Genomic DNA, 87,733 nt, shown 5'->3' on the forward strand with positions numbered 1-87,733 from the left:
CCCAGCACGACGGCGGCATCCCGACCCTCGGCGGCTTCCCCCAGCACGACGGCGGTTTCCCGCACGTCGGGGTGGACGGCTACCCGCACCCGGCCGCCGAACCCGGCCGACCGGTCGAGCACGGTTCGCCCGCCGCCGGGCGCCCGCCGCACGACGGAGGCGCCTACGGCTACGGCTACGACGGGGCGCCGTACGCCGCCGCCCACGCGCCGCAGCCTGGTCCCTCCGGCTACGACGAGCCCGCCTACCCGGACATCGCCTACGCGACCGTGATGCCCGCCGAGGCCCCGTACGCCGACGAGCAGTACCGGCCCGCCGACCACTACCACCTGGCCGAGCGCCGGCAGCGCGACGAGCAGTCCGGGCACCCGGTCCCCGGGCCCGCCACCGCCGAGGCCGCCGCCCCCGCCGGCGTACCGACCACGGCGGCCGGTTCCCAGCCGCCGCTGCCGCAGCGGGTCCGGCAGGCCAGCCTGGCCGCCGAACTGCGCGTCCCGCCGCCGCCCCGCACCCCGTACACCGGGACCGGTGCCGGTGCCGGAAGCGGCGACGGCACGGGACCGGCCGCCGCCCCCAGCGGAGCGGCGGGGCCCTTCCAGCGGCCGCCGCGCCGCTCGGGCTCCACGGTCGGCGCCTTCCAGCGCCAGTCCCGGGCCGCCCGCGGCCTCCCCACCGCGCCCGCCACGGACCCGTCCGCCGGCGGCGGCCCCGCCGCAGGCGCCCTGCCGCCGGGCCGCGGCACCATCCCCCCGTCCGGCCCGGCCGCCCCCACGGCCACCGCCGGAACCCCGACTCCCACTCCGGGTCCCGCCCCCTGGGCCCTCCCGGCCGCGGACCCCCGAACCACGAGGACGGAAGAGCAGTCATGAACCGCACCATCGCCACCCACCAGGACCTCGACTGGCTGCTGGACGGACTCGTCGACACGGTGCCCGGGACGAGAAGCGCCGTGCTGCTCTCCGACGACGGCCTGGTGGTCAGCCACTCCCGCACCATCGACCGCACCGACGCCGAGCGGCTGGCCGCCGTCGCCACCGGCCAGCAGAGCCTCGCCCGGGGCATCGGCCAGCTCTTCGACGGCGGCCCCGTCCACCAGGTGATCGTCGAGCTGGCCGAGGTCTGGCTGTTCGTCATCGCCGCCGCCCAGGGCACCCACCTGGCGGTGGTCGCCGACCAGGAGGTGGACGCCGAGGTGATGTCGGTCGCCATGCACCAGCTCGTCCAGCAGGTCGGCCAGAAGCTGAGCACGCCGGTCCGCAGCGAGTTCGACGCCTTCGGCGCCAGGAACCGGTGATTACCCGGTGAGGCCGCACTGGAGCGAGCTGCCCGACGAGGACGAGGACGAGGACGACGGCGCGGGCACGATGGTGCGCCCCTACACCATCACCCGCGGCCGGACGGCGCCGGAACGCGACGACCTCACCCTGATCACGCTGATGACCACGGTGGAGGAGCTCGCGGACCCGCTGCTGGCCACCCGGTCGTCCGGTCCGCACGGGCTCCAGCCCGAGCACCGGCTGATCCTCGAACGGTGCCGCCGGCCGGCCGCCGTCGCCGAGGTCGCCGCCGGGCTCAACCTGCCGGTGTCGGTCACCAAGATCCTCCTGGGCGACCTCATCGCCCAGGGACTGCTGTTGGCCCGGGCCCCGATCTCGGTGGCCCGGGCCGCCGGGGACGGCGGCCTGGACCTCGGGCTGCTGACGGCCGTACGCGAAGGACTCCGGAGGCTCTGAACCATGGCACCATCCGCACCGCTCCCCTCCTCCCCCGCCTCACCCGCCTCCCCCGCGGCCGTGAAGATCCTCATCGCCGGGGGCTTCGGGGTCGGCAAGACCACCCTGGTCGGCACGGTGAGCGAGGTCGCCCCGCTGCGCACCGAGGAGTACCTGACCCGGGCCAGCGAGGGCGTGGACGACCTGGCCGGGGTGGACCAGAAGGAGACCACCACCGTCGCCCTGGACTTCGGGCGGATCACCGTCAGCCCGGAGCTGGTGGTCTACCTGTTCGGCACGCCCGGCCAGGAACGCTTCTGGTTCATGTGGAACGACCTGGTGAACGGCGCGCTCGGCGGCATCGTGATCGCCGACACCCGCCGGCTGGACACCAGCTTCGCCTCGATCGACTTCTTCGAGAGCCGGGGCATCCCGTTCGTGGTGGCGATCAACTGCTTCCACGGCCACAACACCCGCACGGCTGAGGAGATCCGGACCGCCCTGGACCTCGACCCGCAGGTGCCGATGCTGATCGGGGACGTCCGGGTGCGGGCGTTCGGGCGGGAGCTGCTGCTCGCGCTGGTCGACCACCTCATGGAGCTGTCGGCCGGCGTGCCGGTCCACTGAGCCGCCCTTCCACCCCGTCTCTCCCGCCACCGCTTGGAGTGCTCCCGTCATGACCCCACCCCTGCGCGTCCTCGTCCACGGCGGCGGTGACCCTGAGCGACGGCAGCAGCGCCCGCTACGACCTGGTGGTCGGCTTCGACGGCATCGGCTCGCCACTGCGCAAGCGGCTCTACGGCGACAAGTACCCGCCGGAGTACACCGGCTTCGCCAACTGGCGTGTCACGCTGCCACGTTCGCCCGAGGTGCAGGGCGTGGTGATGTCCACCGGCAACCAGGAGGCCAAGGCGCTGCTCACCCCGGAGGAGGACGAACTGCTGAAGGTCGGCATCCCGGGTGCGGCGCACGCCCTGGCCCAGCCGTACTGACGGAGGGGCGGGACGGGCGGGACGGGCGGCGGCTGACAATTGTCAGCTGTCAGCCGCCCGCCCCCGCAGCGGTCCGCGTGATCGCGTGCCGGCGCGCCCAGACCGCGGCCGAGATCCGGGCGACCAGCCGGGCCGCCGGGTCCGCCGCCGCCTCGTCCGCGCCCGAGGCGAGCGGGCCGGTGTAGCAGACGGCCAGCAGGTACGGCGGGCAGTCGTCCGGTCGCACCAGGCCCACGCAGTGCCGTACGCCGGGGAACCAGCCGTTCTTGAACGCGACCCTGGTCCCCGGCGGCAGCCCGGCCGCGAGGTCGACCCGGAAGGCGTTGCGTTCCAGCAGCGCGAGGACCTCCGGCTCGCCGTCCAGGGACTGGAGCAGCCGGACGAGGTCGCGCGCCGTCACCCGGTTCTGGTGGCCCGCGTCCCGCGCCCGGTGGTCCTCGATGCCCCGGGGGCTGGCGCTGCGGGTGGCGCCCGCGCGCCGCCAGACCTCGGCGACGGCCTCGTGGCCGGCCCGGGCGAGGCAGAGGTTGGTGGCGAGGTTGGACGAGTGGGTGATCATCCGTTCGGCGAGCAGTCCCAGCGGCGCGGTCCGGCCGAGCAGCGACCAGGGGACGGGGTCGCTGTCCCAGTCCGGATCGTTGGCGAACTCCCCGCCCGCCCGCGATGCGAAGGCGTTCACCACCGGCACCGGCTCGCCGAGGTCCGCGCCGCCGCGGTGCAGCGCGGCCAGGACGGCGACCTTCATCGTGCTCGCGGCGTCGTGCGGCTCGTCCCCGCCCCGCTCGTACACCGGTTCCCGGCCCCAGGGGGCGACCACGACGGACAGCATGCCCGCCACCGTGCCCACCTCCGCGCAGCCTGAAACAACCGACCCGACCGTCCCGCCTTCAGTCGCCGCGGGCGTTCCGGTACGGATGCCGGTGTCCGTGCCCGTGCCCGTGCCCGTGCCCCGGGGGGAACGGCGGCCGGGGCTTCTCGGGGGCGAGCCGGGCGGCCGGGAGCCGGGCGGTGTCCAGCGGCCGCACCGGCTCGGCGGCCCCGCCGGCCCCGTCGGTGAGCGCCGCGAGGTAACGGGCCCGGGGCTGCGGGGTGGCGCCGAGCGAGCGGACGTGCGGCGAGTCCCACTGGGCGTCGAGCAGCCGGCCGCCGGCGGCGTCGAAACGGGCGGCGAGGTCGGCGACGGCGACCCGGGCGGCGTCCGGGCGGCGGTGGAACATCGAGTCCAGGCTGAGCACCGGCCCGGCCGCGACCCCGAACACCCCGCCGACCAGTTCCCCGCCCTCCCACACCTCGGCGCTGTGGGCCGCGCCCAGCCGGTGCAGCCCGACCAGCGCCTCCCGCAAGTCGGCGGTGAGCCAAGGAGGTTGGCGACCCTCGGCGCAGGCGGCGAGCACCTCCTCGAAGGCCGTGTCGGCGGTGGTCCACCACTCCAGGCGGTTGCGCAGCATGCGGGAGAGTTTGCGGCCGAGCCGCACGCCGTCGGCGGCGAGCACCGGGCGCGGGTCGGGCGACCACCAGGCGAGCGCGTACGGGTCCGCGTCGTCGGTCCCTGTCCCTGTCCCGGACCCGGACCCGGACCCGGACCCGGACCCGGGCAGCAGGGTGATCCGGCCGGCCAGCACCGCCTCCTCGTGGCGGGCCTCGTTGAAGGCGCTCGCGTAGTCGTCGGCGGCCGGGAGCGGGAACAGCCCGTGCCGGTAGGCGGCGAGCAGGGTGCCCGGTGCGAGGTCCCCGCCGAACGCCGCCGGCCCGTCGGCGGGGGCGCGCGCGACGTCCACCGCCGCGAAGACCTCCTCGGGTGCGGCGGCGGTCATCGCACCGCCCCCAGCGGCAGGCTGTCGAGCGGCGGTGAGAGGAAGCCCTCCGCGGTCAGCCGGTCGAGGTAGAAGTCCAGCAGGCCGTCGTCGACGGCGGGCAGCACCAACCCGCTGCCGGTGAGGGCGTGTTCGGTGTTGGCCCGGTCGAAGAGCGGGAAGGTGGGGCGGAAGTACATCTCGCTGATGGACAGTTCGGTGCCGGGTACCCGGTCGACGAAGAGCGGCACGAACGGGGTCATCGGGTGGGTGGGGTGGCCGGCGGCGAACCGGACGAGTCCCTGCACCCACTGCTCGTACGGGACTTCGTCGACGGGGTGGCCGCGGGCGCGGAGCCGTTCGGCGAGGTCGGGGAGGCCGGCCGGGCGCGGCGAGGTCAGGTGGTACACCTCGCCGATGGCGGGCGCGTGGGCGACGATGTGGCAGATCGCGCGACTGAACCGGTCCGCCGGGACGAAGTCGAGCGGCAGCCGGACGTCCGGACAACTCCCGCTCTCCGCGAGGTACTTGATCAGGGCGCAGATCTCGGTGCCGGTGTTCATCACGCCGGTGCGCAGGTCGCCGGTGACGTCGTTGGTGCGCAGCACGGTGACCGGCAGCCCGGCCTCCGCGGCATGGTGGAGGAGCTGTTCGGCGACCCACTTGCTCTCGACGTAGCCGACGGCGAGCCGGTCGGGGTGGGCGAGCGGGGTCCGTTCGGTGACCTCGCCGACGCCCGCCGGGCCGAAGCCGGCCAGCACGGCGAGGGTGGACAGGTAGTGGACGGGGATGCCGCGGGAATGTCCGGCGAGCCGGACGATCTCGCGGGTGCCGTCGACGTTGGCGCCGCGCAGCTGGTGGTACGGGTAGATGAAGTTGACCTGGCCGCCGAGGTGGTGGATGGCGTCCAGGCTGCCGGCCAGGTGCTCGAAGCGCTGCTGGCTGAGGCCGAGGAGGGGTTCGGCGAGGTCGCCGACGAGCGGGACGACGCGGCGGTCGGCCAGGTCGTGGCGGAGGAAGCGCTGTTGGGCGGCGCGGAGGCGTTCCAGGGCGTGTTCCTCGTCGGGGGCGCGGACCAGGCAGTGGATGCGGGCGGTGGTGGTGTGCAGGAGGGCGTCGAGCAGGTGGGCGCCGCAGAAGCCGGTGGCGCCGGTGAGCAGGATCTCGGTGGGTTCGGCCCGGGAGGGCGCGGGGCTCCAGGACTGCCGGACGGGGGTGGCGAGGCGGGCTTCGGCGGCCCAGTCGACGGCGGTCTCGCCGGCGCCGTCACGGCCGGACTGGCCGTCGCGGCCGGGCTGTCCGGGCCGGGCGGGGCCGCCCGGGCGGGTGGAGCCGGCGGTGCGGGCGGCGAGGGTGGCGGCGGCGAAGGCGCTCAGGGTGGCGTCGCGCAGCAGTGAGCGGGTGAGGAAGCGGATCCGGGTGACGTCGATGCCGAACATGATCCGGGCGCGGGCGAGCATCTCCATGGCGAGCAGGGAGTTGCCGCCGAGGTCGAAGAAGTCGTCGTCCGGTCCGACCTCCTCGACGCCGAGGAGTTCGGACCACAACTGGGCGACGCCCGCCTCGACGGCGGAGCCGTTGGCGGAGGCGGTGGCGGAGGCCCCGTCGGAAGCGACGCCGGCCGCACCTGCGGGCCCGCCGGACCGGACCGGCGCGCCGTTCCGGGCGGCGCGGTCGCCGTCCCCGGGCGCCCCCAGGCCGTCCCGCCGTTGCAGCTGCGGCCGGGCGTCGGGCAGGCGGCGGCGGTCGATCTTGCCGGCCGGGGTGAGCGGCATGGTGTCGAGGAGCACGAAGTCGGCCGGGACCATGAAGTCCGGCAGCCGTTCGGTCAGGTAGGCGCGGATCCGGCCGCGCCGGGCGCGGGCGCCGGAGGCGGCGCGGTCGGTGAGCGTGTAGTAGGCGGTGAGGACGCGGGTGCCGTCCTCGCCGCCGTCGGTGGCGACCCGGGCCTGCCGGACGTCGGGGTGGGCGGCGAGCACGGACTCGACCTCGGCGGGGTCGACGCGGTGGCCGCGGACCTTCAGCTGGTCGTCGAAGCGGCCGAGGATCTCCAGGTTGCCGTCCGCCCGCCAGCGACCGGCGTCGCCGGTGCGGTACATGCGTTCGCCCGGGACGGGGGCGTAGGGGTCGGGCAGGAACGTTTCCGCCGTGAGTCCGGGCGCCCGCCAGTAGCCGCGCGCCAGGCCGGGCCCGCCCAGGTGGATCTCGCCCTTCTCGCCGGGCCGCACGGGGCTGAGCCGGCCGTCCAGCAGGTGCACCCGCACCCCGGGCAGCGGCCGCCCGATCGGCACCGGCGCGGCGGACGGGTGGCCGGCCGCGGCGTGCTGCGCCCCCCGGGCCAGTACCTCCGCCGTCAGCTCGCAGAGCGTCGAGGTGACGGCCGCCTCGGTCACGCCGTACGCGTTGACCAGCCGGACGCCCGGCAGCCGCTCCAGACACGCCCGGCAGTCGTCCGCGTGCACGGTGTCCCCGCCGACGATGATCAGCCGCAGCCCCTCCGGCGCGGGGCCGCCGGGCGGGAACAGCCCGAGCAGGTGGTGCCAGTACGCGGGCGTGAGGTCGGCGACGGTCAGCCGCAGCTCGCTCATCCGGTGGGCCAGCTCGGTGGGGGCCCAGGTGCGGGCGCCGCCGAGCACCAGGGTGGCACCGGCGGCCAGGGTCGCGAAGACCTGCTCCAGGGAGGTGTCGAAGCCGAGCGCGGCGAGTTGCAGGACGCGGTCACGCGGGGTGAGCCCGTAGGCGTGGATCACCCGGTCGAGGGTGAAGACCAGCGAGCGGTGGGTGACCGGGACGCCCTTGGGGGTGCCGGTGGTGCCGGAGGTGTAGATCAGGTACGCCAGGTCGTCCGGACCGGCCACGTCCTCGGGGGCTCGGTCCTCGGGGGCTCGCCCTTCGGGGGCGGCAGCAGCACGAGCGGCCTGCCCGGGTGAGTGCTCCTCGGCGGTCGCCCCCGGCGCCACCACCCGCACCCCCGGGAACGGCCGCCCCTGCGCCGCGACGACCAGGTCCGCCCCGCAGTCCTCCACCAGCCGGGCCAGCCGGCGCCGCGGGTGCGCCGGGTCCAGCGGCAGGAACGCCCCGCCCGCCTTGAGCACGCCGAGCAGGGCGGTCACCAGGTCGGCGCCGCGCTCCAGGCAGACCGGGACGATCCGCTCGGGGCCCACGCCCAGGCCGCGCAACATGCCGGCCAGCCGGTCACTGCGGGTGTCCAGCTCACGGTAGGTGAGCGTCTCCTCGTCGGCGATCACCGCGACGGTCTCCGGGTCGTGCGCGGCCCGCGTCCGGATCAGCCCGTGCACGGTCTGCGTGAATCCGGCCCGCCCGCCACCGCCTCGTCCCCCGCCGGAGTGCCCCCCGAGGGGCCCCATCCCGAGCCCGGGCGCACGCCACTCCCGCTCCACGTACCGCCGGCACTCCTCGCGCGGCGCGGGGCCGAACACCGTCCGCCACCCACTCGGAACCGTGAAGTCCCCGGGCCAGATCGTATACTGACCGTCCTCGTTGACCAGCACGGCGTGACGTCCGGAGCCCACTCCGGCGCGTGCTCCCCGTGCGCTGTCTGCTGCTTCGTCCACCGGCTTGACCTCGTGCTGTGGCGGCAGAATGCTGGGAGGTGCGACATTTCCGACTATACGCACTCAAGGCCCATTTCGAACGTCCGGCCGGACCGCCCCGGTCCGGCCCTGACGCTCGCGAGCCCCTGCCCGGAAATCCCATCACCCGTCACCACGGGTGCCTGGGGTGATGTCGCGGAGGAGGTAGCTCGTTGACACGTCGGCGCCAACGCCTGATGGCCTGTTACCTGGCGTGGATGGTGCTGTTCACCGGCATCTACTACACCAATCCCTCCCAGCGGATCATCTGGTGGACGGGCATCGGCCTGGGCGGCGTCGCCGCCATCGTGGTCGGCGTCCGCCTCAACCACCCCTCCCACGCGCGCTACTGGTACCTGCTCGCGCTCGCCAACCTCAGCTTCACGGCGGGCGAGGTGGTCCAGGTCATCCAGATGCAGTTCCTGCACCTGGGCAACCCGTTCCCGTCCATCGCCGACGGGTTCTACCTCGCCGAGTACCTGCTGTACGCGGCGGGCGTGTTGGGCTTCATCCGCTGGCGGACCGCGCATCAGGACCGCGCCAGCCTGCTGGACGCGCTCATCCTCACCATGGGTCTGGCCCTGCTCGTCTGGATCTACCTGATCCTCCCCTACGCGCGGAACCCCGACCTCGACTGGTTCCAGAAGGCCGTCTCGATCGCCTACCCGCTGGGCGACGTCGTAGTCCTGGCCCTGCTGCTGCGCCTGGTCGTGCCACGCGGCGGCGTCAGCCGCTCGCTCCAACTGCTCACCGCCGGCACCATCGGCCTACTGGTCTCCGACATCCTGTACGGGCTGATCGTGCTGCACGGCAACTGGCACATCGGCACGCCCGTGGACCTCGGCTGGGCCGCCTTCTACACCGCCTGGGGCGCCGCCGCCCTGCACCCGTCGATGGTCGAGCTGACCAGGCCCATCCCCAGCCAGCAGCCGGACCTCAGCCCCGGCCGGCTGGCCCTGCTGACCGCCGCCTCACTGATCGCGCCGACCATCCTGATCATCGAGGCCGGCGCCGGGAACACCAACAACGCCGGCGTCATCGGCGCCTTCTCGGCCGTCATCTACCTGCTCGTCCTCGCCCGGCTCGCGGTCGTGGTGCGCGCCCGCCGGCAGGCCATCGCCCGGGAGCGCGCGCTGCGCGAGGCCGGCTCCTCGCTCACCGCGGCCGTCACCGTGGAGGAGGTCGCCGACGCCGTCCAGGCCTCCGCCTCCACCCTGATGCCGACCGAGCCCGGCCACGTCGCGCTGCTCGCCGTCACCGAGGGCGGCGTCCTGCACGTCCGACACGCCGAACGCGGCGCCGACCGGCACCTCCTCGGCGCCGAACGCGACTCCGACGAGGTGCTCGCGCTCGCCGCCTACCGGGAGACCACGCTGCTGCCCGTCGAGGACATCGGCACTGACCTCGCCTCCCGGCTGGACGGCATGCCGAGCGCCCTGCTCTGCCCGCTCACCCTGGCCGAGCGCCCGTCCGGCGACCCGCTGATCGGCGCGCTCATCGTCACCGGCACCGAGCAGGAGCTGACCAGCCTCTGGGGCTCGCTGGAGATCCTCGCCGCCCAGGCCGCCCTCGCGGTCGAGCGCGTCATGCTGAGCCAGGAGATCACCCGGCGGGACAGCGAGGCCTACTTCCGCACCCTGGTGCAGAGCGCCAGCGACATCATCCTGATCCTCAACGACGACGACTCCGTCCGCTACGCCTCGGGCGCCTCGGCCGAGCGCGTGCTCGGCTACCCGAGCCTCACCGGCAGCCTGATCACCGACCTCGTCCCGCCCGAGGACAGCCGGAGCGTCGGCAAGGCGCTGGACCGGATGCGCAGCATGGACGGCGCCGTCCGCGCCGGCCGTTCCGGCCGCTCCGGCCTGGACACCCAGCGCGAGCACTGGCGGCTGCTGCGCGCCGACGGCACCCCGATCGAGGCCGAGGTGCGCGCCAACGACCTGCGCGAGGACCCGACGGTCGCCGGGCTGGTGCTCACCCTGCGTGACGTCACCGAGCAGCGGCAGATGGAGCGCGAGCTCACCCACCGCGCCTTCCACGACTCGCTGACCGGCCTGGCGAACCGGGTGCTGTTCCTGGACCGGGTGGGCCACGCGCTCTCCCGCGGCGAGCGCAGCGGCGCCGTCACCGGGGTGCTCTTCGTCGACCTGGACGACTTCAAGGTGGTCAACGACACCCAGGGCCACGCGGTCGGGGACGAGCTGCTGATCGCCGTCTCGCTGCGGGTCTCCACGGCGCTGCGCACCTCGGACACGGCGGCCCGGCTGGGCGGCGACGAGTTCGCGGTGCTGGTGGAGGACGCGCTGGCGCCGGCCGACGTCGGGGCGCTGGCGGACGCCGTCCTGGCGGCGTTCGCCGAGCCGTTCAAGCTGAGCGCGGGCGCGGTGCGGGTGTCGGCGAGCATCGGGGTGGCGACGACGGAGGACAGCGTGGACGCCACCGAGCTGCTCAGCCACGCCGACCTGGCGCTCTATTCGGCGAAGTCGGCGGGCAAGCGGCAGTGGTGCCACTACCAGCCGTCCCTGCAGGCGGGCCTGGTGGCGCGGCACGAGCTCAACGAGAACCTGGACACCGCGATCGCCGAGTCCGCGTTCCGGCTGTACTACCAGCCGATCGTCGATCTGGCCTCGGGGGCGCTGGTCGCCTTCGAAGCGCTGGTGCGGTGGCCGCACGACCGGCGCGGCATGGTGCTGCCCGACGAGTTCATCGCCCTGGCGGAGGAGAGCGGCCAGATCGTGCCGCTCGGCGCCTGGGTGCTGGAGCGCGCCGCCCAGGAGGCGGCCGGCTGGCACGCCTTCAGCTCCGCCGCCCGCGCCGCCGTCGGCCTGCCGCCGCTGCGGGTCAACGTCAACGTCTCGGCCCGCCAGTTCCGCGACGCGGGCTTCGTCGACGTGGTGCGCGGCGCCGTCCGCACCTCCGGCATCCCGGCGGAGTCGCTGGTCCTGGAGCTCACCGAGTCCGTCCTGATGCGCCGCGACGACCGCGTCCACACCGACATGCACACCCTGGGCGAACTCGGCGTCGGCATCGCGATCGACGACTTCGGCACCGGCTACTCCTCACTCTCCTACCTGCGGGAGTTCCCGATCTCGATCCTGAAGATCGACAAGTCCTTCATCGACGGCCTCGGCCTCTCCCAGCAGCAGTACGCCCTGGTGGAGGGCATCACCCGAATCGCCGACACCCTAGGCGTCCAGGTCATCGCCGAGGGCATCGAACACCCCGACCAGCGCGACCTCCTCGCCGCCATGGGCTGCCCCCTCGGCCAGGGCTACCTCTTCGCCCACCCCCTCACCCCCGACCAGGCCCGCACCTTCATCGAACAACACACCACCCCCCTGGGCGAACACACCGGCCCCGGCAGCTAGGCCGCTAGACGGCTAGGCGGCGGACCGCCCGGCCCCGGTCGCGCCGCCGTCCTCCGGCCGGTCGCCGTGCGGGGAGAAGACGAAGGAGGAGGCGTCCCCGTCGAGGTCGATGGTGAGCGCCGCGTCCAGTGCCCGCGCCAGCCGCCGGAGCAGCGGCAGTGTCGGCAGCGAATCGCCGCCCTCGATCGTCGAGATCTGAGGTTGCGTCATGCCGGCGCGACGCGCCAGTTCGGCCTGGGACAGTCCGAGCTCGGTGCGCCGGTCGTACACCGCCTGCCCGAGCGCGAACGCGTACCCCGCCTCCACGTAGGCCGCGGACTCCTCGACCGTCTCACCCAGGAGCTTCTTGGTCCGCCTGGTCCTCCACGCGCTGTGGTTCACGGCCTCTCCTCCTCGATCCGGTCGTACTCGTGCTCGGCGGGACCGTGCCGGGCCTCGCACTCCTTCTGCGCCTGGTGCGCCCGCTCGACCTCGGCGGCCTCTTGCTGCCGCGTCTTCCGGAACACCGTCAGCAGCACGATTCGCCGGTCGGGCGCCAGCCAGTATGTGATCCGGACGGCGCTCCCGTCCATGTGAAACGCAGCTCGCGGACTTTCCCGCCGAGATGCCGGGAATAGGGTTCGCCGAGCGTGGTCGGCCGACTCGCCAGCATGTCGGCGGCGCGCTCGGCCTTGTCGTACTGGGCGTCGGGAAGCAGTTCCAGCCACTGCCGAACCTCCGGCTCGATTTCGAGCCGCCACAGTTCCCGCACGACAGCGACTATACAGAAATCTATATACCCGTCCCTGCGGGCACAGGAGGTCGGGGTGGTCGACTTTCTGTACGGCCCGGCCGTCTGGCGCTCAGGGGCGGCGGAAGGTGCCTGCTCGGGCGGCGGTGAGGGCGGCGGTGGCGGCTTGGTCGGCGGCGGGTTCGTCGAGGGGGTCGGGGGTGGTGAGCATGCGGTAGTAGAGGGGGGCGGAGACGGCGCGGACGACTTCGAAGGGGTCGGTGTCGGGGGGGAGTTCGCCGCGGGCGACGGCTTCGGTGACGCAGGGCGCCCACTCCTCGACGCGGGCGCGGTAGAAGCGGTGGAGGGCCTCGGCGGCGGCCGGGTCGCAGGTGGCGGCGACGAGGACGGCGCGGAACAGGGCGCCCTGGCGGGGGTCGGCGAGGGTGCCCTGGACGAGGCGGGCGTTGGCGCGGAGGTCCTCGGCGAGGGAGCCGGTGCGGGTGCGTGGGAGGGACTGTTCGGCCATGTCGGTGAGCAGGTCGGCGAGCAGGGCGCCGACCGAGCCCCAGCGCCGGTAGACGGTGGTGCGGCCGACCTCCGCGCGGCGGGCGACGTCGCCGAGGTCGAGCCCGGCGAAGCCGAGCTCGACGAGCGCGTCCTCGGCGGCCTTGAGGACGGCGGTGCGGACGCGGGCGGTGCGGCCGCCCGGTCGTTGCATGCCAGATGCAGCCGACGATGTGCCCGGTGAGGTCATTAACGGGATTCCTGTTCCATTAGCGAGCGCGACAGTGCTAGGGTCGAGCCATCTTAACGGCACCAGAGTCCCGTTAGCGAAGGGAAACCTCCCATGGAGTACCGTCAGCTCGGCGCGTCCGGCCTCAAGGTCCCCGCGCTCTCCCTCGGCACCGGCACCTTCGGCGGCCGCGGCCCCCTGTTCGGCGCCTGGGGCACCACCGACGCCCAGGACGCCCGCCGCCTGCTCGACATCGCCATCGACGCCGGCGTCACCCTCTTCGACACCGCCGACGTCTACTCCGACGGCGCATCCGAGGAGGTCCTCGGCCAGGCGATCAAGGGCCGCCGCGGCCAGGTGCTGATCTCCACCAAGGCCGGCCTGCCCGTCGGCGACGGCCCCAACGACGCCGGTACCTCCCGCGCCCGCCTGGTCACCGCCGTCGACGCCGCCCTGCGCCGCCTCGACACCGACCACCTCGACCTCTTCCAGTTGCACGCCTTCGACGCCGCCACCCCCGTCGAGGAGGTGCTCGCCACCCTGGACGAGCTGGTCCGCGCCGGGAAGGTCCGCTACACCGGCGTCTCCAACTTCTCCGGCTGGCAACTGATGAAGTCCCTCGCCGCCGCCGACCGCGACGCCCGCCCCCGCTACGTCGCCCACCAGGTCTACTACTCCCTCGTCGGCCGCGACTACGAGTGGGAGCTGATGCCGCTCGGCGCGGACCAGGGCGTCGGCGCGCTGGTCTGGAGCCCGCTCGGCTGGGGCCGCCTCACCGGGAAGATCCGCCGCGGCACCCCGATCCCGGCCGGCAGCCGCCTGCACGACACCGCCGACTACGGCCCGCCGGTGGAGGAGGAGCTGCTCTACGACGTGGTGGACGCGCTGGACGAGATCGCCGGGGAGACCGGCCGCACCGTCCCCCAGGTGGCGATCAACTGGCTGCTGCGCCGCCCCACCGTCTCCTCCGTCATCATCGGCGCCCGCAACGAGGAGCAGCTGCGGCAGAACCTCGGCGCGGTGGGCTGGGAGCTGACGCCGGAGCAGGTCGCCCGCCTGGACGCGGCGAGCACCCGCACCGCGCCGTACCCCTACTTCCCGTACCGCCGCCAGGAGGCCTTCGCCCGTCTCAACCCGCCGCTCGCGGGCTGAGCGGGGCGACCGGCCCTCCCACACCCCCCGCTAATCCGCTTGTCATCGCAGGTCATCACAGGGCATGGTCGCGGGCATGATCGAACTGCGTGCAATCACCTCCGACGACTGGCCGCTCTGGCGCGAGCTGCGCCTGGCCGCCCTGGCCGAGGCGCCGTACGCCTTCGGCTCCCGCCTCACCGACTGGCAGGGCGAGGGCGACCGCGAGGAGCGCTGGCGCTCCCGCCTGGAGATCCCGGGCGCCCTCGACCTGGTGGCGTTCGTCGACGGCGAGCCCGCCGGGATGGCCACCGGCGCGCCGGACGAGGGGCACGCCGAGCTGATCTCGATGTGGGTCGGCCCGAAGGCCCGCGGCCACGGCGTCGGCGCCCGGCTGATCGCCGAGATCGAGCGGTGGGCCGTCGAGCGGGGCATCCCCGTCCTGCGCCTCGCCGTGATGCCCCACAATCCGCACGCCATCGCCCTGTACGAGCGCGCCGGCTTCACCGACACCGGCGAGCCGGGCGACCTGCTGCCCGACGGCGTCTCGCGCGAGCTCGTGATGGCCAAGCCGCTGAACCCCTGAGCACCTGGCCTCCTGAGCACCTGCGACCCCACCCCTCACCTCCATCAACTCCCTTTAATTCCACCGGAGTTCACCCAATCATTCCGGACAGACGGCGGCCGGTTCGGGCCAGCTCCGGTGAATCGCGGCTCCCGGACGACGGGACGGTGCTTACCGTCGAAAGGTCCCAAGAGGCCTGTTGGCACCCGTTCCGTCGTCCGCGCACGTCGTGTGAACCGTCGTGTGAACCACCGAGGTAGGGAGTCCGCGCTGTGCCGTCCTTGCTGAACTACCAGATCGTCACGGATCCGACGTCGCTCCCGGCGTCCCTCCCGAACGAGCCGTCCCTGGGCACGGTCTACCTGATCGTCTCCAACACCCACCAGTCCCAGGTCGAGTGGGACTACATCGACGTGGCCGTCCCGCTGCTCACCCAGTCCTCGAACCTCACGGACACCCCCGCGGCGGTCACCGCGAGCATCACGCGCACGTACGACAACCCCTGGGACGACCCGCTGGAGTTCACCTGGGACGCCGCCAACGACTGCTTCCGGGCGCGGCTCTCCCAAGCGCAGCCGCCCACGCGGCAGTTCGCGCTCCTGGACGCCCACGGGGCGCTGGTGCTGAAGCTGGAGAACGTCCCGGTCGCCGAGGGCGCGGGCCTGAGCCTGCTGGAGATCCGCGAGCGGGCCGGCGGCGGGGACGCCAACCTCGCCATGCGGCAGGACCACTACACCACCTACCTCGGGCTGACGAAGCAGACGCCGAGGGTCCCGCGCAACTTCCGCGCCGAGCACTCCCTGGTGAACGGGGACGCGAGCGAGCCCCTGGTGCTCCTCTGGGACGGGCCCACCGACCTCGACTACGTGATCCTCGACGGGGCGGGCGCCGAGCTCCACCGCGAGTCGGCGCTGCCGGGAGCCGCGGCGGTGCACCAGGACTTCACCTGGTCGACCCCCGACCTCAGGCGCGGCACCACCTTCACCCTGGTCGCCAGGCCGCCCGGCGGGGCGCAGCAGCGGGGCTACTTCCTCACCGCGACCGCCCATGCCCGCATCCCCGAGTTCGAGAGCGGGACGCGCACCCGGTGGATCGAGGGGACGACGGACCGGGGCCGGGTCACCTTCACCGCGGACGGGGTGACGGTCGCCGCCGCCACCGGCGACCCGGGGACGGTGACGGCGAAGAAGGTCGACGTGGACAACGTGACGACCAGGGTGGTCCAGGGGCGGAGCAACGACGCCGGCTGGATCACCTTCCCGGACAGCGGCGTCAACCTGTACCACGGGCCCAACAGCGACCTGGGCGTCCTCACCGCCGCCCGGGCCGACGTGGAGGGCGTCAACACCACCTGGGCGGGCAGCCGCGACGCCGGGAAGGGCTGGCTCGACTTCACCCAGCCCGGCGCCACCCTCCACAAGGACGGCAACCAGGACCTCGGCACCCTCACCGCCGAGAAGGTGGACGTCAACGGCATCAACACCCGGTGGGTCGGCGACCGCGACACCGGGAAGGGCTGGATCGGCTTCCCGCAGGACGGCGTCGACGTCCGCAAGGACGGCGGCCAGGAGTGGGGCACCGTCCACGCCGACAAGGCCGACGTGGAGGGCGTCAACACCAAGTGGGTGCAGGGGCGTAGTACCGGTGACGGCTGGATCGAGTTCCCCGCCGAGGGCGTCCGCGTCCTGCGCGACGGCGGCCACGACCTCGGCACCGTCATCGCCGGCAAGGCCAGCCTCAACGAGCTGCACACGGTCGAGGCGCGGGTCTCCGGCGAGGCGCGGGTGCAGGGGATGTTCTCCGCCGGGGGCGGGATGAAGCTGAGCCACGACGGTACGCGGATGTTCGTCACGCTGCCGGACCGGATGATCTTCTCCGCGATCAACGAGTTCAAGAAGTGGGTGGGCATGGAGCGGGGCCTGACGGTCTCCTTCCAGACCGGCAGCTTCTCGGCCACCAAGGAGAACGGGTTCCTGACCAGCGGCTGCGACGTCCAGTTCCAGCAGGGGACGGTCTCCATCTCCCACGGCAACCCGCCGCAGGTGCGGACCATCTAGCGTCCGGACCCCGTACTGCCGGCCGCGCGCGGAGCTTCCTGCGCGGCCGGCGGACGGCCGTGGGTGGTGCTGTCAGAGGGTCCAGGACGTCGGCCATCCGTCCGGCGCGGTGAAGGTGACCGTCTGGGCGCCGTCGGGGCCGACGGTCATGGTGAGCCACTCGCGGCGGGGGCGGTGGTGGCGGCGCCAGGTGGTCCAGGCGGTCTCGACGAGTTGCCAGAGGTCGCGCGGTCCGCCCACCGTCGCCGTGGACGGGCGGCCGGGGTGGTCCTCCACGCGGACGGCCGAGCCGTCCGCGTGGTCGTGGAGCGTGCCGCCGTCCCGGACGACGGACGGGGGCAGGCGCAGCCCGGCCCAGAAGGAGAAGGCGTGGTCGTCCAGGACGCGGGCACCGACCACGCTCGTCCGCCGCCGGCCCGGGCCGGGCGCGGTGACGTGCGTCGTTCCCGTGCCGCCGCCGTCCGGCCGCAGCGGCATGAACGCGGCGGGCCGGTGCAGGAACCGGCCCGCCGCGCCGCCGTCGGGCAGCTTGGTGAGGCGAACGACCGCGCCGCCGCCCAGGGCGTTGCCGATCGGCGCGACGATCACCCCGCCTGTCACGCACCGGGCCAGCCAGGCCGGCGGGATGCGGCGGACGGAACAGGTCGCGATGATCCGGTCGAACCGCCACCCGTCCGGGGAGCCGTCCGAGCCGTCCGCGTGCAGGACGGCCGGCTCGAACCCCGTCCCGCGCAACCGCTCCCGCGCCGCCTCCACCAGCCGCCCGGTGCGATCGACCGTGGTCACGCCCCCGGCTCCCGCGAGCCGGCAGAGCAGCGCGGTGTTGTAGCCGGTGCCCGTGCCCACCTCCAACACCCGGTCCCCGGGCCGGACGTCGAGGGCGTCCAGCATGTCCGCCATCAGCCCCGGCGCGGTGGACGAGGACGTCGCCACCCCGCTCACCCCCGCCTCCGGCGCGTCCTCCACGTGCACCCCGTCCACCTCGGTGACCAGCGCCTCGTCCGCGTAGACCGCCCACAGCCAAGCCTCCTCGTCCAGACCGCGCCACGGCCGGTGGACGCCGCCCTCCCAGCGGTAGAACGCGGGCACGAAGGGCTGCCTCGGCACATTGAGGAAGGCCTCGACGACCCGCGAGGACAGCGCGGACCCCCCACGCTCGATCTCCCGCGCCAACCGGATCCGCGCCTCCGGCTCGGTGGTCATCCGGCACTCCCTTCCAAGTAGTCGCAGATGGCGGCGGTGATCGGCAGCCCCGTCGCCTGTTCGACGAACCCGTACTGCCCGTTGGGGTTCACCTCCAGGAAGACCCACTCCCCGGCCGGCGTCACGACGAAGTCGAAGGCCCCGTACGGCAGGCCGAGCCGCGCGAGCATGCGGTGCACCGCCGCGGCCACCTCGACGGGCGGCTCGCACACCCGGTAATCGAGGCTGTCGTAGTCGCTGCGCCAGTCCACCCGGGCGGCGTCCGAGCCGGCGTGGATCTCGGTGGCGAACAGCCGCCGCCCGACCGCCGTCAGCCGGACCTCGTACGCCTTGGGGACCCACTCCTGGAACAGGTGGGCCGTGGTGGCGACGGACGGATGTCCGAGGTCCTCCGGCCGGAGCAGGTTCGCGTAGACCGCCACCGACCGGCCGCCGACCGTCCCCCGGATCGGGGTGAACGGCTTGTAGACGACGGGACCGCCGATCCGCTTGGCGAACTCCCTCGCGGCGTCGGGCCGGTTGGTGATCAGCGTCCGAGGCACGCGCAGCCCGCAGTCGGCAGCCACTCTCAGCTGCAGCGGCTTCGACTCGGCCTCCGCGGCCCGGCCAGGCGGCGGGAGCCACCGGGCCGGGAGCGCCGACAGCAGGCCGCCGAAGCCGTGCCGGGCTTCGGCGGCCGCCACCGCACGGACCTCCGGCGGGAGTTCGGGCGGGAACTCCGCGGGCGTGGGCCGCCGGTAGTAGACCGAGCGGACGGCCGCCAGGTCGAGCGTGCGGTGATCGGTGGCGAGCGGCCCGCGCCACCCCGGCGGACCGTCGAGGCCGGCCGTCACGGCCAGCCTCGACGGGAACCACGCCGTGTCCGCCCGGAAGACCGACACCGCCCGGCGGTTGAGCTCCTCGACCACCAGATCGGCGGTCGGATCGAACGCCCCCGTGATCACGAGGACGGCACCGGAGTCGGGCATCTCAGTCGTCGCTGCTTCCGGGGTCGTCCGGCGCGTCCATCTCGCCCGACGGCTGCGTCGGCCCGTACGTCTTCGGCGGCGCTTTGGTCATGTAGACGCCGGGCGGCATGCCCGCGTACGTGCAGGTCTGCGTCACGTGGTCGTACACGAGGTCGGCCGGCAGAACGCCCCCGGCCCCGCCGACCGGGCTCAGGAACCGGAACGCGAACGGACTTGTTGGACCGCCCAGTCGGTCCAACACCGGCAAGACTGCGGTGGACATGGCACTCCCTCGCCTTCTGCTCGCCGAACCCCGGCGAGCGAGATTCAAGGTAGAGAGGGACTCGATGGACCGTCAGGGGCTTTCTCGTTGCCGAAAGAATCCATTTCGGCAGGGCAGCGACAGGGCGCAGAAGTCGCGGTGGCCGGTGGCCCTCATCGGCTTCGTCGATCTTCCAGGTACAGGTCACGGATGCCTTCGACTGCGGCTCGCATCGCGTCCCCGTAGACGGCGACAGCTGCGAATCGGTCGAACGTCTCCAGATATGTTCTGAGATCCTTGGGGTCTCGGGTGGTGATCTCCGAGTGGAAGGTTTCCACGATGACCAAACGATCGTCGTGGAGGCTGAAGCAGGTCATCGGGAAGTCAGGCATCCGAGCCCCCTGAGGGATCAGGCCGATGTCCACGTTGGGAAGCCTTGAGAGCGAGACGAGCCGGTCCAGCTGCACGACCATGACCGTCGAGTCGCAGATCCGCCAACGGAGTACGTGCTCGCAGATCAGGAAGTGGAAGGACCGGCTGCGGTCGTGGAGTGCCTGCTGCCGAGCCAGCCGTGCGGCGGTCGTCCTGATGCGTGATTCCTCCGACAGCTCGGGCAGGAGGTCGAAGACGGCCGAGATGTACTCCGGCGTCTGGAGCAGCCCCGGAATCAACTGCCCCTGGAAGAGTCTGAGTTCTGCCGTTCGCTGCTCGATGGCCTCGATCGCCCGCTGATGCTTCCAGAACCCCGTGCGATGGATGAGCCGCCACGCGGTCTCCTCCGTGGCGGCGACACGAGCCTGTTCGCGGAACTGCTCCTTCGCCGCTTCCGACACGCCGAGTGCCGTGAGGATGAGATCGACATCCATGACGCTCGGGAGCACCTTGCCATGCTCGATCTTGCTCAGCTTGCCCGCAGACATGGAGGCCCTACGAGCCACGGTGTCCCCGGTGAGTCCGGAGGCCTGCCGGAGGGCTCGTAGGGCCTTTCCGATGTCTTCGGCGGCATCACTCAAGACTGAAGCTGCCGCCAGTACTCGGCGAAGGGAAGCGCGTGGGTGACGGCGATCTCCGAGTACCGGCGGTACTGAGGGGCGGCCTCGGCGGGGAGCTTCTCGGCGCCGACGAACTTGCCATCCGCCGTGTAGTGCATGCGGTAGACCTCGGTGTCGTCGAACAGCCAGAAGTCGTGGTCCGGCAGCCCGACCACCTGCTGGGTGGCCCGGTCGATGATCCCGATGGTCTCGCCCGCCGTGATGTTCCCGGGGTAGGCGGAGAGTTCGTACCGCAGGTAGTCGGTCAGCGGTGAGGTGAGGACGTGGACGCGGGCCACCGTCTTGCCGAGATCCGTCATGGACCGGACCCACGGGTTGTCTTGCCACTCTGGCGGCATGGGCTCGCCGGCGAGGAAGGCCGCGAACTCCTCCTGCTCCTCCTCGACGTCGTAGAGGTCCAGCGTCTCCAGCCGGAACGCGGTGCGTTGAAAGCTCGCGAAGAGCCGACCGAATTCAGTTCCGTCGAGCACGGAAGTAGTCCTCCAGGATGTTCATGGGCACACGGACGACGGTCTCGCCCTCGGGGAGGTCGATCTGGGCGAGCTGTTCAGGGTCGGTGACCACGTAACCCTGCACGAGGGCGTCGGTGCCGTCCTCCGTTCCCCACAGGGTCGGGCACGTGCCGCTCTTGCAGTCCGAGTCGCCGGACAGTTTACGCAGAGCCACTGCTCCTCCTCGATCTGTTGTCGAGGTCGATGCTTCATGCTCGCCCCGCCGGGACGCAAGGGTGTCGGCTTTCCAGTACGGGAAAGTGCGGATGCACACGGTGGTACCCCCACAGAAAGCGGCCGTCCGCCGGTTGAGCGGACGGCCGGGGTGCCGGCGGGTGTGGGAAGTCGGCCCGTCCGACTTCCCGTGCGGGCGGGCGGTGGGGGTGGGTCAGAGGGGCCAGCCGCCGCTCTGGCGGTGGTTGTCGGCGTGCGGGGTGTACGGGCGGGCGGCGGGCTCGGGGCCCCGGTGGTGTGATCGACCGATCGAAGGCTGTTCGTACGAGCAGCAACCCCATCGGGTGAGGGCGTACGCCGGGCCGTGCCACGGCGTGGCCGGACTTCGTTCGGACTACGGCCGCGGTGTCCCACCCGCGGCCCATGCAGCTCACGAAAGATGGTTTCATGAAGAAGCTCTGGAGCCTGGCTTGCGCCGCCGCCTCGGCCGCCACGGTCACCTCACTGCTCTCGCCCGGCGTCGCCGCCGCCGCGCCCGCGACGCACACCGAGACGTTCGATTCCCCCGGCCGCACCTCCTTCACCGTCCCGGAGGGCGTTCACAGCATCCAGCTCCTGGCCCTGGGCGGCGGGGGTGGCGGCGGCGGTGGCGGCGGCAACAGCGGCGGGTCACTGAGTGGCGGCGGCGGTGGCGGCGGGGGCAGCAGTGCCGCGGTGATGTGCTCCTTCGCCGTCAAGGGCGGAGAGAAGATCACCATCGACGTCGGCAAGGGCGGCGCTGGAGGCAACGGAGGCTGGAGGAGCAACGGCGCCATCGGAGAGAACGGCTCCCCCAGCGTGGTCCACGTCCCCCAGGGCGGCACCACGAAGGTGGCCTACGCCGCGAACGGCGGCTGGGCGTGGGGCGGCGAGCAGTCCGGAGTTTTCGGCAGCGGCGACGGCGGCGGCCACGGAACGGGCGGCTCCGCGACGGACAGCCGGTGCGAGGGCACGGACGTGAAGCGCGTCTCGGGCCACAACGGCGAGCGCGGCGCGGACGGCTCCCGCAACCATACGGGGGTCGGCGGCAATTTCGGCGCACCCGCCGCGTACCCCGACACCTGTCGAGGTGCCGGCGCTGGTGGATACGGAGGTGAAGGTGGCGGGAACCACGGCGATCCCACCCCGCACCAGGAATCGGCCAAGGCGGGCTCGGCCGGGGACGGCGGCTGCGTGGTCCTGACCTACACCGTGGCGACGGCCTCCTGACCGCGCCGACTCAGGTCCGTGTCGGCGGCACCGCCCCTCGGCGGTACCGCCGGCGGGGGTCAGTGGGCGTAGGTGGTGTTGCCGCCGAGGCTGGTGGTGATGGCGGTGTAGCCCTTGCCGTCCTCCGCCAGAGCAAGGCTGAAGTCCAGGCCGGCGGCGATCTGCTTGACCTTCGACGCGCCCTGGACCCGGTCCGCGACGGTGCGCGAGTCGCCGCTGCGGTTGTTGCCGAGCTGGCCGTAGGCGTTGTCGCCCCACACGTAGACCTGGCCGGCGCTGTCGAGAGCGAGCCCGTGCCTGCCGCCGGCCGCGATGTCCTTGATGTCGGCGAGCCGGGAGACCGCCGTCGGTACAGGCTGGTTGGTGTTGCCACCGTTGCCCAGCTGGCCGCTGGAGTTGTGGCCCCAGGACTTCACGCCGCCGTTCTGGTCCAGGGCGAGCGCGAAGCCGTCCGCGGAGCCGGCCCCGCCCGCGGCGAGCTTCGCCACGTCGGCTGCGGGCAGGCCGGTCACGCCCACCGGGGAGAGGGCGTCGGCGGTGGTGCCGTTGCCGAGCTGGCCCGTGCGGCCGGCGCCCCAGGCCAGGGCCGTCGAGTCGGCGCTCAGGTCTCCGGACACATGCGTGTCCTCCAAGATCGTGGAAATAGGCATCTGACGGTGCGTCGTCAGTCTTGACGCAAGATCCACGACTCGGGGCCAGCCCTTCTCCCAATCACTCGAACGAGTGACAGAGCCCCGCGCGGCCTACCTCCTGGGCCGGCTGAGCAGCCCGAGGACGCAGGGAATCGCGATCAGAGGGAAGAAGGTGCTGACCCGTCACGCGAGTTCAGGCGGTGCACACCGTCGCGGCGGGACGCCGCCCCGCGGTGAACGCGGCCGGCGGGACGCCCATGAAGTGGCGGAACTCGGCCGTCATGTGGGACTGGTCGTAGTACCCCGCCGTCGCGGCGATGTCCGACCAGCGGCCGGCATCGGCCGCGAGCACGGTGCGAACGCGGTCGATGCGTGCGAACTGCTTGGGGGACAAGCCGGTGCCGGCGGTGAACAGGGCGTGCAGGCGGCGCTCACTGAGGTGCAACCGGGCCGCGGTCGTGGCGACCGTGGCACCGGCCAGGAGGCGTGCCGCCGCTTCGGGCCGCTCCGGAGGCTCCGGCCGATCGGCCAACGCCTCTTCGAGAGCGGCGATCGGATCGGCGGCGAACCGGTCGACGTCCAGGCCCGGTAGTTCGCGGAGCGTCAGGACCCGGTCGGTGAGATCACGCAGCGGACGGCCGAGCAGGGCTTGGGCACGACCCGGCCGCAGGCGGACCCGCACGCACGACTGGTCGGGCGCGCCGACGTGATAGGCGGCCCGGGTGCGGGGGCCCATGACGATCAACTCCCGCTTGTCACCGCGCAGGAGAAGGGTGGTGGCGTGATCGGGCACGTCGACCGCCGCCGAACCGGTCGCCGTGGCGACATCGATCCCGGCGACCCAACGCAGCAGGGCGGGCGGCACGACGAGAGAGCTCACGCGGCCCACGATAGTGCCGAAACTTCCTATCACGCGGCGTGAGAGCGATGCGATCGTCGGGACATGATCCTCGTTACCGGTGCCACCGGCACCATCGGTAGTCACGTCGTCCGTCTGCTCACCGAACGGGGCGTGCCGTTCCGGGCGATGTCCCGCCGCGAGCGGCCCGCAGGGGTGCGGGCCGACTTCGACGACCCGGCGTCGCTGGCGCGCGCGGTGGCCTGCGTCGACACGGTCTTCCTCGTCACCGTGCCCCCCGTGCCGACCGCGGACCACGACATCGCCCTGCTCACGGCCGCGCGGGCGGCGGGCGTCCGGAAGATCGTCAAGCTGTCCGCCATCGGCACCGGCGAGCGGTTCGACGGGGCGACCGTCGGCGCGTGGCACCTCGCCGCGGAGGAGGCGATCGAGGAAAGCGGGCTCGCGTGGACGATGCTCCGCCCGCCGAGCTTCGCCTCGAACCTCCTGTGGCACCGGGCGCTGATCCAGGCCGGAGAGCCGATCCCGAACCTGGCCGGCGACTCCCGGCAGGCCGTCGTCGACCCGAGGGACGTGGCCGCGGTCGCCGTCGCCGCCATGACCGGCGATGCGCACGACGGACAGCGGTACGACCTGACCGGGCCGGAGCTGCTGACGTTCGCCGACCAGGCGGCGGTCCTGGAGCGCGTGCTGGAACGGCCGGTCAAGATCACCGACACGCATGCGCTCGACCGGTTCCCGGCCGGGATGGTCACCGGCATCGGCTGGGCGCGCGCCGGCGGTGCGGCCTACGTCGCCGACCACGTGCCACGGGTGCTCGGCCGACCGGCGGGCACGTTCGAGCAGTGGGCACGCGACCACCGGGAGGCGTTCGCCGCAGTGCCGTAACCCCTGAGAGGTCAGGCCGAGCGGGCGAAGTCGGGGTGCCGTTAACGACCGTGTCACCAGCCCCAAATCCGGGTGATCTTTGGTCGTTTGTCCGCGTTGGCCTGGGGTTGTCCTGCATGATGCGGGGCCATGGGGCGGCAGCCGGTGGGCATGGACGAGCTGGTGGAGCACTGGACGGTGCTCGATGACGAGGCGGACCTGGTCGCGGGGAAACGCGGCGGGACCAGGGTGGGCTTCGCGCTGCTGCTCTAGGCCGAGGTGGGGCGCCGCTGGAGCGCGGTGCCGCTGATCGACATGCTCAAGGAGGCGATCCTGCGCACCGGCTGCTTGAAGGCGATCACCTCGGTGGCTGGCTCGCGGACGCTGCCGGAGGAGGTGCTGGCCGAGCGGCTGATGCTGGCGATCCACGCTTACGGAACCGCCCGCTACCTGCGCGACCGCGCCCTGCAGCGCGAGATCGAGGAGGGCCTGAACGTGGTGGAGGCATGGAACCGCGCGAACGCGGTGATCTACCACGGCAAGGGCGGGGAGATTTCCAGCAACCGGCGCGAAGAGGTCGAGATGGCCGCTCAGCTGGCCATGGCGAGCTCCGTGCGTGCCCGCTGCAGCAGGTCCCGAACCGCCGGCTCCTTCGGCCAGCGCCGCAACTCCGTCGTGTAGTCCCGCACGTAGTCCCGCGCCCGCGTCGACTGCACCCGCGCGAGGATGTCGACCGCCCGGTGCCCCATCGCGACGCCTTCCTCAAGGCTGCCGCCCTGCAGGTGCACCGTCCCGAGCACCGTGAGGCGCAGCCCGACCGAGCGGGCGAACGAGCCCTCAGGCATCGCGTCGGCGTGCCGGTTCCACGTGAACGCCGCCCTCGGGTTGCCGAGGTCCCGCCACACCTCGACCGCATCCGATGCGAGCCGGGTGTGGCTCATGTAGCTGATCCACTCCGGATCGTCGCCGGGCCGTGCACGGCCGAGGAGCGCCTCCGCCTCCGACAGGGCGCGCGACGCCGCCCGCGGATCCCGTGACCGGCCGTGTGCCCGGGCCTCGACCATCTTCGCGAACGCCAGCACCCGCGGGCTCGCCGACCCCTTCGCGCGCTCGTAGCCGCCCTGGACCATGTCGATGGCCTCGCTCGGGTAGCCGCGCAGCATGGCCTGCAGCGCCATCGTGGACATCACGTGGCTGCCGACCTCGGTGTCGCCGGCCGCGCGGGCGAGCGCGAGGGCCTGGATGAAGTGCCGCTGCGCGGCGTCGTGCTGGCCCATGTCCAGCGCGGCCCAGCCGACGACCCGGGCGAGCTCGGCGGTCACGCAGTACAGCTCGGCGCCGATCTTCTCCGGGTAGGTACCGACCAGCAACGGGCTCGCGCGGTGCCGGAGGCAGTCCGCGACGCTGCTGGAGCGCCAGCTGCCGCCGCCGTACTTCGAGTCCCAGGAGCGGGCCTCGCTCGCGGCCTGCCACAGCTCCACCAGGTCCGCGCGGCCGACCTGGAGGCTGCCACGGTGCCCAGGGAGCGGCGCGGAGGGCTGGACCAGCCAGCGGGTGACCGGGGTGGTGTAGGCAGCGACGGCGAACGCGCCGCCGATGAAGTCGCGTCGGTGCACGGTGCTCCAGAAGTTCGCGGCGTTGCGCACGGCGTCGCCGGGGTCTCTGGGGAAATCCAACCCCACCGCGGCCGGGTCAGCGGGGAGGCCAGCCATGCCTATCTCCGTGAGGGTGACAGGCCGTCCGAGGCGTTCTCCCAGCGCAACGGCGATGAGCTCGGGCGCCGGGGCGTCGGGGATCATGCCCTTGTCCACCCAGTTGCCGACACTCGTATGGGTGTATGCGCGCGGCTGACCGCGCTGCTCGGAGAGCTCGTTCACCCGCTGCGCGAGGCCCTTGCGGCTGCGGCCGCTCGCGGCCAGGAGCGCGCCGAGGCGGTGGTTCGGTTCGCGGGTCCTGCGTGGTGCCGGCGCCATGAGGGGTCTCCTGCCTGCCGGTGGCCGGGCTTCGAGGGTAGGCCCACAGGCAGCAACATCGTTACCGCTTCTGTGATTTGTGGGCCCCCTCTGTGTGCCTGCCGGGCACCACCCTTCCAGGAGTGTTCTGGAAGCCGGTCGGACCGCTCCTCGCGACAGGGCAGGGCGGCCGTCCCCCGGAATGGAGGCGCGCATGCGCCAGCTGCTCGTCACCGGCGGCGCCGGTTTCATCGGATCCCACTTCGTCAAGCGGATGCTTGCCGCCGACGATGTCGAGCGGATCACCGTCCTCGACGCCCTCACGTACGCGGGCAACCTGGACAACCTGGGTTCGGCGCTCGACTCACCGAAGCTCACGTTCGTCCGCGGCAACATCCTCGACACCACGCTCGTCACCGACCTGATGGCCCGGCACACCGCGGTCGTGCACTTCGCCGCCGAGTCCCACGTCGACCACAGTCTCGCCGACGCCGGGGCGTTCGCGGCGACGAACGTGCTGGGCACCCAGCGGCTCCTGGAGGCCGCGGCCAAGGCCGAGGTGTCCAAGTTCGTCCACGTGTCCACCGACGAGGTCTACGGGCCGCTCCTGGACGGTGCTGCGACCGAGGACGCGCCGCTGCGCCCGACGGTCCCCTACGCCGCGAGCAAGGCCGCGTCGGACCTGGTCGCCCTGTCGTACGCGGTCACGTTCGGGCTGCCGGTGTGCGTCACCCGCTCCTCGAACAACTACGGGCCCGGTCAGCACCCGGAGAAGGTGATCCCCCGGTTCATCTCCGCCCTGATGCGGGGCGAAAAGGTCACCGTTCACGGGCAGGGTCAGCACGTGCGGAACTGGCTGCACGTCGAGGACAACTGCGCCGGCGTCGAGCTCGTGCTGCGCGACGGCATGCCCGGCGAGGCCTACAACCTCGGCCTCGGGACGGATCTGACGAACCGGGCGCTGACGGCGCTGCTGCTGCGCGCCTGCGACGCGGACTGGAGCCGCGTGGTCTACGTCCCGGATCGGACCGCGAACGACCTGCGGTACGCGATGGACTGCGCCAAGGCCGAGCAGCTCGGCTACCGGCCGTGCCGCTCTCTCGATGACGGTCTCGCCGAGACCGTCGCCTGGTACCAGCACCACCTGGACCGCTGGGCCCCGCAGGCCCGCAACCCGCAGCACCCGCTCCCCGCCGCCCACATCACGGCCCCGAGCCCGGAGCGTGACCGTGTCCGGTAACCAGTTGCCACAGAACGCGCTGCTCGTGCTCGGCGCATCGGAGGAGCACATCCCTCTCTACCAGGAGGCGGGACGCCGAGGAATCCCGACCATCGCTGTCGATAGGCGGTCGGACGCCCCCGCGTTCCCCTTCGCCGATGCGGCCATGAAGGTCTCCACCCGGGACGCGGGCGCCATCGCCGAAGCGCTGGGCGACACGCGGCCCGCCGGGATCGTGGTCGGCGCGACCGACGCCGCGCTGCTCACCTGGCGTGTCCTGGGCCTGCGCTACGGCATGCCCTACGTGTACCCGGAGGCGGCCTTGGCGGGTCTCGACAAGGCCGCCTTTCACAGGGTCGTCGCGTCCTGCGGTGTCGCCGGGTACGGGTGGGCCGCGTCAGACGACCCGAGCGAGGTCGCCGCGAAGGCGGCAGAGTTGCGATTCCCGCTCATGGTCAAGCCGGTGGACGGATCAGGCAGCAAGGGTGTCACCCGCGTCACCCACCCGGACAGCCTCCCCGCCGCCATCGCCCGTTCGCGCGCCTACTCCGCCTCTCGGACCGTGATCGCCGAGGAATACGTCCACGGGCGACAGTTGACCATCGACCTGTTCCTCCGCGACGGCACGCCAGTCATGACCTGCATCAAGGACCAGCACCTTGTGGCCGGCAGGAGCGTCGTCCGGCGCATCGGCACGGCGCAGCTCTCCCCGCAGGAGCACCGCCACCTTGAGGACATCGCCGTCCGGCTGTGCGCCGCGCTGGGCATCGTCGACGGGCCCGCGAACTTCGACCTCGTCCTCGGCGAGGACGGCCAGGGCCGCATCGTCGAAGCCAACCCGCGCCTGAGCGGGGACAGCATCCCGCGCCTGCACGAGGCCGCCTACGGCGTCAACGTCGTGGGCGCGCTCATCGCACTCGCGCTCGGTGAGCCGTTCGACGCCTATCTGAGGCCGACACGCAACGCGCACGCCGGGGTGGAACTGCTCGGCTCCCCCCTCGACGTGGAAGGCGAACTCGCCACCTGGGAGGGGGTCGACGAAGCCCGCAACATCCCCGGTGTCACGGGCATCGAGCTGTACGCCCAGCCCGGAGACCCCGTGCACCCGCACGACCAGGCCGGCCACAAGATCGGCATGATCACCGCCGCCGGACCGTCGCCCGCAGACGTGTCCGAGGCCCTGGACAAGGCCATCTCACTGCTCCGACCGATCATCCGACCGACCCGGGAGGCATCGTGACCACCCCGCCGCGGCCCGACGCCGCACGCAACGCCAGCCCGTACCTGTACGGGACGGAACTGGAGGCCGTGGGGCGCGTCCTGGCCGACGGCCAGTACGGGCACACCGCCGTCACCGAGCAGTTCGAGCAGGAGGTCGCCCGCTTCCTCGGTGTCCCGGACGCCGTGGCCACCGCCTCCGGCACGGCCGCGCTGCACTGCGCCCTGCTGGCCGCCGGGGTCGGAGCGGGGGACGAGGTGATCGTGCCGTCCATGACGTTCTGCGCCACCATCCAGGCCATCCGTGCCGTGGACGCGGTCCCCCGCTTCGTTGAGGTCAACCCCGACACCCTGTGCGTGGAGGCCGCCACGGTCATGGCCGCCGTGACCGACCGCACTCAGGCAGTGCTGCCGGTGCTGTACGGCGGCCGGGCCGTGGATCTGGGCGCGGCCTACGACACCCTCCACGAGCGCGGCATCGCCGTGATCGAGGACGCGGCGCACGCCTTCGGCTCGCACCTGAACCACCGGCGCGTCGGCGCGACCGGGGCCCTGACGTGCTTCTCGTTCGGGCCCATCAAGAACCTCACCTGTGGTCAGGGCGGCATGGTCATCCCGCGCAACCCCGGCGAGGCCGACTTCCTACGCGGCGTGCGGATGCTCGGTGTAGTGCAGTCCCAGGCCGAACGCCAGGCCATCACCAGCTACAGCGTGGAGGGTTTCGGGCTGCGCTACCAGATGTCCTCCATCAACGCCGCCATCGGCCTCGCGCAGCTGCGCCGCTTCGCCGAGACGGAGACGACCCGTCGGGAGCTGTGGGTCGCCTACCGCGACGCGCTGCGCGGCATCCCGGCGGTGGAGCTGGTGGACGTGGACGTGACCCGCACGATGCCGCACCTGTGCGTGGTCCGGGTGCCGCACCGCGAGGACGTGTTCCGGCTGATGAAGACCCGGGGCATCGCGGTGGGCGTCCACTACCCGCCCAACCACCTCCAGGCAGCCTTCAAGCCCTGGCACCGGCCGCTGCCGGTCACCGAGAAGGTCAGCGAGGAGATCCTGAGCCTGCCGTTCCACCAGCACCTCACCGCCCCCGACATCGACCGCGTGGTGAACTCACTCGAACAGGCCCTCACATCGGCAGGAGGACCGTGATGCGCAAGGCCCTGACCGTATGCCTTGGCAACAGCCCTGCACATCGGACACCGACGCCCCAGGCCTGCTGATCAGGCGGAGGCGGCGGAAAGCAGCACGTCGACCAGTCGCTCGGCAGCGTCGGGGCGGCCCATCTGCCGGGCCTGGTAGGCGATCTGTCCCCGCAGCCCGGGGTCGGCGAGGAGCGGCCCGATCGCGTCTTGCAGCATGGTGGCGTTGACCTCTCCGGTCAGCGCCACCGCTGCGCGTCGCCGGTGCAGGTGCATCGCGTTCTCGGCCTGCTCGTTGCCGGCCGACGTCGCGAGCGGCACGAGCACGGCGGCCTTGCCCAGGGCGGTGAGCTCGGCGATCGTTCCGGCGCCGCTGCGGGACAGGACGACGTCGGCCAGCGCCAGCACGTCGGGGAGCTCGGGGCCGACGTAGCCGGTCAGGTGGTAGCGGGCGGCCAGGTCCGGCCGCAGGGCGTGCACCGTCGCGCTGAGGGCGTCGAGGTTCGCGGGCCCGCACTGATGGATCACGTTCGCCCGCGAGAGGAGCCACGGAAGGGTGTCCCGCACCAGTTCGTTGATCTGCTGCGAGCCCTGGGCGCCGCCGGTCAGTTCGCGGACGTCGTCCGGTCCACGCTAGCGCCTGCCCGGACAGCCCAGTTGGACCGTCACACCTGAGGGGAAGACGTCCCGGTGTGCGGGCCGCAGGGTGGAAGACGATCCACAGGAACGTCTCGGGCCCGAGGAAGGCTGCCCCGCCCTGGCAGCTGCCAGCACCGCCGCACTGGCGCGGGTGCTCGGCCGACCGGCGGGCACGTTCGAGCAGTGGGCACGCGACCACCGGGAGGCGTTCGCGGCACTGCCGTAACCCCTGAGAGGTCAGGCCGAGCGCCGGAGCTGCGGCCATGGCCGAGGGCGTGGATGGCCTGTCACGTCGCGGCGAACAGGATGTAGCCGGCGAGCGTGATCGAGCTGAAGGCGATCAGCTGGCGGGGCTTGAGGCAGGAGAACCCCACGTGCATGGCGATGCCGACGACGATCGCGGCTGTTCTCGTCCGCTCGATCAGCAGGGCGGGCGGGAGCAGGACCTCCAGGGCGATGACGGTGACCGCCACCAGCCGCCAGGCACGGACACTTCGCTCGGACAGGGTGCCCAGGTGCCGGCGGACGACGCCCGGGATGAAGTGCTCCCCGCGCGGGAGCCGGTCCTTGACCTGGGTGAACACGTGGACCCATTGGGCGAGGTAGAGGCCGGAGCGGAACTGTGCCGAGCGGGCTTTGGACCAGGCGCTGCCCCAGTACAGGTCGGTGGTGACGAGCACGCACAACGCCTGGGCCCAGGTGTTGTGCGTGCTCATCCGGTGTTCGGGCAGGCCGGTGCCGAGGGCGCCGGCGAGGACCAGGGTGCCGGTCATGAGAATCGCGAAGCGCAGGGTGTTCGGGCTCTTCGCGTAGGTGAGTTCGAAGGCGAGCGCGGCGATGACCAGCAGCGCGGACAGCCGGGGCAGGACGCCGGTGGCCAGGGCGAGCGCGGCTACGGGGCGGGCGGCGAGGACCGGCTTGTAGGCGCGGGCGAGGCGGTGGAACCGCTGCTCGCCGATTCGTTTTGTCAGCGCGAAGGTGCTGTAGGTGCCGGGTGCGAAGCGGTTCCAGCCGCTGTGGTCGAGGGAGAGGAGGAAGCGGACCGTCAGGGCGAGGCCGAGGACGATCCGGAAGTACTGCAGCCGGGCTTCGTCGGTCGGGTGCCGGAAGCCGGCGGCGAGGGCGTCAAGGAGCCACACGGCCGTTCCTCACCGTGATGGGGCGCTCGCCGTGGCGGGACAGCACACGGCCTTCGCCCTCCAGGCCCTCGAAGGTGCCGGTGCTGGTGAGGAATTCGAGGATCAGCGCGAGCTGGGCGGGCGGGACGAAGAAGCTGCCCGGGGGGATGACGTCGTAGATGTTGACGTCCTGCGTCCGTCCGGCCCGGGTGCCGCGCAGGGAGACGATCGTGAAAGTCGCGTAGCAGAACATCGTCCAGCTCAGCAGTTGGCCGGCGGGTCGGCGCCAGAATCCGGCGACGGCCATCCAGGCGGCCAGGCCGGCGGTAGCGGCGGTCTCGGCGGCGGGGATCAGCGCTCCGAAGTGCATGGGTGCCCCTTGGAGTGTCGGTGTTCGGGGTTGGCCGGCCCCGGTACCCGCGCCGCCTGCCCGCTACGGGTGCGGGGTCAGCGCGTGCGGGGTCAGCGCGTGCGGGTGTGCCGTTCCGGCTTGGTGGGTCGCTCCATCAGCAGGGCGGTCGCCTTGCCCAAGTCGACTTCGCCGCGCAGGAACTGGACGACGGTCTCGGTGATGGGCATCTCCACGCCGTGGCGGCGGGCGAGGGCGAGGATCGCCTCCGAGGTCTTGACGCCCTCGGAGGTCTGGCTGATCGCGGCGGCGGCCTCGGTGACGGACTGTCCGCGGCCGAGGTGTTCGCCGAAGGAGCGGTTGCGCGAGAGCGGGGAGGCGCAGGTGGCGACCAGGTCGCCCATACCGGCCAGGCCGGAGAAGGTGTGCGGGTCGGCGCCGAGCGCGACACCGAGGCGGGAGGTCTCCGCCAGGCCCCGGGTGATGAGCAGGGACTGCGCGTTGTTGCCGAGCCCCATACCGACCGCGATGCCCACCGCGAGGGCGATGACGTTCTTCGCCGCTCCGCCGAGCTCGCAGCCGATGACGTCGTGGTTGGTGTAGGGACGGAAGTACGGGGTGTGGCAGGCGGCCTGCAGGCGCTGGGCGACCTGCTCGTCGGTGCAGGCGACCACGCTCGCGGCGGGCTGCCGGTTGGCGATCTCCCGGGCCAGGTTGGGCCCGCTGACCACCGCGACGCGTTCGGGGCCGACGCCGGCGACCTCGGCGATCACCTCGCTCATCCGCAGCCCGGAGTCGAGCTCGATGCCCTTCATGAGGCTGACCAGCACGGTGTCCGGGCCGAGCAGCGGCGCCCAGGCGGTGAGGCCGGCGCGCATGGCCTGCGCCGGCACCGACACCACCACGAAGTCCGCGCCGGTCAGGGCCTGCTCGATGTCGGTGGTGGCCTTCAGTTGCTCGGGCAGGTCGATGCCCGGCAGGTAGCCGGGGTTCTGGTGGCGCTCGTTGATCGCGTCGGCGATCTCGGCGCGCCGGGCGTGGAGGGTGACGTCGGTACCGGCGTCGGCGAGCACGGATGCGAACACGGTGCCCCAGGAGCCCGCCGAGAGCACTGCCGCCGTCGTCATCGTGTTCCCCTCGTGGTGGTCCGTCTCCCGGCTGAGCGGGTGGGGGCAGCCTACCGGCAGCGGGCCGCCTGCCCGCCCGGTCAGGCCGGCGACCGTCTCAGGGTGAGGGCGACGGCCCGGCGGCCGTCCAGCGTGGGCAGGGTCCTGGCCGCCTCGGCGAGCATGTTCTCGGCCTGGGCGTCGCCGAGCGCCCGGCGGAGCTCATCCTCGTGGTCCTGCCACAGCCGGTAGAGGCGGGCCCACATCCGCGGTTCGTGGCGCCGCTCCTCGACGTGGTCGACGCCGAGCCCGGCGCGCTGGACCTGCTCGGTCCAGCCGGGTTCGGCCTCGCGCCGCAGCGCGCGGGTGAGGACGGCACGCCCGCCCGGCCGCAGAATGCGGTGGAGCTCGGCGAGCGCCCCAGAGCGGTCGGTGGCGCGGCTGAAGGCGTCGACGCAGATCACCGCGTGGGCGTGGGCGTCGGGCAGGCCGGTGGCCTGAAGGGCGGCGACGGTGAAGCGGGCGCGGTCGGGCAGGGCGAAGGCCTCGCGGCGGGCGGTGGCGAGGGCGATCGCCGTGTCGGAGATGTCGATGCCGTCCAGGCGGACCGTCAGCGCGCGGGCCAGCCACAGGCCGGCGCCGCCGGTTCCGCACGCGAGGTCGACCAGGTGCTGCCCCGGTTGCAGACGCAGCCGGTCGACCATCGCCGCCACCAGCGGCCAGTCGCAGGAGCTGGACGCGGCGATCTCGGCCGGGTAGGCGTCGCCCATCGCGAGCGCGTAGAGCCGCGCCACAAGGTCGGTGCCGGTCCGGGCGGCGTGCAGGGCGTTGTAGCCGCGCTGGAGCGCGGCCTCGTCGGGCGAGAGGGCGGGCGGGGGTGCGGGCACGGCGATGGCTCCTCGGGGTCCGGGGGATGTCAGCGGGGGACGGAGCGGCGGATGCGCGAGCGGGTTCCCGGGGCGACGACCTTCACCGCGGCGAACGGCTCGCCGGGCGCCGAGAGGTCGACACGCACCGGCTGGTGGCCGGTGACGCGGGTGATGCGCTCGGCGAGCCGGTCGACCTGGTCGGCGAAGGTGCCGGCCACTGTCTCGTAGGGGGCGGTCAGGGCGGTGAAGTCGGACAGCTCACCCGCGGGAGCGGGGCGGGGCGGTTCGGTGTCGAAGGCCGGTTCGTGGCCGGGCAGGTCGTCGCGGGTGCCGGCGATGCAGGTCAGCCGGGACTGGGCGGCCTCGGTCAGGGCCCGCGAGAGCGCGATGCGCGGATCGGTGTGGCAGCCGGCCCCGGCGAACGTCAGCGGGTAGTCCTCCGTCCACAGGTAGGCGAGGCATACCGGTACCCGGTAGGCGTTGGCGACGAACACCAGCTCCAGGACCGCGTGCGCGGCGAGCACCCGGTCGATCATCGACCGGCAGTACGGGTCCTCGACAGAGATCGGGTCGACGAGCGTGCGCCGCCCGCCGGCCTCGATCTCGTCGGTGAACAGGGCGTCGCGCTCCACCACCTCGAACAGCGCGTGCAGCGTGGCCTCGTGGAGGGTGTTGCCGCAGGCCAGCCCGTTGCTGGTCACCCGGAACAGGTCGGGCTCCCAGTCCGGCCGGCGTGCTCTCCTGCGGATCAGGTCGAGCGGCACCGGCACCGTGCTTCCCGAGCCCAGGGCGGTGCCCGTCGTCCAGTCCAGCGCCACCCGGTCCAGCCCCGGGTGCCGTAGTCGGGGCGCCAGCTCCGCGAGGTCGTACGGCGGCTCGATCTCGCGGGCCGGGCCGTGCAGCACGACGGGCATCGGCTGCTCGACGTGCCACAGCTCGATCGCCTCCATCACGGCGGAGATCCGGGCCAGCGTGTCGGTGGCGCCCTTGCCCTGCGACGCGGACAACGTCTGCGCGGCCGGCCGGATCGCCGTCCACACGGGCAGTTGCAGGTAGTCCAGGCCGGTCAGCCGCGCCACCCGGGTGATCCCGAACTCGGGCAGCCGCTCGGCCAGCAGGGCCCACGTCTCCTCCGACGTCCGGGCCCGCACGGTGCCCTCCAGCTCGATCCGGTCAGCGGGCATCGGCCACCTCCGCGGGACGGGCCGCTCGCGCGTCGGCGAGGAACCCCAGCAGGAACGTCTTCAGCGCCTCGACGGCGTGCTGACCGCTGCCAAGGCCCCGGGGCAGCGCCTCGCCGTCCAGGTCTTCGGGCCCGGGCTGCCACAGCTGAAGCAACACCCGGCGTGCCGCGCCGTCCACCACGGCCTCCGGGCGGAAACCCGGGTGGGCGCGGGTCACCTCGGCGTTGCGGGCCGCGTAGCGGGCGATCGCGGCCCGGTCGGCGGCCGTCTCACCGGCCAGCAGCAGCCCCACCGTCTGCCGGTCGGTCAGGTCGAGCACCGGGCGCAACACCGCGTACACCGGCGGCACCCCGTCGCCGTCGCCCGCCAGGCGGGCCATGCGCTCGGCGAGCGGCACCCCCGGCCCGTCGCCGGGCTGCTGCGAGCGGTGCTCCAGCCAGGCCGCCCACCGCCCGGGGAAGCCAGGGTCGAACAGCTGCTGGTAGGCGAGACGGTCCGCGGTGGCCAGGGTGAACCCGTCGACGTCCTCGGACACGGCCTCGTTCACCCACCGGCGGTGGTAGCCGGTGTCCCACAGCCCGGCCGGCGCCCGGCCGGGCTGTGGCGGCAGGGCGCCGGACACCGCCGCTTCGATCGCCTTCATCGCGTCGAGGCGCTTCAGGTCCCCGAAGTGCGGGTCATCGGCCCGCCGCTCCCGCAGCCACTCGCCGAGGTGCGCGGCGCCTTCGCGGCGCAGTACCGCCAGCACCGCCGCCGTCGACCGCTGCGGGTAGTACACCGCTCGCAGCGGCTCCAGCAGCCGAGCGCAGGTCCGCGCGTCCGCGATGCCCTCGTCCTGGGCGAGTCGCAGGGCGTGACGCACGTTCACCAGCGGCCAGGTCAGCGCCCGCTGCCGGCCGCCCGGCTCCTGGCCGACGGCGACCTCGTCGTCGCCGTCGATCTCGCCGCTAGCGTAGGCGCGGAAGACGGCCCCGACCCCGATCATCCCGAACGGCCGCAGCTCCGCGGCCCGCAGCGCGCCGATGCTGGCCGCGCCCACCACCGACACCCCGCGGCCCATCGCGGCCAGGATCTCCTTGTGCCGCAGGGCGGGTGCCTGGTGGTAGAGCCCGTCGATGAGCACCACCGTGTCCCCGTCCCCGATGGCCGGATCGCGCAGATCACCGTGCCGGGCGGGGGGATGCACACCGATCGAGGGCGTTCCCGCCGCAAGGTCGTCCCGATCAAGAGTCGGCCCGACAAATGCGTGAATCAATTCCGAAACCCTCCATTCCGGAAAGGGCGGGAGTCCCCGGTGGCGATTTCAGGAGGGTGAGTTCCGTCAATCGCGGCACTGAGCACTCCCACCCGATCGGTCCCGGGCGCAACGGGCGCCCCAGCACCCGTTGCCCCCGGGCCGCGCCGAAGCGCGGACGCGGCTGTGAGGACTACTCCTCGTTCTCGACGTCCTCGATGCGCACGACGCCCGAGACGTCGATGACCTGCTCGTCCTCCACGCCGGACACCGCTCCGGCGGCGAGCTGGGACTTCGACTGACCCATGATCAGCTCCCTCTCAGGTGAGACTTCGGCGGCCGTCCGGCCCGCCGACGGGAAAACTACGCGCCGCCCGATCGGCCCGGGAAGTGCACGCCGCTATGCAACCGGCTATGCACGCACAAAGGCGCTGGCCGGCCTCAGCGCGACCAGGGGAAAACTCTCCGAATCACCGGCGCGGGTGGCACGTTCTGTGCAAGGGTCATTCCCACGCACGGGGAAGGGAGATCCGTGGTCACAGCCGGCGCATTCGAATTCGGTCAGACCATCTGGAACCGCCGCCTGGAAATCGGCTGGAGCAGGCCGGAGCTCGCCGAGAAGCTGAACACCCGAGCGGGCCTCACCACCTGCGACGGCGCGCTGATCTACAAGTGGGAGACCGGCCGGCACGCACCCAAGGCCTGGCTCCCGCACATCCTGCACGTCCTGAAGATCCCCGCCGACGCGGCAGCGCTCCTTCGCCCGCCGACCGCCAGGACCGCCCCGGCACACACCTGCGAGAACCCACCGATCGGCCTGCCGGAGGCTGTCTTCGACCGGCCCCAGGCGGATACGCTGCTGGCCATGCTGGACGCCTCAGGCCCGGTGGAACCCGACACCGTCAGGCAGCTCGCGCACGCCTGGCTGATCAGCGAACCCCCGCAGATCCTCCACCAGCGCGCCGGCCGCCGCGTCGGCGACTCCCTCATCACCGAAGTCCGCACCCGCACCAACACCCTGCGCAGAATGGACGACTACCTCGGCGGCCTCGACCTGATCGCCCAGGTGACGGGCGAGCTCCGCGCGACCGTCCACCTGTTGCGCGAAGCCTCCTACACCGAGCAGACCGGACGCCGGCTCCTCGAACTCGCCGCCGAGCAGGCCCAGCTGGTCGGCTGGGTCGCCGCCGACGCCGGACTGAACCAGCAGGCCCAGCGCGCCTACACAGTCGGGGTCCACGCCGCCGAGGCCGCCGGCCACCGCGGCCTCGGCGGCCTGAACCTCGGCGGACTCGGATACCTGCTGGCCTCCACCGGCAGCCCCGAGAACGGCGTCGTCCTGACCCGCTCGGCGGCCGTCGGCGCCGCGCCGTACGCCGGCGCCCGCGAACGCGCGATGATCTGGGACCGGGCCGCCTGGGCGGCCTGCGTGGCCGGCCGCGAACGCGAAGCCGCCGCCGCCCTCGGCCGTGTCGAGGACGCCCACGACGCCCACCAGCCGGACGCCGGGGAAGAGCCGGACTGGCTGTACTGGGTCTGCAGGGCCGAGTCCCTGGTGATGCAGGGGCGGGTCTGGACCGAACTCCACCGCCCCCTGCGCGCGGTCCCGATCCTGCAGGCGGTCATCGGAACCTACGACCACGAACACGCCCGCGAAACCGCGCTCTACCGCTCGTGGCTGGCCGCCGCCCTCCTCGATGCCGGAGAGATCGAGGAAGCCTCCGCCGAGACCATCCGGGTGATCGACCTGTCCGCGGGCGTGACCTCCGACCGGGTCGCCAAACGGATCACCATGCTCGCCGGACGCCTGACCCCGCACACGCACGTACCCGCAGCCCGGGAGGTCCTGGACAGGGTGCGAGAACAACGGTGACAGGGCCGCGCTCGCGGCGGTCTTGGCGGCACTGATCGTGACGGGCCCCACGGTCGGGAACGCCGGCCGAGGTGGCGTGGCGATCGTCCAGTGGTAGGACGGCCCCAGGTGCGTGATCGCAGCGGCGACCGGCCACGTCGAGTGGCCGGTCGCCGAGTGGGTCAGGCCGAGCGGGCGAAGTCGACGAAGGACTGCCAGGCGGACGGGGAGAAGGCGAGGTGGGGGCCGGACTTGTCCTTGGAGTCACGGACGAGGACGGCGGCCATCGACTCGGCGACCTCGACGCAATCGCCGCCCGCGTCGCCGCAGTAGCTGCTCTTCCGCCAGGCGATCTCCACGCAGGCCCCGCCCTCATTGCTGCTGTGACTGCTCTTGAACCACACCAGATCGCTGCTCATCGCTCTCTCTCCCTGAAGTGAGGCCGTCGTAGCGCGCGTTCAGGATAAGGAGCGGAGCCGACGGCGGCTACGGCACGACCCGTACAACGCGGGCACCGCACCCACACAGAGAACGGCCGTCCGCGCGATGACGGACGGCCGTGGGGTGCTCGGCGGGGAGACTGGTCGTCAGACCGACTGGGCGAACTCGACGAAGGCCTCCCAGGCCGCCGGCGAGAAGGTGAGGTGGGGGCCGGACTTGTCCTTCGAGTCACGGACGAGGACGGCCGATGTCGCCTCGGCAACCTCGACGCACTGCCCCCCTTCGTTGCTGCTGTAGCTGCTCTTGAACCATTCCAGTTCGCTACTCATCGTTCTCCCAGCGTCTTCTCGATCAAGGCGAGCGACTCCTTTGGAGTGTGCGCCTGCGCCCTGAGGGTGCCGTATCGCGCGTTCATGATACGGACTTCCTCGGGGTCCGTGACCAGTCGACTACTTTGCTGGATCTCAACGTAGCCGTTCTGGGGTCGCCCCTTGGGGGTGATAAGCGTAAACGGGCCAGCCATCCCCGGGTTCTCCGAGCGAGCCATCGGCATGACCTGCAAGGTCATGCCACGCATCCGTCCCACTGTCAGAAGTTGCTCCAGCTGAGCGATGTGCACCTTCTCATCCCCCAGTGGACGATGCAGCACGCTCTCGTCGATCACCCAGCTGAAGATCGCCCGAGGCCAACGGGTCAGAACCTCCTGCCGGGCCATTCGAGCAGAAACGCGCTGCTCGATCACCTCCTCGGGCAGCAGCGGTTGACGCATGCCGTAGAGCGCCCGCGCATGCGCCTCCGTCTGCAACAAGCCGGGAATCACCAAGGTGCTGTACTCGTGGATCTCCACCGCCTCGGCTTCCAGCCCTGCGTAGTTCCGGAACCATGCAGGATGCCGCACGCGCGCCTTGGCCTTCGCCTTCTCGATGTCATCCGCCGTGACGATCAGCAGCCCGCCGGCGTCGAGCACCCTCTCCGACGCCTCCAGCAGCTCCCGCTGCGGCGTCCGCTTCCCCTGCTCCACGGCGCCGATCAAGCTCTCCGTGTACCCGACCTGCTTGGCGAACTCCTTCTGCGTCAGGCCCGCCCGCTCGCGCAGGATCTTGATCTGCTTGCCGATCGCCTTGAGGAAGTCCGACACCTCCGAGAGGTCCTCCTCCAGCTCCGGTCGCGCATCGCCGCTCGCTCCGCCGCCTCGAACCTCAGCCATAACGGCCTCCCCTATTCCCGGTCACGCCCGACCGTCGTCACACGGCACTTTCCGCGCACACACAGACACGTACCGTGTCCACGAGATGCATCGTCAGCGTAAGCCCGGGGGGGCAGGCTTTTCCCCATGAAGTCCGAAATTCCCCTCGACGACGGCGAGCCGCGCGCCCACACCGCGCTCCTCTCCTCCACCCCCAAAGGGGCGGCGATCGGCCGCCGGATCGCCAGGCAGGAGCTCACCTCCTGGAAGCTCAACTCCCTTTGCCCGGAGGCGTTTCACTCCGCGCTGCTCATCGTCGGCGAACTGGCCGCGAACGCCTCCACGCACGGGCGCACACCGGGGCGCGGGTTCGAGCTGAACCTCGCGCTCACCTCTGTGCGCCGGTCGCGCACCACCGTGCTCCGCATCGAACTGTCGGACTGTCGGGGGGACCGCCGGCCGGTCCTGCCGACGTCCGCCTGCTCGGCGGACGCGCAGTCGGGGCGCGGGCTCACCCTCGTCGACGCGCTCGCCGACCGCTGGGGCACGCTGCCCCGGCACCCCAACGGCAAGACGGTGTGGGCCGAACTCGACCTCCCCGACGCCGAGTCCGCCCCCGGAAGCGCCGGCGATGTCGCCGCCTGACGAGACCCCGCGCGCCGCGCACTGTCCGGTTGCCGCCACCGCCTACACCGTCCTCCCCCTCACCCTCCTGCTCGCGCTGATCGCCTGGATCTATCCCGTCCTCCAGCACCACCACCCCCCACAGCTCCCGGCCCCCGCCGCCACAGCCCCCGCGACGCCGCCCTGACGGACGTTCACCAACGGCGCGGCCCCCGCCCGGGAGTCCGGGCGGGGGCCGCAGGAGCCGAGGTGCGGCTACGCCTTGGGCAGCACGAGCCTGGTGCCGGCCCAGTCGGGCGACGCGTTCAGGCTGGACGAGCGCAGGAGCCCCGCGGCGGTGCCGGACTCGGCGATGTCCGAGGGCTCCACGTAGCTCGAACGGCCGACCTTCGGGGTCAGCAGCCAGATGACGCCGCCCGCCGCCAGCGGGGTGCTGGCGTCGACCAGGGCGTCGACCAGGTCCCCGTCCTCCTCGCGGAACCACACCAGGGCCATGTCGGCGACCTCGTCGGCGTCCTCGACGAGGTCGTTCCCCGCCGACTCGGCCACCGCGTCGCGGAGATCCATGTCAACGTCCTCGTCGAAGCCGATCTCCAGGACCACCATGCCCGGCTCGATCCCGAGCCGCGTCGCGATGGTCGTTTCCGTCGTCATCCCGAACTCCTCTGCCACACAGGCCACACAGGGACGGTCGAGCGACCGTCGCCGAGCCATGGTGACGGTTCCGCCGTCCGGCCGGGCGCGGATGCCACGCCCCGACAGAAAGTGTTCGATCTTGCCCGAAGAGGACAGCCACGGCCCTACCGCACCCGCGCGTCGACCTCGATCTCGATCCGCATCCGGGGGTCCGAGAGCCCGCACACCAGCATCGTCGCCGCCGGGCGGACGTCGCCGAAGTACCGGCGCAGCACCGGCCAGCAGGGTTCGAAGTCCTCGCGGCGCGGCAGCAGGTAGCGCACCCGGACCACGTCGGCGAAGGTGCAGCCGGCCTCGGCCAGGGCCTCGCCGATGTTGCGCAGGCACTGTTCGGCCTGGTCCACCACGCCCTCGGCGATCGTCATCGTCCGGTAGTCGAATCCGGTGGTCCCGGAGACGTACACCGCGTCGCCGTGCACCACCGCCCGGGCGTAGCCGATCTGTTCCTCGAAGGTCGAGCCGCTGAGAATCGCGCGTCGCGTCGTGTTGTCCGTCATGCGGCGAACGCTAAATGAGCTGCACCGATACGTCCAATACTCGAAAATCCATCGTCTGATATCTCTGGGAATATGGACCGCCCCGAACTCCGCCCCGAACTCCCCCTCCCCCAGTTGCACGCTTTCACCGTGCTCGCCGAGGAACTCCATTTCGGCCGGGCCGCCGCCCGGCTCGGTATCGCCCAGCCGCCGCTGAGCCAGCAGATCGCCCGGCTGGAGACGAAGGTCGGGCACCCGCTGTTCGTCCGCGAGCCGGGGCGGGTCGCGCTCAGCCCGGCCGGGCGGGAGCTGCTCCCGGCGGCGCGGCGGGCGCTCGCGGACCTCTCGGACGGGCTGGCCGCCGCGCGGGCGGTCGGCGACGGGCGGGCGGGGCGGTTGCGGATCGGGTTCTCCGCCTCGCTCGCGCTGACCGTGCTGCCGGGGCTGCTGCGGACCTTCCGGGAGCGGTACCCGGCCGTCGAGCTGGACATCCGTGAGATGACCACCGCCCCGCAGCTCGCCGCCCTGCACGAGCGCGGCATCGACATCGGGCTGCTGCGCGAGCCGCCGGCCGCCGAGGAGGAGGGGGCGCTGGGCTTCCGGACCGTCCTCACCGAGCCGTTCGTCGCCGTGCTGCCCTCGGAGCATCCGCTGGCCGCCCAACGCGTCGTGCGGGTGGGCGAGTTGGCATCGGAACCGTTCGTGCTGCTGCCCCGGGCGGTGGGGCCGCTGCTGTACGACCGGATCGCGGAGGTGTGCGGGTCGGCGGGGTTCGCGCCGGGGATCGTGCAGCACGCGGTGGAGTGGCAGACGGTGTGCGCGCTGGTCGGGGCCGGGCTGGGGGTGTCGCTCGCGCCGGCGAGCATCCGGCGGATCCGGCTCCGGGGCGTCGCCTTCCGGGCGGTCGAGCCGGGGACGGTCCGCACGCGGGTCGCCGTCGCCTGGCGCCGGGGCGATCCGAACCCGCTGGTGGCGCGGCTGCTGGAGGTCGTCGGCTGACCGGGGGGGTCACGGCGCGGGCGGGCGCAGCAGGGCGAGGACGGCGTCGACGGCGGGGCGGGCGCCAGGGGTGGCGTGGGCCAGGGCGTGGACGTCGCGGGTGAGTTGGGTGCCGAGGACGGGCCGCAGGGTGACGTCGGGGCCCGGCGGCTGGGCGTGTGCGACGAGTTGCGGGACGAGGGCCACGCCGAGGCCGTTGGCCACCATGCGCAGGACGAGGTGGTAGTCGTCGACGGCGTGCGCGATCCGGGGCACGAAGCCGGCGAGCGCGCAGGCGCCGCGGACCAGGGCGGCGCTGCCGTCCTCGCGGGAGCCGACGATCCAGAGCGCGTCGGCGAGGTCGCGGAGGTCGACGGCGGACGAGTCCGTGGAGGGGTTGGTGGGAAGCGCGAGCAGGACCGGGTCGACGGCGAGCGGGTGGCGGGTGAACTCGTCGGGCTCCGGGGGCGGTTCCGGGATCAGGTTGTAGCCGTAGCGGACGGCGATGTCGCAGCGGCGGGCCCGGAGTGCGGCGAGGGCCTCGGGCGGTTCGAGCTCGTGGAGGGAGATCCGCAGCTCCGGGTGGCGCTCGCGGGCGGCCACCAGGGCCGGGACCACGTGCACGGCGGCGAAGGTCGAGAAGCAGGCGACGGCGACCGGCCCGCGCGGCGTGTCGGCCGCCCGCAGGTCGTGCTCGGCGGTCTCCAGCGCTCGCAGCACGATGCGGGCGTGCGCGACCAGGCGCACGCCCTCGGGCGTCAGCCGGACCCGGCGGCCGGCCCGCTCCAGCAGCGGCACCCCGGCCTCGCGTTCGAGCACGGCGAGCTGCTGGGAGACGGCGGAGGAGGTGTGGCCGAGGGCGGCGGCGACGGCGGTCATCGTCCCGCGGTCGGCCAGCTCCCGGAGCAGGAGGAGCCGCGCAGGATCCAACATCAAGGAGTCCTTACAGGTCTGTGAAGAAGTATGTGGTGGACCTCAATGATCCTTTCGGGTCATCCTGCCAGGACAAAGGCATCAGAAGAGGAGACACGTTGATCGACACCGGGCTGATCGAGCGGTACGCGGCACGGGCCTGGCCCGCCGACGAAGCGCGCGAGGAGGGCGGCTGGCTGCTCCGGCACACCCCCGGCGTACCGCGCCGCCGCTCCAACTCCGCGCTGCCGCTGGGCCGGGGCGAGTCGCTGCTGAGCGCGGTGCCCCGGGTCGAGGAGTACTACGCGGCCCACGGGCTGCCGGTCACCGTCCAGGTCTCGCCCGCCGAGGAGCACAGCGCGCTGGACGAGCTGCTCGCCGCACGCGGCTACCGGCGGGACTCGGCCGTCCTGGTCTGCACCGCGCCGACCGACACCGTGATCGCCGCCGCCCGCCCCGCGACACCGCTGGACGTCACCCTCGCCGAACACCCCACCCCCGCCTGGCTCGACGCGTACGCGGCGCTGGATCCCGCCGGGAGCGACCGGGAGGCCGCCGAGCGGCTCTTCGAGCGGATCCCCGGACCGGCCGCCCATCTCGGGGTCGAGCGCGACGGCCGGCTCGTCGGCCTCGGGCTCGTGGTGGCCGCCCCCGGCTGCGGCGGGGTGTTCTGCATGATCACCGACCCGGCGTACCGGCGGCAGGGCGTCGCGGGCGCGATCCTGCACGTCGGCGCGCGCTGGGCGGCGGCCCGGGGCGCCGAACTGCTCTACCTCCAGGTGACGGCCGACAACGCGCCCGCGCGCCGGCTGTACGAGAGCCTCGGCTTCGGCGTCTCGCACTCGTACCACTACCGGCTGAAGCCGTAAGCGTGCCAGGGAGTCGTCAGGAACCGGTGGGGCAGGAGGCCTTGCGGCGCTTCTCGAACTCCTTGGCGCCCAGCAGCTTGTAGTCCCAGTCCCAGCCGCCGGCCGCCCACTTGCCGGCGGGCAGGCCGAGCAGCACCTCGCCGGGGACGGTCACCGTCAGCGCCCTGTCGCGGACGACCTCCACGGTGTACCGCCGGTCCGCGAGCACCTGCCCGGGCCGCTCGCCGGTGGTCGTCCAGCCGGGCGGCAGGTCGCCGAGGTCCACCGTCTCTATGGCGGAACGGCCCTCGCGCGGACGGACCTCCAGCTTCTCCGTGCCCGGGAAGACCTTCACCCGCACCGCGTGCAGCCGCTCGTCGTGGCACATCCCGGTCCGGACGACCAGCCGCCCGGCGTCCAGGCGCACGCCGATCAGCCGGTCCGCCTGCGGCTCCGGATCGCCGCACCCCGCCACCGCCGCGACGGCCACCGTCACGGCCCCGGCCGTCAGCACCGCCGTGCGCCACCACTGCTTCATGAGCCCCCGCTCTCCCTCCGCCCGCACGGGAAGTCGGCCGCGCCGACTTCCCACTCCGCCGCCACGACCGGCCCGTGGTCGAGGACGGCGGTCGACGGACCATCATCCCAGGGGCCCGGAACGCCCCGTCGCGCCGGGGTGATCTTCAGCGACGTCAAGGCTGAGGTGGGAACACGCGCTCACACACCGGAGGCAGCCCCGGACGCCGCGACGGCCTACCGCAGCGTCCGTGCTCCGGTGGTGCGGAGGGGTCAGCCCCCCGCCGGTGCCGTCCGGCGACCGGCGACGGCGCGGAGCAGCACGGCGAGGCCGACCAGGACGATGCCGAACCAGACGACGCTGGTGACGCCCGTGTGGTCGGCGAACAGGCCGCCGACCAGGGCGCCCAGGGCGATGCAGGTGTTGTAGGCCATGGTGTTGAGCGACATCGCGGCCTCGAAGGTCTCGGGCGCGGCCGCCAGCGTCATGTTGATCTGGCTGAGCTGGACGACGCCGAAGGCGACGCCCCACAGCGCCATCGCGGCGATCACACCGAAGTCGTCGGCCCCGAGGGCGAGCAGCATGACCAGCGCGCCGATCAGGAGCAGGCCGCCCACGACGAAGCTGCCCCGCAGGCTCTTGTTGACGGTCTGTCCGCCGATGAAGTTGCCGATCGCGCCGCCGACGCCGAAGACGATGAGGACGACGGTGATGAAGCCGACGGAGGCGGAGGTCCTGTCCTCCAGGTAGGGCCGGACGAAGGTGTAGGCCCCGAAGTGGCCGAGCACGAAGAACACGACCATCACCAGGACCACGCGCAGCGGCACGTTCCTGACGGGCAGGCCGAAGACCTCGCGGACCGGGACCGCGTTGGCGGACGGCAGCGACGGGATGGTGGCGGCGACGGCGAGCAGCACCAGCGCGCTGAGGCCGGCCCAGATCAGGAAGGTGGTGCGCCAGGAGCCGGCGCTCTCCAGCAGGGTGCCGAGCGGGATGCCGACGACGGTGGCGATCGAGATGCCGGACATCACGACGGCGGCGGCCCGGTTGGCCTGCTTCTCCGGGACGATGCGCATCGCCATACTGACGCCGATGGCCCAGAACACGCCGCTGGCGAAGCCCATGCCCATGCGGGTGACCAGGATCAGCGCGTAGTTGGGGGCGACCGAGGTGATCAGGTTGCCGAGGGCCAGCACGCCCAGCAGGGTGGTCAGCAGCTTGCGCCGGTTGACCCGGCGGGTCCAGGCCACGATGAACGGCACGCCGAGGCCGGCCGCGACGCCCTGCGCGGTGACCATGAGGCCGGCGGTGCCGACGGAGACGTCGAGGCTCTCGCTGAGCGGGGTGAGCAGGCCGATCGGCATCAGCTCGGTGGTGAGGAAGACGAACAGGCTGGCGGTGATGGCGGCGACGCCCAGCCAGCCCCCGGCCGTGGCGCCGCCGCCCTTCTGGAGCGAGGGTGAGGGGCGGGTCTCTTCTTGCGTGGTCATGTCATCTCTCAAGAGGTGGGTCCGACGGCGGTGATCATGTCGTGGTGGAGTCCGGCCTTCTGGTGGTGGATCAGTGCGGCCCGGCCATCAGTTTCGGGCCGGGCGCATCGATGAGTCCAACACATGCTTGTCACCTGATGCATCGCGTATCACGATGGATCGATGGAACTCCAGCAGATGCGGTACGTGATCGCCGTGGCCGAGACCAACAGCTTCACCAGGGCCGCCCAGCGCTGTCTGGTGGTGCAGTCCGCCCTCAGCCATCAGATCGCGCGCCTGGAGAAGGAGTTGGGCGCGCGGCTGTTCGAGCGCACCAGCCGCCGGGTCCGGCTGACCCCGGCCGGCGCGGCCTTCCTGCCCGCCGCCCGGCAGTGCCTGGACGCCGCTGAGCGGGCCGCCGCCGAGGTCGCGGCGGCCGTCGGGGAGGTGCGCGGACTCCTCAAGGTGGGGCTGATCCCCACCGTCGCCGCCGTGGACATCCCCGCCGTCCTCGGCGAGTTCCACCAGCGGCACCCCAAGGCCCGGATCAGCCTCAGCGTGGGGGCGAGCGACGAACTGGTCGAGCAGGTCCGGCAGGGCGAGATCGAGGTGGCCTTCCTCGGCATCCCGGTCACCGCCCACCCCCGGGGCGTCATGGCCAGGGAGCTGGCCCGGGAGCGGCTGGTCGCCGCCGTCCCCCCGGACCACCCGCTCGCCGGCGAGGCCTCGGTGGACCTGCGCCGGCTGGCCTCGGAGGCGTTCGTGGACCTCCCGGCGAAGACCGCCGGCCGGGCCCAGTCCGACCTGGCCTTCGCCGCGGCCGGGCTCAGCCGCGAGGTCGCCTTCGAGGTGACCAACGCGGACTACCTGGCCCGGCTGGTCGGCGCCGGCCTGGGGGTGGCGCTGCTCCCGCCCACGTACGTCGCGGGCCTGACCGGCGTGGTCACGATCGAGGTGACGGACGCGCCGTCGCGCGCCGAGTACGTGATCTGGGGCCGGGAGAGCCCGCACCCGGCAGCGGCGGCCTTCCTGGAGCTGCTGGGGATCGGGGCGGAGTGAGCCGCGGCGGCGGGGGGCCAGGGGGTCAGACGGCGGCGCTCGTCCCGGTGGTCGCGCCGGTGCCGGCCCGGGCGCCGAGGGTGCGTTCGGCCTTGGCGACGGCGGCGCGGTAGTAGAGCGAGGCGAGCTGGGAGTCGCCGGAGTCGCGTTGGAAGTAGCCGTACGCGAGGGCGACGTCGTTGAGGCGTTCGATGCCGAGGTAGCCGTTGAGCTGGACGCCGGCGAGCGTGCCGTCGAGGCGGACGGCCGGGGCCTCCGCGCGGTCGCCGAGGGCGATCGGGGTGACCGAGAAGGTCACGGCCTGGCCGGTGCCGTCGGTGAACGTGATGCTGTGGCAGTCGGCGAACGCGGCGCTGACGGTGGCGAAGTCGGCGGTCAGCCGGTCCGGTTCCTCGGCGGTGAGCGACTCGGTGATCATCGGGTTGCCGCCGGGGCCGTCGAACTGGACCTCCTGGTGGTGGCTTTGGGCGCCGCGGGCCTGGTTCCGGTTCAGCAGGGCCCGCAGGGCGTCGCAGCCGGCCACCGGGGAGGCGCCGGCCTCGGGCGAGGCGGCGGCGTCCGCCGGGATCTCGGTGAAGTCGGGGCCGAGTTCGGCGGCGGTCAGCAGGGCGGCCCGGAGCTGGTCGTCGGTCGGCAGCCCGGCCGCCGCCGGGGCCACCGGTGCGGACGCGGGCGCGGGCGCGGGCTCCGATCCGGTGGCGAGCTGGGCGGTGCCCAGGGCGAGCACGGTGGTGACGGCCGCCGCGGTGAGCGCGAGGAGAGGTCTCGGGAGAGACATGCGGGCCCCCGATCGAAGGTCGGGCAGGGACAGGCGTCCAGTGTCCCACCGGGCGTCGGGGACCGCCCGCCCGGAGCGCATCGCCGCAGGTCAGGCGGGGTCTGTGGGCCCTTCGGAGGGCGTGGCGGGGGCGGCCGGCAGGGTTTCGACGGTCTCCGCGAGCCACCGCACCCAGAAGGACTCCCAGCCGATGCCGGCCCGCAGCACGGCGTACTGGAGCGGCTCGCCCTCGCCCTCCTCCCCCGGCGCGAAGTCCCGGCGCTCGATCTCCTCGTACTGGGCCAACTGCGCCCGGTGCAGGGCGAGGTGGCGGCGCAGCTCGGCGTCCAGCCCGGCCGTGCCGACCACCGCGGCGGCGCGCAACCGCAGCAGCAGCGGATCGCGGATCGGCCGGGGCTCCTCTGCGGCGGCCGTCCACCGCTCCAGTTCGGTACGGCCGGCGGGCAGCACCTCGTACTCCTTCTTCTGCCCGCGCACCGGGGCGGCCTGCGGGAGCGCCCGGATCAGCCCGGTGGTCTCCAGCCGGCCCAGCTCGCGGTAGATCTGCTGGTGGGTGGCGGACCAGAAGAAGCCGATCGACTTGTCGAACCGCCGGGTCAGCTCCAGGCCCGAGGACGGCTTCTCCAGCAGGGCGGTGAGGATGGCGTGCGGCAGCGACATGGGTTGATCCTAGGCGCCGCCGCCGGCCGGTCACGCGAGCGGCCGGCGGCGGGGCACCGGCGGTCAGAGGGCGGCGGCGAGCTCCGTGCCCTGCTTGATGGCGCGCTTGGCGTCGAGTTCCGCCGCCACGTCGGCGCCGCCGATGAGGTGCGGGGTGACGCCCAGGGCGCGCAGGGCCGCGTCGAGGTCGCGGCGCGGCTCCTGGCCGGTGCAGAGCACCACGGTGTCGACGGGCAGCAGCTGCGGCTCGCCGTCCAGGGTGACGTGCAGCCCGGCGTCGTCGATCCGGTCGTAGCTCGCGCCGGCGACCATGATGACGCCGCGGTGCTTGAGCTCGGTGCGGTGGATCCAGCCGGTGGTCTTGCCGAGCCCCGCGCCGACCTTGCTGGTCTTGCGCTGGAAGAGGTGGACGCGGCGCGGCGGCGCGGGCCGCTCCGGGCGGGCGAGGCCGCCGCGCTCCCGGTACTCCGGGTCGACGCCCCAGTGCCGCTGGTGCACGGCCGGGTCGAGGCTCGCCGCGTCGCCCGCGTCGGTGAGGAACTCGGCGACGTCGAAGCCGATGCCGCCCGCGCCGAGGATCGCCACGCGCTCGCCGACGGCCGCGCCGTCGCGCAGCACGTCGAGGTAGCCGAGGACGCTGGGGTGGTCGACGCCCGGCAGGTCGGCGGGGTCGGGGACGCGTGGGCTGACGCCGGTGGCGAGCACGACCTCGTCGAAGCCCTCGGCGGCGAGCGCGTCCGCGTCCGCCCAGGCGCCCAGCCGCAGTTCCACGCCGAGGGTGTCGAGGCGGTGGCGGTAGTAGCGCAGCGTCTCGGCGAACTCCTCCTTGCCGGGGATCCGGCGGGCGATGTCGAGCTGCCCGCCGACGGTGTCGGCCGCGTCGAACAGGGTGACCCGGTGGCCGCGCTCGGCGGCGGTGACGGCGAAGGCGAGGCCGGCCGGTCCGGCGCCGACCACGCCGATCCGCTTGCCCAGCCGGGTCGGGGAGAGCACCAGCTCGGTCTCGTGGCAGGCGCGCGGGTTGACCAGGCAGGAGGTGATCTTCCCGCTGAAGGTGTGGTCGAGGCAGGCCTGGTTGCAGCCGATGCAGGTGTTGACGGCCTCGGGGCGGCCCTCGGCGGCCTTGGCGACGAAGTCCGGGTCGGCGAGCAGCGGGCGGGCGAGCGAGACCAGGTCGGCGTAGCCGTCGGCGAGCAGTTGCTCGGCCAGCTCGGGGGTGTTGATGCGGTTGGTGGTGACCAGCGGCACGGACACCGAGCCCATCACCCGCTTGGTCACCCAGGCGTAGGCGCCGCGCGGCACCGAGGTGGCGATGGTGGGGATGCGCGCCTCGTGCCAGCCGATGCCGGTGTTGATGATGGTGGCGCCGGCCTCCTCGACCGCCTTGGCGAGCCGGATCACCTCGTCGAGGGTGGAGCCGCCGGGGACGAGGTCGAGCATGGAGAGCCGGTAGACCAGGATGAAGTCCGGCCCGACCCGCTCGCGGACCCGGCGGACGATCTCGACGGGGAAGCGCATCCGGTTCTCGTAGGAGCCGCCCCACTCGTCCTCGCGGTGGTTGGTGGCGGCGGCGATGAACTCGTTGACCAGGTAGCCCTCGGAGCCCATGATCTCGACGCCGTCGTAGCCGGCCCGCCGGGCGAGTTCGGCGCAGCGGGCGAAGTCGTCGATGGTCGCCTCGACCTCGTCGGCGGTGAGGGCGCGGGGCGGGAACGGGCTGATCGGGGCCTGCACGGCGCTGGGGGCGACCAGGCCGGGGTGGTAGGCGTAGCGGCCGAAGTGCAGGATCTGCAGCGCGATCCGGCCGCCGGCGGCGTGCACGGCGTCGGTGACGACGCGGTGGCGGTCGGCCTCCTCCTCGGTGGTGAGCATCGCGCCGCCGTCCATGGGGCGGCCGGCCTCGTTGGGGGCGATGCCGCCGGTGACGATGAGGCCGACGCCGCCGCGGGCGCGTTCGGCGTAGAAGGCGGCCATCCGCTCGAAGCCGTTCTCGGCCTCCTCCAGGCCGACGTGCATGGAGCCCATGATCACGCGGTTGGGGAGGGTGGTGAAGCCGAGGTCGAGGGGGCGCAGCAGGTGCGGGTAGGGCGGCGGGGTGCTGGCGGTCGTCGTCGTCATCGCGGCGTCTCCTGGCGGGCGGGCTTGAGCGGGGTGGCCGACGTGTGCGGGCGTTCGGCCGGGTGGCTACCACACGGTAGGCGAGCCGGTGACCGTTATGCAACCAGTTGCATAAGTGATGCGCGGAACACCGCCGAGCGCCGGAGTGCCCCTGCCATCGCCCCCGGAGTGCCCCGCGCCCGCTGACTGATCGTCAGTCCACGGCGTATCGTCGTCGGGACGACGGAAGGGGCCGCGGGCGCCCCGGCGTGGAGGGGGAACGGTCGTGCGGGGTGGATCGGTCGCCGTGGTCGGCGGCAGCATCGCGGGGAGCGCGTTCGCACGGGCGGCGGCCCGGGGCGGGGCCGAGCGGGTCACCGTGCTGGAGCGCAGCCCCGGCCGCCTGGAGGACCGCGGCGTGGGCCTGTGCGTCCTGCTGGACCGCTACGACGAGCTGGTCCTGGCCGGCCACCTCGACGACGGCATCCGCCACCACCCCCTCACCACCCGCCACTGGGTCGCCAAGGACCCGGCGGGCAGCCCGCGCGGCCGCGTGCTGTGGGTGCAGCCGATGGCGATGCACTCCTTCCACTGGGCCGTGCTCTGGCAGGGGCTGCGCGAACGAGCCCCGGACAGCGTGGAGTTCCGCCCCGGGACGGCCGTCACGGCGGTCGGCGGCACCGACCTCGCCGGGCCGGCCTGGGTGGAGACGGCGGCCGGCGGGCGGGAGCCGTACGACCTGGTGGTCGGCGCCGACGGCCACCGCTCGGTGGTGCGCACCGCCGTCTGCCCGGAGGCCCGGGCCGAGTACGCCGGGTACGTCGCCTGGCGCGGCAGCTTCGACGCCCGGCTGCTCGACCGACTGCCGGGCGGCGCGGCCCGCTGGCCCGAGTCGGAGGTGATCACCGCCTGCTACCCCGGCGGCCAGGTCGTGCTCTACCGGATCCCGGGCCTGACGCCCGACACGACGCTGGTGAACTGGGTCTTCTACGCCCCCGCGCCCGGCTGGCTGCGGACCGCCGACGGCACCGACCCGCTCGGCTTCGCGGTCGGCTCGCTCGACACCGCCCACCGCGGCGAACTGGCCGCACTCGCCGAACGCGTCCTGCCCCCGTACTGGGCGGGCGTGGTGAACACGACCCCCGTCGAACGGATCCTGCTCCAGCCGATCCACGACCTGGAGACCCCGCGCCGCACCGCGGGCCGCCTGTTGCTCGCCGGGGACGCGGCGACGCTCGTCCGCCCGCACACCACCAGCGGCGCGGCCAAGGCCCTCCAGGACGCCTGCGCCTTCGAGGACGCCTGGCGGGCGGCGGACGGCTGGGCCGACCTGCTGCCCGGCTACGACCGCGAGCGCGGCGCGGCGGGGCAGGCCCTGGTGGACCTCAGCCGCCGGCTCGGGCGGGCGCAGGTCACCGGGGCGCCGGACTGGTCGGCCATCGACGGGGCGGGGATGGTGGCGTGGTGGCGCGACCAGCTGGGCGCTTCGGGCGGCTTCGGGGGGCTGGCCCTCCGGCGGACGCCGAACCCGGGCCAGGGCTCCTGACCGCTCCTGACCGACCGTCAATTCTCTGGTGTGCCGAACCGCCGGTCGGCCACCGGGCGTTGACCCGCTCAGTCGACCGCCCGGTGGCCCGCTCATGTGCCCCGGATCAGATGCTTCAGACGTTCACGCCGTAGTCGGTGGCGATGCCGCGCAGGCCGGAGGCGTAACCCTGGCCGATCGCCCGGAACTTCCACTCCGCGCCGTTGCGGTACAGCTCGCCGAAGACCATCGCCGTCTCGGTGGAGGCGTCCTCGGAGAGGTCGTACCGCGCGATCTCCTGGCCGTTGGCCTGGTTGACGATCCGGATGAACGCGTTGCGCACCTGGCCGAAGCTCTGGAACCGGGCGTCGGCGTCGTAGATCGACACCGGGAAGACCACCTTGGCGACGTCGGCCGGGACGGCGGCCAGGTCGACCTTGATCTGCTCGTCGTCCCCGTCACCGCCGCCGGTCAGGTTGTCGCCGCTGTGCTCGACCGAACCGTCCGGGCTGCGCAGGTTGTTGAAGAAGACGAAGTGCTGGTCCGAGACCACCTTGCCGAGCGCGGTGCAGAGCAGCGCGCTCGCGTCCAGGTCGTAGTCGGCGCCGGTGGTGGTACGGACGTCCCAGCCGAGCCCGACGATGACGGCCGTCAGCCCCGGCGCCTCCTTGGTCAGCGAGACATTGCCGCCCTTGGCCAGCGAAACTCCCACGATTGCCCTCCTCGATTGCTCTCCCTGCCAAAGAATCTACAACACTGTAGAGATCACGAGAATCCGTCGGTCGCCACATCCTCGGATCCGGCCGACAACTCGGCCACATGCTCCGGCAGCAGACGGACCCGGCCGGCCAGCAGTTCGACGAACGCCGCCGTCAACGCGTCCGGCCTGGTCCGCGTGTACGCGACCAGCGACCGCCGCACCGACACCGTCCACAACCTCGCCCGCCGTCCACTTCGCCATGACCAGCCCCTTCGCCACCGGCACAGTGCTGCACGTCGACGGCGGCGCCCACCTGGCGTGAGCACCGGCGGGTGGGCCGGGGCGGGTTTCGTTCCCGCCCCGGCCCCGGCGGCTACGCCTCGGACTCTCCGGTCGGCCGGTCGGCTCTGTCTTCGCGCTCGGCCTCCTCCAGTGCTCTGGCGAGCTCAGCAGCCGATTCCAGGTCCCCCGCCTCCGCGCCACGCCGGTAAGCCGCCAACGCCTCGTCGGAATCGCCCAGGAGATCGAGGACCAGACCCATGTTGAGCAGGGCATGGAGCTCGCCCTCGTCGGCCGCCCGCCGGTAGAGCGCCAGCGCCTCCTCCAAACGTCCCACGTCGTGCAGCCATCGGGCGTACGAGAAGGGTGCTCCATCGTCCTCGGACCGCAGCGCGCGGGTGTAGGACTCGTCGATCACGGAATCGGCTTCGGCCGGTTCCGCCGCGAGGGACTCGGCCAGCGCCAAGTGGGCCGACGGAACATCCCGATCCACCGCCTCATGGGCATGACGACGCGCATCCTCGGTACACCCCGCACGCGCCTCCGCACGGGCCAGGAAAGCCAGGGCATTCTCCCTTCCCGCATCGACGGCCTGGCGAAGCGCAGGGATGGCCGAGCCGTTCTCGCCGAGGTCGAAGTAGTGCTTTCCGAGATTCTCCATCGAAAGGGCGTCCCCCTCGGCCACACCCCTCAGGAATACCTCTTCCGCCTCGTCCGCGCGGTCCTCGTCGCTGAGGAAACACCCAAAATTGTTGTACGCCTCGACATCGCCCTCCGCCAGCGCCGCCCGGTAGAACGACTCGGCAGACTCCCGGTCATCCATGACGTCCGCGAGCAGATCCGCCACCAGCAGATTCGCCCCCGGCATCCCCTTCGTAGCACGGGACAGCGCCAGCGCCTTGGCGCTCTCCGGACGCCCGCTGCGCACATAGAAGTCCACCGCACGTGCCGTGTATTCCACGGAACCGAGCCTGGATCCCGCCAGCCACAGAAAATTTCGCACAAAACTCAAGGACGACACCCCTCATGACGGATGACGGGGCGCCACAGGCGCCCCGTCATCATGGTACAAGTCGGCGCCTAGACGCCGTCAGTCGATTCCCTTCCGGTCACTTCTTCCGCCGGTTGGGATTCTGCTTCCAACCCCCCTTGTTCCGCTTCTTGTAGCCTCCGTGCGCATCACCCTTCTGGTGCTTGTCCCGCTTGGACTTGCTGGCGCCGGTGCGGTGCCCCTTCCGGTTCTGCTGCGTCGTGATCTTCTCTTCCTTCTCGGGCTTCTTGCGGGCGCAGTTGTGAACGATGACATCGTCGTCGTCCACCAGCACCGAGAAGGTGTGGAGGTTGCCCACCGTGAGGTTGTAGACCAACTGGTCCGACTGCTCACCACGGTCGGTGACCCGGACGACGCTGTGCAGGCCGCCGTCCTCCGAGCGCAGGCGGTCCCCGGTCCGGACGTCGCCGGCCTCGGTCCAGCCGCGCGACTCCACCCAGATGGGGTGGTTCGCCGTCGAGGTCAGCGGCTTGGATATGGCGTTGTCATCGGTTTCGAGGGTCACCAGGTGCTTGGCACCGTAACCGACGATGACATCGAGCACCGGTTCCGCGAACGAACGCCCGGTCTCGGGGTCGGTCGCCCACACCAGGTCGCCGATCTCGACCCGGTCGATCGGCAGGTAGGACCCGTCCGCCATCAGGACCAGGGTGTCGGGCGCGAAGGAGTTCGGGCAGGTGCCGCCGCGCGACATCCGCTCCCGGACCGACTGGGTGAAGGAGCTCACCCGCTGTCGCGCGCTCGACATCGCGGATGAGAACCGGGAGCTGGCCCGGGACACCGACGACACCGCGCGCTCCACCCGTGCCGCGGCCCGGGTAGTCTTCGCCACCGCTGCCGCGACCTTGACCACCGGTCCGGCGCCGACGGTCTGGGCGACCGCCACCACGGCCATCTCGGCGGCCTTCTCCCAGTTGCCAGTGGCCGCGTAGGACACCGAGGAGACGGCTGCCGCCACCGCACCGATCGGGCCGGGGATGTACGACGCTACCTCGGCGACCTTGGCCACCACCTCGACCGTCTTCTTCAGCCACTTGGGCATGCCCCAGTTGCCGTCGAGGTCGGTGCAGTTGACCGGGTCGCCGGTGCAGTAGTCGTAGGCGCTCGCGTTGCCGCCAGGCACCGGGTCGATCTGCAGGAAGCGGCCCAGGGCGGGGCTGTAGAGGCGGGCACCCATGAGGATGTCGCCGTCCTGGGCCTCGGCGGAGCGCTGCTTGCCGCCGAGCCAGCCGTAGCGGACTCCGGCCTGGCCGTCCTGCGGGATGCCGAACTCGTCGAAGTCCAGCACCACCGGCTTGGTCAGCCCGGTGTCGGTCGTGATGACCACCGAGCCGAACAGGTTGGTCAGCTGGAGCTGGACGTCACCGGTCTTGCTGGTGGTGGCGGTGAGGTCACCGTCCGGGCCCGAGACGTTGCGGGTCAGGGTGCCCTGGGTGGTGTCCTCGACGGTCCAGCGGACCTCGTCGGAGTCGTCACCGTAGTGGTTCAGCTTCGAGGAGGCGTTGGCCCAGGAGCCGTCGGCCTGCTTCTTGCTGGTGGTGAACGCGGTCAGGCGGTGGGCGGCGTCGACGGCCCACTCCTGCTTGGTGTCCCCCTTCTCCTGGGCGGCGACGCGGTCGTTCGCCCAGTAGGTGTTGATCGCGCCGGTCGCCGTCTTCACCATCCGCCCGAAGGCGTCATAGGTGAAGCCTGCGTCGGTGAGGCGGTCGGCGCTGTCGTAGGTGTGGTTCTCGGCGACCGCCCCGGCCGTGCTGCACTCGCCCGACGTCCCCTTCGGGGAGGTCTGCTTGGACAGGCGGTTGGAGTGGTCGTCGAAGGCGTACTGTCGGGTGACGCAGCCGGTGGCGACCGTGGACTGCTCGGCCTTCACCAGCCGACCGAGCCGGTCGTACTGGTAGGAGCGGGTGGCGGTGGAACTGGTGTCCTTGGCCACCTGGCCCTGGGTGGACATGTCGGTGGTCTGCGCCCAGACCACCTTGTTGTCGCTGGTACGGGTGTAGGTGCGGCCAGTGGCCTCACCGACAGCGTTGAAACTGTCCTTGCGGACGATCCCGCCGGGGTAGCTCTGCTCGACCAGCTGGCCGTCCGGACCGTACGCGGCGGTGAACTCACCGGCCACGCTGTCGTTGACGGAGGTGACCAGCCCGCGCGGCTCCTTCGCGTGGTCGTAGGTGTACGTGGTGAATCCGGTCGGGTCGCTGACCTTGACCGGCTTGCCGAACCTGTCGAACTCGCTGGTGGTCGTCGCCCCGTCGGCGTCCGTGTAGGAGATCAGCCGGCCGAGCACATCCAGCACGCGCACGAGCGACTTGCCGCCGGCGGTCGTCTTCACGATGTCGCCGGTGGCGGGGTCGTACTCGGTGGTGACCTTCGGGAGCGGCTTGCCCTCGTCCGAGGTGATCTCGGTGGACAGGATGCGGTCTGCGCCGTCGTAGCTGGTGACGGTCTTGCGGCTCTTGCCCGCGTTGGTCTCGGTGGTCTCCTCCGGCTCGTTGAATGGCGAGTACCGGGTGACCCGCTTGACCGGCAGGGTGGTCGGCATCCGCGTCGCGTCCGCGCCGGTGATGTCGCCGCCCGGCCCGGTGACACAAGGCAGACCTGCCCACTCCGGACGGTTGGCGCACGCGGCGTCATCCAGGTTGGCACCGGCGGTGTAGAACACCGACTTCACCGTCCCGGCGTCCGTACCGGTCGAACCCGGCTTGCGGGACTCCACTGCACGGGCGTGTACGTCGTACTTGACCGTGGACGTCAGCTTGGCGCCGAGCGCGTCGGTGGTGACCGACGTGGCGGTCTTCAGTGTCCAGCCGGAGGTGCCGCCGATCGGGGTGTCGTAGCCGGTCTTGGTGACACGCAGCTCGACGTCGTCGGCGTAGCCGTCGACGCGGGCTCCGTCGGTGCTGCTGGTGACCAGGTGGTACGCCTGGCCGTCGGGCTTGCCTTCGTCGTACGTGCTGGTGTTGTGGTCCCGGGCGACAACCGAAGTACCGGCCGCCAGCGTCGGGTTGACGGTGGTCTTGGTCAGCGTGACCGTGTCCAGGCCGGCGTGGAAACGCTCGCCGGAGCTGGCCGCGTTGGTGCCGGTGACGGTGAGCTTGAGCTCGTGGTCACCGCGCGCCAGGTGGATCTCCGTGCCGGTCGCGTACGGGGCCACGACCGGGTCGGCGGAGTAGGTGTCGATCGGCTGGCCGAGGGGCTGGCCGTCGATCGCGAACTGCACGATGCCGTGGTCGCTGACCTTGGTCAGCTGACCGGAGAGCTGGTAGTAGCCCTCCTCCGGCACGCTGACGCGCATGACGTCGTAGGCACCGGCGGCGGTGGCGCGCACGCTCAGGTGAGCGCCGCCGGACCAGATGAGACCGCAGCAGTTGTTGTCGATCTGGACCGGCGCGGTGGCGCCGAGCTGCGGCAGCTTCTCGGCCTCCGCCGTGACGGTGACCGGGGTGCTCTGGCCGTTGACCTGCTCGGCGAGCGAGGCGCGGTACACCGGGCCGAGCGTCTCGACGACGTCGATGCCGTCCGCGCTGTAGGTGGTGCGCGAGTCCAGGAGCCGGGCCCGGGACTTGGTGATCTCGGCCTTGCGGGCCTTCTGCTCGTCGGTCAGGTTCGCCGCGAGCAACTCGGCCGGGATCTGCGGCAGACTCAGTTCGGCCGTGAACCGGTCCCACTCGGGGTGGGTCCCGAGCGCGATGGCCCGGTTGGTGGCCTGCACGGTGCGCACGGCGTGGCCGTAGCGGTCGTACTCGGTGGTGTCGATGTCACCGCCGGGGGTGACGGACGGGCTGGCCGTGTTGACCTCGTTGCCGGAGGCGTTGAGGTAGTGGACGGCGGCCGCCTTGTAGCCGTCCTTGCCCGGCTTGACGGCCGTGGCGGTGTTGGCGCCCGGGTCGTCCTCGGGACCGAACACGGCGGTGGCGTCGGTGGGAGCGTCCAACTGCGCCCACGTGGCCACATCCGCGCCGGACAGGTCGTACGGACCGCCCGCGCCAGTGGTGAGCGGCACGTCGTAGACGACGTTGGTCGCGACCTCGCCGTTGACCTGGTTCTTGCTGCCCTGCGCCAGGGCCGCACGGCGGACCTTCAGCAGGCGCCCCGGGTCCTGGTCGGCCGCGGCCTTGCCGTAGTCGAAGTTCCACGGCAGCTCACCGGCGGCGCCGACCTGGGTGACCCGGCCGTCCGCGTCGTAGCCGTAGGTGGTCTTCAGCGGCTGGGCCAGGCGCGGGTCCCAGACCTGGGCGATGCGGCCCTTGTCGTCGTACGCGTAGTGCGCGACCTCGACGGCCTCCTGCTTGGAGGTCGACGGGTTCCACGACCACACCTTGACCGCCTTGACGCGGTCCGGGTAGTCACCGGGCGTGGTGGCCGTGGCGGTGGTCGACTTGGCGTACTCGTACTCCATGACCTCGCAGCCGCGCGGCAGCGGGTCGACCGAGCAGTGGTTCACGTCGTCCACACCCGGCTCGACCGGCGGGATGACGCGCTTGACCAGGGAGCGGCCGTCAGCGGTGTCGTACTGGTACCGAGTGGTCGACGCGGCCTCGGGGCCGCTGTCGCTGACCACCTGGTAGAGGTCCGAACCGGCCTGGCGGGCGAACACCGTCTTCGAACCGTCCAGCTCGGACAGCTCGTAGGTGGTGCCGGCGGTCTGCACGTCCCAGACCTGGTTCGGACCGGCCCAGCAGACCCAGACCGAGGCGCCCTTGTCGGTGTCCAGGCACTTGCCCGAGTGGCGGTTCACCACCATGCCGTCGGTGCGGACCTCCCACTGCTGGTTGAGGCCGCCGTTGCAGCCCCAGAGCATCATCTGGGTGCCGTCGTCCACCTGGTTCAACGGGTTGTCCAGGCAGTAGCCCAGCAGCCGCAGCGACCCGTCGTCACCGCGGGTCCACTGCTGGTTCGCCGCGCCGGTGCAGGGCGCCGGCTGCAGTACGGCCCAGTTGCCCGCGGCGCCGTTCGGCACCTCCAGGCACTGGCCGCTGCTGTTGAGCACCATCGCGCCCGTGGTGGCCGGGACGGCCTTCAGGGCGAGCGACTCGGCACCCGGCTCCGGGAAGAAGGTGCCGTCGGTGCCCTTGGCGAAGGTCAGCGAGGTGTCGTCGTTGCCCTTGATCTCGACCAGGTCGGACTGCGGGAATGACAGCGAACGGTAGTCCGAACCGGCACCCGCGTCGGGGCCGCCGGCCCACTGCGGACCGAACGGCGCGACGATCTCCTTCATCGAGATGTCGTCGAAGAAGACCTGCTTGTCCGCCGCGATGAAGCCGTTGTAGAGGCGGAAGAACGCCTCGGTGGCGTCGGCGGGGACGGCCAGGTCCACGCTCAGCTGCTGCCAGCCGTCGGTGAAGCCGGCCTTGGCCGAGGTGGTCTTGGCGTAACCGGCCGGGGTCTTGACGAAGCCGACGAGCCGGAGGCCGCGGTCACCGAAGTCCGGGTTGAGGCCGGTGGAGCCGGGGACGTAGATCCAGCCGGTGAGGCGGTAGGTGCGGCCCGGCTTCATGCCGAGGGCCATGGTGTTGTCCGGGCCGACGCCCGCGTAGGAGTCGATCTGGCCGCTCTGGCCGGTCGGCGTGATCAGCAGCGAGTCGGTCGAGCTGTCGTGACCGCGGACCGTGGAGCGCGACAGCGACGCCAGGCCGGCCGAGAAGCCGTTGGTGTCAGTGCCCACCTGGCGCTGGTTGGCGCTCAGGCGCTCGCCCTGCGGCTGCCAGCCGCGGCCGAGGTCGCGCGAGGAGGTGGTGCGGGCCACCGACATGCCGAACTCGTTGGCGTCGGTGACGTCGGTGGAGTAGTCACCGGTCAGCAGGTTGACCGACCCCGGGCCGACGCTCGCGCCGGCCGCGCCGTCCGCGTTGCGGTCGACGGTGATGGTGTTCCAGACGGTGGTGTAACCGTTGCCGGAGCCGTCCTCGGGGAACAGCTTGGCGCGCACCTGGACGACACCGCCGACGTTGCCGAGGGTGTCCAGGACGTTCCAGTTGGCGTGCTGGCCGAGGTCGGAGAGGAGCGGCTTGTCCTCGGTGACCGGGGTGTTGTCGGCCTTGGTGAGGTTGGTCCGGGGCACCGTGTACTCGGTGGCGCCGGGGCCGCGGCGGTACTCGTAGACGACGCGCTTGAACTGCGCCTGGGCGTCGACGGCCAGCTTGACGCGCTTGGCGGACTGGCTGCCGTTGACCGGCGAGCTCAGACCGGCCTGGCCGACCTGGAAGGTGTAGGTCGCGGGCGGGGACAGGTTGCCCGCGCGGTCCTTGGACTGCACGCTGAGCACGCGCCGGCCCTCGGTGGTCGGGGTGATCGACGTGGTCAGCGCGGCGGTCGCGTTGACGGTGACCGGCGTGCCGCCGTCCAGCGTGTAGACGTAGGCGGTGAGGTCGTCGGTACCGCCGGCCGGGGTGAAGGTGAACGAGCCGGCCTGGTTGGCCGCCCCGTGCCAAAGCCCGTCCGACGGGTAGTCGGCCGAGGTGACGAACGGCGCGCCCGGCTTCACGGTGTCCACCACGAACTGCGTGGTGACCCAGTTCGAACGGGACTTGCCGTCGTCCAGCACCGAGGAGATCGAGTACTGCACGCCCTCGTCGAGCTTGGCGATGCCGAAGTCGGACGCGCGGACGGAGGCCCACGAGCCGTTGGGCGTGTCCTTCGGGATGGAGCCGAGGAAGGTGCCGCCGCGCCACAGGTCGAAGTAGACCTTCACCGTGTCACCGTCGACGTCCGCGGCCTGCGCCAGGAAGCGCGGGTTGGCGTCCGAGGTGTACTTCGGGTTGCCCGGCTGGGACGGCTGCACCTCGACCGAGGCCGGGGTGGTCGGCACGGTGTTGTAGGTGATCGACAGGAACGGCGGGTGGTCGCCCTCGGAGGACTCGAACCGCTTCCAGGTGTAGGAGTCGTTCTCGTCCGCCGCCTTGAGGCCCAGCGCGTACGTACCCGCGCCCATGCCGGACCAGTCCCGCACCAGGTTGGTGACGTCGGCCTGCACCCAGTAGGTGTTGCCGGGGCCGAGGCAGTCATGGGTGTCGCCGTCGTTCGGCACGTCACGGGTCTCGCTGGAGACCGCGTAGCGGTTGATCAGGCCCGGCTGGTTGCCCCAGCGGTTGCCCGTGTCCGCGTACTGGGAGGACCAGACCTCCCACTGCTTCTGCAGGCAGGAGGAGGAGTGGAAGTTCGCCAGGTAGAGCTTGGCGTCCAGGATCTGCTTGCCGTTGAAGTCGCCACCGGGGAAGTGGATGAACGAACGGGCCTTGGTGGCGCCGCCGTTGTACGTCCCCAGCTTCAACTCCGTGGAGGAGGAGTTGTCGTAGTTCTCGCCGGTGTGCACGTAGGTGTCGAAGTTCGCCTCGACAGCGACCGCCGGGTCGATCGTCACCGGGAACTGCGTCTTCGCGTCGGCCAGGAGCGCCGTGTCCGGGGTGAACACCAGCTCGGTGTCGTTCCCCTGGCCGCGCACCTCCATGGTCACCGGGGCCCGGTTGAGGTGCTCGCCCGAGGCCTCGTCGACCGCCGCGTCCCACATCACGGGTGCGGGGATCTTGACGGCCTGCTTGCCGGTGGCCTTGTCGACCAGTTGGATCGAGCCGTCCGGCTGCGGGACGACGTTGAGGCCGGTGGTGTCGAGCGGGATCGTGATCGTGCCGGCCTGCGAGACGGCGGAACGATTCTTCACGATCAGGAACTGCTCGAAGCCGGTCCGGGTCGCCTGCAGCAGCAGGTCGACGCCGGGGCGGGCGTCGACGTACGTCGCCTTGCTGCCCTCCAGCTTCGGCTTCGGCAGCTTGCCCAGCCAGCCGAAGCCGACCTGCTGCTCACCGGAGCCGATCTTGACCAGCGGGCGCTCGGCGGGCTTGGGCTCCTGCGTGGCCTCCTGCTTGGCCTCGGGCGTCGCCGGGGCCGGGGCCTCGGCGCGCGCGGCGCCGCGGGAGGCGTGCTCGGTGGACGCGTGCTCGGTGGCCGCGGCGGCCGGGGTCGACGTCGCGGCACCGGGCAGGCTGTCGCCCACCGTCACCCCGGCGTCGCCGCCCTCGAAGACCAGACCCTCCGGGTGCGCCTTCGGGGCGACCTTGCCGTCCGGCGTCTGGACGAGGGTGGTGTCGATCGGCACCCACGCCTCGCCGACCTTCATCCGGATCGGACCGGTCGACCGCTCCGAGGTCAGCGTCCCCTCCGGGTTCGCCCACAGGGTGGTGAACTCGTTGCGGGCCTTGGTGACCTCGATCCGGCGCCCCTGAAGACGGGCCGCCAGCAGCGCCGAGGCCTCGTCAGGGGCCTCGGTGGCCGGCTCGGCCGGGGGGGCCGACTGCTGCGGTGCGGGCGTCCTGCCCGCCTGAGGCGACGCCAGGGCATCAGCGACCACACCGGTCTGCACCAGCAGGCCGAGCGTCAGCACCGTGGATATTCGGCGTATCCAGCGCATTGAAATGGCCCCGCCGGTGGAACCGGACGAGGCCAAAGACCGTCGTGACATCAAGACTCTCTCGATTGGTGATACGTACTCAGCGGACTCCTTCGGAGCCGAATGACAACCTCTCACCTGCACAGAAGCATCACATGCCATCCAGGATGACAATCCAGTAACAGATCATCCACGCGCTGTTATTACATGTTGATTGGGGTGCTTTCACGCCAACCGAGTCATTTGTGCCGATCACCCCGCCGTGCCGGGAACATCCCACCCCCGCGACGTACACTGACCACGGCCGGGGGGCATTTCGGGAGGTCTCCATGCGTCAGCGGCACAGCTTTCACCTCGACCGCGCCGGCCATTCCGTCACGGTGAACGTGCGGTCCGGGTGGATCACCGAGACCGAGGTGCTGGTGGACGGCAAGGAGGTGGCGTTCCACCGGGTGCACGGGCACGGGGTGTACCCGCTGACGCTCGCCGCGCAGTTGGCCGAGGAGCCCGGGGAGCCCCCGGTGCCGTTGGCCGTCCGGTTGGAGCGGACGGGCGTGCCGGAGCAGCCGCTCAGCTGCACGCTGGAGCTCGGCGGGGACGAGCGGCCGATGGCGGAGCGGACCGGACACTGAAGCCGGCGCTCAGACCAGCCGGGCCGCGATGCTCTCGACGGCCGGGCGGGCGTGTTCGGCGTCCGCCGGGACGAGGCCGATCCGGGTGCGGCGGTGCAGCACGTCCTCGACGTCCAGCGCGCCCTCGTGGGTGAGCGCGTACGCGATCTCGGCGCGGCTGACGTCGATGCCCTCCGCGACCGGCGCCCCGTACCCGGCGCCCAGGTGCTCCTCGCCCACGGCCAGGACCTCGCGGGCCGCGCCGCCGTGGCGGGCGAGCAGCGAGGCCGCCACCTCGCCCTCCGGCGCGGGGCGGCTGTCCCGGTGGCAGGGCGCGCCGACCAGCGGCAGCCGGGCCGTCCAGCAGGGCCGGGCGGGCAGGTCGCGCAGCCGGACGGCGGTGTCCACGGCGTCCTCGGCCATCCGGCGGTAGGTGGTGAGCTTGCCGCCGACGACGGTGATCACGCCGTTCGGCGACTCCAGGACGGCGTGCCGGCGGGAGATGTCGGCGGTGGCACCGTCGCCGGTGTCGATCAGCGGGCGCAGCCCCGCGTACGCCCCGCGCACGTCGGCCCTGGTCAGCGCCGTCTCCAGGGCGGCATTCACGGTGTCGAGGAGGAAGTCCAACTCGGCCTCGGTGGGCCGTGGTTCGTCGGGGATCAGGCCGGGCGCGTCCTCGTCGGTGAGGCCGATCGCGACCCGGCCCAGCTGCTGGGGCAGGGCGAAGACGAACCGGCTGGTGGAGCCGGGCACCGGCACGGTGAGCGCGGCGGTCGGCCGGCCGAGGGCGGCGGCGTCCACCACCAGGTGGGTGCCCCGGCTGGGCCGCAGCCGGATGGACGGGTCCACCTCGCCCGCCCAGACGCCGGTGGCGTTGACGACGGCGCGGGCGTGCAGGGTGAACGACGCGCCGGTGAGCGTGTCGACGAGCCGGGCGCCCGTCCCGGTGACCTCCTCGGCGCGCACCCGGGTGAGCACGGACGCCCCGTACTGCGCCGCCGTGCGGGCCAGCGCCACCACGAGCCGTGCGTCGTCGACGAGTTGGCCGTCGTGCGCGACCAGCGCGCCGGACAGGCCGGCGCCGCGCAGGCCCGGCACCAGGGCGCGGGCCCGGTCGGCCCCCACCCGGCGGACCCGGGGCAGCAGCCAGCCCGGCGTGCCGGCGCTCAGCCGCAGCGCGTCGCCCGCGTGGAAGCCGACCCGGACCAGCGCGGCCTGCCCGGTCCTCATCAACCCGTCGAGCAGCGGCACGAGTTGGGGCAGCGGCCGGACCAGGTGCGGGGCGGTGCGGGCCATCAGCACGCCGCGTTCGACGGCGCTCTCCCGGGCCACGCCGATCCGCCCGGAGGCGAGGTAGCGCAGTCCGCCGTGGACGAGCTTGGAGCTCCACCGGCTGGTGCCGAAGGCGAGGTCGCGCGACTCGACCAGCGCCACGCACAGCCCGCGTGCGGCGGCGTCCAGGGCGACGCCCGCGCCGGTGACGCCGCCGCCGATCACCAGCAGGTCGACCAGCGGGCGGTCGGCGAGCGCGGTGAGCTCCAACTCCCGGCGGCGGGCGGTGAGTCGGGTGGTCCCGGCGAAGGGCCCGGCGGTGCTGGTCATCTGCGGCCTCCGCGGCGGTCTGCCGGCTGTCGGGGGTGGCGGGGGTGTCAGGGCCGTCGGGGGTGTTACGGCGAGAGGTAGCCGTCCAGGGCGCGGGCGAGTTCCCGCCGCCAGGCCGCCTCGGGCAGCAACTGGGCCACCATGCGGTGCGATTGAACGGTGGACTGGGCGATCAGCAGCACCATGACGGCGAGTTCGACCGGTTCGCCGGCCCGGATCGACCCGTGTGCCTGCCCCTGTTCGATCCCGGCGCGCAGTGCCTCCAGCAGTCCGCGCTGGCTGGTGCCGAGCCGCTCGACCACGTACTCGAACAGCGTGTCCGCGTCGTCGGAGCGCAGCAGCGCGCCGAGCACGGGGTGGTCGCGGAGCCGGACGGCGACCTCGACGACGCCGTCGACGAACGCGGCCCGGTCCGTCCCGGCGAGCCGGACGGCGCCCCGGGTGGCGGCGATCTCGCGGGTGAGCAGCGCGCCGATCACTGCGCGGACGTCCGGCCAGCGCCGGTAGACGGTCGGGCGGCTGACCCCGGCGCGCCGCGCGATCTCCGCCAACTGGGTACGGCGCACGCCGAGTTGGACGATCAGCTCGGCGGCGGCGTCGAGGATCGCATCGTCGGTTCCGCGCTCGCGGGGCTCGTGGCTGTGCTTGTGACTGTGCTCGTGGCCGTGCTCGTTACTACTTGACATGATGTGTAAAACTGTAACGCATGACCCCCGAGAAGCAAGCGGCAGCGCGGCCCGCGCTGCTGCCCCTCCCCCCAATGAAGTGGGACGCCTGGGGCGACCCGGCCCTCGCCAAGGAGCTGTCCGCCGACATCAAGGGCCTGCTCGCCGCCGCCCTCGGCGTCACCGGCGACGCCGCCCCCGGGCCCGCCGCCTCGGAGGTCGTCCTGCGGCCGTCCGCCCTCACCCCCGACGGCATCGCGGCCCTCGCCGCCGTCGTCGGCGCGGACCACGTCAGCACCGCCGACGCCGACCGCCTCCCCCGGGCCGGCGGCAAGTCCACCCCCGACCTGCTGCGCCGCCGCTCCCGCGACCCGCAGGACGCGCCCGACGCCGTGGTGCTGCCCGGCGGCGAGGACGAGATCGCCACCCTGCTCGCCGTCTGCACCGAACGCCGGATCGCCGTCGTGCCGTTCGGCGGCGGCACCAGCGTCGTCGGCGGACTGGAGCCGGAGCGCGGGGAGTTCGCCGCCGCCGTCTCCCTCGACCTGCGCCGCCTCGACCAGCTCCTCGACCTCGACGAGACCTCCGGCGAGGCCCTGCTCGGCGCCGGCCTCACCGGCCCGGCCGCGGAGGCCCTGCTCGCCGGGCACGGCTTCGAACTCGGCCACTACCCGCAGAGCTTCCGCTTCGCCACCATCGGCGGCTTCGCGGCCACCCGCTCCTCCGGGCAGAACTCGGCCGGCCACGGGCGGTTCGACGACATGGTCCGCGGCCTGCGGGTGATCACCCCGAGCGGCGCGCTGGACCTCGGCCGCGCCCCGGCCTCCGCCGCCGGCCCCGACCTGCGCGAGCTGTTCCTCGGCTCGGAGGGCGCCCTCGGCGTGATCACCGCCGTCCGCGTCCGCGTCCACCCCGTGCCCGCCGTCAAGGCGTACGAGGCCTGGTCGTTCCCCGACTTCACCACCGGCGCTGCCGCGCTGCGCGCCGTCGAGCAGCAGGGCACCGGCCCGACCGTCATCCGGCTCTCCGACGAGGCCGAGACCATGGTCAACCTCGCCATGACCGAGCAGATCGGCGGCGAACCGGCCGTCACCGGCTGCCTCGCCGTCACCGTGTTCGAGGGCACCGCCGAACAGGTCGCCGCCCGCCACCAGCTCACCCGCGCCACCCTGCTCGCGGCCGGCGGCACCCCGCTGGGCGAGGCGCCCGCCCGGGCCTGGGAGCACGGCCGGTTCAACGCCCCGTACCTGCGCGACTCGCTGCTCGACGCGGGCGCGCTGTGCGAGACGCTGGAGACCGCCGCCGGCTGGCGCGAGCTGCACGCGCTCCGATTCGCCGTCACCACCGCGCTGACCGAGGCGCTGCCCGGCTCCCTCGTCCTGTGCCACATCTCGCACGTCTACCCGACCGGCGCCTCGCTCTACTTCACCGTGGTCGCCGCCCTCGGCGAGGAGCCGCTGACCCGGTGGGCCACCGCCAAGCGCGCCGCCTGCGACGCCATCGTCGCCTCCGGCGGCACCATCACCCACCACCACGCCGTCGGCACCGACCACCGCCCCTGGATGACCGACGAGATCGGCGACCTCGGCGTGCGCATCCTGCGCGCCGTCAAGGCCGAACTCGACCCCGCCGGCATCCTCAACCCGGGCAAGCTGATCCCGTGAACGGCCGGAGAACCATCGCCCGCGTCGTTCTCCTCACCAACCCCGCGGCCGCCGCCGGCCACGCCGAACCGGCGGCCCGCCGCGCCACCGCCCGCCTGCGCGCCCACGGCATCACCGTGGACGCGCGGGCCGGCGCCTCCGCCGCCGAGTCCCTCGCCCTCGCCCGCGCCGCCGTCCTCCCCGCCTCCGGGTGCGACGCCCTCGTCGTCGTCGGCGGCGACGGCATGATCAACCTCGCCCTCCAGGCCGTCGCCGGCACCGCCACCCCGCTCGGCGTCATCCCCGCCGGCACCGGCAACGACCACGCCCGCGCCCACGGCCTCCCCCGCGACAACCCCGAGGCCGCCGCCGACGTCATCGCCGTCGGCCACACCCGCACCGTCGACCTCGGCCGGATCACCACCCCCGACGGCACCACCCGCTGGTTCGGCTCCGTCCTCGCCGGCGGCTTCGACTCCCTGGTCAGCGACCGCACCAACCGCCTCCGCTGGCCCCGCGGCCGGATGCGCTACCACCTCGCCATCGCCGTCGAGTTCGCCAACCTCCGCCCCCTCCCCTTCCACATCACCCTCGCCGACGGCACCGAGATCACCCGCGACCTCACCCTCGCCGCCGTCGGCAACACCAGCAGCTACGGCGGCGGCATGCCCATCTGCCCCGACGCCGACCCCACCGACGGCCTCCTCGACCTCACCCTCGTCGACGCCATGCCCCGCCGCCGCATCGCCCGCTTCTTCCCCACCCTCCTCAAAGGCACCCACACCACCCACCCCGAAGTCACCACCCACCGCACCCCCGCGCTGCGGATCTCCTCCCCGGGCATCACCGCCTACGCCGACGGCGAGCCGATGTCCCCCCTCCCCGTCGACATCACCGCCGCCCCGGCCGCCCTCCACCTGCTCGCAGCGGTTCATCCTGAAGAGGCTCGGGTTCTCGCTCACCCTCCTCCATCGGGAGATCGGGCCGCATGCCGAACCGAAACCGACCGTCGACCACCCGCTCCTCACCAGCGCGAGCAAGCGGGTCCTCGAATACGCCTGGGACGCGGCCATGAGCCTGGGACGCGACCGCATCGACACCGAGCACATCCTGCTGGGCCTGGCCCGTGAACCCCACGAAGGCGCCTCCCTCATCCTGGCCGGCGCCGATGCCGACCACAGGGTCCTGCTCGAACTGATCCGGGCGCTCCCCGCCGGGCCGACATCGCCGAACGCCGGGCCCGCGCCGGAGGCCGAACCCGCGCCGGACGAACCCGCGCCGGACGAGCCCGCGCCGCGGCCCGCGTCACTGCTCGCGGCGGTCACCCGGAACCTCACCGGGGAGGCGGGGAACGGCAGGCCCGGCACCGTCGTCGGGCGGCGCCCGGAGATCGAACGGATCCTGCGGATCCTCACCCGCCGGACCCGCAACGTCCCGCTGCTGATCGGCGAGCCCGGAGTCGGCAAGACGAGCGTGGTGACCGGGCTGGCCGAGACCCTCGCGTTCGGGGACGGGCCGGCGGAGTTCCGCGGTCGGACGGTCCGACTCCTCGACGTCGGCGCGCTGTTCACCGATCCCCGGTACCACGGGCGGTTCACCGAGACGATGGCCGAGCTGGTGCGCGACGCCCGGGAGGCCGCGGGCCTCGTCCTCTTTCTCGACAACGCCCTCTCCACCGTCCGGACGCGGGAGGGCCGGGCCGAGGCGCTGGCGTTCTTCCGCCCCGTCCTCGGCGCCCCCGGCGTCTCCGTCGTCGCGGCCGCCACCACGGCCGACCACCGGCGCTGGGAGCGGGACGCGGGCCTCGACCGCCTGGTCCAGCCGGTGCCGGTGGCCGAACCGGCACCGGCCGAGGTGCTGGAGATCCTGCGCGGCGCCCGGCCCCGGCTGGTCGAGCACCACGGGGTCGAGATCACCGACGAGGCGCTGGAGGCGGCGGCCCGGCTGGCCTACGGGCAGCTGCCCGGTCACGCGCTCCCGGGCGCCGCCATCGACCTGCTCGACGAGGCGAGCGCCCACGTCCGCTCCGAACGCGCGCTCCCCGGAGCGTCCCTGCGGGTCACCGAAGCCGTGGTGACCCGTACGGTCGGGGCGTCCGCCGTCCTCCCGGCCGGGCCGCGCCCGCCGGTGCTCTCGCCTCCGGTCCCCCACGATCCGGCCGTCTGGTCCATGAGCTGATCCGGGGCTCGCGGTCCCGGGGGTCAGCTCTTCGGGGCGGGGAGGGCGCCGGTGAGGAGGGGCCATTCGCGGTGGAAGGCCGGGAGCGGGAGCCTGCCCTCGATCAGTGGGGTGCCGAAGATCTTGAGGTGGGCGAGCAGTGCGCCGTTGAGGTCGATGCCGCCGAACAGGCCCCAGTTGCCCTGGAGTTGGGGCGCTCCGCCGGGGGCGTCGACGGTGAGGGAGCCGTCGGCGCGGGCCTGGAGGTAGGGGGCGACGGCGGCCTCGACGCCGACCGCGTCGTAGAGGCCGACGCTGACCTCGGGTGGCGGTGGCGCGGCTGAAGTCGCCGGTCACCTTCCAGTGGGCGCGGGCGCCGAGGTCGAAGCCGAGGGAGGCGGTGCGCGGGGTGCCGAGGCCGGCGCCGTGGTAGGCGAAGCGGACGGCCGGGTGGAGGGTGAGTTCGCCGGAGGCCTTGGCGGTGACGCCGCCCGGCAGCGGGATCGGGGCCTTGGCGTCGACCTCCAGGGTGCCGGAGGCCTCGGCCTTGGTGGTGCCGTTCTCCCGGCCGACGGTCGCCGTGACGTCCTTGACCAGCGGGGTGACCTTGATGGCCTTGGGGTCGACGGCCACCGTGCCGTCGGCCTCGGCGGCGCCGAGCAGTTCCGGCAGGGTGGCCGGGCGGGTGGCCAGGGCGAGGGTGTTGCCCGCGCCGGGGTGGACGGCGGTGACGGCGAGGAGCGCGCCCTGCGGCGCGGCGTCGGTGGGCGGGCTGGCGAGGAGGCGCCCGGCCTGGACGGCCTGGGTGGGCGGCGAGGAGGAGGGGGCGGGCGAGGCGGGGGTGGCGGGCGAGGCCGGGGTAGCGAACGCGGACAGTACGGCGGTGCCGGCGGCCGGGTCGTAGGCGGTGAGCCGGAGGTCGGTGGTGGCCGCCGGGGTGGCGGCCGAGCCATCGGTGGCCGGGGTGCCGATGGCGACGGTCTGGGCGGCGGCGGGCGGCGAGCGTGACGTCGACGGCGGTGGCGAAGGTGGTCACCGTCGTCATCAGGTGCAGTGCGCCGAACGGGCTGCGCAGGTGCAGCGGGACGGCGAAGCCGAGGTGCTCGCGGCCGTCCGGTGACGCGTCCAACGGCGGTACGTATCCGAGCAGTTCGGCGTTCAGCTCCGCCAGGTGGGCGGTGGCGGCCAGGACGTGCCGGGGCCACGCGGCGAAGCTGACGATCCGCGGGGCGAGGCCCGCCGGGTGCAGGGCGAGCCGGTAGGCGTTCGCGCCCGCGCCGAGCAGCTCGGGCGCGGGCGCGGCCCCCTCGGTGAGCAGGCCCAGGGGGGTCCTCAGACCCCCCGCTGCGCCGTCAGCGTGTGGTCGTCGATCGCCGCCAGCAGTGCGGCGTGGTCGACCTCGGTTCGGTCGGCGTAGCTGACGGCGAAGTCGGCGATCGCCTCGGCGAAGGTGTCCGAGCGGCCCAGGTAGCCGGCGACGGTGAGCCGGTCGCCGGAGCGCGCGTGGGCGCGGGCGAGCGTCCGGCCGCAGAGGTCGGCGTACTGGCGCAGGCCGGCCGGGGTCATGGCGGCGACATCGGCGGAGCCCTTCATGTCGCGCAGCTGGCGCCCGTAGAAGTGGCGGCCGGCCGGGCCGGTGGTCCAACCGAGGAAGATGTCGCTGGCGGCCTGCATGAGGTGCTGGCCGGTGACGACGCGGCGGCCGCCGTGGACCACCGGGGCCTCCGCGGACGGTCGGCCGGCCGGCAGGTGCTCCTCCAGGACGGACCGTCCGGCCTCCTTGAGCTGGAGGAACAGCGGGTCGCGCTCGTCCCGGCCGGACAGCAGCAGGATGAAGCAGCGGGTGCCGACGCTGCCGACGCCGACCACCTTGCGGGCGACGTCGGCCAGTTGGAAGCGGTCGAGCAGGACGCGGCGGTCCTCGGAGAGGGTGGCGCGGTAGTCGCCGTAGACCTTGCCGACCTGGCGCAGTTCGTCCTCCGGCAGCCCCTGGATCAGCGGCGGGTCGCTGATGATCCGGCGCCGGCCGTCCTCGCCCTTCTCGGTGAGCTTGCCGAAGGCCTGCAGGCTGGTGCGGCGGCGGGCCTTGTCGAGGTTGGCCTCGACGCGCTTGCGGCGGCCTTGTTTGCGGACCAGCGGGAGGATGTCGGCGGTGTCGATCCGGGCGTACCAGACGTCGAGTTCGCCCAGCTCGGCGAGGTGGCGCATGGCGACGGCGTAGCCGTTCGCCGCGGTGAACGCGGCCCGGCGGACGCGCTCCTCGTCGTGGCCGTTGTCGCGGGCCGCGACGGCGACGCTGGCGGCGAGCCGTTTGACGTCCCACTCGAAGGGGCCGGGGTAGGTCTCGTCGAAGTCGTTGACGTCGAACAGCAGCGCGCGCTCCGGCGAGGCGTACACGCCGAAGTTCAACAGGTGGGCGTCACCGCAGAGTTGGACGGTGATGCCGGTGTCGGGGACGGCCGCCAGGTCGGCGGCCATGACGGCGGCGGCACCGCGCAGGAAGGCGAACGGCGAGTCGGCCATCCGGCCGTAGCGGATCGGGCCGAGGTCGGCGAGCCGGTCCTCGGCCTGCCGGGCCAGGACGGCCAGCGGGTCGGGCCGGTCGGCGGCGGGGATCCAGGGGCCGTGGGCGGAGCGCGGGACGCGCTCGCGGGCGGCCCGGCCGCGCCGACGGCGTTCGGTCGGACTGGTCATGCGCGGCTCCTCGGTGTGTCCGTCCTGCCGGTCCGGTCCTGCGGGTCCGGTGCGGGGTCCGACCGGGGTCCGGCGGTCCCGGCTGTCCTCCTCGCGACGCTAGATCACGCGCGGCGGCACGGCATGTCGGCGCACGAGGACGGGTGAGCGCGGCGGGTGCGACGGCTGCGGCGCGCAGGGTGGGCGGGCGCGCCCCGGTCGCCCGCCCACGCTCCGCCGAACGGGTGCGGCGCCGAGGGAGTCACTCCACCACGAAGTCCGCCATCATCGCCATGTCCTCGTGCTCCAGGTTGTGGCAGTGCACCATGTACGTCCCCGGGTAGTCGGTGAACCGCACCAGCACCTCCACCGCCTCGGCCGGCCGCAGGTCCACCGTGTCCTTCCAACCGGCGTCGTACGGGCCCGGGTCCCCGCCGTTGCGCGACAGCACCTGGAAGGCGTCGAGGTGCAGGTGGACGGGGTGGTGGACGTCCGTGAAGAACCGCCAGATCTCGGTGCTGCCGAGCGCCGGCCGGGCGAGCGCGCGGCCGGGCTCGTAGGGCTGGTTGTTGATCGTCCAGCCCGCGTCGCGGCTGCGCCGGAAGCCGAAGACCCGGGTGGTGACGGCGGCGCCGGGGTCGAGCCGTTCGAGGGTGCAGAGCCGCTCGGGGACGGCCGAGTCGTCGCTCACCGGCCGCGAGGAGACGTCGAAGAGCATGACCTCCTCCGTCCGCCCGCTGCCGAACCGGTTCATCAGCCGGACGGAGGTACCGGGCGGGTAGCGGGAGAAGTCGACCACCAGGTCGAAGCGCTCGGCCGGGGCGATCTCGACCGCGTCGTGCGCGATCGGCTCCTCCAGCAGGCCGCCGTCGCCGCCGATCTGGACGAACGCGTCGCCGCCGGGCGGCTGCGGGTCGAGTTCGAGCCGGTAGAGCCGGGCGTTGGAGGCGTTGAGCACGCGCAGCCGGTAGCGGGCCCTGTCCACCTCGACGCGCGGCCAGGGGGCGCCGTTGACCAGGACGACGTCGCCGAGGACACCGTTCATGTAGTCGTCGGTGACGCCCGGGACGGCGAGCGCGGCGTCGACGGAGGGGTAGGCGAAGGAACCGTCGGCGGTGAAGGAGCGGTCGGTGAGCATCAGCGGGAGCTCGCGCTCGCCGCGCGGCAGCGGCAGGGCGTCCTCCTCGTCGTCGCGGACGAGGTGGAAGCCCGAGAGGCCGCGCCAGAGGCCTGGGCCGGTGAAGCCCATCCGGTGGTCGTGGTACCAGAGGGTGGCGGCGCGCTGGTTGCACGGGTAGGTGTAGGTGCGCTCGCCGGTGACGCTCCGCAGGCCGTCCCCGGCGCCGCCCATGCCGGGCATGCCCGTCATCCCTGCCATCGCGTGACCGGCGGCGTGACCGGCCGCGTGACCGGCGGCGGCCCGGGCCGAGCGGTCGTCGGACGCGCCGACCGGGAGCAGCAGGTCCACCGGGTAGCCGTCGCTGTCCGCCGGGGTGTGGCCGCCGTGCAGGTGGACCACCGAGGGCACCGGCAGCTCGTTGCGGTGCCGCACCACCATCGCGCGGCCGGAGCGGGCCACCAGGGTCGGGCCGGGGAAGCTGCCGCCGTACGTCCAGGCCTCGGTGCGCAGGCCGGGCAGGATCTCCAGCCGCGCGAGCTGCTGGGTGATCTCGTAGTGGTCGGCGGTGGCGTCGGAGCGGACCGGGGCGAGCACGGCCGGCACCGGCAGCGGCACCTGGAACGCCGCCGGCAGCGGGACCTCGCTGCTCAGCAGCCGGCCCGGCCGGCCCTCGGCCAGCAGCCGGGCGGTCGCCGGGAGCGCGAAGGCCCCGACGGCGCCCGCGCCGAGCACGGCCGCGCCGACGCCGAGGAACCGGCGGCGGTTCACGGCGCCACCTCCACCGCGTCGGCGCCTCCGTCGGCGGGCCGGGGCAACCGCCCGGAGCCGTCACCTTCCTCGGTGGTGACGGCCTCCGGGGCCGGGGACGGCAACGCGAGCGGCAGCCGCCACGCCCCGACCAGGCCGAACAGCAGCCCGCTGACCAGCAGCACGCCCAGCGTGACGTGCACGCCGACCGCCCGTTCGTAACCGGTCCCGCTCTGCGCCCCGACCGCGGCCAGCAGCAGCACCGCCGCCCCGAGCGGCCACCACGGTCCGCGGGCGCCCGCCGGTCCACCGCCCCGGCGGACCAACGCGGCCACCGGCAGCTGGACCAGCAGCAGACCCCCCAGCGCCATCGCGGTCACCTCGTGCGCCCGGAGCGCCTCGTAGTGACCGTTCAGGAAGCTCCCGGCCAGCACCGTCTGCGCCAGTCCCAGCACGGCCGACCCGGTCGCGGTGGCCCTCAGCAGCAACCGCGGCAGGCGGACCGCCGGAGGGCCGACCGGTGACGGGGCCGAGGAACGCGCCGGGGGGAACGACGGCAGGCGGGGCGTGCGGGCCACGGGGGGACTGCTCAACGGTCAGCTTCTCTCTGCCAGGCGCCGCGGCGGGGTGGGCACGCCGGGGTGGCGGGCATGCCGAACGCGCTCGGCGCGGGGGTGGGTGGGGTGTGACAGCGCTCCGGGCACGCGGCACCTGGACGGACGCGGCCGTGAGCGTAACTGATCACACATCACTATCGATGTGGATCAAGCGCTTTCGGACCGAAGACCACCCTCTCGCGGCGGTTCAGCGCGCCTTTGTCACCCGAACGGGCGGTACGCCACCCCCGCGCGCACCGCCCGTTCACGACCTGCCACTTCCTCGTACGCCCTGCCGCGAGCCCCTCCCGCCCGCCATTACTGCTTCCCGCCGCTCACCGCGAGCGGGCCGGACCGCAGCAGCGCCCGGGCCGGCAGGGCCGTCGCGGCCAGGCAGAGCGCCACCGCACCGGCGGCCAGCGGCAGCGCCGTCCCCACCGGGACGTACGGGGTGGTGCCGGCGATGCCCCGGGCGATCGGCAGCAGGGTGACCCAGCCGATCACCGCGCCGACGCCCAGACCGGTCGCGGCCACCAGCAGCGCCTCCCAGCGCATCATGTGGCGCACCTGCCGCCGGGTGGTCCCGGCCAGCCGGAGCAGCGCCACCTCGCGCCGCCGGTCCAGCACCGTCATGACCAGGGTGTTGGCGGCCGTCACGGCGGCGAACCCGCCGAGCACACCGGCCATCACCGTGTTCGCCCAGGCGCCCATCTCCTGCGACCTGTCGGCCTGCGCCACGAAGCCGGCCCGGTCGGTGACGGTCAGCCCCGGCACGCCGAGCGCCCCCAACCCCCGGGCGACGGCCGCCCGGTCCGCGCCGGGCGCGTCCGCGACCAGCACCTGGTGGTCGTACGCCGCGGTGACGTGCTCCGCGACCGCCGCCCGGGGCAGCAGGACCTGGCCGAAGCCGAGCCCGCGCTCGTACGTGGCGACCACCAGCAGCCGGGCCGCCGTCCCGTCGCCCAGCCAGAGCGGCACGTGCTCGCCGACCCCGACCCCCAGGGCGGCGGCCAGGCCGGCGTCCAGCGCCACGGTGTCCGCGGACCGGCCCAGGTCGGCCAGCGAACCGGCGCGCACCCCGAGGTCGAGCACCCGGGGCAGCCGGGACGGGTCGCCGGTGACGCCCAGCGCGGTGGCCGAATCGAGGTCGCCGCCGTCGCGGTAGACGACGCCGGTGCGCAGCACCCCGACGGCCGCGTCCACGCCGGGCACCCTGGCCGCCTGCTCGACGACCCCGGCGACCCCGTCGGTACCAGCCGCACCAGCCGCACCGGCCGGCAGGCCCGGGCCGGTGGAGCCGAGCACGTGATCGGCGGTGATGCCGGCGCGCACCTGCTCGCCGGTCTCGTGCCGGATGGTGCTCTGCATGAACAGCAACGTGCCGCAGAAGGCGGTGACCATCGCGATCGGCGTGATCGCCGAGGCCAGCCGGCGGGCGTTGGCCCGGGTGTTGTCGGCCGCCAGCGAACCCGGCGCGCCCCCGGCCCGCAGCGGCGCGCCGAGCAGTCCGGCCGCGACGCGCGCCACCCACGGGCCGAGCAGGGCGACCCCCATGAGGAAGCACATCACCACGCCGAGCGCGGTGTTGGCGGCGTCGGCGCCGTTCAGCCGGGCGGCGACCCCGGCGAGCGCGACACCGCCGGCGGCGAAGAGCAGGCCCACCACGGTGCGGATCCACCCCGGCCGGGACGGTTCGACGGCCGCCGCGCCCAGCGCCTGGCTCGCCCGCATCCGGGCCGGGCGGCGAGCCGCGAAGAAGCCGGCCGCGAGGGCGGCGAGCGTGCACAGCACGACCGCGGCGAGCATCGGCACCGGTCCGACGGACAGTTCGACGCCCTCCGGCACGGCCCCGCGCTCCACCATCCCGTCGAACCACCAGCGGGCCAGGCCCACGCCGGGCAGGATGCCGAGCGCGGCGGCGAGCGGCGCGACCAGCATCGCCTCGGTGGCGATGGTGCGGCGGATCTGCCGGGGCGTGGCGCCGACGGCGCGCAGCAGGGCGAACTCGCGGGCGCGCTGGCCGGTGGCGAGGGCGACGGTGGAGACCACCACGAACACGGCGGTCATGGTGGCGATGCCGCCGAAGGAGCCGCCGATCCCGGCCAGCGCCTCCCGGGCCTCGTGGAGCGCCGGCTGCTCGACGGCGCCGCGCGCCTTCCCGGTCAGCACCTCGGCGCCGTCGCCCACGGCCTGCCGCACCTGGGCCGCCAGGGCCTCGGCGGTGACGCCCTCGCGGGGCTGGACGGCGATCGCGTCGACCCGGCCGGGGTGGCCGGAGAGCCGGTCGGCCTGCTGGTCGGCGAACCAGGCGGTGGGGCCCGCCGACTGCGCGGCGGCGAGGCCGGAGATCCGGTAACTCCCGCCGCCACCAGGCGCGGTGAGCGCCAGGGTGCCGCCCGGGGCGAGGTGGGCGGCGCGCGCCGTCTCGGCGTCCAGCACGATCTCGCCGGCGCCGGGGGCGCGACCCTCGACCAGGCGGTCCTGCGGGCCGGCGATGCCGAGCGCGGCGAAGCCCCGGCCGGTGAGCGTGCCGGCCGCGCCCAGCAGCGGAAACGCGGTGTCCGGGCGGGCCGCCGCGACCCCCGGCCGGTCGGCGATCCGGCCCACCAGCGCCGCGTCCACCCGGGCCCGCTCGGGGACCGGCTGATCCTCGGAGTCGGTGTCGTCGGCGGTCCGGACGGTGACGGTGACGGTCGGGTCTGCGGCCACCACGACGGGCGCGGCCGCGTACCGGTCGGCCGGTACGGAGGCGGTGACGCCGGTCTGCAGCAGGGTCCCGCAGGCCATGATCACGGCGGCGCCGAACAGCAGCGCGACGAAGGTGCCGACGAAGGAGGCGGGGCGGAAGCGCACCGAGGCGCGGGCCAGTCCGTTGCTCATGCCGCCACGCCCAGCGGGCGGGCGGTCAGGGTGACCATCCGGTCGGCGACCGTCTTCGGGTCCGGCCGGTCCAGCTCGTCGGCGAGCGCGCCGTCGGCCAGGAACAGCACCCGGTCGGCGAACGAGGCGGCCACCGGGTCGTGGGTCACCATGACGACGGTGGCGCCCATGGCGTCCACCGCGCGTCGCAGCAGGCCGAGCACCTCGTGCGCGGTGCGGGTGTCCAGCGCGCCGGTCGGCTCGTCCGCGAACACCACGTCCGGCGCCGTGATCAGCGCCCGGGCGATCGCGACCCGCTGCTGCTGGCCGCCGGACAGCTGCCCCGGCCGCCGCCGGGCGTGCTCGCCGAGACCGACCTGGGCGAGCAACTCGCGGGCCCGGGCCCGATCCTGGCGCTCGCCGGCGAGACGCTGCGGGAGCAGCACGTTCTGCAGCACCGTCAGGGAGGGCAGCAGGTTGAAGGACTGGAAGACGAAGCCGATCCGGCCGCGACGCAGCTTGGTCAGCCGGTTCTCGCTCAGCCGGGTGATCTCCTCCCCCGCCAGGAAGACCTCGCCGGCGGTCGGGCGGTCCAGGCCGGCCGCGCACTGCAGGAAGGTGCTCTTGCCGGAGCCCGACGGTCCCATCACGGCGGTGAACGTGCCGTGGCCGAGCGCCAGGTCGACGCCGCGCAGCGCGTGCACGGCCTCGCCGCCGCGGCCGTAGCTGCGCCGGACACCGCGCAGCTCGATCGCGGCGTGGGCGGCGGGCCGCCCGGTCGGCTCGGGCTGGGGGCGGGAACGGCGGGATGCCATGGCGGGGGCCTTCCTTCGGGAATCGTCGCTGGTCGTCGACGTGTTCCAGGCTAGGAAGGCGGGGCGCGCCGGACCATGGAGGCCGCTGGCGGACCGGGGGTGGGGTTATCCCCCGGGACGGCCTGGGGGTGTCCTCTGCGGCTTGCGCCCGACGCGGTGGGCGCCCGGGCTCCGTCCGCGCGTCAGATGTCCTCCCTCGGCAGGGCCTCGTAGGCGGCGCGCAGCTTCGCGACGGCGGGGTGGGCCGGGTCGAAGGAGGTGCCGTCGATCGCGGCGATCGGCCGGACGCCGACGCCCGCGTTGACGGCGACGGCGGCGACGAAGCGGCCGAGGCCGTCCGCAGCGACCGGCTCGCGTCGCTGCGGTCCGGGGTGGGCACGGGCGAGCAGGGCGGCGGTGACACCGGGCAGCGCGGCGGCGTCCGGCCAGACCAGCTCGCGGCCGTCGTGCAGGGCGAGGTTCCAGGTGGCGCCCTCGGCGAGGCGGCCGGCCTCGTCGAGCAGCAGGGCGTCGTCGTAGCCGTCGAGTTGGGCGAGCCGGCGCTGATGGAGCAGGCCGAACAGGCCGACGTGCTTCACCTCCGGCAGCTCGCGCCGGTACGCGGTGGTGCGGACCCTCAGCGGGCCGGGCGCGGCGGCCGGCGCCGGGCGGGTGGTGACCAGCAGGTGGGGCGTGGCGGGGGCGGCCGGGCGCTCCAGGCCCAGCGCGGGGTCGAACACGGTGACCCGGACGATCACCGGCGCGCCGTCGGCGGGCAGCACCCGGCGGATCCGGGTGCGGACCTCCGACCGGTCCAGCTCGGCGCCGAAGACCGTGCGGCAGTCCCGGACCAGGCGGTCCAGGTGGAGCGCGAGGCCCCGGGTCCGGCCGGCCTCGGCGCGCAGGGTGGTGAAGTGCCCGTAGTTGAGCAGGCCCAGGGCGGCCAGCCGGGCGGGGTCGGCGGGCCCGCCGTCGATCTCGATCTCTGCCATGGCGTCGAGTCTCCCAGGGTCTCCTGCCCGGGGCTTCGACGGTGGCGCTGTCGTGCCGGCGCTGTGTTGTTCGGGGCGGCGGGCGTTCGGGCGGCGGGTCAGGGGGTGGCCGGCGTCCGGGTGCCGGTGCGGGCGGGCTGTCCGAGGTGCTCGATCCGGTAGGCGAGCCCCTCCGGCTCGCCGGTGTCGGACCAGCGCCAGGCCTCCGCCCACCACTGCGGGCCGCGGACCAGCGGGCGGCCGGCGAGCGCGAGGTGCAGGGCGAGTGTCGAGCGGGCGTAGCCGTGCACCCAGCCGTCGGTCTGCCGGTAGGCGGCGGTTTCGTCCAGTCGCAGCCAGCGGCCCTCGCGGCCGGCGGCGAGCAGTGGCGTCCAGACCGCGCCGGCCGGGTCGTGCGAGGGGCGCTCGGCGACCAGCAGCACCAGCCGGTCGTCCTCCTCCCGCATGCGGTAGGGCGGGAGTTGGGGCATCCGGGTGAGGCCGATGGCGTGCTTCCAGGAGGCCGCCCAGAGGCCGCGGCGCAGGTAGTAGCGGACGGCGTGCTGCCAGGCCCAGTGTGCCTCCAGGCCGTAGCCGGGCAGGCCCTCGGCGGTGGCGGCGCGGTAGACGTGGTCGAGGGCCGCAGCGGCCAGGCCCCGGCCGCGGGCCGAGGGGCGCAGGTAGAGCGAGGAGACGGCCAACTGGCCCGCGCCCTTGGTCCAGTTGTCCACGGCGACGGTCCCCACGATCCCACCGGTGCCGGAGGTGCCTCCGGTCCCGTCCCGCTCGGCCCGCTCGGGGCCGTCGGGCGGGGTGTTGTCGAGGCGGCGGTCCAGCAGCCAGTAGCGGCGCCGGTAGAGCTCGCCGCCGGGCCATTCGCGGCCGCTCTCGCCGAGTCGTTCGCGCAGCCGGCGCTCCTCGGCCGGGCCGATCGACTCCGGGTCGATCTGCTCGCCCAACTCGCCCTCGGCGCGCGACGCGAGGTCCCAGAGCGCGAAGCCGCGCCCCTCGTCCTCCGTCGCCGCTCGCACGCCGGGCGCCGCCGCCACACGTTCCTGCGCCCGCTCGACGGCCGCATCCCAGGACCTCACCACGGGGTCCACGATAGCGAGCAATCGACACCGAGCGTAATTCATTGGACACCGAACGTCAGATCGGATACGAATTCCCTTGTTCGGACCGCTCGCTGTCGAGGAGGAAGCCAGAGCCATGCCCGTCGACCACAACTCCCGCCCCGCCCACGGAGGCCGGGGACCGCCGAGCGCGCCCGCCCGGTGGTAGGGGAAACCCGACCAAAGGACTCGACCTGACCGTCATGACCTCGCTGACCTGCGCCGCTGCAATGAAGTGGTGCTGATTCACCGCGTCCGTACCCCACTTCCGCCCGCTCCCGGCCCCGCCGATCACCCGGCTTCCGGCACCGGCAGCGGCACCGGTCCCCGCCCCGGCGCCGCTCCTCACCCCGGCACCGGCTCCGGCGCCCGCTGGCTCCACCGCGTCCCCCGTCCTCCCGGCGGTCGGCGGGCGCTGTGGTGCGGCGGGTGGTTGCTCGCCGCCGGCTGGGCGGGGGCGTTCCCGCTCGCCTCCGGGCTGGGGCCGCACCGGAGTTGGGGGCTGTTCGCGGCAGCGGGGTACCCGGCGGCGGCGGTTGCCGTGCTCGTGCTGCCCCGGCGGTGGGCGCGCGCGGGTTCGGTGGCCGTCGCGCTCCTCGGTGCGGTCCTCGTGCCGCTGCTCGTCCTGGTGGTGAACGGGCAGGGGCAGAGCGAGGTCGCCGTCATCGAGCGGTCGGGCGAGTTGCTGCTCCGGCACGGGACGCCGTACCTGGCCGAGCCGCGCACGGTCGCCGAGTACACCCCCTACCTCCCCGGGATGGCACTGTTCGGGCTGCCCCGCGCCCTGTTCGGTGCGGACGGGTGGCCGGCCAGGCTGGCCGGCGACGCCAGGCTCTGGTGCGCCGCCGCGTTCCTCGGCTGCCTGGCCGCCGCCGTCCGACCGGCCCGGCAGCACCGCGCCCGGTACCGCGCGCAGCACGCCGCAGTGTCCGCCTCGACGTCCGCGCTGACGGCCGCCTCCGGCGTTCCCGTGGCCGGCCTCCCGGTGGCGGCGCTCGTCGCCTCGCCGCTGGTCGCGCTGCCGCTGTGCGTCAGCGGGGTCGACCTGCCATTGACCGGCCTCTGCGTCCTCGCCCTGGCCAGCGCGGCCCGGGCACGGCCGTCTGCCGCCGGGTGGGCCCTCGCCCTGGCCTGCGCGCTCAAGTGGACGGCCTGGCCTGCGGTCGCGGTGGTCGTCGCGCTGCTCGGCGCCACCGCCGGACGGCGCGCCGCGCTCCGGGCCGCCGCGACCGCCGCCGTCGGCGCGGCCGTCCTCGTGCTGCCCGGCGCGCTGCGCTCCCCGGGGCCGCTCGTGCGGCAGGTGTTCGCCTTCCCCACCGGGCGCGGCGAACTGCCCACCCCGGCGAGCAGCCCCCTGCCCGGCCGACTGCTCGCCGACCTCGGTCCGGCCGGCTGGTACGCGGCACTCGCCCTGTTGCTGCTCGCCGGGGCCGCCGTCGCCCTGTCGCTGGTCCGCCGCCCGCCCCGGGACGCCCGCACCGCCGCCGACCGGCTCGCCCTCGGCCTGGCCCTGGCGTTCCTGCTCGCCCCCGCCGGCCGGTACGGCTACCTCGCCCTGCCCGCCGTCCTGGTCCTCCTCCCCCGGCTGCGGCCCACCGCCGCCCCGGCCACCTCAGCCACCCCGACCGTCCCGGCCGTCCTCCGCCATGCCCACCCCCGTCCGCACGCACCCCAGGTGGTCCCCGCCTCATGACCGGCACCCTCATCGTCACCAACGACTTCCCGCCCCGTCAGGGCGGCATCGAGACCTTCGTCCACGCCATGGCCACCCGGCTGCCCGCCGGGGAGGTCGTCGTCTACACCTCGGACGAACCGGATGCCGACCGGCACGACGCCGCGCTGCCGTTCCCGGTGGTCCGCGACCGCTCCCGGATGCTCCTCCCCACCCCCCGGGTGACCCGGCGGGCCGCCGAGATCGCCCGGGCGCACGGGTGCGACCGGGTCTGGTTCGGCGCCGCCGCCCCGCTCGCCGCGATGACCCCGGAGCTGCGGCGGCAGGCACCCGGCATACGGCGGACCGTCGCCACCACCCACGGCCACGAGATCTGGTGGGCCCGCACCCCCGTCGCACGGCGCCTGCTGCGGCGGATCGGCGACAGCGTGGACGTGGTCACCTACCTCGGCGCGCACACCCGCGACCGGATCGCCCCGGCGCTCGGCCCGGCGCCCCGGCTGGAACGGCTGGTCCCGGGCGTCGACACCGAGTTGTTCCGCCCACCGGCGCGCGAGGCCTCCGACCCGCACGACCCGCACGACCCGCACGCCCCGGTGATCCTCTGCGTGGCGCGGCTCGTCCCCCGCAAGGGGCAGGACATCCTCATCCGGGCGCTCCCGCTGATCCGGCGGACCGTCCCCGGCACGACCCTGGTCCTGGTCGGCCGGGGCCCCGCCGAACAACGGCTGCGCGACCTCGCCCGACGGCACACCGACCCCGGCGCGGTCGTCTTCGCCGGCGGCCGGGAACACGCGCAGACACCCGCCGCCTACGCCGCGGCCGACGTCTTCGCGATGCCGTGCCGCACCCGCCGGGGCGGACTGGAGGCGGAGGGGCTGGGCATCGTCTTCCTGGAGGCGGCCGCCACCGGCCTGCCCGTCGTCGTGGGCCGCTCCGGCGGCGCGCCGGACGCCGTCCTCGACGGCGTCAACGGGACCGTGGTCGACGGCCGCGACCCCGCCGCCGTCGCCACGGCGATCACCCGCATCCTCCGCGCCCCGGCCTCCGAGCGCGCCAGCATGGGCAGCGCCGGCCGCCACTGGGTCCGCACCCACTGGTCCTGGGAGACCACCGCCGACCGCCTGGCCGCCCTGCTCACCCCGGACACCGAGGCCCTGCCCGCCCCGGGGCGACCCCGATGAGCCCCAGCCCCGGACGTCGGCCGGACGGTCGCTGTCGCTACTCGCCGCGGAGGTCGGCGAGGTGGGCCAGGACGGCGAGGACGCGGCGGTTGCCCTCGACGGGGTCGAGGTCGAGCTTCATGAAGATGTTGCCGCAGTGCTTGACCACCGAAGCCTCGGTGATGCTCAGCCGGGCGCCGACCGTCTGGTTGTTGAGGCCCTCGGCCATCAGCCCCAGCACCTCGCGCTCGCGCGGGGTCAGCCGGGCGATCGGGCGCTCGGCGGACTGCTGGCGGAGCAGCACCCGCACCACCTCCGGGTCGATCACGGTCTCGCCGGCCGCCACCCGGCGCAGCGCGTCCAGGAACTCGGACACCTCACCGACCCGGTCCTTGAGCAGGTAGCCGAGCCCCGCCCGCTGCGCGCCCGCCGCGGCGAGCAGCCGGGTCGCGTACGGGGTGGCCACGTACTGGGAGAGGACGAGGACGGGCAGGTCGGCGTGGCGGTCGCGGAGTTCGAGCGCGGCCCGCAGTCCCTCGTCGGAGAAGCCGGGCGGCATCCGGACGTCGGTGACGACGGCGTCCGGCCGGTCGGCGTCCACGGCCGCGGCGAGGGCGTCCGCGTCGCCGACGGCGGCGACCACCCGGTGGCCGCCCCGGGTGAGCAGTTCGACCAGGCCGGCCCGGAGCAGGACGGCGTCCTCGGCGATGACTAGCCGGAGCACGGCACCTCCAGCCGGAGCCTGGTCGGCCCGCCGGTCGGACTCGTCACCATCAGTCGTCCTCTCAGAATCGCCACCCGGTCGGCCAGTCCCTGGAGGCCGGCCCCGGCGGCCGGGTCGGCCCCGCCGCGGCCGTCGTCGGTCACCTGGACCACCAGGCGGCCGTCCACGACCCGCCCGTGGACGGTGACGGCGGTGGCGCCGCTGTGCTTGGCGGCGTTGGTGAGTGCCTCGGTGACGGTGAAGTAGGCGGTGGTCTCGACCGGGGCGGGCAGCCGACCCGGCAGGTCGAGGTCCACCTCGACGGGGACCGGGTGGCGCAGCGCCACCTCGGCGACGGCGGCGGCCAGGCCGTGGTCGGTGAGCACCTGCGGGTGGATGCCGCGAACCAGGTCGCGCAGCTGCTCCAGCGCCTGCCGGGCCTCGCCGCGGGCCCGGTCGACCAGCGCGAGCACCGCGGGCAGCGCCTCCTCGGGCGAACCGCTGCCGGGCGCACCGCTGCCGGGCGCACCGCTGTCGGACGCACCGCTCCCGGCCGGGGCCACGGCGGCGGCGTGCTCGCGCAGTTCGTGGGCGGCGAGGCCGAGGGTCATGGTGAGGGCGACGAGCTGCTGCTGGGCGCCGTCGTGCAGATCGCGTTCGATGCGGCGGCGTTCGGCCTCGAAGGCGTCCACCAACCGCGCCCGGGAGCGCGTCAGTTCGAGGACCTGGCGGCCGAGGCCCTCCTCGCGGGGCCCGAGCAGCAGCCGGGCCAGCCGGACGTGGGCGGTGGTGAGCAGCGCCCCGGCGTAGCTGCCGAGGAGCAGCCCGGCCAGGCCGACGGCGGTGGCCGGGAGCGCGTGGAGCGGTCCGCGCACGGCGTGGCCGGGGAACAGCATGACGGTCTCGGGCGCGAGCACCCAGACCACCACGGGGCTGACGACCAGGGCCGCGGAGAAGAGCAGCAGCGCGGTGAGACCGATCCCGGCGGCGGTGAGCGGCGGGGCGACGAGCAGGGTGTGGGCGAGTGCCCGCCAGGTCGCGCGTTCGCGCAGCCGGGTACGGAGGCGGGCGCGCCGACCGGCGCCGGGGAGCGCGCGGTGCGGGTCGGGCACCGGGACCGGTTCGACGAGCCGGAGCCGGCGGCGCTCCAGGGCACCGGCCGGCAGGCCGGAGAGGGCGAGGGCGAGCAGCAGCGGCAGGCCGACGCCGACCACCGAGAGCCCGAGGCCGAGCACGGCGAGGACGGTCAGGAGCACGGCCGTCAGGAGGCCCAGCACGGCGCCGCTGAGCAGGTAGGCCAAGCAGCGCAGGGAGTCGCGGGTGAAGGGGAAGCGGAGCGGGTGGGCGCGCAGGGCGGCCTGTACGGCCACGGCAGGCGGGTTCGCCTCGGCCTGGCCTCCGCTCGGGTCCGCCCCGGTCGAGTGGTCCCCGGCCGTCTCCGCCCCGGTGTCCTCGACCGCTGCCCGCCCCGTGCCCATCAGCCCACCCTAACCGACCCGCTGACGCATCATCCGGCCCCGTCCGCCGCCGCTGCGGCCGGCCCGTCCGCCACCGCTCCCGGCGGCCGGCTGCCGGGTGAGCGCCACGGCGGCGATCACGGCGAGGCCGCCGGCCAGGGTGTTCCAGCCGACCGGCTCGGCGAGGAGCAGCGCGCCGAGCGCCGTCGACCAGAGCGGGGTCACATAGGTGACCGCGGCGGCCACGGCCGTCCCGGCGGTGCGGACCAGGTCGAGGTTGAGGATGTAGGCGACGCCCGTGCCGAGCGCGCCGAGGACGAGCAGCGCGGCGGCGGCCCCGGCACCGGGCCAGTGCGGGGCGCCGGCGGCGAGCGGGGCGGCCACGGCGAGTTCGGCGCCGCCGCAGGTGATCTGGGCGGCGGACAGGGCGGTGGCCGAGTGCGGGCGGGTCGACAGGTGCCGGCGCAGGTAGGCGAACCCGGCCCCGTAGCAGCAGGTGGCGGCCAGACAGGCGAGTCCGCCGACCACCACGGCGGAGCCGGCTCCGGAGCCCCCTGATCCCCCGACGGCACCGGAGCCGCCCGCCGGAGCGCCCGCCCCGAAGCCGTGCCAGACGCCCAGCACGGTGAGCACCCCCGCGAACCCGAGGACGAGCCCCGCGAGCCGGCGCGGCCCCGGGCGGGGCTCGCCGGGCACGGCGGCGAGCGCGAAGAGCAGCGCGAACAGCGGGGTGGTCGCGTTCATCACCCCGGCGAGCACCGAGCTGACCCGGGTCTCGCCGTAGGAGAAGAGGACGAACGGCACCGCGTTCAGCAGCACGGCGACGACGGCGCTGTGGCCCCAGGTGGCGAGGTCGCGCGGCGCGGCCTCGCGGCGGACGGCGAGGATCGTCCAGAGCGCCGCCGCGCCGAGCAGGCAGCGCCAGGCCGCCACCCAGACCGGGGGCACTCCCGCGTCGACCGCCACCTTGATCAGGGCGAAGCTCGCGCCCCAGATCGCCGACAGTGCCACGAACCCCGGCCACCAGCTCCGTCGCATCCCGGCCACCCGTCCTTCCGCCGCCGCGGCCGATCGCCGGGGCTTCTCGATGGACAGAGCGTGGCGGGTCGGCCGATCATGAGTCCAACAAGTGGCGGTGCGACATGGATGAGGAACTCTCATGGCCCCGGAGGTGAACCTCGCCCAGCTCAGGGCACTGGTCGCGGTGACGGACGCGGGCGGCTTCGGGTCGGCGGCGGTCGAACTCGGCGTGAGCCAGTCGGCGGTCTCGCACGCGGTGGCCGCCCTGGAACGCGTGCTGGGGGCGCCCGTCCTGCACCGCGGCACACCGGCCCGGCCGACCCCGCTGGGCGAACGGATCCTGCCGCACGCCCGCACGGCGGTCGCCTCCGCGACGTCGGTCCGGGCGATCGCCGACCGCCACCGCGGCGGACTGACCGGCACGGTCCGGCTGGCCGCGCCGACCACCGTCTGCCAGGGACTGCTGCCCGCCCTGCTGCGCGACTGGCGGGCCGAACACCCCCGGCTGACGGTCCGCGTCTTCGAGGGCGAGGACGACGAACTGGCCGTCTGGCTGGAGGCCGGCACCGTCGACGCGGCGGTCCTGGTGGACGCCGACCCGGCGCCGCCGGGGGCCGTCCCACTCGGCGCGGACTCGATGCACGCGCTGCTCCGCCGCGACCACCCGCTCGCGGGCGAGGCGACCGTCGACGTGGCCGATCTGGAGGACGACGACTTCCTGCTCTCGGAGGGCGGTTGCGAGCGGCACATCCGGGACGCCTACCGCCGGGCGGGCGTCCGCTTCGCACCCCGGCACCGGATCCGGGACCTCAACACGCTGATCGGCATGGTGCACGCCGGGGTGGGCGTCTCGGTGATGCCGGCGCTGGCCCAGCCGATGCTGCCGGCGGACTGCGTCCTCGTGCCGATCCGGCCGGCCGCGCACCGCAGGCTGACCCTGACCGGTCCGGCGGGTCGGCCGTGGTCCCCGGCGGTCACGGGCCTGCTGGCGGCGGTCCGCAACGACCGGGCGCCGGGCGCCACCACCCACTGAGCGACCGACCCGCGCACGGCCCGCGCACGGCCGTCGACCCACCGAGTCCGGCCCGGGGCGGCGGTCCGCCGGTTACCATCGCCCCTATGCCCGCGCCCCAGCACCGCCCCGAGCCGTCCGAGCGTCCGCTCGGCACCGCTCGACATGGCACGCCGGTCCGTGATAGGCGCGAGAATGGCCCAG

General features: G+C 73.5%; 76 protein-coding genes and 6 pseudogenes. 32 read left to right on the forward strand and 50 right to left on the reverse strand.

The annotated features are described in order from the left end of the window. The 5 genes and pseudogenes from ACFP3U_RS04665 to ACFP3U_RS04685 form a co-directional block, all read left to right on the forward strand. Positions 1–869 (forward strand): annotated as a pseudogene (locus ACFP3U_RS04665) (hypothetical protein); the annotation flags it as partial. Next, positions 866–1,294, forward strand: coding sequence for a roadblock/LC7 domain-containing protein (locus ACFP3U_RS04670; RefSeq protein WP_380223870.1), 429 nt, complete (start codon positions 866–868; stop codon positions 1,292–1,294). The pseudogene ACFP3U_RS04665 and the gene ACFP3U_RS04670, both read left to right, overlap by 4 nt. A 7-nt stretch (positions 1,295–1,301) precedes the next feature. After that, positions 1,302–1,733 carry a DUF742 domain-containing protein gene (locus ACFP3U_RS04675; protein ID WP_380223871.1) on the forward strand — a complete coding sequence of 144 codons (432 nt, stop codon included), beginning with the start codon at positions 1,302–1,304 and terminating at the stop codon, positions 1,731–1,733. A gap of 3 nt (positions 1,734–1,736) precedes the next feature. Then, entirely contained in the window at positions 1,737–2,339 is a 603-nt protein-coding gene (locus tag ACFP3U_RS04680; RefSeq protein WP_380223872.1) for a GTP-binding protein, read from the forward strand. Positions 2,340–2,425: 86 nt separating this feature from the next. Continuing rightward, positions 2,426–2,665: pseudogene (locus tag ACFP3U_RS04685) on the forward strand (FAD-dependent monooxygenase); the annotation flags it as partial. Between the two features lie 88 nt (positions 2,666–2,753). Here the strand turns inward: ACFP3U_RS04685 and ACFP3U_RS04690 are convergent. The 4 genes and pseudogenes from ACFP3U_RS04690 to ACFP3U_RS04705 all read right to left on the reverse strand — a co-directional run. Beyond that, positions 2,754–3,533, reverse strand: a complete 780-nt coding sequence (locus ACFP3U_RS04690; protein WP_380223873.1) for a serine hydrolase — start codon at positions 3,531–3,533, stop codon at positions 2,754–2,756. Between the two features lie 58 nt (positions 3,534–3,591). Further along, positions 3,592–4,518 (reverse strand): leucyl/phenylalanyl-tRNA--protein transferase, encoded by a 927-nt coding sequence (locus tag ACFP3U_RS04695; RefSeq protein ID WP_380223874.1) that lies wholly within the window; start codon positions 4,516–4,518, stop codon positions 3,592–3,594. Next, on the reverse strand, positions 4,515–7,796 hold the full coding sequence (locus ACFP3U_RS04700; RefSeq protein ID WP_380223966.1) for a non-ribosomal peptide synthetase: 3,282 nt from the start codon (positions 7,794–7,796) through the stop codon (positions 4,515–4,517). The genes ACFP3U_RS04695 and ACFP3U_RS04700 overlap by 4 nt, the downstream gene beginning before the upstream one ends. Positions 7,797–7,904: 108 nt before the next feature. Beyond that, positions 7,905–8,135, reverse strand: a pseudogene (locus ACFP3U_RS04705) (MbtH family NRPS accessory protein); the annotation flags it as partial. 128 nt (positions 8,136–8,263) lie between these two features. Between ACFP3U_RS04705 and ACFP3U_RS04710 the strand changes: the two are divergent. Further along, complete coding sequence (locus ACFP3U_RS04710; RefSeq protein WP_380223875.1) at positions 8,264–11,458, forward strand: putative bifunctional diguanylate cyclase/phosphodiesterase; 3,195 nt, start codon at positions 8,264–8,266, stop codon at positions 11,456–11,458. Between the two features lie 12 nt (positions 11,459–11,470). Here ACFP3U_RS04710 and ACFP3U_RS04715 read toward each other — a convergent pair whose 3' ends face one another. The 3 genes and pseudogenes from ACFP3U_RS04715 to ACFP3U_RS04725 form a co-directional block, all read right to left on the reverse strand. Next, complete coding sequence (locus ACFP3U_RS04715; RefSeq protein WP_380223876.1) at positions 11,471–11,839, reverse strand: helix-turn-helix domain-containing protein; 369 nt, start codon at positions 11,837–11,839, stop codon at positions 11,471–11,473. Beyond that, positions 11,836–12,209, reverse strand: a pseudogene (locus ACFP3U_RS04720) (type II toxin-antitoxin system RelE/ParE family toxin). Before ACFP3U_RS04720 ends, ACFP3U_RS04715 begins: the two are co-directional and overlap by 4 nt. 91 nt (positions 12,210–12,300) lie before the next feature. Beyond that, positions 12,301–12,888: a TetR/AcrR family transcriptional regulator gene (locus ACFP3U_RS04725; RefSeq protein ID WP_380223877.1), complete on the reverse strand. Its 588-nt coding sequence runs from the start codon at positions 12,886–12,888 to the stop codon at positions 12,301–12,303. Positions 12,889–13,017: 129 nt separating this feature from the next. Here ACFP3U_RS04725 and ACFP3U_RS04730 point away from each other — a divergent pair, with 129 nt between their 5' ends. From ACFP3U_RS04730 to ACFP3U_RS04740, 3 genes are all read left to right on the forward strand, one after another. Continuing rightward, entirely contained in the window at positions 13,018–14,055 is a 1,038-nt protein-coding gene (locus ACFP3U_RS04730) for an aldo/keto reductase (RefSeq protein WP_380223878.1), read from the forward strand. Positions 14,056–14,131: 76 nt separating this feature from the next. After that, positions 14,132–14,620, forward strand: a complete 489-nt coding sequence (locus ACFP3U_RS04735; RefSeq protein WP_380223879.1) for a GNAT family N-acetyltransferase — start codon at positions 14,132–14,134, stop codon at positions 14,618–14,620. Between the two features lie 251 nt (positions 14,621–14,871). After that, a complete protein-coding gene (locus ACFP3U_RS04740) occupies positions 14,872–16,656 on the forward strand; it encodes a hypothetical protein (protein ID WP_380223880.1) in 1,785 nt (594 codons plus the stop codon). Positions 16,657–16,728: 72 nt separating this feature from the next. On the opposite strand, the gene ACFP3U_RS04745 is transcribed toward ACFP3U_RS04740, so the two are convergent. The 6 genes from ACFP3U_RS04745 to ACFP3U_RS04770 form a co-directional block, all read right to left on the reverse strand. Beyond that, on the reverse strand, positions 16,729–17,859 hold the full coding sequence (locus ACFP3U_RS04745) for a methyltransferase domain-containing protein (protein WP_380223881.1): 1,131 nt from the start codon (positions 17,857–17,859) through the stop codon (positions 16,729–16,731). Continuing rightward, positions 17,856–18,827 carry an ATP-grasp ribosomal peptide maturase gene (gene tgmB / locus ACFP3U_RS04750; protein WP_380223882.1) on the reverse strand — a complete coding sequence of 324 codons (972 nt, stop codon included), beginning with the start codon at positions 18,825–18,827 and terminating at the stop codon, positions 17,856–17,858. The genes ACFP3U_RS04745 and tgmB overlap by 4 nt, the downstream gene beginning before the upstream one ends. Position 18,828: 1 nt before the next feature. Continuing rightward, positions 18,829–19,089: a hypothetical protein gene (locus ACFP3U_RS04755; RefSeq protein WP_380223883.1), complete on the reverse strand. Its 261-nt coding sequence runs from the start codon at positions 19,087–19,089 to the stop codon at positions 18,829–18,831. Positions 19,090–19,241: 152 nt separating this feature from the next. Next, on the reverse strand, positions 19,242–20,081 hold the full coding sequence (locus tag ACFP3U_RS04760) for a helix-turn-helix domain-containing protein (RefSeq protein ID WP_380223884.1): 840 nt from the start codon (positions 20,079–20,081) through the stop codon (positions 19,242–19,244). After that, a complete protein-coding gene (locus tag ACFP3U_RS04765) occupies positions 20,078–20,590 on the reverse strand; it encodes a DUF6879 family protein (protein ID WP_380223885.1) in 513 nt (170 codons plus the stop codon). Before ACFP3U_RS04765 ends, ACFP3U_RS04760 begins: the two co-directional genes overlap by 4 nt. Then, complete coding sequence (locus ACFP3U_RS04770) at positions 20,574–20,786, reverse strand: hypothetical protein (RefSeq protein ID WP_380223886.1); 213 nt, start codon at positions 20,784–20,786, stop codon at positions 20,574–20,576. The genes ACFP3U_RS04765 and ACFP3U_RS04770 overlap by 17 nt, the downstream gene beginning before the upstream one ends. Positions 20,787–21,232: 446 nt before the next feature. Between ACFP3U_RS04770 and ACFP3U_RS04775 the strand changes: the two genes are divergently transcribed. Further along, positions 21,233–22,033, forward strand: coding sequence for a glycine-rich domain-containing protein (locus ACFP3U_RS04775; protein WP_380223887.1), 801 nt, complete (start codon positions 21,233–21,235; stop codon positions 22,031–22,033). Positions 22,034–22,092: 59 nt separating this feature from the next. Here ACFP3U_RS04775 and ACFP3U_RS04780 read toward each other — a convergent pair whose 3' ends face one another. Then, positions 22,093–22,650, reverse strand: coding sequence for an RCC1 domain-containing protein (locus ACFP3U_RS04780; protein WP_380223889.1), 558 nt, complete (start codon positions 22,648–22,650; stop codon positions 22,093–22,095). 208 nt (positions 22,651–22,858) lie between these two features. After that, the gene (locus ACFP3U_RS04785) at positions 22,859–23,650 is read right to left on the reverse strand and encodes a helix-turn-helix domain-containing protein (RefSeq protein WP_380223890.1); all 792 of its coding nucleotides are present in this window, start codon (positions 23,648–23,650) and stop codon (positions 22,859–22,861) included. Here ACFP3U_RS04785 and ACFP3U_RS04790 point away from each other — a divergent pair. The 3 genes from ACFP3U_RS04790 (at position 23,609) to ACFP3U_RS04800 (ending at position 25,072) form a co-directional block, all read left to right on the forward strand. Next, positions 23,609–24,412, forward strand: coding sequence for an NAD(P)H-binding protein (locus ACFP3U_RS04790; RefSeq protein ID WP_380223891.1), 804 nt, complete (start codon positions 23,609–23,611; stop codon positions 24,410–24,412). The genes ACFP3U_RS04785 and ACFP3U_RS04790 overlap by 42 nt on opposite strands. Before the next feature lie 129 nt (positions 24,413–24,541). Next, positions 24,542–24,664 carry a hypothetical protein gene (locus ACFP3U_RS04795; RefSeq protein WP_380223892.1) on the forward strand — a complete coding sequence of 41 codons (123 nt, stop codon included), beginning with the start codon at positions 24,542–24,544 and terminating at the stop codon, positions 24,662–24,664. Between the two features lie 27 nt (positions 24,665–24,691). Beyond that, entirely contained in the window at positions 24,692–25,072 is a 381-nt protein-coding gene (locus ACFP3U_RS04800) for a Tn3 family transposase (protein WP_380223893.1), read from the forward strand. Here ACFP3U_RS04800 and ACFP3U_RS04805 read toward each other — a convergent pair. Next, on the reverse strand, positions 24,982–26,364 hold the full coding sequence (locus ACFP3U_RS04805; RefSeq protein ID WP_380223894.1) for a sporulation protein: 1,383 nt from the start codon (positions 26,362–26,364) through the stop codon (positions 24,982–24,984). The genes ACFP3U_RS04800 and ACFP3U_RS04805 overlap by 91 nt on opposite strands. Positions 26,365–26,557: 193 nt before the next feature. Between ACFP3U_RS04805 and ACFP3U_RS04810 the strand changes: the two genes are divergently transcribed. The 3 genes from ACFP3U_RS04810 to ACFP3U_RS04820 are packed head-to-tail and all read left to right on the forward strand — an operon-like array spanning position 26,558 to position 29,932. Then, positions 26,558–27,583: a dTDP-glucose 4,6-dehydratase gene (locus ACFP3U_RS04810; protein WP_380223895.1), complete on the forward strand. Its 1,026-nt coding sequence runs from the start codon at positions 26,558–26,560 to the stop codon at positions 27,581–27,583. Beyond that, positions 27,573–28,802 (forward strand): ATP-grasp domain-containing protein, encoded by a 1,230-nt coding sequence (locus tag ACFP3U_RS04815; protein WP_380223896.1) that lies wholly within the window; start codon positions 27,573–27,575, stop codon positions 28,800–28,802. Before ACFP3U_RS04810 ends, ACFP3U_RS04815 begins: the two co-directional genes overlap by 11 nt. Then, the gene (locus tag ACFP3U_RS04820) at positions 28,799–29,932 is read left to right on the forward strand and encodes a DegT/DnrJ/EryC1/StrS family aminotransferase (RefSeq protein WP_380223897.1); all 1,134 of its coding nucleotides are present in this window, start codon (positions 28,799–28,801) and stop codon (positions 29,930–29,932) included. Before ACFP3U_RS04815 ends, ACFP3U_RS04820 begins: the two co-directional genes overlap by 4 nt. Before the next feature lie 71 nt (positions 29,933–30,003). Here the strand turns inward: ACFP3U_RS04820 and ACFP3U_RS04825 are convergent. The 7 genes and pseudogenes from ACFP3U_RS04825 to ACFP3U_RS04855 all read right to left on the reverse strand — a co-directional run. Then, positions 30,004–30,531, reverse strand: a pseudogene (locus ACFP3U_RS04825) (UDP-N-acetylglucosamine--N-acetylmuramyl-(pentapeptide) pyrophosphoryl-undecaprenol N-acetylglucosamine transferase); the annotation flags it as partial. Between the two features lie 317 nt (positions 30,532–30,848). Further along, complete coding sequence (locus ACFP3U_RS04830) at positions 30,849–31,700, reverse strand: hypothetical protein (protein WP_380223898.1); 852 nt, start codon at positions 31,698–31,700, stop codon at positions 30,849–30,851. Next, on the reverse strand, positions 31,687–32,049 hold the full coding sequence (locus ACFP3U_RS04835) for a hypothetical protein (protein ID WP_380223899.1): 363 nt from the start codon (positions 32,047–32,049) through the stop codon (positions 31,687–31,689). Before ACFP3U_RS04835 ends, ACFP3U_RS04830 begins: the two co-directional genes overlap by 14 nt. A 92-nt stretch (positions 32,050–32,141) precedes the next feature. Next, on the reverse strand, positions 32,142–33,155 hold the full coding sequence (locus tag ACFP3U_RS04840; protein ID WP_380223900.1) for an NAD(P)H-dependent glycerol-3-phosphate dehydrogenase: 1,014 nt from the start codon (positions 33,153–33,155) through the stop codon (positions 32,142–32,144). A gap of 80 nt (positions 33,156–33,235) precedes the next feature. Beyond that, the gene (locus ACFP3U_RS04845; RefSeq protein WP_380223901.1) at positions 33,236–34,021 is read right to left on the reverse strand and encodes a class I SAM-dependent methyltransferase; all 786 of its coding nucleotides are present in this window, start codon (positions 34,019–34,021) and stop codon (positions 33,236–33,238) included. A 29-nt stretch (positions 34,022–34,050) separates the two neighbouring features. Continuing rightward, a complete protein-coding gene (locus ACFP3U_RS04850; protein WP_380223902.1) occupies positions 34,051–35,187 on the reverse strand; it encodes a YcaO-like family protein in 1,137 nt (378 codons plus the stop codon). Further along, the gene (locus tag ACFP3U_RS04855) at positions 35,177–36,373 is read right to left on the reverse strand and encodes a TfuA-like protein (RefSeq protein WP_380223903.1); all 1,197 of its coding nucleotides are present in this window, start codon (positions 36,371–36,373) and stop codon (positions 35,177–35,179) included. The genes ACFP3U_RS04850 and ACFP3U_RS04855 overlap by 11 nt, the downstream gene beginning before the upstream one ends. A 580-nt stretch (positions 36,374–36,953) precedes the next feature. Here ACFP3U_RS04855 and ACFP3U_RS04860 point away from each other — a divergent pair. Beyond that, positions 36,954–38,294, forward strand: coding sequence for a transcriptional regulator (locus ACFP3U_RS04860; protein ID WP_380223904.1), 1,341 nt, complete (start codon positions 36,954–36,956; stop codon positions 38,292–38,294). A 161-nt stretch (positions 38,295–38,455) separates the two neighbouring features. Here the strand turns inward: ACFP3U_RS04860 and ACFP3U_RS04865 are convergent, their stop codons facing one another. The 3 genes from ACFP3U_RS04865 to ACFP3U_RS04875 form a co-directional block, all read right to left on the reverse strand. After that, complete coding sequence (locus ACFP3U_RS04865) at positions 38,456–38,692, reverse strand: DUF397 domain-containing protein (protein ID WP_380223905.1); 237 nt, start codon at positions 38,690–38,692, stop codon at positions 38,456–38,458. Positions 38,693–38,860: 168 nt separating this feature from the next. Then, complete coding sequence (locus ACFP3U_RS04870; RefSeq protein ID WP_380223906.1) at positions 38,861–39,043, reverse strand: DUF397 domain-containing protein; 183 nt, start codon at positions 39,041–39,043, stop codon at positions 38,861–38,863. Then, positions 39,040–39,921, reverse strand: a complete 882-nt coding sequence (locus ACFP3U_RS04875; protein ID WP_380223907.1) for a helix-turn-helix domain-containing protein — start codon at positions 39,919–39,921, stop codon at positions 39,040–39,042. The genes ACFP3U_RS04870 and ACFP3U_RS04875 overlap by 4 nt, the downstream gene beginning before the upstream one ends. 126 nt (positions 39,922–40,047) lie before the next feature. Between ACFP3U_RS04875 and ACFP3U_RS04880 the strand changes: the two genes are divergently transcribed. Then, on the forward strand, positions 40,048–40,545 hold the full coding sequence (locus ACFP3U_RS04880; RefSeq protein WP_380223908.1) for an ATP-binding protein: 498 nt from the start codon (positions 40,048–40,050) through the stop codon (positions 40,543–40,545). Next, the gene (locus tag ACFP3U_RS04885) at positions 40,532–40,711 is read left to right on the forward strand and encodes a hypothetical protein (RefSeq protein WP_380223909.1); all 180 of its coding nucleotides are present in this window, start codon (positions 40,532–40,534) and stop codon (positions 40,709–40,711) included. The genes ACFP3U_RS04880 and ACFP3U_RS04885 overlap by 14 nt, the downstream gene beginning before the upstream one ends. Before the next feature lie 68 nt (positions 40,712–40,779). Here the strand turns inward: ACFP3U_RS04885 and ACFP3U_RS04890 are convergent, their stop codons facing one another. Together ACFP3U_RS04890 and ACFP3U_RS04895 are read right to left on the reverse strand one after the other, a co-directional pair. Then, entirely contained in the window at positions 40,780–41,178 is a 399-nt protein-coding gene (locus ACFP3U_RS04890) for a DUF3052 domain-containing protein (RefSeq protein WP_380223910.1), read from the reverse strand. A 146-nt stretch (positions 41,179–41,324) separates the two neighbouring features. After that, complete coding sequence (locus ACFP3U_RS04895; protein ID WP_380223911.1) at positions 41,325–41,717, reverse strand: RidA family protein; 393 nt, start codon at positions 41,715–41,717, stop codon at positions 41,325–41,327. Between the two features lie 72 nt (positions 41,718–41,789). Between ACFP3U_RS04895 and ACFP3U_RS04900 the strand changes: the two genes are divergently transcribed. Continuing rightward, the gene (locus tag ACFP3U_RS04900; RefSeq protein WP_380223912.1) at positions 41,790–42,695 is read left to right on the forward strand and encodes a LysR family transcriptional regulator; all 906 of its coding nucleotides are present in this window, start codon (positions 41,790–41,792) and stop codon (positions 42,693–42,695) included. A 9-nt stretch (positions 42,696–42,704) separates the two neighbouring features. Here ACFP3U_RS04900 and ACFP3U_RS04905 read toward each other — a convergent pair whose 3' ends face one another. Then, positions 42,705–43,607, reverse strand: coding sequence for a LysR family transcriptional regulator (locus ACFP3U_RS04905; protein ID WP_380223913.1), 903 nt, complete (start codon positions 43,605–43,607; stop codon positions 42,705–42,707). A 98-nt stretch (positions 43,608–43,705) separates the two neighbouring features. On the opposite strand from ACFP3U_RS04905, the gene ACFP3U_RS04910 reads away from it, so the two are divergent. After that, complete coding sequence (locus ACFP3U_RS04910) at positions 43,706–44,455, forward strand: GNAT family N-acetyltransferase (protein ID WP_380223914.1); 750 nt, start codon at positions 43,706–43,708, stop codon at positions 44,453–44,455. A 16-nt stretch (positions 44,456–44,471) separates the two neighbouring features. Here ACFP3U_RS04910 and ACFP3U_RS04915 read toward each other — a convergent pair whose 3' ends face one another. Both ACFP3U_RS04915 and ACFP3U_RS04920 read right to left on the reverse strand, forming a co-directional pair. After that, the gene (locus ACFP3U_RS04915) at positions 44,472–44,972 is read right to left on the reverse strand and encodes a hypothetical protein (RefSeq protein ID WP_380223915.1); all 501 of its coding nucleotides are present in this window, start codon (positions 44,970–44,972) and stop codon (positions 44,472–44,474) included. A gap of 251 nt (positions 44,973–45,223) precedes the next feature. Beyond that, positions 45,224–46,441: an MFS transporter gene (locus ACFP3U_RS04920; protein ID WP_380223916.1), complete on the reverse strand. Its 1,218-nt coding sequence runs from the start codon at positions 46,439–46,441 to the stop codon at positions 45,224–45,226. 162 nt (positions 46,442–46,603) lie between these two features. Between ACFP3U_RS04920 and ACFP3U_RS04925 the strand changes: the two genes are divergently transcribed. Next, a complete protein-coding gene (locus ACFP3U_RS04925) occupies positions 46,604–47,479 on the forward strand; it encodes a LysR family transcriptional regulator (protein WP_380223917.1) in 876 nt (291 codons plus the stop codon). 25 nt (positions 47,480–47,504) lie between these two features. Here ACFP3U_RS04925 and ACFP3U_RS04930 read toward each other — a convergent pair whose 3' ends face one another. The 3 genes from ACFP3U_RS04930 to ACFP3U_RS04940 form a co-directional block, all read right to left on the reverse strand. Next, the gene (locus ACFP3U_RS04930; RefSeq protein ID WP_380223918.1) at positions 47,505–48,257 is read right to left on the reverse strand and encodes a hypothetical protein; all 753 of its coding nucleotides are present in this window, start codon (positions 48,255–48,257) and stop codon (positions 47,505–47,507) included. Between the two features lie 90 nt (positions 48,258–48,347). Then, the gene (locus ACFP3U_RS04935; protein WP_380223919.1) at positions 48,348–48,917 is read right to left on the reverse strand and encodes a PadR family transcriptional regulator; all 570 of its coding nucleotides are present in this window, start codon (positions 48,915–48,917) and stop codon (positions 48,348–48,350) included. A gap of 63 nt (positions 48,918–48,980) precedes the next feature. Next, entirely contained in the window at positions 48,981–51,035 is a 2,055-nt protein-coding gene (locus ACFP3U_RS04940; RefSeq protein ID WP_380223920.1) for an oxidoreductase, read from the reverse strand. A 265-nt stretch (positions 51,036–51,300) separates the two neighbouring features. Here ACFP3U_RS04940 and ACFP3U_RS04945 point away from each other — a divergent pair, with 265 nt between their 5' ends. After that, positions 51,301–52,560, forward strand: coding sequence for an FAD-dependent monooxygenase (locus tag ACFP3U_RS04945; RefSeq protein WP_380223921.1), 1,260 nt, complete (start codon positions 51,301–51,303; stop codon positions 52,558–52,560). Between the two features lie 115 nt (positions 52,561–52,675). On the opposite strand, the gene ACFP3U_RS04950 is transcribed toward ACFP3U_RS04945, so the two are convergent. From ACFP3U_RS04950 to ACFP3U_RS04965, 4 genes are all read right to left on the reverse strand, one after another. Further along, positions 52,676–53,251 carry a TerD family protein gene (locus ACFP3U_RS04950; protein ID WP_380223922.1) on the reverse strand — a complete coding sequence of 192 codons (576 nt, stop codon included), beginning with the start codon at positions 53,249–53,251 and terminating at the stop codon, positions 52,676–52,678. Between the two features lie 53 nt (positions 53,252–53,304). Further along, a complete protein-coding gene (locus tag ACFP3U_RS04955) occupies positions 53,305–53,466 on the reverse strand; it encodes a hypothetical protein (protein WP_380223923.1) in 162 nt (53 codons plus the stop codon). Between the two features lie 146 nt (positions 53,467–53,612). Continuing rightward, positions 53,613–54,479, reverse strand: coding sequence for a tetratricopeptide repeat protein (locus ACFP3U_RS04960; RefSeq protein ID WP_380223924.1), 867 nt, complete (start codon positions 54,477–54,479; stop codon positions 53,613–53,615). A 148-nt stretch (positions 54,480–54,627) separates the two neighbouring features. Next, positions 54,628–62,973 (reverse strand): DNRLRE domain-containing protein, encoded by an 8,346-nt coding sequence (locus ACFP3U_RS04965; RefSeq protein WP_380223925.1) that lies wholly within the window; start codon positions 62,971–62,973, stop codon positions 54,628–54,630. Between the two features lie 308 nt (positions 62,974–63,281). Here ACFP3U_RS04965 and ACFP3U_RS04970 point away from each other — a divergent pair, with 308 nt between their 5' ends. Further along, positions 63,282–63,584 carry a hypothetical protein gene (locus ACFP3U_RS04970; protein ID WP_380223926.1) on the forward strand — a complete coding sequence of 101 codons (303 nt, stop codon included), beginning with the start codon at positions 63,282–63,284 and terminating at the stop codon, positions 63,582–63,584. A gap of 9 nt (positions 63,585–63,593) precedes the next feature. Here the strand turns inward: ACFP3U_RS04970 and ACFP3U_RS04975 are convergent, their stop codons facing one another. Together ACFP3U_RS04975 and ACFP3U_RS04980 are read right to left on the reverse strand one after the other, a co-directional pair. After that, positions 63,594–65,165: a glycerol-3-phosphate dehydrogenase/oxidase gene (locus tag ACFP3U_RS04975; RefSeq protein WP_380223927.1), complete on the reverse strand. Its 1,572-nt coding sequence runs from the start codon at positions 65,163–65,165 to the stop codon at positions 63,594–63,596. A 65-nt stretch (positions 65,166–65,230) separates the two neighbouring features. Then, positions 65,231–65,851: a TetR/AcrR family transcriptional regulator gene (locus ACFP3U_RS04980; RefSeq protein ID WP_380223928.1), complete on the reverse strand. Its 621-nt coding sequence runs from the start codon at positions 65,849–65,851 to the stop codon at positions 65,231–65,233. Between the two features lie 20 nt (positions 65,852–65,871). Here ACFP3U_RS04980 and ACFP3U_RS04985 point away from each other — a divergent pair, with 20 nt between their 5' ends. From ACFP3U_RS04985 to ACFP3U_RS05005, 5 genes and pseudogenes are all read left to right on the forward strand, one after another. Next, positions 65,872–67,494, forward strand: a complete 1,623-nt coding sequence (locus tag ACFP3U_RS04985; protein WP_380223930.1) for an FAD-binding oxidoreductase — start codon at positions 65,872–65,874, stop codon at positions 67,492–67,494. Beyond that, positions 67,491–68,390: pseudogene (locus tag ACFP3U_RS04990) on the forward strand (diacylglycerol kinase); the annotation flags it as partial. The gene ACFP3U_RS04985 and the pseudogene ACFP3U_RS04990, both read left to right, overlap by 4 nt. 61 nt (positions 68,391–68,451) lie before the next feature. Beyond that, positions 68,452–69,651, forward strand: coding sequence for an AAA family ATPase (locus ACFP3U_RS04995; protein ID WP_465261954.1), 1,200 nt, complete (start codon positions 68,452–68,454; stop codon positions 69,649–69,651). A 71-nt stretch (positions 69,652–69,722) separates the two neighbouring features. After that, complete coding sequence (locus ACFP3U_RS05000) at positions 69,723–69,974, forward strand: hypothetical protein (RefSeq protein ID WP_380223933.1); 252 nt, start codon at positions 69,723–69,725, stop codon at positions 69,972–69,974. A gap of 581 nt (positions 69,975–70,555) precedes the next feature. Beyond that, on the forward strand, positions 70,556–70,750 hold the full coding sequence (locus ACFP3U_RS05005; protein ID WP_380223934.1) for a hypothetical protein: 195 nt from the start codon (positions 70,556–70,558) through the stop codon (positions 70,748–70,750). 212 nt (positions 70,751–70,962) lie between these two features. On the opposite strand, the gene ACFP3U_RS05010 is transcribed toward ACFP3U_RS05005, so the two are convergent. The 7 genes from ACFP3U_RS05010 to ACFP3U_RS05040 all read right to left on the reverse strand — a co-directional run bounded on the left by ACFP3U_RS05010 (position 70,963) and on the right by ACFP3U_RS05040 (position 80,484). Continuing rightward, the gene (locus ACFP3U_RS05010) at positions 70,963–72,324 is read right to left on the reverse strand and encodes a DUF2252 domain-containing protein (protein ID WP_380223935.1); all 1,362 of its coding nucleotides are present in this window, start codon (positions 72,322–72,324) and stop codon (positions 70,963–70,965) included. 241 nt (positions 72,325–72,565) lie between these two features. After that, on the reverse strand, positions 72,566–74,191 hold the full coding sequence (locus ACFP3U_RS05015; protein ID WP_380223936.1) for a multicopper oxidase family protein: 1,626 nt from the start codon (positions 74,189–74,191) through the stop codon (positions 72,566–72,568). Beyond that, positions 74,188–74,658: a hypothetical protein gene (locus ACFP3U_RS05020; RefSeq protein WP_380223937.1), complete on the reverse strand. Its 471-nt coding sequence runs from the start codon at positions 74,656–74,658 to the stop codon at positions 74,188–74,190. The genes ACFP3U_RS05015 and ACFP3U_RS05020 overlap by 4 nt, the downstream gene beginning before the upstream one ends. Before the next feature lie 426 nt (positions 74,659–75,084). Beyond that, entirely contained in the window at positions 75,085–77,646 is a 2,562-nt protein-coding gene (locus tag ACFP3U_RS05025; protein WP_380223938.1) for an FtsX-like permease family protein, read from the reverse strand. Beyond that, entirely contained in the window at positions 77,643–78,440 is a 798-nt protein-coding gene (locus tag ACFP3U_RS05030; protein WP_380223939.1) for an ABC transporter ATP-binding protein, read from the reverse strand. Before ACFP3U_RS05030 ends, ACFP3U_RS05025 begins: the two co-directional genes overlap by 4 nt. Positions 78,441–78,622: 182 nt before the next feature. After that, positions 78,623–79,411, reverse strand: coding sequence for an aminotransferase class IV (locus ACFP3U_RS05035; RefSeq protein ID WP_380223940.1), 789 nt, complete (start codon positions 79,409–79,411; stop codon positions 78,623–78,625). A gap of 98 nt (positions 79,412–79,509) precedes the next feature. Beyond that, positions 79,510–80,484 (reverse strand): GNAT family N-acetyltransferase, encoded by a 975-nt coding sequence (locus ACFP3U_RS05040; protein ID WP_380223941.1) that lies wholly within the window; start codon positions 80,482–80,484, stop codon positions 79,510–79,512. 451 nt (positions 80,485–80,935) lie between these two features. Between ACFP3U_RS05040 and ACFP3U_RS05045 the strand changes: the two genes are divergently transcribed. Together ACFP3U_RS05045 and ACFP3U_RS05050 are read left to right on the forward strand one after the other, a co-directional pair. Next, positions 80,936–82,195 carry a glycosyltransferase 87 family protein gene (locus ACFP3U_RS05045; RefSeq protein WP_380223942.1) on the forward strand — a complete coding sequence of 420 codons (1,260 nt, stop codon included), beginning with the start codon at positions 80,936–80,938 and terminating at the stop codon, positions 82,193–82,195. Continuing rightward, positions 82,192–83,358, forward strand: a complete 1,167-nt coding sequence (locus tag ACFP3U_RS05050; protein ID WP_380223943.1) for a glycosyltransferase family 4 protein — start codon at positions 82,192–82,194, stop codon at positions 83,356–83,358. Before ACFP3U_RS05045 ends, ACFP3U_RS05050 begins: the two co-directional genes overlap by 4 nt. Before the next feature lie 37 nt (positions 83,359–83,395). Here ACFP3U_RS05050 and ACFP3U_RS05055 read toward each other — a convergent pair whose 3' ends face one another. Genes ACFP3U_RS05055 through ACFP3U_RS05065 form a run of 3 tightly spaced genes read right to left on the reverse strand, consistent with a single transcriptional unit; the run spans position 83,396 to position 86,535 of the window. Then, complete coding sequence (locus ACFP3U_RS05055; protein ID WP_380223944.1) at positions 83,396–84,061, reverse strand: response regulator; 666 nt, start codon at positions 84,059–84,061, stop codon at positions 83,396–83,398. Continuing rightward, positions 84,049–85,518 carry a sensor histidine kinase gene (locus ACFP3U_RS05060; RefSeq protein ID WP_380223945.1) on the reverse strand — a complete coding sequence of 490 codons (1,470 nt, stop codon included), beginning with the start codon at positions 85,516–85,518 and terminating at the stop codon, positions 84,049–84,051. Before ACFP3U_RS05060 ends, ACFP3U_RS05055 begins: the two co-directional genes overlap by 13 nt. A 9-nt stretch (positions 85,519–85,527) precedes the next feature. Then, the gene (locus ACFP3U_RS05065) at positions 85,528–86,535 is read right to left on the reverse strand and encodes a DMT family transporter (protein WP_380223946.1); all 1,008 of its coding nucleotides are present in this window, start codon (positions 86,533–86,535) and stop codon (positions 85,528–85,530) included. Between the two features lie 121 nt (positions 86,536–86,656). Between ACFP3U_RS05065 and ACFP3U_RS05070 the strand changes: the two genes are divergently transcribed. After that, the gene (locus ACFP3U_RS05070) at positions 86,657–87,550 is read left to right on the forward strand and encodes a LysR family transcriptional regulator (protein ID WP_380223947.1); all 894 of its coding nucleotides are present in this window, start codon (positions 86,657–86,659) and stop codon (positions 87,548–87,550) included. The last annotated feature ends 183 nt before the right edge of the window (positions 87,551–87,733 follow it).

The organism is Kitasatospora misakiensis (genome assembly GCF_042656005.1).
In the GTDB taxonomy this organism is placed as follows: Bacteria; Actinomycetota; Actinomycetes; order Streptomycetales; family Streptomycetaceae; genus Kitasatospora; species Kitasatospora misakiensis.

Excerpts from the sequence above, each read along its gene's own strand:
- ACFP3U_RS04755 (WP_380223883.1), bottom strand. The coding sequence starts at position 19,089 with ATGTCCACCGCAGTCTTGCCGGTGTTGGACCGACTGGGCGGTCCAACA.
- ACFP3U_RS04865 (WP_380223905.1), bottom strand. The coding sequence starts at position 38,692 with ATGAGCAGCGATCTGGTGTGGTTCAAGAGCAGTCACAGCAGCAATGAG.
- ACFP3U_RS04850 (WP_380223902.1), bottom strand. The coding sequence starts at position 35,187 with ATGCCCGCTGACCGGATCGAGCTGGAGGGCACCGTGCGGGCCCGGACG.
- ACFP3U_RS05060 (WP_380223945.1), bottom strand. The coding sequence starts at position 85,518 with ATGGGCACGGGGCGGGCAGCGGTCGAGGACACCGGGGCGGAGACGGCC.
- ACFP3U_RS04885 (WP_380223909.1), top strand. The coding sequence starts at position 40,532 with ATGTCGCCGCCTGACGAGACCCCGCGCGCCGCGCACTGTCCGGTTGCC.
- ACFP3U_RS04965 (WP_380223925.1), bottom strand. The coding sequence starts at position 62,973 with ATGCGCTGGATACGCCGAATATCCACGGTGCTGACGCTCGGCCTGCTG.
- ACFP3U_RS04735 (WP_380223879.1), top strand. The coding sequence starts at position 14,132 with ATGATCGAACTGCGTGCAATCACCTCCGACGACTGGCCGCTCTGGCGC.
- ACFP3U_RS04980 (WP_380223928.1), bottom strand. The coding sequence starts at position 65,851 with ATGTCAAGTAGTAACGAGCACGGCCACGAGCACAGTCACAAGCACAGC.
- ACFP3U_RS04725 (WP_380223877.1), bottom strand. The coding sequence starts at position 12,888 with ATGCAACGACCGGGCGGCCGCACCGCCCGCGTCCGCACCGCCGTCCTC.
- ACFP3U_RS04795 (WP_380223892.1), top strand. The coding sequence starts at position 24,542 with ATGGGGCGGCAGCCGGTGGGCATGGACGAGCTGGTGGAGCACTGGACG.
- ACFP3U_RS05030 (WP_380223939.1), bottom strand. The coding sequence starts at position 78,440 with ATGGCATCCCGCCGTTCCCGCCCCCAGCCCGAGCCGACCGGGCGGCCC.
- ACFP3U_RS04935 (WP_380223919.1), bottom strand. The coding sequence starts at position 48,917 with ATGTCGCTGCCGCACGCCATCCTCACCGCCCTGCTGGAGAAGCCGTCC.
- ACFP3U_RS04880 (WP_380223908.1), top strand. The coding sequence starts at position 40,048 with ATGAAGTCCGAAATTCCCCTCGACGACGGCGAGCCGCGCGCCCACACC.
- ACFP3U_RS05070 (WP_380223947.1), top strand. The coding sequence starts at position 86,657 with ATGGCCCCGGAGGTGAACCTCGCCCAGCTCAGGGCACTGGTCGCGGTG.
- ACFP3U_RS04890 (WP_380223910.1), bottom strand. The coding sequence starts at position 41,178 with ATGACGACGGAAACGACCATCGCGACGCGGCTCGGGATCGAGCCGGGC.
- ACFP3U_RS04745 (WP_380223881.1), bottom strand. The coding sequence starts at position 17,859 with ATGACCACCGAGCCGGAGGCGCGGATCCGGTTGGCGCGGGAGATCGAG.
- ACFP3U_RS04835 (WP_380223899.1), bottom strand. The coding sequence starts at position 32,049 with ATGCACTTCGGAGCGCTGATCCCCGCCGCCGAGACCGCCGCTACCGCC.
- ACFP3U_RS04870 (WP_380223906.1), bottom strand. The coding sequence starts at position 39,043 with ATGAGTAGCGAACTGGAATGGTTCAAGAGCAGCTACAGCAGCAACGAA.
- ACFP3U_RS04985 (WP_380223930.1), top strand. The coding sequence starts at position 65,872 with ATGACCCCCGAGAAGCAAGCGGCAGCGCGGCCCGCGCTGCTGCCCCTC.
- ACFP3U_RS04975 (WP_380223927.1), bottom strand. The coding sequence starts at position 65,165 with ATGACCAGCACCGCCGGGCCCTTCGCCGGGACCACCCGACTCACCGCC.
- ACFP3U_RS04730 (WP_380223878.1), top strand. The coding sequence starts at position 13,018 with ATGGAGTACCGTCAGCTCGGCGCGTCCGGCCTCAAGGTCCCCGCGCTC.
- ACFP3U_RS04810 (WP_380223895.1), top strand. The coding sequence starts at position 26,558 with ATGCGCCAGCTGCTCGTCACCGGCGGCGCCGGTTTCATCGGATCCCAC.
- ACFP3U_RS04900 (WP_380223912.1), top strand. The coding sequence starts at position 41,790 with ATGGACCGCCCCGAACTCCGCCCCGAACTCCCCCTCCCCCAGTTGCAC.
- ACFP3U_RS04775 (WP_380223887.1), top strand. The coding sequence starts at position 21,233 with ATGAAGAAGCTCTGGAGCCTGGCTTGCGCCGCCGCCTCGGCCGCCACG.
- ACFP3U_RS04915 (WP_380223915.1), bottom strand. The coding sequence starts at position 44,972 with ATGAAGCAGTGGTGGCGCACGGCGGTGCTGACGGCCGGGGCCGTGACG.
- ACFP3U_RS04875 (WP_380223907.1), bottom strand. The coding sequence starts at position 39,921 with ATGGCTGAGGTTCGAGGCGGCGGAGCGAGCGGCGATGCGCGACCGGAG.
- ACFP3U_RS04790 (WP_380223891.1), top strand. The coding sequence starts at position 23,609 with ATGATCCTCGTTACCGGTGCCACCGGCACCATCGGTAGTCACGTCGTC.
- ACFP3U_RS05010 (WP_380223935.1), bottom strand. The coding sequence starts at position 72,324 with ATGACCAGTCCGACCGAACGCCGTCGGCGCGGCCGGGCCGCCCGCGAG.
- ACFP3U_RS05050 (WP_380223943.1), top strand. The coding sequence starts at position 82,192 with ATGACCGGCACCCTCATCGTCACCAACGACTTCCCGCCCCGTCAGGGC.
- ACFP3U_RS04695 (WP_380223874.1), bottom strand. The coding sequence starts at position 4,518 with ATGACCGCCGCCGCACCCGAGGAGGTCTTCGCGGCGGTGGACGTCGCG.
- ACFP3U_RS04895 (WP_380223911.1), bottom strand. The coding sequence starts at position 41,717 with ATGACGGACAACACGACGCGACGCGCGATTCTCAGCGGCTCGACCTTC.
- ACFP3U_RS04940 (WP_380223920.1), bottom strand. The coding sequence starts at position 51,035 with ATGACGACGACGACCGCCAGCACCCCGCCGCCCTACCCGCACCTGCTG.
- ACFP3U_RS05025 (WP_380223938.1), bottom strand. The coding sequence starts at position 77,646 with ATGAGCAACGGACTGGCCCGCGCCTCGGTGCGCTTCCGCCCCGCCTCC.
- ACFP3U_RS04930 (WP_380223918.1), bottom strand. The coding sequence starts at position 48,257 with ATGTCTCTCCCGAGACCTCTCCTCGCGCTCACCGCGGCGGCCGTCACC.
- tgmB (WP_380223882.1), bottom strand. The coding sequence starts at position 18,827 with ATGCCCGACTCCGGTGCCGTCCTCGTGATCACGGGGGCGTTCGATCCG.
- ACFP3U_RS04690 (WP_380223873.1), bottom strand. The coding sequence starts at position 3,533 with ATGCTGTCCGTCGTGGTCGCCCCCTGGGGCCGGGAACCGGTGTACGAG.
- ACFP3U_RS05065 (WP_380223946.1), bottom strand. The coding sequence starts at position 86,535 with ATGCGACGGAGCTGGTGGCCGGGGTTCGTGGCACTGTCGGCGATCTGG.
- ACFP3U_RS04970 (WP_380223926.1), top strand. The coding sequence starts at position 63,282 with ATGCGTCAGCGGCACAGCTTTCACCTCGACCGCGCCGGCCATTCCGTC.
- ACFP3U_RS04840 (WP_380223900.1), bottom strand. The coding sequence starts at position 33,155 with ATGACGACGGCGGCAGTGCTCTCGGCGGGCTCCTGGGGCACCGTGTTC.
- ACFP3U_RS04670 (WP_380223870.1), top strand. The coding sequence starts at position 866 with ATGAACCGCACCATCGCCACCCACCAGGACCTCGACTGGCTGCTGGAC.
- ACFP3U_RS04925 (WP_380223917.1), top strand. The coding sequence starts at position 46,604 with ATGGAACTCCAGCAGATGCGGTACGTGATCGCCGTGGCCGAGACCAAC.
- ACFP3U_RS04680 (WP_380223872.1), top strand. The coding sequence starts at position 1,737 with ATGGCACCATCCGCACCGCTCCCCTCCTCCCCCGCCTCACCCGCCTCC.
- ACFP3U_RS04805 (WP_380223894.1), bottom strand. The coding sequence starts at position 26,364 with ATGGCGCCGGCACCACGCAGGACCCGCGAACCGAACCACCGCCTCGGC.
- ACFP3U_RS05035 (WP_380223940.1), bottom strand. The coding sequence starts at position 79,411 with ATGGCAGAGATCGAGATCGACGGCGGGCCCGCCGACCCCGCCCGGCTG.
- ACFP3U_RS04920 (WP_380223916.1), bottom strand. The coding sequence starts at position 46,441 with ATGACCACGCAAGAAGAGACCCGCCCCTCACCCTCGCTCCAGAAGGGC.
- ACFP3U_RS04905 (WP_380223913.1), bottom strand. The coding sequence starts at position 43,607 with ATGTTGGATCCTGCGCGGCTCCTCCTGCTCCGGGAGCTGGCCGACCGC.